Annotated in this window: 99 protein-coding genes and 1 pseudogene (1 of these 100 only partly in view); 68 read left to right on the top strand and 32 right to left on the bottom strand. The window is 67.4% G+C overall.

Translation table 11 applies throughout. The features are described from left to right. Positions 1-72: the 3' end of a methyltransferase family protein gene (locus EJE94_RS12075; RefSeq protein ID WP_165904828.1), read on the top strand. 510 nt of this gene lie to the left of the window's left edge; the window shows 72 of its 582 coding nt (coding positions 511-582); its start codon lies off the left edge, out of view; the stop codon is at positions 70-72. A gap of 198 nt (positions 73-270) precedes the next feature. Beyond that, entirely contained in the window at positions 271-672 is a 402-nt protein-coding gene (locus EJE94_RS12070) for a bacteriohemerythrin (RefSeq protein WP_165904827.1), read from the top strand. Between the two features lie 66 nt (positions 673-738). On the opposite strand, the gene EJE94_RS12065 is transcribed toward EJE94_RS12070, so the two are convergent. Both EJE94_RS12065 and EJE94_RS12060 read right to left on the bottom strand, forming a co-directional pair. Beyond that, positions 739-1,161: a twin-arginine translocation signal domain-containing protein gene (locus EJE94_RS12065; RefSeq protein WP_165904826.1), complete on the bottom strand. Its 423-nt coding sequence runs from the start codon at positions 1,159-1,161 to the stop codon at positions 739-741. Between the two features lie 8 nt (positions 1,162-1,169). After that, entirely contained in the window at positions 1,170-1,904 is a 735-nt protein-coding gene (locus EJE94_RS12060; RefSeq protein WP_121241820.1) for a DUF4395 domain-containing protein, read from the bottom strand. A gap of 166 nt (positions 1,905-2,070) precedes the next feature. Between EJE94_RS12060 and EJE94_RS12055 the strand changes: the two genes are divergently transcribed. Further along, positions 2,071-4,137: an aldehyde ferredoxin oxidoreductase C-terminal domain-containing protein gene (locus tag EJE94_RS12055; RefSeq protein WP_165904825.1), complete on the top strand. Its 2,067-nt coding sequence runs from the start codon at positions 2,071-2,073 to the stop codon at positions 4,135-4,137. 7 nt (positions 4,138-4,144) lie between these two features. After that, complete coding sequence (locus EJE94_RS12050; protein WP_121241816.1) at positions 4,145-4,483, top strand: hypothetical protein; 339 nt, start codon at positions 4,145-4,147, stop codon at positions 4,481-4,483. Positions 4,484-4,516: 33 nt separating this feature from the next. Here EJE94_RS12050 and EJE94_RS12045 read toward each other — a convergent pair whose 3' ends face one another. Beyond that, positions 4,517-5,170, bottom strand: a complete 654-nt coding sequence (locus tag EJE94_RS12045; RefSeq protein ID WP_147435837.1) for a hypothetical protein — start codon at positions 5,168-5,170, stop codon at positions 4,517-4,519. Positions 5,171-5,275: 105 nt separating this feature from the next. Between EJE94_RS12045 and EJE94_RS12040 the strand changes: the two genes are divergently transcribed. Beyond that, positions 5,276-5,806: a PH domain-containing protein gene (locus EJE94_RS12040; protein ID WP_124962459.1), complete on the top strand. Its 531-nt coding sequence runs from the start codon at positions 5,276-5,278 to the stop codon at positions 5,804-5,806. After that, the gene (locus tag EJE94_RS12035) at positions 5,790-6,857 is read left to right on the top strand and encodes an ADP-ribosylglycohydrolase family protein (protein ID WP_121241809.1); all 1,068 of its coding nucleotides are present in this window, start codon (positions 5,790-5,792) and stop codon (positions 6,855-6,857) included. Before EJE94_RS12040 ends, EJE94_RS12035 begins: the two co-directional genes overlap by 17 nt. Before the next feature lie 18 nt (positions 6,858-6,875). Here the strand turns inward: EJE94_RS12035 and EJE94_RS12030 are convergent, their stop codons facing one another. The 3 genes from EJE94_RS12030 to EJE94_RS12020 are packed head-to-tail and all read right to left on the bottom strand — an operon-like array spanning position 6,876 to position 9,103. Continuing rightward, positions 6,876-7,562 (bottom strand): energy-coupling factor ABC transporter ATP-binding protein, encoded by a 687-nt coding sequence (locus EJE94_RS12030; RefSeq protein WP_121241807.1) that lies wholly within the window; start codon positions 7,560-7,562, stop codon positions 6,876-6,878. Beyond that, positions 7,562-8,266, bottom strand: a complete 705-nt coding sequence (locus EJE94_RS12025) for an ABC transporter permease (protein WP_121241805.1) — start codon at positions 8,264-8,266, stop codon at positions 7,562-7,564. The genes EJE94_RS12030 and EJE94_RS12025 overlap by 1 nt, the downstream gene beginning before the upstream one ends. A 6-nt stretch (positions 8,267-8,272) precedes the next feature. Continuing rightward, positions 8,273-9,103 carry an ABC transporter substrate-binding protein gene (locus EJE94_RS12020; RefSeq protein WP_165904824.1) on the bottom strand — a complete coding sequence of 277 codons (831 nt, stop codon included), beginning with the start codon at positions 9,101-9,103 and terminating at the stop codon, positions 8,273-8,275. 63 nt (positions 9,104-9,166) lie between these two features. On the opposite strand from EJE94_RS12020, the gene EJE94_RS12015 reads away from it, so the two are divergent. Both EJE94_RS12015 and EJE94_RS12010 read left to right on the top strand, forming a co-directional pair. Further along, the gene (locus EJE94_RS12015; RefSeq protein WP_121241803.1) at positions 9,167-10,291 is read left to right on the top strand and encodes a substrate-binding domain-containing protein; all 1,125 of its coding nucleotides are present in this window, start codon (positions 9,167-9,169) and stop codon (positions 10,289-10,291) included. 46 nt (positions 10,292-10,337) lie between these two features. Next, positions 10,338-11,204: a DMT family transporter gene (locus tag EJE94_RS12010; protein ID WP_165904821.1), complete on the top strand. Its 867-nt coding sequence runs from the start codon at positions 10,338-10,340 to the stop codon at positions 11,202-11,204. On the opposite strand, the gene ppk1 is transcribed toward EJE94_RS12010, so the two are convergent. Beyond that, positions 11,201-13,282, bottom strand: coding sequence for a polyphosphate kinase 1 (gene ppk1, locus EJE94_RS12005; protein WP_121241799.1), 2,082 nt, complete (start codon positions 13,280-13,282; stop codon positions 11,201-11,203). The genes EJE94_RS12010 and ppk1 overlap by 4 nt on opposite strands. 115 nt (positions 13,283-13,397) lie before the next feature. On the opposite strand from ppk1, the gene ppx reads away from it, so the two are divergent. The 13 genes from ppx to EJE94_RS11940 all read left to right on the top strand — a co-directional run bounded on the left by ppx (position 13,398) and on the right by EJE94_RS11940 (position 29,095). After that, positions 13,398-14,891, top strand: a complete 1,494-nt coding sequence (ppx, locus tag EJE94_RS12000) for an exopolyphosphatase (protein ID WP_121241797.1) — start codon at positions 13,398-13,400, stop codon at positions 14,889-14,891. Then, positions 14,892-16,022: an MlaE family ABC transporter permease gene (locus EJE94_RS11995; protein WP_243642606.1), complete on the top strand. Its 1,131-nt coding sequence runs from the start codon at positions 14,892-14,894 to the stop codon at positions 16,020-16,022. A 109-nt stretch (positions 16,023-16,131) separates the two neighbouring features. After that, the gene (locus EJE94_RS11990; protein ID WP_121241795.1) at positions 16,132-16,905 is read left to right on the top strand and encodes an ABC transporter ATP-binding protein; all 774 of its coding nucleotides are present in this window, start codon (positions 16,132-16,134) and stop codon (positions 16,903-16,905) included. Positions 16,906-17,066: 161 nt separating this feature from the next. Then, on the top strand, positions 17,067-17,999 hold the full coding sequence (locus tag EJE94_RS11985) for an MlaD family protein (RefSeq protein ID WP_121241793.1): 933 nt from the start codon (positions 17,067-17,069) through the stop codon (positions 17,997-17,999). Positions 18,000-18,016: 17 nt separating this feature from the next. After that, positions 18,017-18,595, top strand: coding sequence for an ABC-type transport auxiliary lipoprotein family protein (locus EJE94_RS11980; protein ID WP_121241791.1), 579 nt, complete (start codon positions 18,017-18,019; stop codon positions 18,593-18,595). A 166-nt stretch (positions 18,596-18,761) separates the two neighbouring features. Continuing rightward, positions 18,762-19,511, top strand: a complete 750-nt coding sequence (locus EJE94_RS11975; RefSeq protein WP_121241789.1) for an electron transfer flavoprotein subunit beta/FixA family protein — start codon at positions 18,762-18,764, stop codon at positions 19,509-19,511. A gap of 2 nt (positions 19,512-19,513) precedes the next feature. Then, positions 19,514-20,467, top strand: a complete 954-nt coding sequence (locus tag EJE94_RS11970; protein WP_121241787.1) for an electron transfer flavoprotein subunit alpha/FixB family protein — start codon at positions 19,514-19,516, stop codon at positions 20,465-20,467. After that, the gene (locus EJE94_RS11965; protein WP_121241785.1) at positions 20,464-21,129 is read left to right on the top strand and encodes an energy-coupling factor ABC transporter permease; all 666 of its coding nucleotides are present in this window, start codon (positions 20,464-20,466) and stop codon (positions 21,127-21,129) included. The genes EJE94_RS11970 and EJE94_RS11965 overlap by 4 nt, the downstream gene beginning before the upstream one ends. Positions 21,130-21,159: 30 nt before the next feature. Continuing rightward, the gene (locus tag EJE94_RS11960) at positions 21,160-22,950 is read left to right on the top strand and encodes an acyl-CoA dehydrogenase (protein ID WP_121241782.1); all 1,791 of its coding nucleotides are present in this window, start codon (positions 21,160-21,162) and stop codon (positions 22,948-22,950) included. Positions 22,951-22,962: 12 nt separating this feature from the next. After that, positions 22,963-25,743, top strand: a complete 2,781-nt coding sequence (locus tag EJE94_RS11955) for an AMP-binding protein (protein WP_121241780.1) — start codon at positions 22,963-22,965, stop codon at positions 25,741-25,743. A 56-nt stretch (positions 25,744-25,799) separates the two neighbouring features. After that, positions 25,800-26,876 (top strand): AI-2E family transporter YdiK, encoded by a 1,077-nt coding sequence (gene ydiK, locus EJE94_RS11950; RefSeq protein ID WP_121241778.1) that lies wholly within the window; start codon positions 25,800-25,802, stop codon positions 26,874-26,876. Positions 26,877-27,017: 141 nt separating this feature from the next. Next, on the top strand, positions 27,018-28,388 hold the full coding sequence (locus tag EJE94_RS11945) for a TAXI family TRAP transporter solute-binding subunit (protein ID WP_121241776.1): 1,371 nt from the start codon (positions 27,018-27,020) through the stop codon (positions 28,386-28,388). A gap of 50 nt (positions 28,389-28,438) precedes the next feature. Beyond that, positions 28,439-29,095 carry an ankyrin repeat domain-containing protein gene (locus EJE94_RS11940; protein ID WP_124962458.1) on the top strand — a complete coding sequence of 219 codons (657 nt, stop codon included), beginning with the start codon at positions 28,439-28,441 and terminating at the stop codon, positions 29,093-29,095. A 36-nt stretch (positions 29,096-29,131) separates the two neighbouring features. On the opposite strand, the gene EJE94_RS11935 is transcribed toward EJE94_RS11940, so the two are convergent. From EJE94_RS11935 to EJE94_RS11925, 3 genes are read right to left on the bottom strand one after another with little or no spacing between them, the layout of a single operon-like run. Next, positions 29,132-30,142, bottom strand: coding sequence for a hypothetical protein (locus EJE94_RS11935; RefSeq protein WP_121241772.1), 1,011 nt, complete (start codon positions 30,140-30,142; stop codon positions 29,132-29,134). Between the two features lie 32 nt (positions 30,143-30,174). Continuing rightward, positions 30,175-30,549 (bottom strand): hypothetical protein, encoded by a 375-nt coding sequence (locus EJE94_RS11930; RefSeq protein WP_121241770.1) that lies wholly within the window; start codon positions 30,547-30,549, stop codon positions 30,175-30,177. 23 nt (positions 30,550-30,572) lie between these two features. Beyond that, a complete protein-coding gene (locus EJE94_RS11925; protein ID WP_207855952.1) occupies positions 30,573-32,084 on the bottom strand; it encodes an MltF family protein in 1,512 nt (503 codons plus the stop codon). Between the two features lie 124 nt (positions 32,085-32,208). Here EJE94_RS11925 and EJE94_RS11920 point away from each other — a divergent pair, with 124 nt between their 5' ends. The 4 genes from EJE94_RS11920 (at position 32,209) to EJE94_RS11905 (ending at position 39,869) form a co-directional block, all read left to right on the top strand. Continuing rightward, positions 32,209-33,894 carry a SulP family inorganic anion transporter gene (locus tag EJE94_RS11920; RefSeq protein WP_121241766.1) on the top strand — a complete coding sequence of 562 codons (1,686 nt, stop codon included), beginning with the start codon at positions 32,209-32,211 and terminating at the stop codon, positions 33,892-33,894. A 74-nt stretch (positions 33,895-33,968) separates the two neighbouring features. Beyond that, complete coding sequence (locus EJE94_RS11915; protein ID WP_207855950.1) at positions 33,969-35,147, top strand: efflux RND transporter periplasmic adaptor subunit; 1,179 nt, start codon at positions 33,969-33,971, stop codon at positions 35,145-35,147. A 95-nt stretch (positions 35,148-35,242) separates the two neighbouring features. Then, positions 35,243-38,422, top strand: coding sequence for an efflux RND transporter permease subunit (locus EJE94_RS11910; protein WP_121241762.1), 3,180 nt, complete (start codon positions 35,243-35,245; stop codon positions 38,420-38,422). 1 nt (position 38,423) lies between these two features. Then, positions 38,424-39,869 carry an efflux transporter outer membrane subunit gene (locus tag EJE94_RS11905; RefSeq protein WP_121241760.1) on the top strand — a complete coding sequence of 482 codons (1,446 nt, stop codon included), beginning with the start codon at positions 38,424-38,426 and terminating at the stop codon, positions 39,867-39,869. Positions 39,870-39,897: 28 nt separating this feature from the next. Here the strand turns inward: EJE94_RS11905 and EJE94_RS11900 are convergent, their stop codons facing one another. The 3 genes from EJE94_RS11900 to EJE94_RS11890 form a co-directional block, all read right to left on the bottom strand. Next, positions 39,898-40,182 carry a hypothetical protein gene (locus EJE94_RS11900; protein WP_121241757.1) on the bottom strand — a complete coding sequence of 95 codons (285 nt, stop codon included), beginning with the start codon at positions 40,180-40,182 and terminating at the stop codon, positions 39,898-39,900. A 30-nt stretch (positions 40,183-40,212) separates the two neighbouring features. Next, positions 40,213-41,055 carry a polyphosphate kinase 2 gene (gene ppk2 / locus EJE94_RS11895; protein WP_121241755.1) on the bottom strand — a complete coding sequence of 281 codons (843 nt, stop codon included), beginning with the start codon at positions 41,053-41,055 and terminating at the stop codon, positions 40,213-40,215. 76 nt (positions 41,056-41,131) lie between these two features. Continuing rightward, positions 41,132-42,445, bottom strand: coding sequence for an MFS transporter (locus EJE94_RS11890; RefSeq protein WP_243642605.1), 1,314 nt, complete (start codon positions 42,443-42,445; stop codon positions 41,132-41,134). Positions 42,446-42,559: 114 nt separating this feature from the next. Here EJE94_RS11890 and EJE94_RS11885 point away from each other — a divergent pair, with 114 nt between their 5' ends. Genes EJE94_RS11885 through EJE94_RS11875 form a run of 3 tightly spaced genes read left to right on the top strand, consistent with a single transcriptional unit; the run spans position 42,560 to position 47,251 of the window. Further along, a complete protein-coding gene (locus EJE94_RS11885; RefSeq protein WP_121241753.1) occupies positions 42,560-44,206 on the top strand; it encodes a thiamine pyrophosphate-binding protein in 1,647 nt (548 codons plus the stop codon). Next, a complete protein-coding gene (locus EJE94_RS11880) occupies positions 44,175-45,974 on the top strand; it encodes a glycosyltransferase family 2 protein (RefSeq protein ID WP_121241751.1) in 1,800 nt (599 codons plus the stop codon). The genes EJE94_RS11885 and EJE94_RS11880 overlap by 32 nt, the downstream gene beginning before the upstream one ends. Further along, positions 45,971-47,251, top strand: coding sequence for a phenylacetate--CoA ligase family protein (locus EJE94_RS11875; RefSeq protein ID WP_121241749.1), 1,281 nt, complete (start codon positions 45,971-45,973; stop codon positions 47,249-47,251). Before EJE94_RS11880 ends, EJE94_RS11875 begins: the two co-directional genes overlap by 4 nt. 56 nt (positions 47,252-47,307) lie before the next feature. Here the strand turns inward: EJE94_RS11875 and EJE94_RS11870 are convergent, their stop codons facing one another. From EJE94_RS11870 to EJE94_RS11860, 3 genes are all read right to left on the bottom strand, one after another. Next, positions 47,308-51,867, bottom strand: coding sequence for a DUF4347 domain-containing protein (locus tag EJE94_RS11870; protein ID WP_121241747.1), 4,560 nt, complete (start codon positions 51,865-51,867; stop codon positions 47,308-47,310). A 308-nt stretch (positions 51,868-52,175) separates the two neighbouring features. Further along, complete coding sequence (locus EJE94_RS11865) at positions 52,176-53,531, bottom strand: diguanylate cyclase domain-containing protein (RefSeq protein WP_121241745.1); 1,356 nt, start codon at positions 53,529-53,531, stop codon at positions 52,176-52,178. A 66-nt stretch (positions 53,532-53,597) separates the two neighbouring features. Beyond that, positions 53,598-55,226, bottom strand: a complete 1,629-nt coding sequence (locus EJE94_RS11860) for an electron transfer flavoprotein-ubiquinone oxidoreductase (protein WP_121241742.1) — start codon at positions 55,224-55,226, stop codon at positions 53,598-53,600. A 141-nt stretch (positions 55,227-55,367) separates the two neighbouring features. Here EJE94_RS11860 and EJE94_RS11855 point away from each other — a divergent pair, with 141 nt between their 5' ends. After that, positions 55,368-57,332, top strand: a complete 1,965-nt coding sequence (locus EJE94_RS11855; RefSeq protein WP_121241740.1) for an acetoacetate--CoA ligase — start codon at positions 55,368-55,370, stop codon at positions 57,330-57,332. A 107-nt stretch (positions 57,333-57,439) separates the two neighbouring features. Here the strand turns inward: EJE94_RS11855 and EJE94_RS11850 are convergent, their stop codons facing one another. Both EJE94_RS11850 and EJE94_RS11845 read right to left on the bottom strand, forming a co-directional pair. Then, on the bottom strand, positions 57,440-58,300 hold the full coding sequence (locus EJE94_RS11850; protein ID WP_121241738.1) for a pirin family protein: 861 nt from the start codon (positions 58,298-58,300) through the stop codon (positions 57,440-57,442). Positions 58,301-58,332: 32 nt separating this feature from the next. Next, positions 58,333-58,929: an FMN-dependent NADH-azoreductase gene (locus tag EJE94_RS11845; protein ID WP_121241736.1), complete on the bottom strand. Its 597-nt coding sequence runs from the start codon at positions 58,927-58,929 to the stop codon at positions 58,333-58,335. 94 nt (positions 58,930-59,023) lie between these two features. On the opposite strand from EJE94_RS11845, the gene EJE94_RS11840 reads away from it, so the two are divergent. After that, positions 59,024-59,977 carry a LysR family transcriptional regulator gene (locus tag EJE94_RS11840; protein ID WP_121241734.1) on the top strand — a complete coding sequence of 318 codons (954 nt, stop codon included), beginning with the start codon at positions 59,024-59,026 and terminating at the stop codon, positions 59,975-59,977. On the opposite strand, the gene EJE94_RS11835 is transcribed toward EJE94_RS11840, so the two are convergent. The 3 genes from EJE94_RS11835 to map are packed head-to-tail and all read right to left on the bottom strand — an operon-like array spanning position 59,943 to position 64,049. Next, the gene (locus EJE94_RS11835; protein WP_121241733.1) at positions 59,943-60,644 is read right to left on the bottom strand and encodes a UPF0149 family protein; all 702 of its coding nucleotides are present in this window, start codon (positions 60,642-60,644) and stop codon (positions 59,943-59,945) included. The two genes, EJE94_RS11840 and EJE94_RS11835, sit on opposite strands and share 35 nt — an antisense overlap. Then, positions 60,641-63,235 carry a [protein-PII] uridylyltransferase gene (locus EJE94_RS11830; RefSeq protein ID WP_121241731.1) on the bottom strand — a complete coding sequence of 865 codons (2,595 nt, stop codon included), beginning with the start codon at positions 63,233-63,235 and terminating at the stop codon, positions 60,641-60,643. Before EJE94_RS11830 ends, EJE94_RS11835 begins: the two co-directional genes overlap by 4 nt. Before the next feature lie 4 nt (positions 63,236-63,239). Beyond that, positions 63,240-64,049: a type I methionyl aminopeptidase gene (gene map, locus EJE94_RS11825; protein WP_121241729.1), complete on the bottom strand. Its 810-nt coding sequence runs from the start codon at positions 64,047-64,049 to the stop codon at positions 63,240-63,242. On the opposite strand from map, the gene EJE94_RS11820 reads away from it, so the two are divergent. From EJE94_RS11820 to EJE94_RS11735, 18 genes are all read left to right on the top strand, one after another. Beyond that, the gene (locus tag EJE94_RS11820; protein ID WP_121241727.1) at positions 64,042-64,323 is read left to right on the top strand and encodes a hypothetical protein; all 282 of its coding nucleotides are present in this window, start codon (positions 64,042-64,044) and stop codon (positions 64,321-64,323) included. The genes map and EJE94_RS11820 overlap by 8 nt on opposite strands. 210 nt (positions 64,324-64,533) lie before the next feature. Continuing rightward, positions 64,534-65,409, top strand: a complete 876-nt coding sequence (locus EJE94_RS11815) for a hypothetical protein (RefSeq protein WP_121241725.1) — start codon at positions 64,534-64,536, stop codon at positions 65,407-65,409. Between the two features lie 380 nt (positions 65,410-65,789). Continuing rightward, positions 65,790-66,542 (top strand): 30S ribosomal protein S2, encoded by a 753-nt coding sequence (gene rpsB, locus EJE94_RS11810; RefSeq protein ID WP_121241723.1) that lies wholly within the window; start codon positions 65,790-65,792, stop codon positions 66,540-66,542. A 72-nt stretch (positions 66,543-66,614) separates the two neighbouring features. After that, on the top strand, positions 66,615-67,526 hold the full coding sequence (gene tsf, locus EJE94_RS11805; protein ID WP_121241721.1) for a translation elongation factor Ts: 912 nt from the start codon (positions 66,615-66,617) through the stop codon (positions 67,524-67,526). Positions 67,527-67,533: 7 nt separating this feature from the next. After that, complete coding sequence (gene pyrH / locus EJE94_RS11800) at positions 67,534-68,253, top strand: UMP kinase (protein WP_121241719.1); 720 nt, start codon at positions 67,534-67,536, stop codon at positions 68,251-68,253. Between the two features lie 9 nt (positions 68,254-68,262). Then, the gene (gene frr / locus EJE94_RS11795; RefSeq protein ID WP_121241718.1) at positions 68,263-68,820 is read left to right on the top strand and encodes a ribosome recycling factor; all 558 of its coding nucleotides are present in this window, start codon (positions 68,263-68,265) and stop codon (positions 68,818-68,820) included. Positions 68,821-68,843: 23 nt separating this feature from the next. Beyond that, entirely contained in the window at positions 68,844-69,635 is a 792-nt protein-coding gene (uppS, locus tag EJE94_RS11790; protein WP_121241716.1) for a polyprenyl diphosphate synthase, read from the top strand. Continuing rightward, the gene (locus tag EJE94_RS11785; protein WP_121241714.1) at positions 69,628-70,428 is read left to right on the top strand and encodes a phosphatidate cytidylyltransferase; all 801 of its coding nucleotides are present in this window, start codon (positions 69,628-69,630) and stop codon (positions 70,426-70,428) included. Before uppS ends, EJE94_RS11785 begins: the two co-directional genes overlap by 8 nt. A gap of 2 nt (positions 70,429-70,430) precedes the next feature. Then, positions 70,431-71,594: a 1-deoxy-D-xylulose-5-phosphate reductoisomerase gene (gene ispC, locus EJE94_RS11780; RefSeq protein WP_121242237.1), complete on the top strand. Its 1,164-nt coding sequence runs from the start codon at positions 70,431-70,433 to the stop codon at positions 71,592-71,594. Beyond that, positions 71,594-72,964: an RIP metalloprotease RseP gene (gene rseP / locus EJE94_RS11775; protein ID WP_121241712.1), complete on the top strand. Its 1,371-nt coding sequence runs from the start codon at positions 71,594-71,596 to the stop codon at positions 72,962-72,964. Before ispC ends, rseP begins: the two co-directional genes overlap by 1 nt. A gap of 4 nt (positions 72,965-72,968) precedes the next feature. Continuing rightward, positions 72,969-75,299, top strand: a complete 2,331-nt coding sequence (gene bamA / locus EJE94_RS11770; protein ID WP_121241710.1) for an outer membrane protein assembly factor BamA — start codon at positions 72,969-72,971, stop codon at positions 75,297-75,299. Positions 75,300-75,318: 19 nt separating this feature from the next. Next, complete coding sequence (locus EJE94_RS11765) at positions 75,319-75,822, top strand: OmpH/Skp family outer membrane protein (RefSeq protein WP_121241707.1); 504 nt, start codon at positions 75,319-75,321, stop codon at positions 75,820-75,822. Between the two features lie 23 nt (positions 75,823-75,845). Then, the gene (gene lpxD, locus EJE94_RS11760) at positions 75,846-76,871 is read left to right on the top strand and encodes a UDP-3-O-(3-hydroxymyristoyl)glucosamine N-acyltransferase (RefSeq protein ID WP_121241705.1); all 1,026 of its coding nucleotides are present in this window, start codon (positions 75,846-75,848) and stop codon (positions 76,869-76,871) included. Then, a complete protein-coding gene (gene fabZ, locus EJE94_RS11755) occupies positions 76,868-77,314 on the top strand; it encodes a 3-hydroxyacyl-ACP dehydratase FabZ (protein WP_165904823.1) in 447 nt (148 codons plus the stop codon). Before lpxD ends, fabZ begins: the two co-directional genes overlap by 4 nt. Beyond that, the gene (gene lpxA, locus EJE94_RS11750; RefSeq protein WP_121241701.1) at positions 77,311-78,084 is read left to right on the top strand and encodes an acyl-ACP--UDP-N-acetylglucosamine O-acyltransferase; all 774 of its coding nucleotides are present in this window, start codon (positions 77,311-77,313) and stop codon (positions 78,082-78,084) included. The genes fabZ and lpxA overlap by 4 nt, the downstream gene beginning before the upstream one ends. Continuing rightward, positions 78,085-79,230: a lipid-A-disaccharide synthase gene (gene lpxB / locus EJE94_RS11745; protein WP_121241699.1), complete on the top strand. Its 1,146-nt coding sequence runs from the start codon at positions 78,085-78,087 to the stop codon at positions 79,228-79,230. Then, on the top strand, positions 79,224-79,796 hold the full coding sequence (rnhB, locus tag EJE94_RS11740; RefSeq protein WP_121241697.1) for a ribonuclease HII: 573 nt from the start codon (positions 79,224-79,226) through the stop codon (positions 79,794-79,796). The genes lpxB and rnhB overlap by 7 nt, the downstream gene beginning before the upstream one ends. Further along, complete coding sequence (locus EJE94_RS11735; RefSeq protein ID WP_121241695.1) at positions 79,796-80,254, top strand: CopD family protein; 459 nt, start codon at positions 79,796-79,798, stop codon at positions 80,252-80,254. The genes rnhB and EJE94_RS11735 overlap by 1 nt, the downstream gene beginning before the upstream one ends. On the opposite strand, the gene senB is transcribed toward EJE94_RS11735, so the two are convergent. Next, positions 80,236-81,204 carry a selenoneine biosynthesis selenosugar synthase SenB gene (senB, locus tag EJE94_RS11730; RefSeq protein ID WP_121241693.1) on the bottom strand — a complete coding sequence of 323 codons (969 nt, stop codon included), beginning with the start codon at positions 81,202-81,204 and terminating at the stop codon, positions 80,236-80,238. The genes EJE94_RS11735 and senB overlap by 19 nt on opposite strands. Positions 81,205-81,218: 14 nt before the next feature. Here senB and EJE94_RS11725 point away from each other — a divergent pair, with 14 nt between their 5' ends. The 8 genes from EJE94_RS11725 to EJE94_RS11690 are packed head-to-tail and all read left to right on the top strand — an operon-like array spanning position 81,219 to position 87,899. Then, on the top strand, positions 81,219-81,989 hold the full coding sequence (locus tag EJE94_RS11725; protein ID WP_121241691.1) for a TrmH family RNA methyltransferase: 771 nt from the start codon (positions 81,219-81,221) through the stop codon (positions 81,987-81,989). A gap of 10 nt (positions 81,990-81,999) precedes the next feature. Beyond that, positions 82,000-82,443, top strand: coding sequence for an NfeD family protein (locus EJE94_RS11720; RefSeq protein ID WP_121241689.1), 444 nt, complete (start codon positions 82,000-82,002; stop codon positions 82,441-82,443). Between the two features lie 2 nt (positions 82,444-82,445). Next, a complete protein-coding gene (locus EJE94_RS11715) occupies positions 82,446-83,303 on the top strand; it encodes an SPFH domain-containing protein (RefSeq protein ID WP_165904822.1) in 858 nt (285 codons plus the stop codon). An 11-nt stretch (positions 83,304-83,314) separates the two neighbouring features. Next, entirely contained in the window at positions 83,315-85,228 is a 1,914-nt protein-coding gene (locus EJE94_RS11710; protein WP_124962457.1) for a hypothetical protein, read from the top strand. Positions 85,229-85,236: 8 nt separating this feature from the next. Then, positions 85,237-85,428 carry a hypothetical protein gene (locus EJE94_RS11705; protein ID WP_121241685.1) on the top strand — a complete coding sequence of 64 codons (192 nt, stop codon included), beginning with the start codon at positions 85,237-85,239 and terminating at the stop codon, positions 85,426-85,428. Continuing rightward, complete coding sequence (locus EJE94_RS11700) at positions 85,425-85,832, top strand: YdbL family probable chaperone protein (protein ID WP_121241683.1); 408 nt, start codon at positions 85,425-85,427, stop codon at positions 85,830-85,832. Before EJE94_RS11705 ends, EJE94_RS11700 begins: the two co-directional genes overlap by 4 nt. A 1-nt stretch (position 85,833) precedes the next feature. Further along, a complete protein-coding gene (locus EJE94_RS11695; RefSeq protein WP_121241681.1) occupies positions 85,834-86,634 on the top strand; it encodes a 3'-5' exonuclease in 801 nt (266 codons plus the stop codon). Continuing rightward, positions 86,631-87,899: a hypothetical protein gene (locus tag EJE94_RS11690; protein ID WP_121241679.1), complete on the top strand. Its 1,269-nt coding sequence runs from the start codon at positions 86,631-86,633 to the stop codon at positions 87,897-87,899. Before EJE94_RS11695 ends, EJE94_RS11690 begins: the two co-directional genes overlap by 4 nt. Here the strand turns inward: EJE94_RS11690 and EJE94_RS11685 are convergent. From EJE94_RS11685 to EJE94_RS11665, 5 genes are all read right to left on the bottom strand, one after another. After that, positions 87,896-88,750, bottom strand: a complete 855-nt coding sequence (locus EJE94_RS11685) for a P-loop NTPase family protein (protein WP_121241677.1) — start codon at positions 88,748-88,750, stop codon at positions 87,896-87,898. The two genes, EJE94_RS11690 and EJE94_RS11685, sit on opposite strands and share 4 nt — an antisense overlap. A 20-nt stretch (positions 88,751-88,770) precedes the next feature. Beyond that, positions 88,771-89,553 carry an adenylate/guanylate cyclase domain-containing protein gene (locus tag EJE94_RS11680; protein ID WP_121241675.1) on the bottom strand — a complete coding sequence of 261 codons (783 nt, stop codon included), beginning with the start codon at positions 89,551-89,553 and terminating at the stop codon, positions 88,771-88,773. A 92-nt stretch (positions 89,554-89,645) separates the two neighbouring features. Continuing rightward, on the bottom strand, positions 89,646-90,440 hold the full coding sequence (gene murI, locus EJE94_RS11675) for a glutamate racemase (RefSeq protein ID WP_121241673.1): 795 nt from the start codon (positions 90,438-90,440) through the stop codon (positions 89,646-89,648). Next, positions 90,437-91,957, bottom strand: coding sequence for a fumarate hydratase (locus EJE94_RS11670; RefSeq protein ID WP_121241671.1), 1,521 nt, complete (start codon positions 91,955-91,957; stop codon positions 90,437-90,439). The genes murI and EJE94_RS11670 overlap by 4 nt, the downstream gene beginning before the upstream one ends. Positions 91,958-91,977: 20 nt before the next feature. Next, a complete protein-coding gene (locus tag EJE94_RS11665; RefSeq protein WP_121241669.1) occupies positions 91,978-92,505 on the bottom strand; it encodes a TIGR00645 family protein in 528 nt (175 codons plus the stop codon). A gap of 236 nt (positions 92,506-92,741) precedes the next feature. On the opposite strand from EJE94_RS11665, the gene acs reads away from it, so the two are divergent. The 9 genes from acs (at position 92,742) to EJE94_RS11620 (ending at position 104,071) form a co-directional block, all read left to right on the top strand. Further along, entirely contained in the window at positions 92,742-94,724 is a 1,983-nt protein-coding gene (gene acs / locus EJE94_RS11660; RefSeq protein ID WP_121241667.1) for an acetate--CoA ligase, read from the top strand. Positions 94,725-94,811: 87 nt separating this feature from the next. Further along, a complete protein-coding gene (locus tag EJE94_RS11655) occupies positions 94,812-95,012 on the top strand; it encodes a hypothetical protein (protein WP_121241665.1) in 201 nt (66 codons plus the stop codon). Then, a complete protein-coding gene (locus EJE94_RS11650; RefSeq protein WP_121241663.1) occupies positions 95,013-97,769 on the top strand; it encodes a sensor histidine kinase in 2,757 nt (918 codons plus the stop codon). Continuing rightward, the gene (locus tag EJE94_RS11645) at positions 97,762-98,178 is read left to right on the top strand and encodes a response regulator transcription factor (RefSeq protein ID WP_306307971.1); all 417 of its coding nucleotides are present in this window, start codon (positions 97,762-97,764) and stop codon (positions 98,176-98,178) included. Before EJE94_RS11650 ends, EJE94_RS11645 begins: the two co-directional genes overlap by 8 nt. 7 nt (positions 98,179-98,185) lie before the next feature. Continuing rightward, positions 98,186-100,372 carry a 3'-5' exonuclease gene (locus tag EJE94_RS11640; protein ID WP_121241659.1) on the top strand — a complete coding sequence of 729 codons (2,187 nt, stop codon included), beginning with the start codon at positions 98,186-98,188 and terminating at the stop codon, positions 100,370-100,372. A 3-nt stretch (positions 100,373-100,375) separates the two neighbouring features. After that, the gene (locus EJE94_RS11635; RefSeq protein ID WP_121241657.1) at positions 100,376-101,443 is read left to right on the top strand and encodes a DUF294 nucleotidyltransferase-like domain-containing protein; all 1,068 of its coding nucleotides are present in this window, start codon (positions 100,376-100,378) and stop codon (positions 101,441-101,443) included. 6 nt (positions 101,444-101,449) lie between these two features. Continuing rightward, on the top strand, positions 101,450-102,898 hold the full coding sequence (locus tag EJE94_RS11630) for a DUF294 nucleotidyltransferase-like domain-containing protein (RefSeq protein WP_121241655.1): 1,449 nt from the start codon (positions 101,450-101,452) through the stop codon (positions 102,896-102,898). Beyond that, positions 102,895-103,284 carry an RNA-binding S4 domain-containing protein gene (locus EJE94_RS11625; protein ID WP_121241653.1) on the top strand — a complete coding sequence of 130 codons (390 nt, stop codon included), beginning with the start codon at positions 102,895-102,897 and terminating at the stop codon, positions 103,282-103,284. The genes EJE94_RS11630 and EJE94_RS11625 overlap by 4 nt, the downstream gene beginning before the upstream one ends. Positions 103,285-103,288: 4 nt before the next feature. Then, positions 103,289-104,071 (top strand): glucose 1-dehydrogenase, encoded by a 783-nt coding sequence (locus tag EJE94_RS11620; protein ID WP_121241651.1) that lies wholly within the window; start codon positions 103,289-103,291, stop codon positions 104,069-104,071. Here the strand turns inward: EJE94_RS11620 and EJE94_RS11615 are convergent, their stop codons facing one another. From EJE94_RS11615 to EJE94_RS14980, 5 genes are all read right to left on the bottom strand, one after another. After that, positions 104,072-104,437, bottom strand: coding sequence for a TusE/DsrC/DsvC family sulfur relay protein (locus tag EJE94_RS11615; protein WP_121241649.1), 366 nt, complete (start codon positions 104,435-104,437; stop codon positions 104,072-104,074). It lies immediately after the preceding gene. A 78-nt stretch (positions 104,438-104,515) separates the two neighbouring features. Continuing rightward, positions 104,516-107,434 carry a peptidoglycan-binding protein gene (locus tag EJE94_RS11610; RefSeq protein ID WP_121241647.1) on the bottom strand — a complete coding sequence of 973 codons (2,919 nt, stop codon included), beginning with the start codon at positions 107,432-107,434 and terminating at the stop codon, positions 104,516-104,518. 84 nt (positions 107,435-107,518) lie between these two features. Beyond that, positions 107,519-108,037 carry a DUF4760 domain-containing protein gene (locus EJE94_RS11605; protein ID WP_121241645.1) on the bottom strand — a complete coding sequence of 173 codons (519 nt, stop codon included), beginning with the start codon at positions 108,035-108,037 and terminating at the stop codon, positions 107,519-107,521. Between the two features lie 10 nt (positions 108,038-108,047). Then, positions 108,048-108,425, bottom strand: coding sequence for a hypothetical protein (locus EJE94_RS11600; RefSeq protein ID WP_121241643.1), 378 nt, complete (start codon positions 108,423-108,425; stop codon positions 108,048-108,050). A 136-nt stretch (positions 108,426-108,561) separates the two neighbouring features. Further along, positions 108,562-108,690 carry a hypothetical protein gene (locus tag EJE94_RS14980; protein ID WP_275540532.1) on the bottom strand — a complete coding sequence of 43 codons (129 nt, stop codon included), beginning with the start codon at positions 108,688-108,690 and terminating at the stop codon, positions 108,562-108,564. A 100-nt stretch (positions 108,691-108,790) separates the two neighbouring features. Here EJE94_RS14980 and EJE94_RS11595 point away from each other — a divergent pair, with 100 nt between their 5' ends. From EJE94_RS11595 to EJE94_RS11585, 3 genes and pseudogenes are all read left to right on the top strand, one after another. After that, a complete protein-coding gene (locus EJE94_RS11595) occupies positions 108,791-109,981 on the top strand; it encodes a DNA recombination protein RmuC (RefSeq protein WP_121241641.1) in 1,191 nt (396 codons plus the stop codon). 64 nt (positions 109,982-110,045) lie between these two features. Continuing rightward, positions 110,046-111,509: an OmpP1/FadL family transporter gene (locus EJE94_RS11590; protein WP_121241639.1), complete on the top strand. Its 1,464-nt coding sequence runs from the start codon at positions 110,046-110,048 to the stop codon at positions 111,507-111,509. 258 nt (positions 111,510-111,767) lie between these two features. Next, positions 111,768-113,433 (top strand): annotated as a pseudogene (locus EJE94_RS11585) (PD-(D/E)XK nuclease family protein); the annotation flags it as partial.

Here is a 113,433-nt window from a genome sequence, read left to right as displayed (position 1 = left end):
CTCGCCCTGGATGAGGGATGGTCGCGCTATGTCGCCGCGGTGCGTTACCGCCTCCTCCCCGGCATCTGGTAGGCGGCCGGGAACGTTGTGCAATCAACCGGGCTCGTCGCGCACGCGATTCGAAACATCGGCGGATCATGCGGACGACGTTCTTCCGGTACAGTTCGAACATCGGCATTTTCACCGGCTCGAAGATGTCTTCCGAAGCCGGGGCGGCCCATGTTTTTCAGCCCCCTCCCGGGGTTTGTCATTCCAGGCAGGAGAAGCGTTGTGAAAGATATAGTTTGGAGCGAGATACTGAGCGTCGGGGTCGGCGAGATCGATGAAGATCACCGCAAGCTGGTGAATATTTTCAATATCCTCAATCATGCAGTCATGGAAGGGGAATCCCCGGATTATCTTGCGGCGACATTGGAAGAGCTGATCAATTGCACGGTCTGGCACTTCAGCCACGAGGAGCGGTTGATGCTGAAGCATCGCTATCCCGGAATTGAAGAACACAAGGCGGAGCACCGGGAATTGATCAAGAGCGCCGAGGAACTGAAGCGGGAGATCCTTCAGGGGGACAAGCCCGTGGCGGACGAACATATCGAATTTCTGGAGCGCTGGCTGACGGAGCATATCTTCACTGCCGATATGCGCTTGGGCTCCTATCTTTCTCGGGCGATGTAGACGTCGCTCAGGAAAACCGTTCGGTTTTCCCCGAAAAACTCGGCGCCGGCGGGACGGCGCCGCCGCTCATTTGCCCTTGATGCGGTCGGCCACGACGGCCTGCACGTCGGCGGTCGTCCAGTTGCCGCGCGCGCCGGCCGGCGTGTCGGGCGTGTTGGGGAAATTGACGAAGGCGACCTGACTGCCGTCCTTGCGGCGGAAGGCGTGCTTGCCGTCGATCAGGATCAGCACGGGAATGTGGCCCGAGAGGCCGGCGGCCTGCATGCGCTTCGCGCCTTCCGCACCCTCGATGTCGATTTCCGCCACGCGGAGCTTGCTGCCCTGCGCGGCCAGCCAGTCGCGCAGGGGTTGCAGCGCGGCCTTCACCGGCGGATGCCCCATGGCGACGATTTCCACCACCGGCGGGGCGGCGAGCGCCGGGCCGGCGGCGAGCGTCAGGGCGGATGCGGCCAGTGCCGCGGCGGCGAGGAATTGGCGTCGTGTCGTCATCGGTTTTCCTATTTGCAGTTGTTGTGCAGTTTCCACATCTCGGCGTGGCCGATCTTCACGGCCCAGTCGGGCGGCGTGCATTTCGGGTCGGTGGGGGCGGCTGTCGTGGGGGCGACGGCCATGGGCACCGCTTCGAGCGGCGGAAACCAGCGCCCGGCGACCAGGGCCAGGGTGCCGAGGAAGGCGACGACGATCGCGGCATGGATCGGTCCGATCTTCTGGCTCTCATGGCGGACGAAGACCTCGCAGACGCCGCCGGGGCAGTGCTGCGCCTGCCGCGACGGCAGCAGGTTGTAGATCTTGCAGGCGAGGCAGATGCCGAAGGCGCTCTCGAAGAACAGCAGCGTCAGGCAGGCGAGGCAGACGAACAGGTTGATCGGGCCGACCACGTTCTCGATCACGATCAGGTAGAACATCACGACTGCCAGCGTCCAGCCGACGGCCCAGGCGAAGCGCTTCTGCGGCGCGCCGGCCCACTCCGGCTGTTGATTGATCACGGCGAGGCGGCCGAAGATCATGCTCGGCGAGTACTTCGGGTTGATGAAGATGCGGATGGTGAAGTCGATGAGGAAGGCGATGACGAATATCCGCGTCAGGCGGAAGTTGCCCATCAGCCAGGAGTTCAGGAAGGAAACGAGGGCGAAGAGGAACAGGATGCCGGCCGCCGCCCGCACCTCGCGCTCGTTGAGGACCGGAACGTCGTAGCCGGGGATGGCTTCGCCGAAGCCGAAGAGCTTGCTCATGGGGAGAGTCCGGTTGATCGGGTGCGCCAATGATACGGCAGGCGTGCCGGCGAGGCCGCCACGACAGGCGGCAGCGGCATCGACCCTTTCAGTTTGCTGTCAGGCGCCGACGGCCATCGGGCGTAAAATCGGCGCCCCTCGAGGCTCACCACGCAAACCGTTCATCATGGGTTCTTTGAAGCAAAACGAACTGCGCATCGACCTGCATCCCTTCGGCTACGCCGTGCACGACATCGCCCCCGACGCCGGCATCCTCGGCCCGGTCGACCACGGCTGGTACGCCTACAAGGAGGATCGCGGCGTCTTCACCTTCGGCGAGGGCATGCTCGCCACTTCGCCGATCCACGGTGCACGGCGGCTGGTGTTCTGCGGCTACAGCCCCCTGTGGGAGACCTTCTACATCTCCTCGATGGGCGGGGCGGCCTTCGCCTTCAAGCACGTCGGCGTCAACTACGTGCGCCTCGCCGGGCGCGCCGAGCGGCCGAGCATCCTGCTGCTCAACAACGACGGCGACGGGCCGCGCGCGCGCCTCGAGCCGATCGACGATTTCGAGGCGATCTGGCAGGGCTACAAGGCCCCGGACGGCAGCGAACTGCTCGGCGTCTTCGCCCTGCAGCAGGCGCTGTTCGACCGTTGGGGCGGCGAATATCCGGCCAAGCGGGTGCGCTCCTTCGTCGTCGGGCCGGTCAGCGCCGTGACGCCCGAAGGCACCATAGGCTCGAACCCCGTGGAGAAGGGCGGCCTCAACCCCGTCGCCGACTGGTGCGGCCGCGGCGGCATGGGCAGCCGCCTGCTGCAGCAGCACAACATCGTCGGCTGCATCTTCGGCGGCAACTGGGAAGAGCCGCACAAGACGACCATCAAGGACTTCGATCCCTACTTCGTCGAGCACTTCGGCGACCGGGCGGTCAAGATCGACAAGGCGGTGACGGCCAAGTACGCGCTCGACCCGAAGACCGGCACCGGCGGCACCTTCGGCTCGAACTACCATTCGATGGGCAGCAAGATCCTGAGCTTCAACTACCGCTCAATGTACGCGCCCAAGGCGGAGCGCCTGAAACAGCACCAATCCTTCATCGTCGATCACTACCTCAGGCAGTTCAACGAGGAGACCATCGCCCACAAGAAGTTCGAGCACTGCGGCGAGCCCTGCTCGGTGGCCTGCAAGAAGATGAACGGCAAGTACAAGAAGGACTACGAGCCCTATCACACGCTCGGCCCCCAGGTCGGCGTCTTCGACCAGCGCGCGGCCGAGCTGCTCAACGATCACGCCGACGCGCTGGGCTTCGACGCGATCCAGATCGGCGGCATGCTGGCCTGGATCATGGAATGCGTGGCCGACCGGCTGATCGAACCCGCCGACTTCGGCTTCCCGCCGCGCGAGGCGCTGCGCTTCGAACGCTTCACGGCCGAGCGCGGCGAGTTCGAGTTGGTCGGCGACAGCATGCTCAATGCCCGCTACGCCATGGCGCTGATCGACGCCATCCTCGCCGATCCGCGCGCCGCGGCCTTCCGCGGCGGCATCCGCGCGGCGGCGCGCGAGCTCAATCGGCAGCATCCGGATACCCGCCCCGGCGAGCGCGCCGTCTACCTCGCGAGCGGAACGGACGGCTGCATGGTGCCGAACCAGTATTTCGTGCCCGGCATGGGCAGCCCGATGCCGCTGATGGGCAAGTACTACGTCTTCTACGGCCCCAACGTGCTGCCGCCCGAAGAAGTCGGGCGGCGCAACGTCGAGCGCATGGTCTACGAACTGGTCAGCGACAACCTCGGCATGTGCCGCTTCCATCGCCAATGGACGGAACCGCTGGCGGGCGAGATCACCCGGGGCCATTTCGGCCTCGACACCGACCTCAAGGCGCATCACTTCGAGCTGGCGCGGCAGATCAACGCGCTCGAGACCGGCAAGGCCGTGCCGTGGGAGACCGAGCGCATGGCCGACATGCTCACCAACTACATGCGCTGGCTGGTCGAGGACGGCGCTACGCTCGAGCCGCTGAACGACTGGCTGGACCACGACAAGCTCGAGCATGCGCTGGTGCCGTCGACGCACGAAGGGCCGATGGGCCGGCCCGACGACCTGGCGCATGTCGCGGAGGTGAAGGAGGCGGCACTCGTCTTCTGGCATGCGATCAAGCAGGGCCAGGAGCATGCGTTCGCCGCCGGGCCGGACTCGATCGCGACGCTGATGACGCCAGCGCGCGAGCGCGCCCACGTGCCCGAGAATCCCTGAGGCTGCCGTGTCCGACATCGCGCTTCCGCTCCCCGCCCACATCGACGGCGACGCCCTGGTCGCCTACCTCAACGCGCACATCGACAAGCTGCGGGACGCCTTCGCCATCGACCTGTCGTGGGCCTACGCGCGGGCCACGGTCGAGGCCGTGCGCGTCGTCGGCGCCAATCGCGGCGATCGGGAGCTGCGCATCGAATACGAGTACGACTATGAGGCCTACTGCGCCTGCAAGGACCTCGACGCGCGCGATACCCTCCGCGACAGCCTGACCTGCGCGGTGGCGGATGGCCATGTCGTCCTGGTCGAGTTCACCGCGCCCCAACGGTCGACGTTCGAAGAGTTCTGACGCCGCGGACGCGACGGCGCAGCCGGGCTGCTCTCAGTCCCGCGCGCGGCGGGATCTCGTGCGGCGGAACAGGCCGTAGGCCGCAGCGGCGGTCAGCAGGAGCAGCAGCACGCCGATCGCCGCGCCGGTCAGCAGCTGCATGAGCCCACGGCCGACGACCCAGCTTTCCAGCGGGATCACCCGGTCCTTGCGTACTTCGTACACGAACGAGGAATCGTAGATGCCCGTTCCGAGGTCGCGGTAGCGCAGCGCCACGATTTGCGCGTCGGCGTCCTGCCTGACGATCCGGTACCAGCCTTCGCGGATGCCGAGCTCGTCCTCGCCGGCCGGCGGCGGTCCCGCCCGCCCCGCTGGCGCCTCGAGGCGGAAGGAATTCGCCGCAATGCAGGTGTAACGGCTGCGATCGCCGTCCTCCCAGGCCTGGGGGCTGCGGCGGTAGTCTTCCCGCAGCGCGGCCAGCTGCGCCATGCTGCGTATAGTGCTGTCCGGCTGCTGCGGATCGCAGACGATGACGAAGAGCCTGTCGGCGCCGGCCGCACCGTCGCGTTCGGCGACCCAGCGCGGCGCGAGATGGCGTTGCCAGGCGGACGACCAGGTGTCCGGATCGTTGCTTGTGGCACCGGCCGGCGCGACGCACAGCGCGATGAGGCAGGACGGGAGATGGCGGAGGAAGCGCATGGCGGTCACGCATTGTCCATGAATACGTCCGTACCGACCACGCGGGAGGATGATTCGCCTAGAATCGAATCGATTCGGCGCGACGGAAGCGCCGCACGAACCTGGGAGAGGCGCATGTCAGCGCAAGCCATGGCCAGGAAGGTGCCGGCACATGCGGCAAGGCTGCTGGCGCCGGGCGAAAGCGTGCGTCACCTGGTGCGGCCGCGCGCCGTGCCGCTGCGCATGCTCCTGACCCTGGGCACGATCTTCGTCGCCCTGGCGGCTTTCTCCGCCGTGGTCGAGCCGGGATTCATCCGGCTCGGCGTCCTGCCGGCGCTGCCGCTGGTCGGCGGCTACGCCGCGCACATGGTCCACTCGCCGGCGATTCTCGTGACGGACCGGCGCATCGTTTCCGCAGCCCGCTGGCAGCGGCCGCTTTCCGTCGACCTCGAGCGCCTGGCGGCGTTCAAGGTGCAGCAAGGTGCGCTCGAGCGCCGGCTCGGCTATGGCACGGTGTTCCTGCTGGTGCAGCCCCCCGAGGACCTCGGCGAAGGCGTCTTCCTCAGCTTCGAGCTGGCGAGGATCCCCGATGCCGAGTCCCTTGGGACGGCCGTTTCCGCGGCGCTGGCCGACTTGCGGGTGGTGCGGGATGGCGATCGCGCCTGAGAGGGCGGCCGTCGGCTGCCTCCTCGGCACGGCCGTCGGGGATGCGCTCGGCCTGGCCTGCGAAGGCCTTTCCGCGCGCCGCCAGCGGCGCATGTTCCCGTCGCTCGACGGCTACCACCTGCTGTTCGGCAAGGGCCTCTGTTCCGACGACACCGAGCACGCCTGCATGGTCGCCCAAGCGATCGTGGCATCGGGCGGCGACGACATCGCATTCGTGCGGGATTTCGCCTGGCGCCTGCGCTGGTGGCTGCTCGGCCTGCCCGCGGGCATCGGGCTCGCCACGCTGCGCGGCATCGTCAAGCTCTGGCTGTTCGTGCCGGAACGGTTTCGGGGCGTCCATTCCGCCGGCAACGCGCCGGCGATGCGCAGCGCAATCCTGGGCGTCTGCTGCGCCGGCGACGAGCCGCGATTGCTGCGTCTGGTGCGTGCCAGCACCCGCCTGACGCATACCGACCCGAAAGCCGAATGCGGCGCCCTCGCAATCGCCCTGGCGGCGCGCTGCTCCATGCAGGGACGGCCGTTCGAGGCCTTCGTCGCCGACCTCGAGCGACTGCTCGCGGAACACGACGCGGCGGGGAGGGAACTGGTCGGCCTCGCGCTGCGCGTTCGGGACAGCGTCGCCAGCGGGGAGCCGACGGAGGAATTCGTGCGGCGGATCGGCGGTGCGGGCGGGGTGTCAGGCTATGTCTATCAGAGCGTTCCCGCGGTGCTGCATGCCTGGCACTCCAGTTCGCCTGATTTCGCTCGCGCCTTGAAGGCGATCATCCGCTGCGGCGGCGACACGGATACGACGGCGGCGATGCTGGGCGGCATCATCGGCGCCGGCACGGGCAAGGCGGGCATTCCCGCGAAATGGCTCGACGATCTCGCCGAATGGCCGCGAACTGTGCGCTGGATGGAGCAACTGGCCCTCAGGGCAGAGCAGGCCGCCGGCAGCTCGGCAGCCGGCGGCAATATCGGCTTGCCGCTCGCCGGCCTGCTGCTGCGCAACGCCGGATTCATCGTCCTCGTGCTGGCGCATGGCTTCCGGCGCGCCTTGCCGCCCTACTGAGAGAGGCGCCGCCGCAACTCAGCCGATTTCCTCGCGGATGAATTCGCGTGCCGCATCGGTGCGCGGCTGGCGGAAGAATTCGGCGGCCGGCGTCTGCTCGAGCAGGCGGCCGCCCTCGATGAACACGATCTCGTCGGCCATGCGGCGGGCCTGGCCGAGGTTGTGCGTGGTCATCACGATCTTCGTGCCGGCGGCGGCGATCTCGCCGACGATGCGCTCGACTTCCCGGCTGCTCAGCGGGTCGAGGCTGGCGGTCGGCTCGTCGAGGAACAGCACCTGCGGTTCCAGCGCCCAGGCGCGGGCCAGCGCCACGCGCTGCTGCTCGCCGCCGGACAGGCGCTTGGCCTGGCGCCCGGCCAACTCGGGCAGGCCGACGCGCTCGAGCGCGGCTTGCGCGCGCCGGCGGCGTTCGTCCGGCGCGTGACCGCGCAGGGCGAGGCCGTATTCGATGTTGGCAAGCGCCGAGCTGCGCAGCATCACCGGCCGCTGGAACACCATGCCCTGGCTCAGCGGCTGCGGCCAGGCGACGCGCCCGGCGCTCGGCTTCAGGAGCCCGTGCATCAGCCGCAGCAGCGTGCTCTTGCCGGCGCCGTTGGGGCCGAGGATCGCCGTCCTGCCGGCGCCGATTTCCAGCGTGACGTCGGCGACGATGCGCACGCCGCCCTCGGTGAGGCCGAGGTTCTCGAGCTGCAGCCAGCCGCCCATCACCCCCACCGCCTTTCCGCCCACTGCTTGAACAGGTAGGCGCCGGTGTTGATCGCGAGCACCACGCCGATGAGTATCGCGCCGAGCGCCAGCGCCAGCGGCAGGTCGCCCTTGCTCGTTTCGAGCGCGATGGTCGTGGTCATGACGCGGGTGACGCCGTCGATGTTGCCGCCGACGATCATCACGGCGCCGACCTCGGCGATGGCGCGGCCGAAGCCGGCCAGCGCGGCGGTGGTGAGCGAGAAGCGGGCGTTCCACAGCAGGGTGCGGGCCACGCGCACCCGCCGCGCGCCGAGGCTGCGCAGCTGCTCGCGGTATTCGCGCCACTCGTCCTCGATCACCTGGCGCGTCAGCGCGGCGATGATGGGCGTGATCAGCACGGTCTGGGCGACGATCATCGCGGCCGGCGTGAACAGCAGGCCGAAGGATCCGAGCGGGCCGGCGCGTGACAGCAGCAGGTAGACGATGAGGCCGACCACGACCGGCGGCAGGCCCATGAAGCCGTTGGTCAGCACGATCAGCGTGCGCCGGCCGGGGAAACGCCCGACCGAGAGCAGGGCGCCGAGCGGCATGCCGAGCACGCAGGAGAGCAGCGTCGCCGTCAGGCTCACGCGCAGGCTCAGGCCCACGATCGCGGCGAGCCTGGCGTCGCCGGCCGCGATCAGTTCGCCGGCGAGCCCGAGGCTCGCCGAGATCTCGTTCATGCCGTCTTACTTGGTCGCATTCGGGAAGAACAGCTGCTCGCCGCCGATCTTGTAGTCGGCGATGGCCTTCTGGCCCGCCGGCGAAACGAGCCAGTCGATGAACTTCTGGCCGTCGGCCTGCTTGACGTGGGCGTGCTTCGCCGGATTGACCAGGATCACGCCGTACTGGTTGAAAAGCCGCGTGTCGCCTTCGACGACGATGCCGAGCTCGCCGCGGTTCTTGAAATTGAGCCAGGTGCCGCGGTCGGCGAGGATGTAGGCGTTCATCGAGGCCGCCGTGTTGAGCGCCGGGCCCATGCCAGAGCCGGTGTCGCGGTACCAGGGGCCCTTCCTGGCGTCGAGGTCGACGCCGGCGGCCTTCCAGTAGCGCAGCTCGGCGGCGTGGGTGCCGCTCTTGTCGCCGCGCGAGACGAAGGGCGCCTTCGCGGCCTCGATCTTGTGCAGGCCCTCGAGGATGTCCTTGCCGGCCGCCTTGGCCGGATCGGCCCTGGGCCCGACGAGGATGAAGTCGTTGTACATGACTTCCTGGCGCTTGATGCCCCAGCCGTCGGCGACGAATTTCTCCTCGGCGACCTTGTCGTGCACGAAGACCACGTCGGCATCGCCGCGGCGCGCCAGGTCGAGCGCCTGGCCGGTGCCGAGGGCGACGACGCGCACCTTGATGCCCGCCGCCTTCTCGAAGGCCGGCAGCAGGTGGCCGAACAGGCCGGACTGTTCGGTGGAGGTCGTCGAGGCGACGGTGATGAAGCGCTCCTGCGCCTGGGCGCCCGCGGACAACAGGGCGGCGGTGGCAGTGGCGGCGATCAGGTGGCGGCGGATCTTGTCGATGCTTTTCATGTGGCTCGCTCCCGTGGGTTGTTGGGTAGCGAGAGGGTAAAGTAGCGGCCAAGGAATCCGAATATGTCGAAACCTGCAACAACTACCAAGACCCGCGCCGCGCCGGCGCCGACGCCGAGCCTGCGCTGGACCTGGGACTTCGGCATCGCGCTGAACGACCTCGACACGCGCCGCCTGCTGGCGCTGCTGACGGCACTGCTCGAGACGGCCGCGCTCGGCAAGGCGGCCGCGGCGGCCGACATGTCCTATCGTGCGGCCTGGGGGCTGCTGCGGCATTGCCAGGAGCGCTTCGGCCTCGACCTGGTGGTGATGGAGCGCGGCCGCGGCACCCGGCTGACGCCGCTGGGCGAATCGCTGGTGGAGATGGACGGCGCCGCCCGCCTCGCGCTCGGCGAGGTGCATGCGGTGTGGGAAACGCGCATGCGCGATCTCGTCGCGCCGGCATTGCAGGGTGGCGGGACGGAACGCCTCAAGCTCTTCGCCAGCCACGATCTCGCGCTGGCCGACTGGGCCGAGCACGGGCGGCGGCTGCCGGTCGACATTTCCTGGCACGGCAGCGAGGAGGCGCTTGCCGCGCTCGGCCGCGGCGAATGCGACGTCGCCGGCTTCCACGTGCCCGAGACATGGACGCGGCGGCAGCTCGCTGGCTGGCTCGGCCGCTGGCTCAAGCCGAAGTTGCACCTCTGCCTGCCGGTGATGCGGCGGCAGCAGGGCCTCATCGTCGCGCGTGGCAATTCGCTGCGGCTGGCTTCGCTGGCCGACGTGGCGGCGCGCGGCGCGCGCATGGTGAACCGCCAGCGCGGCTCGGGCACGCGCCATCTGATCGACCAGCTGCTCGCCGCCAACGGCATCGACGCCGCCGCCATCGATGGCTACGCCCACGAGGAATTCACCCACGACGCGGTCGCGGCCACGGTCGCCGGCGGCTCGGCCGACGCCGGCTTCGGCATCCGGGCGGCGGCCGCGCGCTACGACCTCGATTTCGTGCCGCTGGCGGACGAGCGCTACGGCTTCGCGCTGCGCCATGCGGCGCTCGATGGCGAGGCCATGCGGACCTTCCTGCGACGCATCGCGGGCCGCACCTTCCGCCAGCGCCTCGCGTCCCTGCCGGGCTACCAGCCGCTGCCGCTCGCCGACGTGGCCACGCTCGGCAAGGCCGGCCGCTGGGAGGAGTTCCTCCCTGCCTGACGCCGCGACGCCGTCCGCCGCCTCCCGCCTGCGGCCCTGGTTGCCGGTGCTCGCCCTTGTCGTGCTTTCGCTGACCTGGGGCTACACCTGGATCCTGGCCAAGCAGGGCCTCGCCTATTCGCCGCCGTTCGCCTTCGCCGCGGAGCGCAGCGTCGGCGGCGCGATCGCCTTGTTCCTCGTGCTCAAGGCCATGGGCCGGCCCCTGGCGCTACCGGCGCCGGGTCCGACGCTCGCCATCGGCCTGGCCCAGGTGACCGGCTTCATGGTCTTCTCGACCTGGGCCCTGGTCGAGGGCGGGCCGGGCAAGACGGCCGTTCTGATTTTCACCATGCCGATGTGGACGCTGATCATGGCATGGCTGATCCTCGGCGAACGCATCCGCGGCGGCCAGTGGCTGGCGGCGATCAGCACGCTCGGCGGGCTGGTGCTGATCATCGAGCCCTGGGACATGCATAGCAGCCTGTTCAGCAAGTTTCTCGGCGTGACGGCGGCCCTGTGCTGGGCGATCGGCACCGTCCTGGTCAAGCGCCTGCGCTCGACGCAAGCCATCGACCTGTTTTCGCTGACCGCCTGGCAGATGCTGCTCGGCGCGGTGCCGCTCGTCGTTCTGGCCCTGATCGTGCCGGGGCGCGCGACCGATTGGACGCCGCACTACGTCGGCATCCTGATCTTCATGTCCGTGGTCAGCACGGCCCTGTGCTGGTGGCTGTGGATCTACATCCTCGACCGGGTGCCGGCCTGGGAGGCGAGCCTGTCGGTGCTCGGCACGCCCGTGGTCGCCATCGTCTCGTCGCGGCTGGTGCTCGGCGAGGAATTCCGGGCGCTCGAGATCGCGGGCATCGCGATGATCGGCGGCGGCCTTGCGCTGCTGTCGCTGCTCGGCTGGCTGGCGAGCCGGCGCGCCGGAGCCTAGCCGCCTTCGCCGAGGTCGCCGAGCAGGCCTTCCTGGGCGCAGGCGCGCGAGGTGTTGGCGCGCGGGACCTTGCGCCGGTACTGGCCGACGCCGTCCATCTCCCAGGCCTGGCAGTTGTCGGTGATGTAGGGCTTGAGGCCCTCGCGGATCACGCGGCGCTTGAGCTTGGGGTCGAGCACCGGGAAGCAGACTTCGATGCGGCGGAAGAAGTTGCGCTCCATCCAGTCGGCGCTGCCCATGTAGAGCTTTTCGGCGCCGTCGGCGTGGAAGTAGAAGATGCGCGAGTGCTCGAGGAAGCGCCCGATCACCGAGCGCACGCGGATGTTCTCCGACAGGCCCTTGACGCCGGGGCGCAGGGCGCAGACGCCGCGGATGACGAGGTCGACCTTGACGCCGGCCTGGCTCGCCTCGTAGAGCGCCTCGATGATCTCCTGTTCGAGCAGGGCGTTCATCTTGACGATGATGTGGGCCTTCCTGCCGGCGCGGGCGCTTTCGGTCTCGGCGCGGACCAGCGCCAGCATGCCGGAGTGCAGGCTGAAGGGCGCCTGCAGCAGGTGGTTGAGGGTGCTGGCCTTGCCCAGGCCGGTGAGCTGCTTGAACACCTCGTTGACGTCGGTACCGACTTCCTCGTCGCTGGTCATCAGGCCGAAGTCGGTGTAGAAGCGCGTGGTGCGCGGGTGGTAGTTGCCGGTGCCCAGATGCACGTAACGGCGGAAGCCGCCGTCCTCGCGGCGCACCACCATCAGCATCTTGGCGTGCGTCTTGTAGCCGAACACGCCATAGACGACGTGGGCGCCGACCTCCTCGAGCCGGGCGGCGATGTTGAGGTTGGCCTCCTCGTCGAAGCGCGCCATCAGCTCGACCACCGTCGTCACCTCCTTGCCCTTCTGCGCGGCGCGCAGCAGGTGTTCGGTGACGGCGGAGTCGGTGCCGGTGCGATAGACGGTCATCTTGATCGCCACCACCTGCGGGTCGTTGGCGGCCTGCTCGATCAGGTCGATCACCGGGGTGAATGACTGGAACGGATGGTGCAGCAGGATGTCCTGCTTGCGCAGGGTGGCGAAGATGTCGTAGTGGCGCGAGACGTTCTTCGGCTGCCCGGGCTGGAAGGGGGCGAACTTGAGGTCGGGGCGGTCGACGCGGTCGGGCACCGACATCAGCCGCATCAGGGTGACGATGCCGGGCACGCGGTAGAGGTCGTCGCGGCCGAGGTCGAACTGCTGCAGCAGGAATTCGGCCATGACCTCGGAGCAGTTGTCGGCGACCTCGAGGCGCACGGCGTCGCCGAAGTGGCGCTGCGGCAGTTCGCCCTGCAGCGCGGTGCGCAGGTTCTTCACTTCCTCGTCGTCGACGAAGAGGTCGGAGTTGCGGGTGACGCGGAACTGGTAGCAGCCGAGCACGTTCATGCCGGCGAACAGTTCATGCACGTTCTGGTGCATCACCGAGGAAAGGAAGACGAAGCCGTAGTCGACGCCGGTCAGCGCCTTGGGCAGGTGGATCACGCGCGGCAGGGCGCGCGGCGCCTGGACGATGGCCGCGCCCGAGCTGCGGCCGAAGGCGTCCTTGCCCTCGAGTTCGACGGCGAAGTTGAGGCTCTTGTTGAGCACGCGCGGGAAGGGATGCGCCGGATCGAGGCCGATCGGGGTCAGCACCGGCATCACCTCGCGGAGGAAGTAGTCGCGGATCCAGGTGCTCTGCTCCTCGGTCCACAGGCCGCGGCGGATGAAGGCGATGCCTTCCTTCTCCAGCGCCGGCAGGATGGTCTCGTTGAGCAGCTGGTACTGCTCGGCCACCAGTTCGTGGGCCTCGGCCTTGACGTGGGCGAAGGTCTCCTGCGCGGTCATGCCGTCGGCGGCGGTGGCGTGGCTGCCCATCTTGATCTGTTCCTTGAGGCCGGCGACGCGGATCTCGAAGAACTCGTCGAGGTTGCTGGCGACGATGCAGAGGAAGCGCAGCCGCTCGAGCAGCGGCACGCGAGTATCGGCGACCTGGGCGAGGACGCGGCGGTTGAAGGCGAGCAGCGACAGTTCGCGGTTGATGAAATGGTCGGCGGGGAAGCGGCGGGTGGCGGAGTTCATGGGGCAATCTTATTGCAGTTTCGTTGCCGCGTCATTTCAGCGGCGGCCGCGTCGGTGCGGCGTCCCGCTGCTAAAATCGGCCACCATCCTTCGGAACTGCTCCGCCGATACCGCCGTGGATTACGAGCTCATCGCCGCCGTCGACCTTGGGTCGAACAGCTTCCGCCTGCAGGTCGGACGCGTGGTCGGCAACCAGATCTATCCCCTTGACGGCCTCAAGGAGACGGTGCGGCTGGCGGCGGGCATCACGCCCGAGAAGACCCTCGATGCCGCGGCGCAATTGCGCGCGATCGATGCGCTGTCGCGCTTCGGCGAGCGCCTGCGCGGCTTCGCGCCCGGCGCGGTGCGGGCGGTGGCGACCAACAGCCTGCGCGTGGCCAAGAACGCCGACGCCTTCCTGCCCGAGGCCGAGGCGGCGCTGGGCTTCCCCATCGAGATCATCGCCGGCCGCGAGGAGGCCCGCCTGATCTATCTCGGCGTCGCCCACACCCTGCCCAATCCGGGCACCCAGCAACTGGTGATGGACATCGGCGGCGGCTCCACCGAATTCATCGTCGGCCGCAACTTCAAGCCGCTGCAGCTCGAGTCGCTCTACATGGGCTGCGTCAGCTACAGCCTGCGCTTCTTTCCCGACGGTCGCGTCGACAAGCGCTCGATGAAGGAGGCCGAGCTGGCCGCGCGGCGCGAGCTGCAGGGCATCGCCCATGCCTACAAGGAGACCGGCTGGGAGGAAGCGGTCGGTTCCTCGGGCACGGCCAAGGCCATCGCCGACCTGCTCGAACTCAACGGCCTGTCGGAGCGCGGCATAACCCGCGAGGGCCTCGACGAGCTGCGGGCGCGGCTGGTGCGTGCCGGCGATGCCGGCCGCCTGCAGCTCGAGGGCCTGCGCGCCGACCGCATTCCGGTGCTGCCGGGTGGCGTCGCCATCATGTCGGCGGCCTTCAAGGAATTCGGCCTCGAGCGCATGGAGTTTTCCGAGGGCGCGCTGCGCCTCGGCGTGCTCTACGACCTGCTCGGCCGTTATCACCACGACGACCTGCGCGAGGCGACGGTCAACCAGTTCATGCAGCGCTACACCGTCGATCGGCGCCAGGTGGCGCGGGTGAGCATGACGGCGCTGAAGCTGCTGCACCAGGTCCTGCCCGAGTCGCGCGCTCCCGAGCACATCGACGCCCAGTTCCTCGTCTGGGCGGCGCGCCTGCACGAGATCGGCATATCGGTCGCCCACTCCAGCTACCACAAGCACAGCGCCTACATTCTCGGCAATGCCGACATGCCGGGCTTCTCGCGGCGCGACCAGTCGCGGCTGGCGCGCGTCGTGCTCGGCCATCGCGGCAAGCTCGAGCGCGTCTCGCTGGCGGCCCACGACAGTGCCGACTGGCTGATGATCTTCGCGCTGCGCACCGCCTCGCTGCTGCACCGGGCCCGCGACGACGACCGCGAAGCACCGATCGAGGCCGCCCTCACGCCCCGCGGTTTCCAGCTCACCGTCGCCGCCGACTGGCTGGAAGGCGTGCCGCTCACCGCGACCGGCCTCGACGACGAGGTGCGTCAATGGGCGGCGGTGGGACTGGAGCTCAAGCTGCGCCACAGGCGCCCGAAGGACTGAGTGGCCGGGCCGCTGATCCAGGTTGAACAGCACCCGGACGTCGGTTGCACCATCGGCCTGTCCGGGCGCTGGACCCTGGCGGCGATCGCCGACGAGGCCGCGGCACTGGGCCGGCAGCTGGCCGAGCACGGCCACGACGAGGATGCGACCTGGGACTGCCTCGGCATCGAAGCGCTCGATTCGGCCGGCGCCATGCTGCTGTGGCGCGCCTGGGGTCGAGCCCTGCCCGAGCTGCTGCTGGCGCGCTCCGAGCATCTGCGCATCTTCGAACGCATCGACGCGGCCGACCACGAGCCGGCGCCCACGGCGGCGCCGCGCTCGCTGCTCGACCCGGTGGTCACCGTCGGCTTGGCCGCGATGGGTTTCTGGCGGCACATCGTCGATTTCGTCGCGCTGCTCGGCCAGATCGTCCTCGACGTTCTGCACCTGCTGCGCAGCCCGCAGGATCTGCCGCGGCGCGAGATTTCCGCCAATCTCTACAAGAGCGGCGTGCGCGCCATGCCGGTCACGGCGCTGGTCGGCTTCCTCATCGGCATCGTCCTCTCCTACCTTTCCGCGCTGCAGCTCAGGAACTTCGGCGCCGACGTCTTCATCGTCAACATCTTGGGCATGGGCATCATCCGCGAGCTCGGCCCGGTGCTGGTGGCGCTGCTGGTGGCTGGCCGTTCGGGTTCGGCCATGACCGCCCAGCTCGGCGTGATGCGCGTCACCGAGGAAATCGATGCGCTCGCCACCATGGGCGTATCGAAGAGCCTGCGGCTGGTATTCCCCAAGGTGGTGGCGCTGGCGATCGCGATGCCGCTGCTGACGCTGTGGACGACGGCCATCGCGCTGATCGGCGGCATGGTCTCGGCGCAGCTGCAGCTCGACATCAGCTACGGCTTCTTCCTGCAGACGCTGCCGCGGGCGGTGCCCGCCGCCAACCTCTGGATCGGCCTCGCCAAGGGGCTGGTGTTCGGCATCCTGGTCGCGCTGGTCGCCTGCCATTTCGGCCTGCGCGTGCGGCCCAATACGGAAAGCCTCTCCGCCAACACCACGGCCTCGGTGGTGACGGCGATCACCCTGGTCATCATCGCCGACGCGATCTTCGCCGTCGCCACGCGCAGCATCGGCCTGCCACGAGCGATATGAGCGCCGCCCGCCGGGCCGCCCCAAGGGCGGTGCAGTCAAACAACCGGAGCCGCGCAGCGGCGAACATCCGTCACCCCCGCCTGGGCGGGGGACGGGGGGTGGGAGGCATATGAGCGTTCCCGTCATTTCCGTCCGCGATCTCCATACCCGCTTCGGCGAGGTCTGGGTGCACCAGGGCCTGAACTTCGAGGTGGCGGCCGGCGAACTGGTGGCGCTGGTCGGCGGCTCCGGCAGCGGCAAGACCACGCTGCTGCGGCAGCTGATCGGCCTGCTGACGCCGACCCGGGGGGAGATCCGGATCTTCGGCGAACCGCTGTTCGGCGGCTCTGTCTCCCGCGAACGCGCGCTGCGGCGGCGTTTCGGCGTGCTGTTCCAGCACGGCGCCCTGTTCTCGGCCTTCAGCGTCTTCGACAACATCGCCTTTCCGCTGCGCGAACTCAAGCGCTTCGACGAGGGGACCATCCACGACCTGGTGCTGCTCAAGCTCGAGATGGTCGAGCTGCTGCCGCGCCACGGCGCCCTGATGCCGGCCGAGCTGTCCGGCGGCATGGTCAAGCGCGTGGCGTTGGCGCGGGCCCTGGCGCTGGAGCCGGAATTACTGCTGCTCGACGAGCCGACCTCCGGCCTCGACCCGGACCGCTCCGACAGCTTCGTGCGCCTGACGCGGACGCTCGGCAGAGAGCTGGGGCTGACGGTGATGCTGGTGACCCACGACCTCGACACCCTCGCCGCGCTCGCCACCCGCGTCGCCGTGCTGGCCGAACATCGCATCCTTGCTTATGATTCGATCGACAAGGTGATCCGCGTCGATCATCCCTTCATTCGCAACTTCTTCCTGTCGGAGCGCAGCAGCCGCGCGCTGCAGAACGCCCAACACCGTTAACGCTGATGGTCCGTGAAAACCACCCGCCGATGATGAAACACGCGAAAAGCGGCAAGACGTCCCGCCCCCTCCCGCCCTCCCCCTCGCAGGGGAGGCGACTATCCAGTTCGCTGCGCGAGAGGATGGACCCGGCGCCAAATAACGTTGGTTCACGTTAATCAATGGAAAACCGCGCTCACGCCCTCGCCGCCGGCATCTTCGTCCTGCTGCTGGGTCTCGCCTCGGCGCTGGGGCTGTGGTGGCTCGGCGGGCTGCGCGCCGAGAAGGCCGATTTCTACCTGATCGAGACCGCCCGCGACGTCACCGGCCTCAACCTCCAGGCCCAGGTGCGTTACCGCGGCATCCGCGCCGGCAAGGTCGAGAGCATCGATGCCGACGCCAAGGACCGGCGGCTGATCCTCATCCGCATCAGCCTCGACCGCAAGTATCCGGTCACGACGAAGACCGTCGCCCGCATGGGCTACCAGGGGCTGACAGGACTGGCCTACATCCAACTCGAGGATGACGGCAGCAGCGAGGAGCGGCTCGAGGCCAAGGGCGGCGAGCTGCCGCGCATCGGCATGAAGGCCTCGCTGTTCGAGTCGCTCACCGAGAGGGGCGGCGACATCGCCAGCCAGCTGTCGGAGGTGGCGAAGCGCATGTCGGCCTTGATGAACGAGAAGAACATGCAGAACCTGTCGCGCACGGTCGAGAACGTCGCGACGGCGTCCGAGGGGCTCAAGGAACTGCCCAAGGTGATCGCGGCGATGCGCGAGATGCTCTCCGACGCCAACATCAAGCGCATGAACGCGCTGCTGGCGCACCTCGAAAAGGCCGCCGGCGAGGCGGCGCCGCTGACCGCCGAAGTGCGTGAGATGGTGAAGACGATGACGGCGCTGTCGCAGCGGCTCGACCAGGTCGCCGGCGAGGCCGGGGCCGATACCCTGCCGCGGGTCAATGCCCTGCTGCGCGACCTGCAGACCAGCTCGCGGCAGATGACGCGGATCCTCGAAATGGTCGACGATTCGCCGCAGGCCTTCATTTTCGGGCGCGGCCCGGCCGCGCCGGGTCCGGGCGAGCCGGGCTTCGGGGCGGCCGCCACGGCCCCGCGCTGAAACGGGAGCAGACGACGATGCGCATCCTTCTTTCCCTCCTGGCGGCGCTGGCCATGGCCGGCTGCGTGCCCAACAACGTGCGCCAGAACGAGGCGGCCGTGTTCGACTTCGGCACGGCGGCGGCAGGGTGGGCGGCGCCGGCGCTGCAGCGCATCGATGTCGCCGCGCCGTCCTGGCTCGGCACCCCGGCCATGCAGTATCGCCTCGCCTACGACGACGGTGCGCGCCGCCGCACCTACACCGACAGCCGCTGGGCCGCACCGCCGGCGGAGCTGCTCGAACAGGCCTTGCGCCGGCGCGCGGTGGCCGCGGGCGGCGAGGCGGCGCTGCCCTGCCGCCTGCGCCTCGAGCTCGATGAGCTGGTGCAGACCTTCGATACACCCCAGGCAAGTCGCCTGGGGCTCGCGGCAAGGGCCAGGCTGATGTGCCACGGCGAGCAGACGCTGGCGGCACGCAGCTTCGCCGTCGAGCATCCGGCCGGCAGCGATGCCCGCGGCGGCGTCGCCGCGGCGGCGGCCGCGGTGCAGGAACTGGGCAAGCAGCTCGCGGCGTGGGTCGCCGCGGAAAAGTCGGCGGTGGCGGCACGCCGCGATTGACGTGCAACAACGAAAATTTGTCCTCGCGCCATCCATCGAGCGTAGCGAGCAAATCAGTCGCCTCCCCGCGAGGGGAGGATGGGAGGGGTGGGCGTTTGTTGCTTGTGCGTGTTTCATGCACGGGGGTGGCGCCAGCGACCATAAAAGTTAGATGGACTCTCATGAAATGAAGATACTGGTGCCCGTCAAGCGGGTGATCGACTACAACGTCAGGGTGCGCGTCAAGGCCGACGGCTCCGGCGTCGATCTGGCCAACGTCAAGATGGCGATGAACCCCTTCGACGAGATCGCGGTCGAGGAGGCGCTGCGCCTCAGGGAAGCCGGCATCGCCAGCGAGGTCGTGGCGCTGAGCGCGGGCACGGCGGCCTGCCAGGAGACGCTGCGCACGGCGATGGCGCTCGGTGCCGACCGCGCCATCCTGGTCGAGACGGAGGCCGAACTGCAGCCGCTGGCCGTGGCCAGGCTGCTCCACGCGATCGTGGCGCGGGAAGCGCCGCAGCTGGTGATCCTCGGCAAGCAGGCGATCGACGACGACGCCAACCAGACCGGCCAGATGCTGGCCGCGCTGCTCGGCTGGCCGCAGGCGACCTTCGCCTCGAAACTGCTCGTCGCCAACGGCCGCGCCACGGTGACGCGCGAGATCGACGGCGGCGTCGAGACGCTCGAGATGCCGCTGCCGGCCGTGGTGACCACCGACCTGCGCCTCAACGAGCCGCGCTACGCCACGCTGCCCAACATCATGAAGGCGAAGAAGAAGCCGCTCGAGGTGTTCAAGCCCGCCGACCTCGCCGTCGACGTGGCGCCGCGGCTGCAGACCCTCGGGGTCGCCGAGCCGCCGCCGCGCCATGCCGGCATCCGCGTCGCCGACGTCGCCGAACTGGTGGCGAAGCTGAAGAACGAAGCGAAGGTGATCTGACCATGCCCATACTGGTCATCGCCGAACACGACAACGCCGGCCTCAAGGCGGCGACGCTCCCGGCCGTCACCGCCGCCGCCAGGATCGGCGCTCATTCGGGTGCGGAGATTCATGTCCTCGTCGCCGGCAGCGCCTGCACAGGCGCGGCGCAGGCCGCGGCCGCAATCGCCGGCGTGGCGAAAGTGCTGGTCGCCGATGCGCCGCACTACGCCGAACAGACCGCCGAGAACGAGGCGGCGCTGGCGGTGCAGCTCGCGCAGGGTGACGGCGCTTATACCCACATCCTCGCGGCGGCCACGACCCATGGCAGGAACATGCTGCCGCGGGTGGCTGCGCTGTGCGACGTCGCGCAGATTTCCGACATCGTCGCGGTCGAATCGCCCGACATCTTCGTACGGCCGATCTACGCCGGCAACGCCCTGGCCACGGTGAAATCGACCGACGTGCTGAAAGTCATCACCGTCCGTACCACCGCCTTCGATGCGGCAGGGCAGGGTGGGGCTGCGGCCGTCGAAGCCATCGCCCCAGGTCCCGATCTGGGCTTGTCCAGGCTGGTCGGCCGTGAGTTGACCGTGTCCGCGCGCCCGGAACTCGCGGCGGCCAGGGTGATCGTCGCCGGTGGCCGCGGGCTCGCCTCGTCCGAGAATTACCACCGGTTGCTCGAGCCGCTGGCCGACAGGCTCGGCGCCGCGCTGGGCGCCTCGCGTGCCGCGGTCGATGCCGGCTTCGTCCCCAACGACTGCCAGGTCGGCCAGACCGGCAAGATCGTCGCGCCGCAGCTCTACATCGCCATCGGCATCTCGGGTGCGATCCAGCATCTGGCCGGCATGCGGGACTCGCAGGTGATCGTCGCGATCAACCGCGACGCCGAGGCGCCGATCTTCCAGGTGGCCGATTACGGCCTCGTCGGCGACCTTTTCAAGCTCGTGCCCGAACTGACCGAGGCGCTCGGATGAACTTCCCCTCCGGACTCTTCGGCGACGCATGGGCCTGGGCGGCTTGGCTGCCGCTGGCGGGCATCTGGCTCTGGTGCCTGCGCACGGGGCCGTGGCGGCGGCTGCGCGAGGACGGCCAGTTCAATATCTGGCTCGGCGCCGTCGTCGTGCTGATGCTGATGTGGAGCCTGAAGGCGGGGGTGCAGCCGGGCCTCAACCTGCACCTGCTCGGCGTCACCACCGTGACGCTGATGTTCGGCCGCCAGTTGGCGGTCGTCGCGCTTTCGCTGGCGCTGGCCGCAGTCACCCTCAACGGCGGCGCCGGCTGGCAGGCCTATGCCCTCAACGCGCTGGTCATGGCGGTGCTGCCGGGGTTCCTCGCCTTCGCCATCCTGCGCCTGACCGAGCGCTGGCTGCCGGCGAACTTCTTCATCTACGTCTTCGTCGCCGGATTCTTCGGCGCCGCGGTGACTGCGGTGGCGACCGGCTTGGCCGGCACGGCCCTGCTGGCGGCGGCGGGCGTCTATCCCTTCGAGACGCTGCTCGCCGAGTATTTTCCCTATTTCCTGCTGCTGGGCTTTTCCGAGGCCTGGCTCAACGGCGCAGCGCTGACGCTGATGGTGGTGTATTTCCCGCACTGGGTCGGCACCTTCGACGACCGCCGCTACCTCTGGAACAAGTGAGCAGAGGGCGCGAGGCGGCGGTACCGGGACATGGCTGAATATCTCGCCCCGCTGCGGGACATGGCTTTCGTCCTGCACGAAATCGCCGGCCTCGGGCGCGTCGCGCAGCTGCCCGGTTGCGAGGAGGCGAGCGCGGACGTGGTCGAGGCGATCCTCGCCGAGGCCGCGCGCTTCGCCGGCGCTGTGCTGTCTCCGCTCAACCGCGTCGGCGACCGCGCTGGCACGCGGTGCCACGACGGTGTGGTGACCATGCCACCCGGATTCGGGGAAGCGTACCGGCAGTTCATCGACGGCGGCTGGAACGGCCTTGGCTGCGATCCGGCCCATGGGGGCCAGGGCCTGCCCGGCCTGGTGTCGGCGGCCGTGCAGGAGATGTGGAAGTCGGCCAACATGGCCTTCTCGCTCTGCTCGATGCTGACGCTCGGCGCGGCCGAGGCGCTGGAGCGCTTCGGTTCGGCGGAACAGAAGGCGATGTTTCTGCCGAAGCTGGTGGCCGGCAGCTGGACCGGCACCATGAACATCACCGAGCCGCAGGCCGGCTCCGACCTCGGCGCCATCCGCTGCCGCGCCGAGCCACGGGTCGACGGCAGCTACAAGCTGTTCGGCCAGAAGATCTTCATCAGCTACGGCGAGCACGACCTGGCGGAGAACATCATCCACCTCGTGCTGGCCCGCCTGCCCGGGGCGCCCGAAGGCGTGAAGGGCCTCTCGCTGCTCCTCGTGCCGAAGTTCCTCGTCGAGGCCGACGGCACGCTCGGCCCGCGAAACGACCTGCGCTGCGTCTCGATCGAGCACAAGCTCGGCATCCACGCCAGCCCGACGGCGGTGATGAGCTTCGGCGACGACGGCGGCGCGACGGGCCATCTCGTCGGCCCGGCCAACGCCGGCCTCGAGGCCATGTTCGTGATGATGAACGCGGCGCGCTTCGCCGTCGGCCTCGAAGGCCTGGGGCTGTCGGAGCGGGCCTACCAGCAGGCGCTGGCTCATGCGAAGGAGCGGGTGCAGGGGCGGGAGATCGGGGGGGCCGCTACCGCCGTGCCCATCGTGCGCCACCCCGACGTGCGGCGCATGCTGATGTCGATGAAGTCGCGCGTCGAGGCGATGCGCGCGCTGGCCTACTTCGTCGCCGCGGCGCAGGATGTCGCGACGCGCCATCCCGATGCGGCCGAGCGGCAGCGCAACCAGGCTTGCGTCGACCTCATGGTGCCGGTGGTCAAGGGCTGGTTCACGGAGAACGCCGTCGACATCGCGTCGCTCGGCATGCAGGTGCACGGCGGCATGGGCTACATCGAGGAGACCGGTGCGGCGCAGCACCTGCGCGATGCCCGCATCACCACGATCTACGAGGGCACCACCGGCATCCAGGCCAGCGACCTGCTCTGGCGCAAGATCCACCGCGACGGCGGCGCCGCACTCGGGGCGGCCTGCGCGCGGATGCGCCAGACGCTGGCCGAACTCGAACAGTCGGCGGGCGCGGATTTCGCCGCCATCCATGCCGCGTTCGCGCACGGCGTGGCCGCCCTCGAGGAAGCCGCCGCCTTCGTCGTCGCCCACGCGACGCAGGATAGCCGCGGCGTCGCGGTCGGCGCAGTACCGCTGCTCAATCTCATGGGCATCGTCAGCGGCGGCTGGATGATGGCGCGCTCGGCGCTGGCCGCGCGAAGGAAGAGCGATGCCGGCAATGCCGATTCCTTCCTCGAGGGCAAGATCGTCACCGCACGCTTCTATGCCGATCACGTGCTCGCCGCAGCGCCGGGGCTGGCCTGGACGGTCACCCGGGGCAGCCCCGGCGCGTTGGCTCTCGGCGAGGAACAGTTTTGACCACGTCCGCCCATGAGCGTTGACGAGCGGCTGCTGCGCCTGATCGACGCGCTCTGTCGCGAGTTGGGGCCCGGACGTCCGCCGGCCCGGCTCGACAGCCACCTCGAGCGTGCGCTGGGACTGGACAGCCTCGCCCGCGCCGAGCTGCTGCTGCGCTGCGAGGCCGAGTTCGGGCTGCGGCTGCCGCAACGGCTGCTCGGCGAGGCCGAGACGCCGCGCGATTTCTTCCTCGCCATCGAGGAGGCCGAAGGCCGGGGAGGGCGCGAGCAGGAGCCGGCAATGCCGACGTCCGCGCAGCCCGTTGCCGCGGCGACGGCCGCAACGACGGAGCCCGCGCCCGACGACCTCGATACCCTCGGCGAGGTGTTCGCCTGGCATGCGGCGCGGCAGCCGGACTTCGCGCACATCGTGCATCTCGACGACGAAGGCAAGGCCGAGGCGCTGTCCTTCGGGCGCCTCTGGCGCGAGGCGCGCGCGGTGGCGGCCGGCCTGCAGGCGCGGGAGATCGCGCCCGGCGACGCGGTGGCGCTGATGCTGCCGACCTGTCCGGCCTTCTTCCCCTGCTTCCTCGGCATCCTGCTCGCCGGCGCGGTGCCGGTGCCGATCTATCCGCCGGCGCGGCCGTCGCAGATCGAGGACCACCTGCGCCGCCACGCCACCATCCTCGCCAACGCCGGCGCACGGCTGCTGATCGCCACCGCCGAGGTCGCGCTGCCGGCGAGCCTGCTGCGCGGCCGCGTCGAGTCGCTGCGCGGCACGGTGCTCGCCGACGAGCTCATCGCCGCCGCCAGCGAGTTCGTGCCGGTGCCGGCGCGCGCCGATCAGCTCGCGCTGCTGCAGTACACCTCGGGCAGCACCGGCAACCCCAAGGGCGTGATGCTGAGCCACGGCCAGCTGCTCGCTAACATCCGCGCCATGGCGCGCGCCGCGCGCATCGAGCGCGACGACGTCTTCGTCAGCTGGCTGCCGCTCTACCACGACATGGGGCTTATCTGCGCCTGGCTGTCGAGCCTGGTCTACGCGATTCCCTTCGTCGTCATGTCGCCGCTGTCCTTCCTCGCCGCGCCCGAGCGCTGGCTGCGGGCGATCCACGACTACCGCGGCACGTTCTCGGGCGCGCCCAACTTCGCCTACGAGCTGTGCCTGCGCCGCATTGCGCCCGAGCGTCTGGCCGGGCTCGACCTGTCGTCGTGGCGCATCGCCTTCAACGGCGCCGAGCCGGTCAATGCCGACACCATGGCGCGCTTCATCGAGCGCTTCGCGCCCTGCGGCCTGCGGCCCGAGGCCGTCGCCCCGGTCTATGGATTGGCCGAGTGTGCGGTCGGCCTGGCGTTCACGAAGGACCGCGGGCTGGTGGTCGATCGCATCGAGCGCGAGAGCTTCGTCGCCCACGGTATCGCGGTTCCCGCCCCGGCGGCGAGCGATGCGCTGCGCTTCGTCGCCTGCGGCCGCCCCTTGCCCGGCTACGAGATCCGCGTCGTCGATGGGGCCGGCGCCGAACTGCCGGAGCGGCGCGAGGGGCGCCTGCAGTTTCGCGGACCGTCGGCCACGGCCGGCTATTTCCGCAATCCCGCCGCCACCGCCGAGCTGATCCGCGGCGACTGGCTCGACTCCGGCGACTACGCCTACCTCGCCGGCGGCGAGGTCTACCCGACCGGGCGCGCCAAGGACATCATCATCAAGGGCGGGCGCAACGTCTATCCGCAGGAAGTCGAGGAAGCGGTCGGCCGCGTGCCGGGCATCCGCGCCGGCTGCGTCGCCGTCTTCGGCAGCCCCGATCCGGCGAGCGGCACCGAGCGGCTGGTGGTCGCGGCCGAGGCCAGGGCGCCGGACGACGCGCTGCGCCTAGCCGTGCAGGAGGCCGTGGTCGGCGTGCTTGGCATGCCCGCCGACGACGTGGTGCTGTCGGCGCAGCGCATCGTGCTCAAGACCTCGAGCGGCAAGATCCGCCGCGCCGCAAGCCGCGAGCTTTACGAGGGCGGCGGCGGCGTCACCGCGCCGCGCGCGGTCTGGTGGCAGGTGACGCGGCTCCTCGCCGGCGGCCTGCTGCCGCAACTTAGGCGCGGCATGCGCGCGGCGGCGGGCTGGCTGCACGGCCTCTGGGCGGCGGGCAGCTTCCTGCTGCTCGCCGTCGTGGTCTGGCTGGTCGTCGCAGTCGTCCCGCGGCCGAGGCACTCATGGCGCTTCTGCCACGCGGCGGCCCGGATCTGGCTGCGCCTCGCCGGCATCCGGCTCGAGGTGAGCGGGCTGGAGAATCTGCCGCGGGACGGCACCCACGTGCTGGTCGTCAACCACGCCAGCTATCTCGACGGCATCGCCTTCGTCGCCGCGCTGCCCTTCGGCGGCTGGCGCTTCGTGGCCAAGCGCGAGCTGGCCGGTGGCTTCGTGCCGCGGATTTTCCTGCAGCGCCTCGGCGTGGAGTTCGTCGAGCGTTTCGACTTCGCGCAGGGCGTGGCCGACACGGAGCGCCTGGTCGAAGCCGTGGTCGCCGGCCATTCGCTCGCGGTGTTTCCCGAGGGCACCTTCACGCGCGTGCCCGGCCTGCGCCCCTTCCGCATGGGGGCCTTCGTCGTGGCGGCGAAGACCGCGACGCCGGTGGTGCCCGTCGCGCTTTCCGGCACCCGCGACGTGCTGCGCGAAGGCCACTGGCTACCGCGGCGCGGGCGACTGCGGGTAACGGTCGGCGAGTCGCTCGTGCCCGACGGCAGCGACTGGAACGCGGCGGTCCGGCTGCGCGATGGCGCACGCTCCGCCATCCTGAAGGGTGTCGGCGAGCCCGACCTGCAGGCTTGAGGAGGCGGCCGCTATAATCGCCGCGCTCAATCCCCTCATTTCCGGACCGCGCGACCATGCAGCCACACCAGCGTGACCTCGCCCAGATCACCCTGGGCGTCCTGTTCATCGGCGGACTGATCGCTGCCACGTTCTGGATCCTGCGCCCCTTCATCCCGGCGGTGATCTGGGCGACGACGGTGGTGGTCGCGACCTGGCCGGTGATGCTCCGGGTCCAGCGACGGCTTTGGAACATCCGGGCGCTCGCAGTGGCCGTGATGACGCTGCTGCTGCTGGCGATGCTGATCGTGCCACTGTTCCTTGCCATCGTCACCATCGCCGACAATCGTGAGGTCATCTCCGGCTGGGGCAGGTGGCTGATGGAAGCGAAGGTGCCGCCGCCGCCCGACTGGGTAGCAGGTCTGCCGCTGGTTGGCGAGAGGCTGCAGCAGCTCTGGGAGGGGCATGTTGCCGCAGGCATCCAGGATTTCGCCGCGCGGCTCACTCCCTATGCGGACGACGTCAAAAAATGGTTCCTCGCCGAAGTCGGGACGGTCGGCATGATTTTCGTGCAATTGCTGCTCACCGTCCTCATCGCCGCCCTCATGTACGCCGGCGGCGAATCCGCCGCGGCCTGGCTGACCCTCTTCGGCCGGCGCCTGGCCGGACAACGCGGCGAGAACATGGTCGTTCTGGCCGGCCAGGCCATCCGCGGCGTGGCCATGGGCGTGGTGGTCACCGCGCTGGTCCAGGCGGTGCTCGGCGGCATCGGGCTGGCCATCGCCGGCGTGCCGATGGCGGCGGTGTTGACTGCCCTGATGTTCATGCTCTGCATCGCCCAGCTCGGACCGATCCTGGTGTTGGCGCCGGCGGTCGTGTGGCTGTACTGGAGTGGCGAAAATGGCTGGGGCACCTTCCTGCTGGTGTGGACGCTGGTCGTCGGCACCCTCGACAACGTGCTGCGTCCCTACCTCATCAAGAAGGGCGCCGACCTGCCGCTGCTGCTGATCTTCGCCGGGGTCATCGGCGGCATGATCACCCTCGGCCTCGTCGGCATCTTCGTCGGCCCGGTCGTGCTCGCCGTGACCTACACCCTGATCGACGAGTGGGTCGAAGGCAGCGGATCCGGTGCCGTCACCGCGTCCCGGAAGTAGCGCATGGCATTCCGCATCGCGCCCCGCGTGGCGTGCCACGCAGAAAAATCTAGGGTGCCCGAAGCGCGCAGCTGACGTTCGGCCGGCGTCCGGAACTCCTGAGTCGATGGTGGAATCTTTCAAGTGCGATTGGGGATATCGATGACGTCTCCGAAAATCTACCTGACCCGGACCCTGGCGCGGCTCATTGCGTTCTTCGGGCGGGGACTGGTGATCTCCGTCGGCTCGATCGTCGCAGTCTGTCTTGCGATCAGCATCGCGGCGTTCCTGTTCCTCAACACGGCGGCACCACGTTCGCTCACCATCACCAGCGGGCCGGCGGGAAGCACCTTCCAGCGCAACGCCGAGAAGTACCAGAAGATCCTCGCGCGCGATGGCGTGACGCTCAAGATTCTCCCCTCGGATGGCTCGTCGGAGAATCTGAAGCGTCTGGCCGATGCGAAGGCCGACGTCGATATCGGTTTCGTGCTCGGGGGCGAGGCCGGGAGCAAGCCGCCCGAAAACCTCATGTCCCTCGGCAGCGTTTCCTATCAGCCGCTGATGGTGTTCTACCGGGGCGAGAAGCGCGATCTGCTTTCCCGGTTCAAGGGCCAGCGGCTGAATGTCGGCCCTGCGGGCAGCGGCACCCACGCCCTGGCGCTGGCGCTGCTCAAGGCGAACGGCATCACGCCGGGGCAGGACACGGTTCTGGACGAGACCGATCTCGAGGACCCCGGCAAGGAACTGGTCGAGGGCCGCATCGACGTCGTGTTCCTGATGGGAGATTCCACCGCGTCGAGCGTGATACGCAAACTGATGCGCGATGGCAACGTGCATCTCTTCAGCTTCGTCCAGGCCGACGCCTATGTTCGCCGCATCAACATCCTCAACAAGCTGCACCTGCCCCGGGGATCCCTGGATTTGGGAATCGACCTCCCGCCCGAAGACATCTACCTGGTCGGCCCGACGGTACAACTGCTCGCCCGCGACTCGCTGCATCCGGCGCTGTCCGACCTGCTGCTCGAGGCTGCGCGCGAAGTGCATGGGTCGTCCAGCATTTTTCGCAAGCACGGCGAGTTTCCGTCACCGAAGGAGGGCGAATTCCGCATCAGCCCCGATGCCAGCCGCTATTACTCGACGGGCAAGGGCTTTCTCTATCGGACCTTCCCCTTCTGGCTGGCGAGCCTGATTGCCCGAACGCTCGCTTTCATGGTCCCGATCGTTATTCTTCTCGTGCCCGCGCTGAAGTTCGCTCCCATGATCTACCGCTGGCGCATCGAGTCGCGAATCTATCGCTGGTATCAGGCGCTCTTCGAGCTCGAGCGCGAGGGCTTCAAGCCGTCCGTGGATGAGGCGCGCCGCAAGGAGTTGCTGCAGCAGCTCGACCACATCGAAGCCGCCGTCAACCGCATCGTCATTCCTGCGTCCTTCGGTGATCTCTTCTACGGCTTGCGTGGCCATATCGGCTTCGTACGGCAGAACCTGACATCGGCAGACTGGCATCGCCACGTACCGGCCGCCGAATCGTCCTAGGCCGCAGTGCCCGGTTCGCGTGCGCGCGCTGCCGGCAAGGCCATCCCCGAATGGGATACCATGAGCTTCATGAAAATAGAAACACCCCCCCGGCCATCACGCTTTTAGCCATTTGGGCCTGCGCCATGCTCTCGGCATGCGGCGAAAGCGCGCCGCCCGCTTCGGTGGCGCCGGCCAACAGCCCGGCGAGAGATATCGCCTATGTCTTCTCTGCCAAAGGCCTGGATGAAAAGGATGCCAGGCTCATCGCCGCCGCGGGACGAGGTGATGTTGCCGCGCTGGTCGGCGCCATCGAAGCAGGTGCCAACGTCGACGCGGCGGACAGGCTCAAGCGCACCGCGGTCTTCGTCGCCGCATTTACCGATAGTGCGGCGGTCATCAAGGAACTCTCGAAGAGGGGTGCGCGTATCGACGTCAAGGACGCCTTGGGCATGTCACCGGTGCATGCGGCGGTGGCGACGGGTTCGAAGGATGCACTCCTCGCGCTGATCGACTTGCGCGCGGACGTCAACGTCAAGGATGTGTCCGGGCGCACGCCGCTCCATATTGCGGCCGCGACCAATCAGGGGTCCCTTGTGGAACTTCTTCTGGCGCGCGGCGCCAATCCGAAATTGCCGGACAAGAACGGAATTACGGCCGCGGCCCTGGCCCGCGATCGCGGACACAAGACGCTCGCCGAGCTTATTCAGAATCGAACACGTACCTGATGGCGCAAGTCCGGCCGGTGCGGGGCAACCCCGGGTCTAGAGAAAGCGCTGTGCTTCACGCAGCATGTCGGGCGGCGGCGGCAGGTCGCCGCGCTCGATGCTGACCAGCCGCACGACGAGGCTCTGGCCGACGGCATTGCGCAGCACGCTGAGTCCGATTTCGGGCGCCATCGGCCCCGGCTGCGCCTGCTTGATGCCCTGGCGATCAATGCATAGCGTCGCCTTCTCGCTGCGGAAATGTTCCTCCGCACGCGTCAGCGTGTCGACCAGGATGTCGAGGTGGGCCTGCAGCTGGCCGCTGCCGAGCGAGGCGAGTTGGCCGTCGATCTCGGCGATGCGCTGCTGCACCGCCTCGGGGTCGGTCGCTTCGCCGGCGTCGTCGCCGCTGTCGAAGCCCCAATGCCCGCCTGCCAAAGCCTTCACCTTCAGCCGCAGCAGATCTCGCTCGCGCTGGAGTTCGCGGCGCTCGCCGTGCGTCTCTGCGATGCGGCCGAGCGCGAGGCTGAGCAGGTGGTCGCCGGCGCGGCGCATCAGCATCCGGCGCGTTTCCTGTTCGTCGGCCGTGGGATCGGCGAAGCGGTGCTTGCCGAAGCTGACCGTGACCTGGGCGACGTCGTGGCGCAGCTGGTCGCCTTCGAGCGCGACGCCAAACACGTTGCGCTCGTTCAGGGTCATCAGCAGCAGAGCGACGACACGGTCAGCGAGGGGCGCGCCGGAGGACGCCTGCCACTGGCGCATCTCCGCGTCGCGCGCCAGGATATGGTTCATGTCTTCGACCGAGGCGAAGAAGTCGCTGACCTCGGCATTGCTGCCGAAGGCGCTGCGGTTCAGCACGAGCGGCGGCGCCAGGCCGTCGACGATGGCGACGATGTGGTCGAGGGCGTGGATGATCGCGGGGCGGAGGCTCTTGCGATAACCGGACACGGCGCGCATGCGGGCATCGGTGGCGTCCACCGCGCGTTCCGTGGCGCGCTCAATCAGGTCTTCAGAATACTTGCCGTGGGCCTCGGCGCTCGTGCCGAATATCGACTGGAACAGCTTGAACATGGACCGTACCTCCGGTGGGTGATGCTGCCTGGCTAGCCGCTGCGGCCGCGCTTGCGCAATTCGTAGTAGACGAGGAACAACAACGCGATCGGCCCGACGAAACCGACGAGGAAGGGCAGCAGGTCGACCAGGCGCTGCAAGATGCCGGTGTCTGCGGTGATGGCGCGCCAGACCATTATCGCCGTCGGCACGATGGTGAACAGCAGTGTCGGCAGCAGGAACCAGAAGGAACTGCGGCCGCCGGTTCTTGCCAGACGAGCCGACAGCAGCGATACCGCGGCCACCGCCACGGCGGACACGGCACCCCATGCCGCGCCGAACGCGGCGGCGATCAGGTTGCCGATGTGGAAGACCAGCAGCATCGCGATGACCGCGGCGATCAGGTAGCGGAGGGTGCGGTCCGACATGGGCGGTTCCCGGCTGACGCGCGCTACTTGCCGGCGGCCTTGAGCTTGGCCGCGGCCTGGTCATGCTCCGTCCGCGCTTCCTGGACCAGCTTGTAGGCGATGTAGTACTTGTAGATGTTGCCGACGTAGGTCACGGTCTCGGCACCGATCTTCTCGGCGGCGACGTACTCGACATTGTGGAACCAGACGTTGGGATCGAAGCCGCGTCGCGCCGCTTCCTGCCGCAGCTGGCGCACGCGCGCCGGCCCGGCGTTGTAGGAGGCGAAGGCGAACAGCATCTTGTCGACCTGGGTCATCGGTTCCTTGTCGTAGTACCTGTCGATCATCAGCCGGGTGTACTTGATGCCGGCATGGATGTTCGCCTCGAGTTCGCGGACGTCGCCGACGCCGAGTTCCCTGCCGGTTGCCGGCATCACCTGCATCACGCCGATCGCCCCGACCTTGCTGCGGGCGCTGTGGTCGAGCTGCGATTCCTGATAGCCCTGTGCGGCCATCAGCAGCCAGTCCAGGCTGTAGCGTTGCGCATAGCTCTGGAAGTACTGCACCAGGGCGAGGAATTTCTTGCGCTCGGTCTCCGAGGTCGCGTCCTTCACGTACTTCGCGTCCTTCAGGTAGCGATTGAGGAGGGTGTTGCCGGTCGTGGTTCCCTTGCCGTGGCGGACGAGGAAGTCGTCGAGCGCGGCCTTGAGCCGGGGGCTGCCCTTGCGGATCGCCCAGGCGATGCTGCCGCCGCTGCGCACCGTGACGGTGTCGTGCACGGTGACGCGGGGGAAGACCATCTTCCAGAAGTCGGCGATGTGCTTGTCGACGATGGTGAGCGGGATCAGCCCGGCGCCCACCATTTCGATCAGATCCTCGTTGCCGAGCGTCTCCGGCACTTCCTTGATCTGCACCGCAGGCAGCTTCTTCGCGGCGAGGTCGCGGTTGAGTGCGACGAGGCTCTCGTAGTAGCTGGAGGACTTGCGTACGAAGACCTGCTTGCCGGCCAGGTCCTGCACGCTCGCCACCGCGGGCGAGGCCGGGCCGGATACCACGACCTCGCTGACGTCCGGATAGACCGGTGCCGAGAAGTCGACCAGCTTCTGCCGCTCCGGCGTGACGGTGAGGTTCGCCGCCGCGATGTCGCCCTTGCCGGCGGCCAGCGCCGGCAACAACTGGTCGCGCGAGACCGGAATGAACAGCACGCGGACCTTGAGATGCTTCTGCTTGCGCGCCTTCGCCAACTGCTTGTTCAGGTCGTCCTCGAACAGGCGGAAGGCATCGTAGGTCAGACCGCGCTGTATGCCCTTGTCGATGAAGTAGTGGGTCTTGTTGTAGCTGGTCAGCACGCGTATGGTTTGCCGCTCGATCATCTTGTCGAGATCGCCCTCGAGCGGCTTTATTCCCTTCTTCACGTCGAAGGTCATCTGCGCGGGCGGTGGCGGCGTCGCTTCCGCGGCGGCCAGGGCAGGGGCGGCCACGAGGGCGCAAGTCAGCGCGGCGACGGCGCACAGTGCGGACGAGCGAGGCGGACGCAGCATCGATGGAGGCGACATTTTCTATCCTTTCCGAAATTCGATTCTACTTGACCGGTCCCGCCATCCCGCATCGTGTGTCACCCGGCCTTCGTGCTTTAATCAGATGGCTTCGCCACGAGGGTGACGCCACAACGGAGGCGCAATGAACGAGAACTCCGAAAGACCGCAGCAGCGGCTGCGCGGGGGCTGGAACGCCGACCTGCTGCCGGGCCTCACGACGGCCGCCGTGGTCGTGCCGAAGGCGCTGGCCTATGCGACGATCGCCCAGCTGCCGGTGCAGGCCGGCCTGTTCGCCGCGCTGGTGCCGATGGTCGTCTATGCCGTGCTGGGCACCTCGCGCCTGTTGAGCGTCAGCACCACGACGCCGATCGCCATCCTCTGCGCGACGGCGATCGGCGAGGCGCTGCGGGCGGATCCGGGCCTCGACCCGCTCACCGCGGCGGCGACGCTCTCGGTGCTCGTCGGCCTCATGCTGATGGGGGCGCGGGTTCTGAAGCTCGGCTTCCTCGCCAATTTCATCTCGGAGCCGGTGCTCACGGGCTTCAAGGCGGGCGTCGGCTTCGTCATCGTCGTCGACCAACTGCCCAAGCTGCTCGGCATCCATATTCACAAGGAAGGCTTCTTCCGCGACGTGGCGAGCATCGTCGGACATGTGCCCGAACTGTCCTGGCCCACGCTCGCGGTCGCCCTGGGCACCTTGGCCGTGATCGGCCTGGCCCATCGCTTCCTGCCCAGATCGCCCGCGCCCCTGCTGGCCGTGGCGGCGGGCATCACGGTATCGGCCGTCGTCGGGCTCGAGGCGGCGGGGGTGAGCGTGGTCGGCGCGATCCAGGGTGGCCTGCCGGTACCGCAGCTGCCGCAACCGTCGCTGTTCGAGGCCATGTGGCCGGCGGCGGCGGGCATCGCGTTGATTTCGTTCACCGAATCGATCGCGGCCGCGCGCGCCTTCGTGCGGCCCGAGGACCCGCCGATCGACGCCAACCGCGAATTGCTCGCGCTGGGTGCCGCCAATGTCGCGGGTGCCTTCATCGGCTCCATGCCGGCCGGCGGCGGGACGTCGCAGACGGCCGTCAATCTCAATGCCGGGGCGCAGACGCAGGCGTCGTCGCTGGTGGTGGCGGCGGCGGCCTTCGCCACCCTGCTGTTCCTTGCGCCGGTTCTGGCGCTGATGCCCCACGCGACCCTGGCGGCCGTTGTCGTCGCCTATTCCATCGGCCTCATCGCGCCGGCGGAGTTCGAGGCGATCCGCAAGGTGCGCACCATGGAATTCCACTGGGCGCTGTACGCCTGCCTTGGCGTCATGATGCTCGGTACCCTTAAGGGCATTCTGGTCGCCATCGTGCTTTCGCTCGTTGGCCTGATGAGCATGGCGAACAACCCGCGCGTCAGCGAGATTCGCCGCAAGCCGGGGACCAACGTGTTCAGGCCGATCGCGCCCGAGCATGCAGGGGACGAGGAGATATCGGACATGCTGATCGTTCGACCGGAGGGGCGTATCTACTTCGGCAACGCCGCGGTCGTCGTCGCCAAGGTTTCCGAACTGGCGCGTGTCCGGCCGCCGCAAGTTCTCCTGTTCGATTGCGCGGCGATGCCGGGGCTCGAATACACCTCGCTGAAGATGCTGGTCGAAAGCGAGGAGCGCCTGCGCCGGCAGAACGTGGAACTCTGGCTGGCCGCGCTCAATCCGGAGGTGCTCGATCTGGTGCGGCGCACGCCGCTGGCCGAGCGGCTCGGGCGCGAACGGATGTTCTTCACCGTCGAGCAGGCGGTGGCGGCGTTCGAGGCACGCGCGAGCGGGGCGAACCAGCCTGGCGTCGGCCTTTCGTAAGAGACGCGAGGCTATAATCGACCGAGGTTTGAAGTGCGGCGCCGGTTTCGGCCGATCATTCGGAGTAATTCGCAATGGCTACCCTTCGTTTTCTTGCCGTGCCGTCCTTGCTGGCGGCTGCCGGCCTCCTCGCCGCCTGTTCGTCCGAAAAGCCCCCTGCCACCCATCAGATTCCCGAAGTCGGCGTGGTGACGGTCAGCCCGCAGGTCGTGCCGTATCCGATCACCTTCGTCGCCCAGACCGAGAGCTCCCGCCAGGTCGAGATCGTCGCGCGGGTCGCCGGCTTCCTCGACCGGATCGCCTATTCGGAAGGCGACTTCGTCAAGGAGGGGCAGGTCCTGTTCCAGATCGACCCGAAGCCGTTCAAGGCGCAGCTCGAGGCGGCGCAGGGAGAACTCGCCGCGCAGAAGGCCCGGCTCACCACCGCGACGGCGACGCTGGCGCGGACCAAGCCGCTGGCCGAGCAGAACGCGCTGTCCAAGGCCGATCTCGATCGGGCCAACGGTGACTACGAAGCGTCGAACGCCGCCGTATTCTCGGCCTCGGCCAAGGTGCGCGAGGCCGAACTCAACCTCGGCTACGCCACGATCCGGTCGCCGGTAAGCGGATCGGCCAGTCGTGCGCTGCAGCGCGAGGGCGCCTACGTCGGCGCGTCGGCCGATACGGCCAAGCTGACCTACGTCGCCGCCCTCGATCCGATCTGGGTCACCTTCAGCGTGTCGCAGAACCAGGTGGCGCAGATGCAGGAACTGATCGCGAAGAAGGTCGTTCAGGGTCCCGGGGACCAGAAATACGACATCGAGCTGGTGCTGCCCGGCGGCAAGGTGTTCCCGCATCGCGGCAAGATCAACTTCGCCGATCCCTCGTTCAGTTCGAGCACGGGCACGTTCATGGTGCGCGCATCGCTGCCCAATCCGAACAAGGAGCTGCGCCCGGGCATGTTCGTGACCGCGAACATGGTCGGCGCGACCCGCCCCAGCGCGATCGTCGTGCCGCAGCTGGCGGTGCAGCAGGGGCCGAAGGGCAATTTCGTCGTGGTCGCCAATGCCAAGGACATGGCCGAGGTGCGGCCGGTCCGCGTCGGCTCCTACGCCGGCGACAAGGACATCGTCGTCGAGCAGGGACTCGCGGCGGGCGATCGCGTGATCGTCGACGGCCTGGTGCGGGTCGTGCCGAACGCGCCGGTCAAGCCGGTGCCTGCGGGGAAGCCGAAAAACGGAGGCGGCCGCTGCGCCGGCGGCCCCGGGGGCTGAGCCCGCGGCGGCCGCGACACCGGCAGCCGCTCCCGCGACGGCACCTGCGGCAGCACCTGCGGCAGCACCTGCGGCAGGCAAGTAAGCCAGACGCCATGTTCACCCACTTCTTCATCGCGCGGCCGATCCTCTCGTCGGTCATCTCGTTGCTGGTCGTGCTCGCCGGCGCCGTCTCGCTGGCCGTCGCGCCGATCGAGCAGTACCCCGACATGGCGCCGCCGCAGATCCAGGTGACGGCCCGCTATCCCGGCGCGACGGCGGATGTCATCGCCAATACCGTCGCGGCGCCGCTCGAGGCGCAGATCAACGGCGTCGACAACCTGCTCTATTTCCAGTCCGCGAGCTCCTCGAGCGGCAACCTGACCATCAACGTCTTCTTCAAGCCGGGCAGCAATCCGGACATCAACCAGGTCAACGTGCAGAACCGGGTCAGCCAGGCCATGTCGCAGCTGCCCCAGGTGGTGACGCAGCAGGGGGTCACCGTAGACACCAAGTCGTCCAGCTTCCTCATGGTGTTCTCGATCTTCTCGCCGGACGACAGCTACGACGCCACCTTCATCGACAACTTCGCCAACCTCGGGGTGCTCGAGGAACTGAAGCGCGTGCCCGGGGCCAACCGCGCGAGCGTCTTCGGCCTGCCCGACATCGCGACGCGCGTCTGGCTGCGCCCCGACCGCATGGCACAGATGGGCGTCACGGTCAGCCAGGTGGCGGACGCGATCCAGAGCCAGAACCAGACCTTCGGCATCGGCCTGATCGGCGCCCCGCCGATGCGCGACGGGGTCGAGCAGAGCTTCGTGGTGACGGCGCAGGGCCTGCTGACCAAGGCCGAGGAATTCGAGAACATCATCGTCCGTGCCGCCCAGCAGGGCTCGGCCATCGTCCGGCTCAAGGACATCGCCCGCGTCGAGATCGCCAAGCGCGACTATTCGATCACCAGCCGCATCAACGGCAAGACCGGCACGACCATCGCCATCTACCAGCAGCCCGGCGCCAATGCCGTCGAGACCGCGAAGGCGGTGCGGGCGCGCCTGGAGGAGCTGAAGAAGACCTTCCCGCCGGGGCTCGATTACCGCGTCGTGCTCGACACCAGCCTGTTCACGCTCAATTCGATCGACAAGGTGGTGCATACCTTCTTCGAGGCCGTCGTCCTGGTCGTGCTCGTGGTGTTCGTGTTCCTGCAGACGCTGCGCGCGACCGTCATCCCGATCCTGGCCGTGCCGGTGTCCATCGTCGGCACCTTCGTCGGCATGTACCTTTTCGGCTTCTCGATCAACATGCTGACCATGTTCGGCCTGATCCTGGCGATCGGCCTGGTGGTCGACGACGCCATCGTCGTCGTCGAGACGGTCGAGGCCAACATGTCGGCGCGCAAGCTGTCGGCCTTCGAGGCCGCCAAGGCGGCCATGACGGAAATCGCCGGCGCGCTGATTTCCATCGTCCTGGTGCTGCTCGCGGTATTCCTGCCGGTGGCGTTCCTCGGCGGCGTTACCGGCACGCTCTACAAGCAGTTCGCCGTCACCATCGCGATTTCGATGGTGTTTTCCGGGATCATGGCGCTGACCTTGTCGCCGGCGCTGGCAGCGCTCATCCTCAAGGCGCACCACGGCGAGAAGAAGGGCTTCTTCCTCTGGTTCGAGAACACCTTCGAACGTGTCCGCCTCGGTTACATCGGCGGCGTCGGCCGCCTCATCGACAACCCGGTCAAGGGCCTCGCGGCATTCGCCGCCGTCCTCGTGGCGGTGATAGCGCTGTTCCGCATCCTGCCGTCGAGCTTCGTCCCCGACGAGGACCAGGGCTATTTCTTCGTCGTCGTCGGGGTGCCCGATGCGGCCAGCCAGGCCGTCACCGGACGCCTGGCGAGCGAAGCCGAGAAACTCATCCGCGCCGACGCCGCGATCCAGGACGTGGCGACGGTAAACGGCTACAGCCTGATCGACGGGCAGTTCCAGAACAATGCGGCGGTCCTTTTTGCTTCGCTCAAGCCCTTCGAGGAGCGGAAGGACGCTTCGCTGCTGTCCTTCGCCGTGCTGCCGCGCCTCAACGCGGCATTCACGAAGCTGCGCGACGGCTTCGTCCTCGCGCTGAATCCGCCGTCCATTCCCGGCATGGGCACGACCGGCGGCTTCGAGTTCTACCTGCAGAACCGCGGCAGCGGCGAGGTGGTCAAGACGCAGGCGAAACTCGATGAATTCCTCGCCAAGGCACGGAAGCGCCATGAACTGCAGGGGGTGAACACCACCTTCCGCTCCAACTCAAAACAGTTGTTCGTCGACCTCGACCGCAACCGGGCCGAGCTGCTGGGCGTGCCGGTGGCGGAAGTCTTCCAGACCATGGGAGCCTACTTCGGTTCCCAGGTCGCCGGCCAGTTCAGCCAGCACAGCCGCGTCTGGTGGGTGATCCTGCAGGCCGATGCCGACTACCGTGCAAGGCCCGACGATTTCGACAAGGTCTATGTGCGCTCGACCAGCGGCGCCAACGTGCCGCTTTCGGCCCTGATCACGACGCAGTATGTCGCCGCACCGAAGATGGTCACGCGCTTCAACGGTTTCCCGGCGGTGAAGATCACCGGCAATCCCGCCGAGGGCTACAGCTCCGGCCAGGCGATTCGCGCCATGGAGGAAGTCGCGAACGAAGTGCTCGGCTCGGACTTCTCCTATGCCTGGGCCGGACAGGCGCTGCAGGAGAAAGGCGCCGGCGGCACCTCGGCGCTCGCCTTCGTCTTCGGCATCATCGTCGTGTTCCTGCTGCTGGCGGCCCAGTTCGAGAAATGGACCCTGCCCGTGGCCGTGGTGCTGACGGTGCCGTTCGCCATCCTCGGCGCGCTGCTGCTGACGGGCCTGCGCGGTCTCGAGAACGACGTCTATTTCCAGGTCGGCCTGGTGACCCTGGTCGGTCTTTCAGCCAAGAACGCCATCCTCATCGTCGAATTCGCGATCGAGCGCGTGCACAAGGGCCTGTCGATCCGCGATGCGGCCATCGAGGCCGCGGGCGCACGTCTGCGCGCCATCGTCATGACCTCCTTCGCCTTCATCCTCGGCTGCGTGCCGCTGGCCACCGCCAGCGGCCCCGGCGCGAACAGCCTGCGCGCGATCGGCACCGGCGTCATCGGCGGCATGCTGCTGTCGACGCTGGTCGCGACCTTCTTCGTTCCGCTGTTCTTCTACCTGCTTGAGACCTGGAGCGCACGCGGGTCGAAAAAGACGCCCGCCGGCAAGCTGCCCGATGCGCCGACGCCCGATGCGTCCGTCGGCGAGCCGGGAGGGGGGCACTGAGATGAACAAGCGGCTCAAGAAGACCCTGGCGTTGTCCCTGATGGCGCTCTCGCTCGGCGGCTGCGCCGTCGGCCCCGATTATGTGCGGCAGGCATTCCGTGCCCCGGCGACCTGGCGGGTCGAGTATCCGCAGGCGGCCGAGCTGGCGAACCTGCGCTGGTGGGAGGCCTTCCAGGACCCGGTGCTGGATACGCTGATCGCCACGGCGCTGCGCGAGAACCACGACCTGCGCATCGCGTCGGCACGCGTCGACCAGTATCTCGGCCAGCTCAGGACGACGCGCTCGCAGTTCTTCCCGCAGATCGGCTACGGACTCGACTTCAGCAACAACCGCATGTCGGAGAAGTCGATCAGCGCGCCGCCGCCGGGAACCGACCTCTGGTACAAGCAGTACCAGGGATCCGTCAGCGCGGCCTGGCAGATCGACCTGTTCGGTCGCGTGCGGCGGCAGAGCGAGGCGGCGCAGGCTCAGGTGTATGCCAGCGAGGAGGGGCGCCGCGGCACGCTGCTGACCATCGTTTCAAGCGTCGCGTCCTCCTACGTCACCCTGCGCGCGCTCGACCGCAAGCTCGAGATCGCCCGCGCCACGGCGGCCAATTACGAAGGATCGCTGCGCGTCTTCCAGCTGCGCTTCCAGGGCGGCGTGGTGTCGCAGGTCGAGGTCGCCCAGGTCGAGTCGCAGTACCAGCAGGCGCTCTATGCCATACCGGCGCTGGAGCGCCAGGTCGCGGCGCAGGAGAACCTGCTGTCCGTCCTGCTCGGGCGCCCTCCCGGCCCGATTTCCCGGGGCAAGACCATCGAGGCGCTGCTGTTGCCGCAGGTGCCGCCGGGTCTGCCGGCCTCGCTGATCGAGCGGCGCCCCGACATCCTCGCGGCGGAACACAATCTGGTCGCGGCCAACGCCAACATCGGCGTCGCCCGCTCCCTGTATTTCCCGACCTTCTCGCTCACCGGCCTGCTCGGCTCCGTCAGCACGGCGATGTCGAGCTTCCTCACTGCTCCGGCTGGCGTCGCCATGCTGGCGGCGAGCGTCGCCGGGCCGATCTTCACCTTCGGCAACATCGAGGGCCAGGTGCTCACGGCAGAGGCCGCGGAGCGCGAAGCGCTGGCAAGGTACCAGCAGACCATCCTCAACGCCTTGGGCGAGACCAACGACGCGTTGCTCGGCGCGCAAAAGGCGGCGGAAGCCTACCAGCTGCAGGCCGCCCGGGTGAAAACCCTGCGCGAGTATGCGCGCCTGTCCCGTCTTCGCTTCGAGAACGGGTCGGCCAGCTATCTGGAAGTGTATACGGCCGAGAACGACCTCTTCGGCGCCGAACTCGTGGCCGTGGATGGCAGCGCCGATCGCCTGCTGCAGCTGGTGGCGATCTACAAGGCGCTGGGGGGCGGCTGGGTCGAGGCCGCCGAGGCGGCGGCGAAGCTTCCGCCGGAACCCGGCAAGGGCTGACGGTGCGGCCCGCCGCGAAGGCAGGCGGCTAGCCGCCCGCCTTCTTCGCGTTCTCGAGCCCCTTCTCGGCGATCTCCTTGTAGAGGTTGCTCATCTTCGAGGCGAGCTCCTGCCACTCGGGGTGGGCGTCGACCAGCGGCCGTATCGCCGATGAGTCCTTCAGCACCTCCTGCAGGAGAGACAGATCGTAGTCGTCGAGCAGTTCGCCGCGGTCGACCTTCTCCTTCATCACCAGGGCGCGCGGCAGGCGCTGCGACTGCAGTCTTTCGACGATCACCTGGGCCATGCCTGCATCGAAATTCGGATCGCTCATGTCTCTCTCCCTTCGTCGGCGGCGCCGACTTCAAAAACGTTCTTCGACATACTTGTACGGGTAATCGGGCTCGCGGTAGGCGCCGGCCTTCTGCCGCGGCGGCAGCTTCACCTTCATGCGCGGCGCCTGCTTGTAGGGAATGCGCTTGAGCAGGTCGGCGATGATGTTGAGGCGCGCCTTCTTCTTGTCGTCGGAGCGGGCGACGAACCACGGCGCGAAATCGGTGTCGGTGGCGGCGAACATCTCGTCGCGCGCTTTCGAATACTCGTACCAGCGGCTGTAGGACTTGAGATCCATCGGCGTGAGTTTCCACACCTTGCGGCCGTCCTCGATGCGCGCGGTGAGGCGGCGGGTCTGTTCCTCGGGACTGACCTCGAGCCAGTACTTGAGCAGGATGATGCCGGAGTCCACCATCGCCTTCTCGACCAGCGGCACCCCCCGCAGGAAGCGCTTGTGCTGGTCCTCGGTGCAGAAGCCCATGACGCGCTCCACGCCGGCGCGGTTGTACCAGCTGCGGTCCCAGATGACGATTTCGCCGGCTGCGGGAAAGTGCTGGATGTAACGCTGAACGTACATCTGGCTTTTCTCGCGTTCGGTCGGCGAGGGCAGGGCGACGACGCGGAAGACGCGCGGGCTGACGCGTTCGGTGATGGCCTTGATGGTGCCGCCCTTGCCGGCGGTGTCGCGGCCCTCGAAGACGACGCAGACCTTGAGGCCCTTGTGCACCACCCACTCCTGCAGCTTGACCAGTTCGACGTGCAGCCGGGCAAGTTCCTTGTCGTAGTCTTTGCTGCTCAGTTTTTCCGCTTTCGCCGAGGAGGCCTGGCCACCTTTCTTGTCGCCAATCTCAGCCTTCTTCGCTTTGTTTTTCATGGCTCCATCTCCGTTCAAGAACTGAAATTACACACCAATGGACGCACCAACGAGAACCCCGAATTCCTGATTGCAACTATACGCTCGCCAGCGCTGCGCGGCGGCCGCGCTCGGCATCGACGCCGGCGAGGATGAACAGGCCGACGACGAAGTAGCTGCCGGTGACGAGAATCGCCAGCCGATGGTCGCCGCCGGACATCCAGGTCACGCTGCCGTAGGTCAACGGCCCGAGGATGGAGGAGAGTTTCACCGCCAGTCCCCACAGGCCGAAGAATTCGCCGTGGCGCCCGGCCGGGGCGAGATAACCGATCAGCGCGCGGCCGGCCGACTGGCTGGCGCCGAGACACAGCCCGGCGATGTTGGCCGCCAGCCAGAACAGCGGCGGGGTGGTCGCGGACCAGGCCAGCAGGATCATGACGATCCAGCCCAGCAGCGTCAGCGCGACGGCGCGGACGTGGCCGAGGCGGTCCTGCCACTGGCCGAAGGCGAAGGCGCCGATCGCCGCAGTGATGTTCACCAGGAAGATCAGCTTGATGGTGTCGGCGGTGGCGAAGCCCATCGCCTGCTCGGCGTAGATCGCGGCCAGCGCGATCACCGCCTGGATGCCGGCCTGATAGAAGACGATGCAGAGCATGAAGCGGCGCATGTCGCGGAAGTCGCGGGCGTGGCGCAGGGTGGCGTGCACGCGAGTCCAGGCCGAACCTGTGGCGGTCGGCGCGGCTCCTGCGCCGACCGGGTCGCGCCGCTCGCGCAGGAACAGGAAAGTCGGCGCCGACGCCACGGCGAACAGCGCCGCGGTGATCAGCAGGGTGACCGGCACGAAGTCGGCCGCGCCCTGACCCCGCGCCTGCGCCCAGCCGATATAGCCGAGGCAGGCGCCGAGACTGACCAGTCCGCCGATGTAGCCGAGGCTCCAACCCCAGCCCGAGACTTTGCCGAGGTGGCTTTCATCGGCCAGTTCGGGAAGAAAGGCGGCGATCAGGTTCTCGCCGCTGCCGAAGCAGAAATTCGAGAGCACCAGGAAGACCATCGCGATGGCGAGACTGCCGGGCCCGGCGAAGCCGAGCGCGGCGGTGGCCAGTACGCAGCCGGCCGTGGTGAAGGCCAACAGGCGCTTCCTGGCGCCGTGTGCGTCGGTCCAGGCCCCGAGCAGCGGCGCGCTCAGCAGGATGAGGACGTAGGAAACCGCCAGGGTCGCCGTCCAGGCGAAGGTGGCCCAGGGTGCCCCGCCGGCGACCACGGCGACGAAATAGGCGTTGAAGATCGCCGTGATCACGACCGTGGTGTAGCCCGAGTTGGCGAAGTCGTACATCGCCCAGGCCCAGATTTCGCGGCGGCGCACGCCCGGCCGCAGGCCCGGAACGGTGGAGGACGGTGTGGCCGCGCTCATGGGGCGATGATAGCGCCGCGCCCGGCTTGGGAAACGGGTGGGGCTAACGTAAAATCCCCGGTTCTCATTTTCCCGGCTGGGCCGACGGCTGCGATCGCGGCGTGATCATCTGAAATGAAAATTCCGGTTGGCGAACTGATCGTCCGTTTCATGGAGCGGCTCGGCGTCGAGGTGATCTTCGGCATGCCGGGCGCCCATGTGCTGCCGATCTACGACCGGCTCGTCGATTCCAGGGTGAAGAGCGTGCTGGTCAAGCACGAGCAGGGCGCCGCCTTCATGGCCGGCGGCTATGCGCGCGCCTCGGGCAGGGTCGGCGCCTGCATCACCACCGCCGGCCCCGGCGCGACCAATCTGGTCACCGGCATCGCCAACGCCTGGGTCGACAAGCAGCCGATCCTGGTGATCACCGGCGAGACCTCGACCTACATCTTCGGCAAGGGCGGGCTGCAGGAAAGCTCGGGCGAGGGCGGCACCTTCGACCAAGCGGCGCTGTTCAAGGGCATCACCCGCTATCACAAGATCGTCGAACGCACCGATTACCTCGGCCAAGTGCTGCGGCAGGCGGCGAAGATCCTGCTCGCGCCCGATTCCGGGCCGGTGCTGCTGAGCCTGCCCTACAACGTGCAGAAGGAACTGGTCGACGAGGAGATCCTCGACGGCATCGCGTTTGCCGCGCCTCATGGCGCGAAGCGGCGGCCGCACGCGGCCGACGAAATGGCGCAACTGATCGCGGCGGCGCGCGCGCCGGTGATCGTCGCCGGCTACGGCTGCATCAAGGCCGGCGCCCAGGAGGTCGTGGCGCAGCTGGCCGAGCGCGTGGGCATTCCGGTCGCCACCAGCCTCAAAGGCAAAGGGGTGATCGACGAGGCGGCGGCTCTCTCGCTCGGCTGCATCGGCGTGACCTCGGACGGCGGGGCCTACCGCTACGTCGTCGATCATGCCGACCTCGTGATTTTCCTCGGCGCCGGCTTCAACGAGCGTACCAGCTACCTGTGGGACGCGCGCCTGCTCGCCGGCAAGAAGGTGGTGCAGGTCGACGCCGATGCGGCGCAGCTGGAAAAGGTATTCAAGGCCGACCTCGCGATCCACGGCGACATCCGCGAGGTGATCGACGAAACGCTGGCGGCCGCCGCGCGCGACGGCCTCGCGCGAAAGACGCTCGACCGGTTGCCGCCGCGCGGTCCGACTGCCGCGTCTGCGGCAGTTTCCGAAAAATTCCGCCTGATCGAGCGCTTCTTCGTCAAACTGGCCGAGCGCGTCCCACACGGGGCGATGGTCTTCGACGACAACATCATCTTCGCCCAGAACTACTACAAGGTCGGCGGCGGCAACCGCTATTTCCCCAATTCGGGCGTCTCCTCGCTCGGCCACGCGATTCCGGCCGCGATCGGCGCGCGCTTCGCCGTGGCCGGGCCAACCTTCGCCATCCTCGGCGACGGCGGCTTCCAGATGTGCGCCATGGAGATCATGACCGCGGTGAATTACGCCATCCCGCTCAACGTGGTGCTGATCAACAACGGCACCATGGGGCTGATCCGCAAGAACCAGTTCCAGCTCTACGGCGAGCGCTTCATCGACTGCGACTTCGTCAACCCCGACTTCGGCCTTCTCGCCCGTTCGTTCGGCATCGAGCATTTCCGCATCGCGGCCGAGCCCGATCTCGACGCCCTGTTCGACAGCGCCGATCTTCGCGGCAAGATCAATCTCATCGAAATCATCCTCGACAAGAATGCTTTCCCCAGTTACCTCTCCGACCGTTGATCCCCTCGAACTCGAGTCCGCGATCGCCGCGCAGCGCGGCGCCATCGCGGAGATCGAAAGGGAATTGTGGGACGGCGGCCTCAACGAGGATGTCCTCGATACCTATCAGGGGGCCTTCCGGCGGCTCGAGCGCCTGCTCGACGAACAGGCGGAGGACGCGCGGCACCGCTTCGTCATCGTCATCCCCGTCGCCGATCGGCCGCAGCAGCTGCGCGACTGCCTCGTCAGCCTTCTCGAGCTCTGCCAGGCGTACGGTTACGGCGGGCAGCGCGACGGCGTCTACCGCAAGGTAGCCGTGGTCATCGCCGACGACAGCAGCGATGCTGACAGCATCGCGCGTCACCGCGAACTGGCCCGCGAGTTCACCGCGCTGGGCATCGCCACCCGCCATTTCGCGCCGGACGAGCAGTTCGCCCTGATCGGGGATCTGGGCGAACCCGTCCGTTCCGAATTGTCGCGCGTCCTCGGCCGCAGGCAGCGCGGCAGCGACGGCAGCTATGGCCACAAGGGCCAGGCCGTCATGCGCAACATCGCCTACCTGAAGCTCGCCGCGGAGACGGCGAGCGGCGAGCGCGTGCTGTTCTATTCGATCGACAGCGACCAGGAATTCAAGGTCAAGGTCGCCACGCCGGACGGCGACCGTGAAGCCTGCGCCGTCAACTTCCTCCACTGGCTGAACGAGATCTTCTCGCGGACCGAGGCGACGGTGCTGAGCGGCAAGGTCGTCGGCGATCCGCCGGTATCGCCGGCCGTCATGGCCGGCAACTTCCTCGAGGACGTGATCGGCTTCCTGCAGCAGATGGCGGCCAGCGGCGGCCACGCGACCTGCCAGCATCACCATGTCGACGCCCACGCCCAAGGCGAGGCGGCCTATCACGACATGGCCGACCTGTTCGGCTTCCGGCCCGCCAGCGAGGCCTATCGCTTCCTCTGTCCGCTCGAGGGCGAGCACGGCGATGCCGACTGCTTCGATCACTTCGCCGGCCGGCTCGGCAGCTTTTTCTTCGGCGAGCATCCGACGCGCGTGTCCTACTATCAGCACGCCTCGATCGCCCGCACCGTGATGCCGGCGCGTACCGTCTATGCGGGAAATTACGTCTTCCGCCCCGAAGCGCTGAAATATTTCATTCCCTTCGCCGCGTTGCGTCTGCGCATGTCGGGGCCGACGCTGGGGCGACTGATCAGGAGCGAGATCGACGGGCGCTTTGTTTCGGCCAACCTGCCGATGTTGCACAAGCGTACCGTGGGCGGCAGCGGGCAATCGGAGTTCCGCCCGGGCGTCCGCGCCAGGGGGGATGGCGGCGACGGCGAGACCATCGAGCTTTGCGGCGAGGCCGAGCGCCAGTTCTTCGGCGACGTCATGCTGTTCACCATCGAGCGGCTGACGGCCATGGGCTATCCGCGCGAGGCGCTACCGCAGGAGACGCTCGCCGCGACGCTCGCCGCCGTGCACGACGACATGCTTGCCAAGTACGAGGCCAAGCGCCGCGACATCCTCGCCAAGCTCGAGCGCCTGCGTGCGCTGCTGCACGACCCGGCCAGCTGGTGGAACCACGCCAGCGATCACGCGGCGGCGGTCGCCAGGTTCGTCGCCTTCGCTGCCAACATCGACCGGAACTTCGGCGCGGATTCGGCGTGCTACGAGCGCATCGAGGCCCCGCAGAACTGGGACAGGTGGCGCAGGGATCTGCTCGAGGCGCTGGTCGCCTATCCCGACGACGCGCGGATCTGGGCCGAGGTAGTGACGGGGCGTCAGCGCGGCGCATGAGCGCCGGCCTGCGCGACTGGCTGCACCGGCGCAGGCATCCCGAGCGCTTCGCCCTGCTCGACGAGCTGTTGCGCAACCAGACGCTGACGCGCGAACAACTCCTGCACAAGCAGCGCGAGGACCTCGCCGCGATCATCGTGTTCGCGGCGGCCAACAGCGATTTCTACGCCGCGCACTTGGCGGGGCGCAATGCCATCGCCGACCTGCCGATCCTCACCAAGGACGACGTCGCCCGCCATCGCGACGCGCTGCTGGTGCGCGGCCCCGCCCGGGCGGGCGCGCTGCTCGGCTACACCGGCGGCTCGACCGGCCAGCCGCTGGCATTCTGGTGGGACAGGACGAAGCACGAACTGATGCGCGCCGGCATGATGCGCAGCTACATGGGTAGCGGTTGGCGGCCCGGCGAGCGCATCGTCAATTTCTGGGGGGCGGCGCAGGACATCAGGGGCGGCGGGCTGCGCCGGCGCTATGGCGCCTGGGTCAGCGGCGAGACGACGCTCGCTGCACGCGAGTTCGACGAAGGGCGGCTGGCGCAATGGGCGGCCTTCATTCAGGCTTATGGCCCGGTGCTGCTGCAGGGCTACGCTTCGATTCTCGCCGCGCTGGCGCACCACATGCTCCGGCGGCGCATCGCGCCGCCCGCCACCCTGCGCGGTATCTACTCGACCGCCGAGGTGCTCACCGACGAACAGCGCGAAGCGATGGAGCGGGCTTTCGGCTGCAAGGTCTTCAACCAGTACGGCAGCCGCGAGATACCGAACATCGCCTGCGAGTGCCGTCGCGGCAACATGCACGTCTTCAGCGACATGGTGTTCCTCGAGTCGGCGGATGGCGACGGCGCGCCGCGGCTGCTCGTCACCTCGCTGACCAACCGGCTGATGCCCATGATCCGCTACGACATCGGCGACTCCGGCCGGCTCAGGGAAGGCGGCTGCGATTGCGGCTGGCCCTTCCCGCTGATGGAGATGGGCATGTGCCGGCAGAACGACCTGATCCGCACGCGCGATGGCCGGCTCATCCATCCGTCGTTCTTCAACGGCCTGCTTTACGGCACGGACGGAATCCGCGCATACCGCTTCGTGCAGCGCGCGCCGGATCACATGGTCCTCGACCTGGTCGCCGATCCGCCGCTGAGCCGCGCTGCGGAGGAGGCCATGCGCGGGAAGATCGGCCGCGAGCTCGATGCGCCGATGACGCTGGCGATCAACTACGTGGACGCGATTCCCCGTACGGCCTCGGGCAAACATCGCTTCGTCGTCAGCGAACTGGGCCGATAGACGCTATCCCGGAGAAATTCGGGCATGCAATCGAGATGCCGGTCCTCGATCGACTCTCAGGCCCCGAATGCCAGCGCGGCATAAGTCGGAGGCTCACCTGCAAAACCTCCGCCGGCCCGTCCCAAGCGCAAGTCAATGGCGCCATATACATCTTGGCCGCATGCATCCAATATCCGCAGCGTTTCTGTCGCGCCTTCCACGGGTGCCTTCGGTTCGAACGATCCGCCGAGAAAGCCTGAAGTCTTCGTATAGGAATCTTCGGCCAGGACATTCACGAATCCTCCATCCCTGCGCAATCCTATGTAGACCATGCCGTCACTGGTTCGACTAAGGGATATTTCCTCCTCGAATGATCCTATGGCATCCACCATTCGCGATAACCTGATCTGGACCTCGTCGCGACCGGCTCCACCGAAAACCAGGTCGCCTGGGCCCGCCTCGATGACATCGTTTCCCGCATCGCCGAAAAGGCAGTTTGAAGCGGCATTGCCAACAATATGATTGTTCTGCCGGTTGCCAATGCCGTTGATCGCGAGGCTGCCGGTAAGCACAAGGTCTTCGACGTTCTGTGGCAGGCAGTAGGTAACCGATGCTTGCACGGCGTCGGTGCCTTCGAATGGCAGTTCGACGACTCTGTCATACGCATTGTCGACGAAATATAGATCGCTTCCTTGTCCGCCGACCAATGTGGCGTTTCCGAAGCGCCCATCCAGCGTGTCGTCGCCAATGCCCCCGATGACGACGTTCAGTTGCACCGACGTCCGGCCGAAGGCGCTCAGGGCACCGCCCGTGCCTTGAGCTCCGGCGTTTCCGTCGGAGAATGTCCAGACGATCTGGACGCTGGGCGGCGGGGATCCGGCAATGTTGCTGTAGGCGATCTGTTGCACGGCCGAATCGAGCAGGCTCTGGGTGGCGTTGCCGTTGAAGGAGAGTTCCAGGGAGCCGCCGGCGTTGGCGATGACGGTGCCGATAGCGGTGCCATCGACGATCAGGTCGCCGCCGGACATGAGGGCAGCCAAGGTGCCGCCGGGCTTGGCCGAGAAAACATCCTGTGGGCTTGCTCCGCCGCTGCGGGAAAGGCGCAGCGACGCGCCGCCGTAGTTGCCGGCGACAGCGAGCTCGGCGTCGTAGATCTGGACATTGCTATCCAGAACGGCGGCGGGGCTGCCCGTGATGTAGCTTGCGGTGACATTCAGCGTACTGACGAAGTTCGAGTCGAAATGAGTATCCAGGCTGCCGTCTGGGTTGTAGCGCACCAGAGCGAAGTCGCTGTTGCTTCCGTTGTCGCTAGCGCCCGCCACAAGAATTTGTCCGTCCGGCTGCACGGCAACGCTGTAACCCCAGTCATCGCCCGCACCGATGGCGGTGGTGAGCTTGCCGTCGCCATCGAACGTGGTGTCGAGGCTGCCGTCGGTGTTGTAGCGTACCAAGGCCAAGTCATAGTTGCTGCCGTTGTGGCTGATTCCCGCCACCAGGATCCTGCCGTCCGGCTGCAGGGTGAGTCTGTTAGACCCGTCATCGCCCGCACCGATGACGGTGGTGAGCTTGCCGTCCCCATCGAAGCTGGTATCCAGGCTGCCGTCGGCGTTGTAGCGCACCAGGACGAAGTCCGAGTTGCTGCCATTCCAGCTGTGCCCCGTCACCAGAATCCTGCCGTCCGCTTGCAGGGCGAGGCTTGCACCCCGGTCGTCACCGGCACCGATGGCGGTGGTGAGCATGCCGTCGCCACTGAAGGTGGTGTCGAGGCTGCCGTCGGCGTTGTAGCGCACCAGCGCGAAGTAGATGTTGCCGCTATCGCTCACGCCCGCCACCAGAATCTTGCCGTCCGGCTGCACGGTGACGCTCTGACCATAGTCATGGTACGTACCGATGGCGGTGGTGACCATGCCGTCGCCATCGAAGCTCGTGTCGAGGCTGCCGTCGGTGTTGTAGCGGACCAGGGCGAAGTCGCCGTTGCTGCCTACCCAGCCCGCGCCCGCTACCAGGATCCTGCCGTCCGCCTGCAGGGTGACGTCGTAGCCCCCGTCGTCGGCCCAACCGACGGCGGTGGTGAGCATGCCGTCACCGCTGAAGGTGGTGTCGAGGCTGCCGTCGGCGTTGTAGCGCACCAGCGCGAAATCGGTGTAGGTGCTGCCGTTCCAGCTTTGCCCCGCCACCAGGATCCTGCCGTCCGGTTGCACGGTGAGCCCGTAGCCGTAATCATCGCCCCCACCGATGGCGGTAGTGAGCATGCCGTCGCCATCGAAGGTACTGTCGAGGCTGCCATCGGCGTTGTAGCGCGCCAGGGCGAAGTCCAAGTTGCTGCCGTTATGACTGATTCCCGCTACCACGATCCTGCCGTCCGGCTGCAGGGCGACCCTGTAACCGGCGTCAGCGCCCGAACCGATGGCGGTAGTGACCTTGCCGTCACCGATGCCGAAACTCGGCGCGGTGTTGGGGTTGGGAATCGCGGCGATATTGACCGTGGTGCTGCCGATGGCCGACATCGGGCCGCCGCTGCCTTGAGCGCCGGTATTGCCGTCGCTGAAGGTCCAGCCGATCTGCACCGAGGCGGGCGGGGTGCCGGAGCTGTTGCTGTAGGCGATCGAGCTCAGCGCTTCATCGACCCGCGCTTGGGTGGCGTTGGCGTTGAAGGTCAGCATCAGCGTGCCACCCGCGTTGGTGGCCGTGCCGATGGTGACGCCCGAGAGGATGGCATCGCCGCCCGTGAAGCCGAGGTTGCCGACCGCACTGAAGGTGTCTTCGGGGTTGGGGCCGCCCTGGCGCGTCAGGGTAACGTTGGCGCCGGCATAGTCGCCCATGGCCGCAAGTTCGGCGTCCGCGATCTGCACCGTCGGGTCGAGCACGACCACCGGGCCGCCTTCGACAAAGGCGGCAACGCCATTGAGCGTGCTGACGGCATCGAATCCCGTGTCGAGGCTACCGTCGGCATTGAAGCGCACCACGGCGAAGTCGTCATTGCCGCCGTTTGAGGCAAGACCGGCGACGACGATCTTGCCGTCGGACTGCACGGCAATGCTGTATGCCTGATCGTTGGACGGACCGACGGCGACGCTGGCCTTGCCGGTGTTGCCGAAGCCGCCGTCGAGGCTGCCGTCGACGTTGTAGCGCGCCAGCAGGAAATCGTAGTTGGTACCGTTGTGAACGTAGCCGCCGACCAGGATCTTGCCGTCGCCCTGCACGGCGACGTCGCAGGCTTCGGACGCGTTCGAGCCCACGGCGGTGGTCACGATGCCGTCGGTGTCGAAGCTGGTGTCGAGGCTGCCGTCCGTGTTGTAGCGCACCAGCGCGAGATCGTACTCGGCGCCGGTGTAGGTCCAGCCGGTGGCGAGGATCTTGCCGTCGGCCTGCAGGGTGACGCTTTCGGCGGAGTCGTTGCTGGCGCCGACGGCGGTGGCGACCTTGCCGCCGGTGCCGAAGCCGCCATCGAGGCTGCCATCGGTGTTGTAACGCACCAGCGCGATGTCCAAATTCGCTCCGTTCGAGGCGTAGCCGGCCGCGACGATCTTGCCGTCGGCCTGCACGACCATGCCGTTGGCGGCGTCGTAGCCGTAGCCGAAGTCGGTGAACACCTTGCCGTCGGTGTCGAAGGTGGTGTCGAGGCTGCCGTCGCCGTTGTAGCGCACCACGGCGAAGTCGTAGCTGCTGAAGGAGTCGTCCCAGCTCAACCCGGCCACCACGATCTTGCCGTCGGCCTGCAAGGCGATATCGGTCGCCGCGTCGTCGTTGTTGCGCACCGGCGTGACGACCTTGCCGTCGCCGTCGAAGCTGGCATCGAGGCTGCCGTCGGGGTTGTAGCGCACCAGTGCGAAGTCGTAGCTGGCGTGGCCGGCCACGACGAGCTTGCCGTCGGGCTGCATGAGGATGCCGGCGCGACCGAAGTCGTCACCCGCGCCAACGGCGGTGGTGAGCTTGCCGTCTCCGTCGAACGTCGCATCGAGGCTGCCGTCGGCGTTGTAGCGCACGACGGCATAGTCGTAGTTGCTGCCGTTGTAGCTCTCGCCGCCCACCACGATCTTGCCGTCGGGCTGGACCACGACGCCGTATGCGCCGTCTGCGCCGCCACCGATGGCCGTGGTGACCTTGCCGTCGCCAATGCCAAAGCTGGGACTCGTATTGGCGACGAGCGTTGCCTCGTAGTTCGAGGCCGACAGCGTGGCACTTTCGATCGCTCCGACTTGCGACTCCAGCACCCAGTCGCCACCGGTCGTGCTGCCTCCGGTTAAGTTGTTCGAGGCTGCTATATCGGCACCGGTGAAGGCCGCCATCTGTGCAAGAAAGGCCGCACCGTCCGACCCCTGCGCAACGTCGCAGCCGTAAAGGAGAATGTCTCCGTCGGTCGCCAAGCTGGCGCCGATGGCGGACATCGCTGCTTGGTATGCGGGAAGGGTGTCGCTGTCCAAGGTCCCATTTCCCAGCAGCAAACTGCCTGCGCTGCCGTGCGAGACGATATGGACCGAATCAAGTCTGCTGCGCTTCGCCAGCGTTCGCGCAATCTGCGCTACGCCATCCTCGTCGCCCCTGAGAAGAAACCATTCGGTATCAGGCGCGAATCCTTCGATCAAACTCTGCAGATCTGAAACGCGCTCATCGATGAATACGATCGATTTGCCCATATCGCCCCCCCAACGCGCATCGATTTAGACGGCATAACGGCTCGCTAAACGTGCTCTTGCTCTCTTGGGGGATGCAGGCAGGCGATTCACTGTAGGTGCTTCCACTGCCTACTTGCCTATTTGTTTAAATATAGGTCTAGAACATGCCAAGTCAATGCCTTCATTTCATTGAAAATGGTTGCCAGCATTTAGCAATCGACTGAGTGCTCAAGATACTTGGCGAATCTGTGGCGTACTGGCGTGAATGGGACATGCCGACGTCTGGCGTCATGCATGATCTCTGGGACGCTAGGTGCTGAGGCCGATCGTCAGTCGCCGCTCTTGCGCCGGGTCTTGTCGACGTACATGCCCCGGTCGGCGATCTTGACCATGTCGTCCAGGTTGGCGCCGTTGTCCGGGTAGATGGCCACGCCGATCGAGACGCCGATGCGCAGCGTCAGCCCCTCGAATTCGATTGGCGCCTCGATCTCGTCGCGCAGCCGCTGCTGCAGGGTGTCCAGCGCCTCCTGCGACACGTCTTCGAGCAGGACGATGAACTCGTCGCCGCCCCAGCGGGCCACGGTGTCGTGGCGTCGCACCGCGGCGCGCGCGCGTTCGGCGGTGGCGCGCAGCACGGCATCGCCGGCCTTGTGGCCGTGCCGATCGTTGATGTCCTTGAAACCGTCGAGGTCGAAGAACAGCATGGCGCACAGCTGCTCGGGGTGCCGCCGCTGTCGCGCCAGCGCCATCTCCGCCCGGTCTTCCATCAGGTGACGGTTGGGCAGGCCGGTGAGGGTGTCGTACATGGCGAGGTCGGCCAGTTCGGCGCGGTTGCGCATGAGCATGTGCATCATCCAAGCGATCAGGCCGCCCAGGACGATGCTGATCAGGCGCACGACGAGCGACAGGTTTCGCTGGTAGGCGCTGGCCTTCGGACCGACCGCGATGATCCAGCGTCCGCCTGGGATCTCGATTTCCTGGACGACGGTGTCGGGCCGGGCGAAGAGGCTCATATCGCCCCATATCGCATCCCCCTTCATGCCCAGACCGTCCTTGCCGCGGATGGCGAACTCGTGCTGGCTCTCGGCCGATTCGGCGAAGATCGCCTTGAAGAAGGAGTCGGCGTCGATGACCGTGGACAGCATGCCCCAGTACCGGCCGTCGATCGACAGGGGCACGCGGTAAACGAGGCCGTGGCCTCCCTGCACCAGTTTGAGCGGCCCGGCAAGCGCGGGCGCGCCGCTGTCGACGATGCGGCGGATCACCGGCCATTGTTCCGTCTGGTCGGGGTAATAGAGACCGATGGCCTTCTCGTTGCCGGCGAGCGGGTAGACGTAGGTCAGGCGGTAGCCGACGGCGACGCCGAAGTTGCGCACGTGGCGGGCGTTGCGGAACAGGACGGAAAGGATGTCGTTGACTTCCTTCGCCCGAATCCTGTCGTTGCGTACCACGAGGTAGCCGCCGAGGCCGCTGCTGATGTAGAGCAGGGCGTTGAGTTCGCGCTCCACCCGAGCCCGCAGCGTCGCCGCGCGGGAGATGGCCTCGATGCGAGCCGCGTCCTCCGCCTCCTGCGCCTGGGTGCGCAGGAACATCTCGCCGATGCCGACGATCAGCACGAAGACGACCGCGGCGCTGGCCAGGGCGTAGAGGCGGCTGACAAGTCGGAATTTCGCTGTACGCGGCATCTTGTTCTTTCTTCTTGCCCGATTCGAGCCGGATGATAACCCGTGCCCGGGATGCCGGGGCCGCGCCTACATCTGCGCGTAGATCGGCCCTTCGCCGCCCTGCGGCGCCACCCAGGTGATGTTCTGCGTCGGGTCCTTGATGTCGCAGGCCTTGCAGTGCAGGCAGTTCTGCGCGTTGATCTGCAGCCGCGGCGCGTTCGCCTCGTCGCGGACGATTTCGTAGACGCCGGCCGGACAGTAGCGCTGCTCGGGGGCATCGTAGCGTGCGAGATTGATCCTGATCGGCGTACCGCCATCGCCGAGTTTCAGGTGGCAGGGCTGGTCTTCGGCGTGATGCGTGTTCGAGAGGAAGACCGAGGAGAGGCGGTCGAAGCTCAGCACGCCGTCGGGACGGGGATAGGCGATCGGCGCGCATTCTGCGGCGGACCGCAGTTGTTCGTGATCCGCCGCGAGACCGAGCGTCCACGGCGCGCGGCCGCGGAACAGCATCTGGTCGATGCCGAACATGGCGGAGCCGAGGACAAGGCCTTTGGCCATCCAGGGCTTGAAGTTGCGTGCCGCGCGAAGCTCGTCGTAGAGCCAGGAATTGCGGAACCGTTCGGGGTAGGCGGCCAGTTCGTCGCGGCTTCGGCCGGCGGCCAGTGCGGCGTGCGCGGCTTCCGCGGCCAGGCTGCCGGACTTGATCGCGGCGTGCGAGCCCTTGATGCGCGAGGCGACGAGGAAGCCCGCGTCGTCGCCGATCAGGGCGCCGCCGGGGAATGCCAGCTTGGGCAGCGCCTGCAGGCCGCCGGCGACGAGGGCGCGCGCGCCGTAGGCGAGGCGCCTGCCGCCGGCGAGCATCCGTCGCGGCTCCGGGTGCGTCTTGAGCCTCTGGAATTCCTCGAAGGGCGAGAGCCAGGGGTTGCTGTAGCCCAGGCCGACGACGAGGCCGACGGCGACGAGGTTCTCCCCGTAGTGGTAGCAGAAGCCTCCACCGTAGGCGTCGGACGGCAGCGGCCAGCCGGCGGTGTGCAGCACCAGGCCGCGGCGATGTTGTTCCGGCGGCACCTCCCACAGCTCCTTGATGCCGAGGCCGTAGGTCTGTGGCTGGCTGTGGCGGCGCAACTCGAATCGTGCCTCGAGCTGCTTGCCGAGATGGCCGCGGCAACCCTCGGCGAACAGGGTGTACCTGGCGTGAAGCGCCATGCCAGGCTGGTGGTTGGGGCCGGGCCGGCCGTCGCGGCCCACGCCCATGTCGCCGGTGGCCACGCCTTTCACCGCGCCGGCTTCGTCGTACAGGACTTCGGCCCCGGCGAAACCGGGGTAGATCTCGACGCCGGCCGCCTCGGCCTGGGCGCCGAGCCAGCGGCAGACCTGGCCGAGGCTGACGATGTAGCTGCCCTCGTTATTGAAACAGGCCGGCAGCAGTGCAGACGGCAGGCGGCAGCCGCCGCGGGCGGTGAGGAAGCGAAACTCGTCCTCGCTCACCGGCGTGTCGAGGGGGGCATCGCGTTCCTGCCAGTCCGGAATCAGCTCGTCGATCCCGCGCGGGTCCATCACGGCGCCCGAGAGGACATGGGCGCCGATCTCCGCGCCTTTCTCGACGAGGCAGACGGAATGCGCCGGATCGAGCTGCTTGAGGCGGATCGCCGCCGCCAGTCCGGCCGGGCCGCCGCCGACGATCACCACGTCGAACTCCATCGCCTCGCGTTCCATTGCGCTCCTCTAAGCCGTATCATTAGGCGCTTCGGCAATCAGTTTAACCGTGACCAGAACAGGCGCGATCGGCGGTAATCGGCCGCGCGCCCACGATAAGAACGAAATGGAACCCCCCGGCCTATCCCTGGAGCATCGGCTGTGACGGCGCAGGTCGTCTGGCAGCCCTCGGCGGAGCGCATCGCCGCCGCCAACATGACGGCCTTCATGCGCGAGGCGGCGTCGCGCTGGAACCGGGTCTTCGCCGACTACGCCGAACTGCACCGCTGGTCCATCGAGCATCCCGAGGAGTTCTGGGTCTCGCTGTGGGAATTCGGCGGCGTCATCGGCGAGATGGGGGACACGGTGGTTGTCGACGCCGAGCGGATGCCGGGTGCGCGCTGGTTTCCCGGGGCCCGGCTCAACTACGCGCGCAATCTGCTGCGCCGCGGCGCCGCCGATCAGGGCGACGCCCTGGTGTTCTGGGGCGAGGACAAGGTACGACGGCGCATGTCCCACGCCGAGCTCTATCGGCGCGTGGCGCAGCTCGCCGCGGCCATGCGCGCCGAGGGCGTCAAGGCCGGCGACCGCGTCGCCGCCTACATGCCGAACATGCCGGAAGCCATCGTCGCCATGCTGGCGGCGGCCTCGATCGGTGCGACCTTCACTTCTGCCTCGCCGGATTTCGGCGTGCAGGGCGTGCTCGACCGCTTCGGCCAGATCGAACCGAAGCTCCTTTTCGCCGGCGACGGCTACCACTACAACGGCAAGACCATCGACATCCTCGAACGGGTGGCGGAAATCGCCGCGCGGCTGCCTTCCCTCCGCAAGGTGGTGGTCGTGCCCTGCATCCGCGAGCGGGATTCCGCTCTTCCCGACATCCGCAACGGCGTGCTGCTCGACGATTTCGTCGCGCCCTGCGCCGGACGGGTCGAGATCGACTTCGCCGAGCTGCCGTTCGACCACCCGCTGTTCATCATGTACTCATCGGGCACCACCGGCGCGCCCAAGTGCATCGTGCACGGCGCCGGCGGCGCGCTGCTGCAGCACCTGAAGGAGCACCGCCTCCATGGCGACCTCAAGCCGGGCGACCGCCTGTTCTACTTCACCACCACCGGCTGGATGATGTGGAACTGGCTCGCCTCGGGGCTGGCGTCGGGCGCGACGCTGCTGCTCTACGACGGCTCGCCCTTCCTCCACACCGGCAACATCCTGTTCGACTACGCCGATGCCGAGGGCATGACGCACTTCGGCACCTCGGCCAAGTTCCTCGACGCGCTGGCCAAGGCGCTGGTGCGGCCGCGCAAGACGCACCTGCTCGACAGGCTGCGCGTGATGTTCTCGACCGGCAGCCCGCTGGCGCCCGAAGGCTTCGACTTCGTCTACGCCTGCATCAAACATGACCTGCAGCTTGCCTCGATCTGCGGCGGCACCGACATCATCTCGTGCTTCATCGGCGGCAATCCGATCGCGCCGGTGTGGCGCGGCGAGATCCAGTGCGCCGGGCTCGGCATGGCCACCGACGTCTTCGCCGACGACGGCAGGCCGCTGCGCGGCAAAAAGGGCGAGCTGGTGTGCACGCGGCCGTTTCCGGTGATGCCGGTCGGCTTCTGGAACGATCCCGACGGCGCCAAGTACCGCGCCGCCTATTTCGAGCGCTTCCCCGGGGTGTGGTGCCACGGCGACTTCGCCGAGCGTACGGCGCAGGATGGCTTCGTCATCTATGGCCGCTCCGACGCCACCCTCAACCCCGGCGGCGTGCGCATCGGCACGGCGGAGATCTACCGCCAGGTCGAGCGGCTGGACGAGGTGGTCGAGTCGCTGGTCATCGGCCAGGAGTGGAAGAAGGACGTGCGCGTGGTGCTGTTCGTCAGGTTGCGCGACGGCCTCGTGCTGGACGACGCGCTGACGGTGAAAATCAAGCAGACCATCCGCGCCGACACCACGCCGCGCCACGTGCCGGCCAAGATACTGCAGGTCACCGACATCCCGCGCACCAAGAGTGGCAAGATCGTCGAGCTGGCGGTGCGCGCCGTGGTCGACGGCCAGCCGGTCAGGAACGTCGAGGCCCTGGCCAATCCCGAGGCGCTCGAGCAGTTCCGCAACCGGCCCGAACTGGCCGACTGAAAAAGTCGGCACCCCAAGGGTACTTCCTGCGGGGCGCGCCAGCGGCACGGCGCGGGCGGAATGCCGCGTGGTCGACACGCGAACGGGGAGCCGCTACAACTGCCGTCTCAGGCCAGCCGCCCTTCGCGGAAATCCTGCAGCGCCTGGTAGATCTCCTGCTCGGTGTTCATGACGAAGGGGCCGTACTGGGCGATCGGTTCGCCCAGGGGCCGCCCGGCGATGAGCAGGACCTTCGCTTCGCCCTTCGCATCGATCACCACGCCGTCGGCATCCGCCGAGTTTGCGAGGATGGCCATGCGCTGCGCCGGCACGGCGGTTCCGGCGACATCGACCTCGCCGCGATAGACATAGACGAAGGCGTTGTGGCCGGCCGGCAAGGTCTGCGCAAAACGGCCGCCGGCCGGCAGGTGCAGGTCGAGGTAGAGCGGCGCCGTGGCCTCGCGCGTCACCGCGCCGGCGACGCCGTGGCTCTCGCCGGCGATCACCGTCACGTCGACGCCGGCATCGGTGGCGAAGCGCGGCAGCTCGGCCGCTTTGATGTCGCGATACCAGGGCTCGCTCATCTTGTCCCGCCCCGGCAGATTGAGCCAGAGCTGGAAGCCTTCCATCACGCCTTCCTCCTGTTGCGGGATCTCCGAGTGGATCACGCCGCGGCCGGCCGTCATCCACTGCACGCCGCCGTTCTCGAGCAGGCCCTCGTGGCCGGCGCTGTCCTTGTGCTTCATGCGGCCGGCGATCATGTAGGTCACGGTCTCGAAGCCGCGGTGCGGGTGGTCGGGAAAGCCGGCGATGTAATCGTCGGGATCGTCGCTGCCGAAGGCGTCGAGCATGAGAAAGGGGTCGAGGCGGCGCTGCAGCGGCTGGGTCAGCACGCGCGTCAGGCTGACGCCGGCGCCGTCGGAGGTCTCCTTGCCGGTCACCAGCCGTTCGACGCTGCGGGGGCGGGCAACGTGTTCATTTGTTTTCATGGTGTCTCCTCTCTCTCCGGGGCGGAGGGTGTTCAGGCGATGGCCGCGATCTCGGCGTCGGCCTCGGCGAAACCCTGCCTGGCCGCATCTTCGCCCATGTTCAGGCCCTCGGCGTAGACGAAATGCACGTCGCTGATGCCGAGGAAGCCGAGCACGGTCCTGAGGTAAGGCACCTGGCTGTCGGCTTCGGTTCCGCGGTAGCGGCCGCCGCGCGCCAGGCCGACGTAGACCTTCCTGCCCTTGAGCAGTCCTTCGGGACCGTTCGCGGTGTAGCGGAAGGTGACGCCGTTGCGGGCGATGGCGTCGATCCAGTTCTTGAGTTGCGCCGGCACGCCGAAGTTGTACATCGGCACGCCGAGCACGATCGTGTCGGCCGCCTGCACCTCGGCGATCAGCGCGTCGTCGAGCGCCACGCGCGCCGCCTGCTGTTCCGTGCGCTGCCCGGCCGGGGTGAACAGCGCGCCGAGCGCCGCCTCGTCGAGCACCGGCTGCGGCGTCACGGCGAGGTCGCGCCGGGTCAGGCGGGCATCGGGGTTCGCCGCCTGCAGGCGGGCGACGATGGCGTCGGCGATACGGGTGGAGTTGGCGCCCTCGCGGCGGGCGCTGGCGTTGATTTGCAGGATGTTCATGGTTTTCTCCTTGGGGTTGGGCAGGGCATGGATGTAATGTATTGATGCTTGGCATTGGAGAGAAGCCAATGAAACGGGTAATATTGTTCTGATAATGGAACAATACGACGCCAATGACCTGCTGATTTTTTCCCGGGTCGCCGATGCCGGCAGCTTCAGCCGGGCGGCCGAGCGTCTCGGCCTGCCGAAGTCCACGGTATCGCGCCGCATCGCGCTGCTCGAGGAGCGACTCGGCGAACGCCTGATGCTGCGCACGACGCGCCGCCTTACCGTCACGGAGTTCGGCCAGCAGTTGCTCGAGCATGCGCGCCAGGTCGCGGCGGAGGTCGACGCGGTGAAGGCGCTGAGCGAGCACCGCCAGGCGCGGCCGAGCGGCCGCCTGCGCGTGTCGATGCCGAGCGATTTCGCCACGCTTCTGCTGACGGAGATGCTGTCGGCCTTCGTCGCGCTGCATCCGGCGGTTTCGCTGCAGCTCGACCTGTCGCCGCGACGCGTCGATATGCTCGGCGAGAATTTCGACCTCGCCGTGCGCATGGGCGAGCTGCCGGACGATACCCTGCTCGCCGCGCGCCGCATCGCCGTGTTTTCGCGCGGGCTCTACGCCGCGCCGGCCTATCTGGCAGAGCGCGGCGCTCCCCTTGTGCCCGAGGAGTTGCTACAGCACGACGCGCTGCATCAGACCGGGCGCGATGACGAGCCGGCGGCCTGGGTCCTGCTTCAGGGCGAACAGCAATGGCAGGGCACGCCGCCCGGGCGCGCCGCGGCGAATTCCCCCGAATTGCTGATCAATCTGGCACGCGCCGGCAGCGGCATCGCCGCCGCGCCCGACGTGTTCGCGGCGCCGAGCGTACGCCGCGGCGAACTGCGCCGCGTGCTGCCCGATTGGTGCCTGCCGGCGACGACGGCCTGGGCGGTGTTTCCGGGGCGGCGCCTGATGCCGGCGAAGACGCGGGCATTCATCGACATGCTCGAAGCCGCGCTGGGCACGGCACACCACGATGCGGCCAGGCCGGTCAGCCGGGAGCGGCCGCGCCGCAGCACTTCTTGAATTTCCTGCCACTGCCGCAGGGGCAGGGATCGTTGCGGCCGACCTTCGGCGCATCGAGCCGCACGGTGGTGCGCGCGGCCCGTTGCGGGGCCCAGAAGTCGTGGATGGCGAGGACGCAGTCGGGCAGGACCTCGGCGATGTCGGCCTGCGCCGCGGCGAGGGCCGGGTCCTGTACCATTTCCTGCCAGCCGGCTTCGGTGCCCTGGAGCAGGATGGGGTCGAGGAATTCCGCCATTTCGGCAGCGTCGAAGATCGCCTGCCACGCCGCGTCGTCGATGTTCATGCCGTGGACGAAGCCGATGCACCATTCCTCGACGCCGGCGACTTCGCCGCCGTCCTCGTCGGCCATGTACAGCACCGGCGCGAAGTTTTCCGGTTCGGCCTGGAACTGGGCGAGGAGGAAGTTCCAGTGGCGCAGGACCAGGGCCGTGATGCGCGCCGCGGGCTGCGGCAATTCCTTCGCCGCCGTCGCGCCGGGCTCGCCGCCGCCCCAGACCTCGGGCAGCCAGCGCTGCGGCTCGATCAGGTTGGGCCCGACGGCGAGCGCCGTCAGAAAACCGTCGAGCATGGCGATGTCCATGGTCTCGTCCGGTAGGCCGTCACCCCGCAGGAGCGCGTCGAGCTCGTCCAGTTCCCGCTCGCCGAGCGGCCCGCCGGCGGCCGTCATACCCTGAGCACCTCCAGCAGTTCCTGTTCGAGTTGTACCAGCGTCGCGGTCTTGCCCAATTCATTGCCGCTGAGGACAAACGTGTCTTCCACCCGCTCGCCCAGCGTCGAGATCTTGGCGGCCTGGACGTCGATGCCGTGCTGAGCCAGCACGCGGGCGATGGCGTAGAGCAGGCCGGGACGGTCGATGGCGGCGACCGACATGATGTGGCTGTTGCCCTTCTCGTCGCGGCGCGTAGACACCTCGGGCGAGAAGGGGAAATGGCGGACCTGCCGCGACAGCCGGCCGGAGGAAGGCGCACCCAGCGGCGGCCGGGTCTGCAACTGCTCGACGAGGTCGTGCTCGATCAGCCCGATCATGTCGCGGTAGGGCAGGGTGTCGGAGGGGTCGAGCAGGACGAAACTGTCCAGCGCGTAGCCGCTGCGCGTGGTGTGGATCTTGGCCTCGACGATGGAATAGCCCAGGCGCGAGAAGAAGCCGCACAGTCGCGCGAACAGTTCGGCCTGGCCGGCGACGTAGATCATCACCTGCAGGCCCTCGCCGAAGGGATTGAGGCGGGCCTTGACCACGGGCTCCGCGCTGTCCGGCCGATGGTAGAGCGCCCGCGTGTGCCAGGCGATCTCCTCGGCGTCGTGGCGCATGAAGTAGGCGGTGTCAAGCTGGCGCCACAGCGCATCCTCGACGCCGCCGCGCAGGCCGTGGAAGCGCAACATGCCGCGCGCCTCCTCCTGGCGCACGGCGAGGCCGGCGGCCGGCGCCGGTGCGTCGCCCTGCAGCACGCGCAGCGCGGCGTGGTAGAGGTTCTCGAGCAGCTTGCCCTTCCAGGCGTTCCACACCTTGGGGCTGGTGCCGCGAATGTCGGCGACGGTCAGCAGGTAGAGAGCGGTCAGTCGGCGCGACGTCTTCACCACCCCGGCGAAGGCGCGAATCACGTCGGGGTCGGCCAGGTCCTGCTTCTGCGCCACGGCCGACATGGTCAGGTGGTGCTCGACGAGGAAGGGGATCAGATCAGAGTCCTCGCCGGCGATGCCGTGCTCGCGGCAGAAGCGGCGGGCGTCGGCGACGCCGAGCCTGGAGTGGTCGCCGCCGCGGCCCTTGGCGATGTCGTGGAACAGCCCGGCGACGTAGATCACCCACGGCCGTTCGAAGGCGGTGATGAGGCGCGAGCAGAACGGATACTCGTGGGCGAATTCGGGCAGGGTGAAGCGGCGCAGGTTGCGGATCACCTGCAGGATGTGCTGGTCGACCGTGTAAACGTGGAACAGGTCGTGCTGCATCTGGCCGACGATGCGGCCGAAGGCCGGCAGGTAGTGGCCGAGGATGTCGTACTGGTTCATCCGCCGCAGTTCGTGGGTCAGGCCGCGCTTCTGCTGGAACAGCTGCAGGAAGAGGGCGCGATTCTGCGGGTCGCGGCGGAAGGCGGCGTCGATGCGGCCGCGTGCGGCCCACAGCGCGCGCAGCGTGCGTGCAGTCATTCCTTGAAGCTCGGAACGCTGCTGCATCAGCAGGAAGGCCTCGAGGATGCGGTGCGGCTCGCGCTCGAACAGGGTGTCGTCGCGGACGTCGAGCAGGCCGCGTACGGACTGGAAGCGGACGTCGATGACGATGGGCGGCGCCGGCGGCGCGGTCTCGATGGCGGCGGCGAGGTTCTGCAGCACCAGGGTGTTGAGCTGGGTCACCAGCTTCGCGTTGCGGTAGTAGCGCTGCATCAGCACCTCGGAGGCGCGGCGCGTGCGCGTCGCCTCGATGCCGGCGGCGCGGGCCAGTCCTTCCTGGTGGTCGAACAGCAGCCGGTCCTCGCGGCGCCGCGTCATGAGGTGCAGGCGGCAGCGGATGTCGCGCAGCGTGTCCTCGGCGCGTGCCAGCTGGCGCGCCTCGTGCGCCGTGATGACGCCGCGCCGCGCCAGCGCCGGCCAGTTGTCGCCGAGCCCGGCGGCCTGCGCCGCCCAGACGATGATCTGCAGGTCGCGCAGGCCGCCGGGGCTCTCCTTGCAGTTGGGCTCGAGGCTGTAGGGGGTGTCGTTGAAGCGCGTGTAGCGCTCGGCCTGTTCGAGGCGCTTGGCGCGGAAGAAGGCCGCCGGCTCGAGCTTGCCGCGGAAGGCGGCCCAGAACTCGTCAAACAGTTCGCGGCGGCCACAGAGGAAACGTGCCTCGAGCAGCGTCGTCTGCACCGTGATGTCGCGCGCGGCTTCGGCCAGGCATTCGGCAACGCTGCGCACGCTCTGGCCGATCTCGAGGCCGACGTCCCAGAGCACGCCGATCAGCTGCTCGATGGCGCGGCGGTGGGCGTCGGCATTGCAGAAGTCGCCGGGGGCGAGAATCAGGATGTCGACATCGGAACCCGGGAAGAGCTCGCCGCGGCCATAACCGCCGACGGCGGCGAGCGCGATTTCGGGCGGGATGGCGAGGTGCTGCCAGACTTCGATCAGCGTGGCGTCGACCAGTCTGGCGCGGCCGACGATGAGGCGGCGGGCATTGCCGTCGGCCTCGAAGGCGGCGCGCAAGGTCGTCTGGCCCTCCTGCAGCCGCGCCTTGACCGCGGCCGCGAAGGCGCGCGGATCTGCGGGCGCCTGGGCGGCGGCCTGTTGCATGAGGCTAGGCGATGAACGCCGGCTTCGGTGGTGCGCCGGCCGACAGCGTCAGGACTTCGTAGCCCGTCTCGGTCACGGCGATGGTGTGCTCGAACTGCGCCGAGAGGCTGCGGTCCCGGGTGACGATGGTCCAGCCGTCGGGCAGCTGGGAGATCGCCGCCTTGCCGGCGTTGATCATCGGTTCGATGGTGAACACCATGCCGGGCTCGAGCAGCGGCCCGGTGCCGGCCTTGCCGTAATGCAGCACCTGCGGCTCCTCGTGGAAATTGCGGCCGATGCCGTGGCCGCAGAATTCGCGCACGACGGAGAAGGAGTTCTTCTCGGCATGGCGCTGGATCGCTGCACCGATGTCGCCGAGGCGCGCGCCGGGGCGCACCTGGCTGATGCCGACCCAGAGGCATTCGTGGGTCACGGCGCACAGCCGCCTGGCGAGGATGGAGACCGCGGCCTCGCCGCCGACCATGAACATGCGGCTGGTGTCGCCATGCCAGCCGTCCTTGATGGTGGTGATGTCGAGGTTGACGATGTCGCCCTTCTTCAGCGCGCGCTCGTTGGGCACGCCATGGCAGACCTGGTGGTTGGTCGAGGCGCAGATCGACTTGGGGTAGGGCGCATAGCCCGGCGGCGCGTAGTTGAGCGGCGCCGGGATGCAGCCCTGCACATTGACCATGTAGTCGTGGCAGAGCTTGTCGAGGGCTTCCGTGGTGACCCCGGGCTTGACGAAGGGCTCGATGTAGTCGAGCACCTCGCCGGCGAGGCGGCCGGCGACGCGCATGCCTTCGATGTCTTCGGGGGTCTTGAGAGTGATGCTCATCGTTGAAATCCTGAGAAGCTTTCTCGGGATTCTACCGTTTGCGCGGCGTGGTTTGTCCTTGTGCGTGTTGGGGCTTTGCGTCGCCAACGGGGCGGCCCGAGGGGTGGCCATCCCGCCCGGCCTCCCGGCGCTCCCAGAAAGCGCATATCAGCCGAACGGGACGGCCACCCCTCGGGCGGCGGCCATGGTCGCGGACTCGAACGGTGAAAAGTCGGCGCTGGTGAAGCCACTGCGCGACAAGGCGGTCGAGCAAGAAACACTATTCGCGCCGTAGTGGATGGCGGGGCGGCGAGTGGGCCTATGCCCTTCGTGGGATTGACCGATTCCATGCTTGCCGGTAGCTTGCGCGGATGCGAATGGAATTCAAGTCACAAGGCACTACGCAGCGGAGCAGAAACCGTGGTCTGTCCCCAATTGGCCCTCACTGGCGACACGCCGATGCAATGGCCACACCCGTCAACGACACCGCCCGAAGGATCGCCGCATGAAGCGCACCCATTCACTCACCCGCTGGTCCGCCATCCTCCTGCTGGCCCTGCTCGCCGCCTGCCAGACGAATGCACCTAAGGCCGAGCCGCCGAAGGACGCCGTCCAGCAGCGCGTCCAGGACGGCAAAACCCTCTGGGAAGAAAAGTGCCGCACCGTCGCCGGCGAGAAGATCTACCGCAAGGTGGAGGGCGTCGAGGGGGTGTTGTTGATGAAGGTAAGGCCGCGCGCTGGCGAAAGAGAGTGGGCCGATCGCAATTGGCCGGGGGCGGCATTTGCTCGGGAGCTTCATAGCGACAGTTACATCACGTCGTTTCTTGGCTTTGAGGAAGCATTGGGCACGGACGGAAAGCCTCGCGCGATCACACCTGATCGTCGCGGCTACATCACTACCACCCGCAACCCCGGCGGCCTCCCCGGCTACCGCTGGGTCGAAGTCATCGACGAGAAGGACGGTCAGCGCTTTCGCTATACCGGTTCCGAGAAGGTTGTTGGTCGCAAAGATGTCAATGCGCCGAACGTCAAGATTGAGCTCGAACGCAATCCGAATTACGACCTGAACGTCTACCGCTACACCCTCGACAAAGCCCCCTCCATCTCCCCGCCCCCCCGCTACGGCGTCACCTACGAGGACCACGTCATCCCAGAGGAACGCTACCTCGGCATCGCCAGCAGCACCATCAAGGTCATCGACCTCAAAACCAACGAGGTGCTCGGCGAGATGACCCGCTACGCCTGGAGCCCGGGCGCGCCCAGCCGCGTCAATCCGAGTCCTTGGCTGACCGCTTACCGCTGCCCCGAGCATGCCGTCGGAACTGACCAATACACCCGAAAATTCGTAGACCAGATTCTGATTCCGGCCAAGGAGAAGTGACATGCCGACCGTTGCCGAAGTTATTATTAAGGGACAGACCACGGTTTCTAACTGACAGGCTTGGCCCCAAGTTCCCCGTCCACCCGGTCGCAAGCGAGGGGTAGCCGTCCCATTCGGCCGACGCCCCGAAGGAAGTCCCCTTGGGGGATATGCGCTTTTTGGGAGCGCTGGGAGGCCGGGCGGGATGGCTGCCCCTCGCCATCTCCCGCCGTCCCCAAAGCGGGTCGAAACAAGCACTTGAGCCCAACTGCCGCATTGCACTATAATGCGCGGCTTGTCCGGATCATCCGGGCAAAAATCCACACGCTCGGCGCCGATAGGGTGGCTTCATTCGAAGCAGCACGGCCGGGCGGCGGTTAAACCCATATCGGAGATACTCGATGAGCACTACCATGCGCCAAATGCTGGAGGCCGGCGTTCATTTCGGCCACCAGACCCGTTTCTGGAATCCCAAGATGGCCCCGTTCATTTTCGGCCATCGCAACAAGATCCACATCATCAACCTCGAGAAGACGCTGGCCAAGTACAACGAGGCCATGGACTTCGTCAAGAAGATGGCGGCCAAGAAGGGCACCATCCTCTTCGTCAGCACCAAGCGCCAGGCCCGCGAGATCCTCGCCGAGGAAGCCCAGCGCGCCGGCATGCCCTACGTCGACGACCGCTGGCTCGGCGGCATGCTGACCAACTTCAAGACCGTCAAGCAGTCGATCAAGCGCCTGCAGGAACTCGAGCTGATGAAGGAAGACGGCTCGTTCGAGCGCCTGACGAAGAAGGAGGCGCTGACGATGTCGCGCGAGATGGCGAAGCTGCAGAAGTCCATCGGCGGCATCAAGTCCATGAACGGCCTGCCCGACGCCATCTTCGTCATCGACGTCGGCTACCACAAGATCGCCATCACGGAAGCCGCCAAGCTCGGCATTCCGGTGGTCGGCATCGTCGATACCAACCACTCGCCCGAGGGCATCGGCTACGTCATCCCCGGCAACGACGACTCCTCCAGCGCGATCCGTCTCTACGCCCGCGGCGTGGCCGACGCCATCCTCGAGGGTAGGAGCCAGTCGATCAGCGAGGTGGTGCAGCAGCTGGCCGGCGACGACGAGTTCGTCGAGGTCGAGGAAGAGGCTGCCGAGTAATTTTCGGTTGCATTGACGAAGCCCGCGTCAGCCGCGGGCTTCGTCGTTTGTCACGTTTCAGTGGAGCAGAGAATGGCGGAAATCACCGCAAGCATGGTCAAAGAACTGCGCGAGAAGACCGACGCGCCGATGATGGAATGCAAGAAGGCGCTGACCGAGGCCGCCGGCGACATGGCCAAGGCCGAAGAGGTCCTGCGTGTCAAACTGGGCAACAAGGCCTCCAAGGCCGCGGCCCGCATCGCCGCCGAGGGTGTGGTCGGCATGTATCTGTCGGCCGACGGCAAGCTCGGCGCCGTGGTCGAGGTCAACTCCGAGACCGACTTCGTCGCCAAGAACGATGAGTTCATCGCGCTGGCCAAGGGCTGCGCCGAACTGGTCGCGACCAAGAATCCGGCCGACGTCGCCGCGCTGTCGGCGCTGCCGATGGCCGGCGGCACGGTCGAATCGACCCGCGCCGCGCTGGTCGGCAAGATCGGCGAGAACATGGCGATCCGCCGCTTCGTTCGCATCGAAGCGAAGGGCAAGCTGGCCTCATACGTCCATGGCGGCTCCAAGATCGGCGTGGTGGTCGACGTGGTCGGCGGCCCGGATGACAATGGGCAGCTGGGCAAGGACATCGCCATGCACATCGCCGCCTCCAAGCCGAAGGCGCTGGATTCTTCCGGCGTGCCGGCCGAGCTGCTCGACACCGAGCGCCGCATCGCCGTCGAGAAGGCGCGCGAGGCGGGCAAGCCCGAGGCCATGCTGGAGAAGATCGCCGAAGGCACGGTGCAGAAGTACCTCAAGGACGTCACCCTGCTCGGCCAGGTCTTCGTCAAGGCCGAGGACGGCAAGCAGACCATCGAGCAGTTGCTCAAGTCGAAAGGCGCTTCCATTGCCGGCTTCACCCTCTACGTGGTGGGCGAGGGCATCGAGAAGAAGGTCAACGACTTCGCCGCCGAGGTGGCCGAACAAGCGGCTGCCGCCGCCGCTGCCAAGAAGTAACTCCGCCATGCCCGCCGCTCCCCGCTACAAGCGCATCCTCGTCAAGCTGTCCGGCGAGGCCCTGATGGGTGACGATGCCTATGGCATCAATCGCGATACGCTGGCCGGCATCGTCGCCGAGGTCAAGGCCGTGGCCGATCTCGGCGTCGAGATCGGGGTGGTGATCGGCGGCGGCAACATCTTCCGCGGCATGGCCGGTGCATCCTCCGGGATGGACCGCGCCACCGCCGACTACATGGGCATGCTGGCGACGGTCATGAACGCCATGGCGCTGTCCGATGCCATGCGCCAGAGCGGGCTCAACGCCCGCGTGCAGTCGGCGCTGAGCATCGAGCAGGTGGTCGAGCCCTACATCCGCGGCAAGGCCATCCGCTATCTCGAAGAGGGCAAGGTCGTCATCTTCGGTGGCGGTACCGGCAATCCCTTCTTCACCACCGACACGGCGGCTGCGCTGCGCGGCTCCGAAATCGGTGCCGAGATCGTGCTCAAGGCGACCAAGGTCGACGGCGTCTATAGCGCCGACCCGAAGAAGGATCCGAGCGCGACCCGCTATGCCAGGATCAGCTTCGACGAGGCGATCGGCCGTGGCCTCGGGGTCATGGATGCGACCGCTTTCGCGCTCTGCCGCGACCAGAAGCTGCCGATCAATGTGTTCTCGATCTTCAAGGCCGGCGCGCTCAAACGCGTCGTGATGGGTGAGGACGAGGGCACCCTGGTACACGTTTAGGAGTTTTAGATGATTCCCGAACTCAAGAAGAATTCCGAGCAGAAGATGCTGAAGAGCCTCGAGGCTTTGAAGCACGATCTTGCCAAGGTGCGTACCGGTCGCGCCCACACCGGCCTGCTCGACCATATCCAGGTCGATTACTACGGCACGCCGATGCCGATCAACCAGGTGGCGAACGTCACCCTGGTGGATTCGCGCACCATCGGCGTGCAGCCGTGGGAAAAGAACATGATCTCCAAGGTCGAGAAGGCGATCCGCGACGGCGACCTCGGCCTCAACCCAGCGACGCAGGGCGACCTGATCCGGGTGCCGATGCCGATGCTGACCGAGGAGCGTCGCAAGGAACTGATCAAGGTCGTCAAGCACGAGGGCGAGAATGCCAAGATCGCCGTGCGCAACATCCGCCGCGACGCCATCGCCCACCTCAAGGAGGCGCTGAAGAAGCACGAGATCTCCGAGGACGACGAGCGCCGCGCCCAGGATGAGGTGCAGAAGCTCACCGACAAGTACGTCGCCGAAGTCGACAAGCAACTGGCCGACAAAGAGAAGGACCTGATGGCCATCTAGGGGCCATCGCCAGACCCTCGGCCATGAAGGCCTTTGTCAGTTCCACCCGGCAGATCCCCGAGGCGGCGATCGTGCCGCGCCATGTCGCCATGATCATGGACGGCAACGGCCGCTGGGCGAAAAAACGCTTCCTGCCTCGCGTCGCCGGCCACAAGCGCGGCGTCGAGACCGTGCGGGCGATGGTCAAGGCCTGCATCGAGCGCGGCGTCGAATTCCTCACGCTGTTCGCCTTCAGCTCCGAGAACTGGCGCCGCCCGGCAGAGGAAGTCTCCTTCCTCATGAACCTGTTCGTCGCCGCGCTCGACCAGGAAGTCGGCAAGCTCGATGCCAACGGCGTGCGCCTGCGCATCGTCGGCGATCTTTCCCGCTTCGAGCCTCGCTTGCAGGAGCTTATCCGCCGCTCGGAGGACATCACCGCCGCCAACACCAAGCTGACCCTGACGATCGCCGCCAACTACGGCGGCCGCTGGGACGTGATGCAGGCCGTCAATCGCATGAGCGCGGCGCATCCGGAAAATGCCGGCAGCTACGGCGAGGAGGACCTCGCGCCGCACCTCGCCATGGCCTACGCGCCCGAGCCCGACCTCTTCATCCGCACCGGCGGCGAGCAGCGCATCAGCAATTTTCTGATCTGGCAGCTGGCCTATGCCGAGCTTTATTTCACCGAACTGCTCTGGCCGGAGTTCGACGCGGCGGCTTTCGATGCCGCGATCGCCTCCTACCGCGGGCGCGAACGGCGCTTCGGGCGCACCAGCGAGCAGCTTGTCACCGTGGCACCGGCGGAGACTTCCGCAGTGAAATCCGGGAATGCTTAAGGCGCGGGTCATCACCGCGCTGGTGCTCGTTGCGGGCTTGCTGGTCGTGCTATTCCTGGCACCGGCTGTTGTCGCGGCGGCGGCGTTCGGGCTCGTCGCTGCACTTGCAGCCTGGGAATGGGCGGGGCTTATGAAAGTCGACAAGGCCGGTCGCGTTTTCTACGCGGGGTTCGTCGTCATCAGTTGCCTGGTCGCAGGGTATCGCCCGGCGATGACTTTCGCCGGTCTCTGGCTGCTGGCAGCCGCCTTCTGGCTCGTGCTCGCTCCGCTCTGGCTCCGGCGGCGCTGGCCGCTCGCCGGCAACGACTTCGTCGGCTACGCCGTCGGCTGGACGGTGATCGTGCCGACCTGGTCCGCGATGGTCGACTTGCATGGCCGCAGCCCCTGGCTGCTGCTGGCGGTGATGGCCCTGGTCTGGGTTGCGGACATCGCGGCCTATTTCACCGGCCGCGCCTTCGGCCGCAGGAAGCTCGCGCCGGCGATCAGCCCGGGCAAGACATGGGAAGGCGCCTATGGCGCGGTTTTCGCCGTGCTGGGCTATGGCGCGATCGTCGCGTCGACGTCCGGACGCGTGCCCGCTCCGGCGCTGCTGCTTCCGGCCGCGCTGGTGCTTGTCGTGCTTACCGCGGTGAGCATCGTCGGCGACCTGTTCGAGTCGTTGATGAAACGGCAGGCGGAGGTCAAGGACAGCAGCCAGCTGCTGCCGGGGCATGGCGGCATCCTCGACCGCATTGACAGTCTCACGGCCACGCTGCCGCTGGTGGCGCTGGTGATATTCTGGACCTCGCCATGAAGGTGCAACGTCTCACGATACTCGGCGCCACCGGCTCGATCGGCGTCAGCACGCTCGATGTCGTCGCGCGCCACCCCGACCGCTTCGATGTCGTCGCGCTGACCGGCCATCGCCGCATCGACATCCTGGCGGAGCAGTGCCGCCGCTTCAAGCCGCGCTATGCCGTGGTCGGCTCGCACGACGATGCCGCCCGTCTTGCCGCCATGCTTGCCGGCGTCGGCACGGAGGTGCTGGCGGGACCCGGCGCGCTGTGCCGGGTGGCTTGCCTGCCCGAGGTCGATGCCGTCATGGCGGCCATCGTCGGTGCCGCAGGCCTGCCGCCGACTCTCGCCGCGGCGCAAGCCGGCAAGCGGGTGCTGCTGGCCAACAAGGAGGCGCTGGTCATGGCGGGCAGCGTCTTCATGAATGCGGTAAAGCAGGCGGGGGCGACGTTGCTGCCGATCGACTCCGAGCACAACGCGGTGTTCCAGTCGCTGCCGGCGGGATTCGCCGGCGACTATGCCCGCCACGGCGTGCACCGCATCCTGCTCACCGCCTCGGGCGGCCCCTTCCGGCGGACGGCCCTGGCAGATCTCGAAAAAGTCACGCCCGAGCAGGCCTGCGCCCACCCCAACTGGTCGATGGGACGCAAGATCTCGGTGGATTCGGCGACGATGATGAACAAGGGCCTCGAAGTGATCGAGGCGCGCTGGCTGTTCGATGCCGATCCCGGGCAGATCGATGTCGTGATCCATCCGCAGAGCGTCATTCATTCCCTGGTGCAGTATGTCGACGGGTCGGTGATCGCAGAACTGGGCAATCCCGACATGCGCACGCCGATCGCCCATGCCCTGGCCTATCCGGAACGGATCGATGCCGGCGTGGCGCCGCTCGACCTGTTCGCGGTGGCCCAGCTCAATTTCGAGCGCCCCGACCTCGAACGCTTTCCCTGCCTGGCCCTGGCCTATCGTGCCCTGCGCGCGGGCGGCAACGCGCCGGCCGTGCTCAATGCCGCCAACGAGGTCGCGGTCGAGGCCTTCCTCGACGGGCGCCTGCCATTCCAGCGCATCGCCGCGGTGATCGCGGCCACCCTCGATGCCGTTCCGGTGGCGCCGGCCGACGATCTCGCCGCGGTGCTGGCTGCCGACGCGGCGGCACGCGTGGCGGCGCAGGGCGCGTTGCCGTGATGGGGGGCAACCTGCCGTCGACGCTCGCTGCCTTCGCCGCGGCGCTGGCCGTGCTTATCGTCGTGCACGAATACGGCCACTACGTGGTCGCGCGGCTTTGTGGCGTCAAGGTGCTGCGCTTCTCTGTCGGCTTCGGCCGCCCGCTGTGGACGTGGCGGCGCGGGCCGGACCGGACGGAATGGGTTCTCGCCGCCTTTCCGTTCGGCGGCTACGTCAAGATGCTCGACGAGCGCGAAGGCGAGGTTCCCGCGGCGGAAGCGCATCGTTCCTTCAATCGCCAGTCGCTGGGGCGGCGCTCGCTGATCGTCGCCGCCGGTCCCGCCGCCAATTTCCTGCTCGCCATCGTTCTCTACTGGCTGCTGTTCATGCAGGGCGTGACGGAACTGCGGCCCGTGCTGGGGGCGCCGTCGCCCAACAGCCCCGCGGCGCACGCTGCGGTGGCGGAGGGCGAATTGGTCCGCGCCGTATCGGGCAAGGTGGTCGCGACCTGGTCGGAAGTACGCTGGGAAGCGATGCGCCTGACGCTCGACGGCCGGCCGATCGAACTGGAAGTCATCAACCCGCGCGGCGAGATCGCCTTCCGCCGCCTGGCCACGGCGGGCCTCGATCCAGCCGCGCTGGAAGGCGACGTGCTGCGCCCGCTCGGCCTGAAACTGTTCCGGCCGCTGCTGAAACCCGTGATCGGCAGCGTCGTCGCCGACGGCCCGGCCGCACGTGCCGGCATCCGGGTCGGCGACGAGGTTGTCGTCATCGGCGGCCGGCCGGTGCGGGACTGGTCGGAGGTGGCGGGGCGCATCCGCGAGGCGGGCGATCGCCCGTTGGACATCGAGCTGTCGCGCGAGGGGCATCGCCTCGAAGTGGCCGTTACGCCGGTCATGGTGGAAGAGCAGGGGCGCCGCTTCGGTCGCATCGGCATTGGCGTGCGCGAGGACCCTGCGGCCTTCGAGGCGATGCGCGTCGTCGTGTCCTATGGTCCGCTCGACTCGGCGGCGCGTGCCCTGAGGCTGACCTGGGAAACCTCGGCGCTGACGCTGCGCATGATGGGGCGACTGCTCACCGGCGAGCTTTCGTGGAAGAACATCTCCGGACCGGTGACCATCGCCGACTATGCCGGACAGTCGGCGAGGCTCGGCGCCGACCATTTCCTGCGCTTTCTCGCCCTGATCAGCATCAGCCTCGGCGTGCTCAATCTGCTGCCCGTGCCGGTGCTGGATGGGGGGCATTTGTTGTATTATTTCGCGGAGTTGCTGAAAGGCGGTCCGCTGTCCGAACGGGCCATGGAAATTGGCCAGCAAATCGGCCTGTCCTTGCTGTTTCTCCTGATGGCCTTTGCCCTTTATAACGACATCAACCGTTTGGTTTCCGGCTGACACAATGAATAACAAACTGATGACGGGCGTGCTGTCGTCCATGGCTGCCCTGACGGCGGCGCTTGGCCTGGCCTTGGCTGCGTCGCCGGCTCTGGCTTTCAACCCCTTCCCGGTCAAAGACATCCGCATCGAGGGCATCCAGCGCACCGAGGCCGGAACCGTCTTCAGCTACCTGCCGGTGAAAGTCGGCGACACCATGACCGACGACAAGGCGGCGCAGGCCATCAAGGCGCTGTTCGGTACCGGTTTCTTCAAGGACGTGCGCATCGAGATCGACAACGACGTCGTCGTCGTCATTGTCGAGGAGCGTCCCGCCATCGCCTCGATCGACTTCAACGGCCTCAAGGCCTTCAAGAAGGAGGACCTGCTCAAGGGCCTCAAGGAAGTCGGCCTGGCCGAATCGCGCATCTTCGACCGTGCGCTGATCGAGCGTGCCGAGCAGGAACTCAAGCGCCAGTACCTGGCGCAGGGCTACTACGCGGTGAGCCTGACCACGACGGTGACGCCGCTGGAGCGCAACCGCGTCGGCATCAGCGTGACGGTGGACGAAGGCGACATCGCCAAGATCAGGCAGATCAACATCGTCGGCGCCAAGGCGTTCAAGGAAAGCGAACTGCTCGGGCTGTTCACGCTGACCACGCCGGGCATCATGACCTGGTACACCAAGAACGACCAGTATTCGAAGCAGAAGCTGTCGGCCGACATTGAATCGCTGCGTTCCTTCTACCTCGATCGTGGCTACATGGAGTTCAACGTCGAGTCCACCCAGGTGCAGATCTCGCCGTCGAAGCAGGACATCTACATCACCATCAACATGAGCGAGGGCGAAAAATACACCGTCGCCTCGGTCAAGCTCGCCGGCAACCTGATGCTGCCCGAGGCGGAACTGACCAAGCTGGTGCTGGTCAAGCCCGGTGACGTCTTCTCGCGCGAGAAAATGACCGAAACGACCAAGGCCATCAGCGAGCGGCTGGGCAACGAGGGCTACGCCTTCGCCAACGTGAACGCCGCGCCGGAACTGGACAAGGCCAAGCGCACTGCCGCCTTCACCATCTATATCGATCCGGGTCGCCGCGTCTATGTCCGCCGCATCGGTGTCACCGGCAACAGCAAGACGCGCGACGAGGTGATCCGCCGCGAAATGCGTCAGCTCGAGGCATCGTGGTACGACGGCGAGAAGATCAACAAGTCGAAGAAGCGCGTCGACCGCCTCGGCTATTTCGAGGAAGTGACCGTCGAGACGCCGCCGGTGCCCGGAACCACCGACCAGGTAGACGTCAACGTCAATGTCAAGGAAAAGCCCACCGGCAACGTCAGCCTCGGCGCGGGCTACTCCAGCACAGAGGGCATGACCTTCTCGACCGCGATCCAGCAGGAGAACATGTTCGGCAGTGGCCGGCATATCGGCTTCGCCATCAACACCAGCAAGGTCAACACGCTGTATTCGCTGTCCTACACCAATCCGTACTGGACGGTGGATGGGACGGCGTTCGGCTTCGATGTCTATCACCGCGACCTCGACACCAGCTCGCTCGATGTCGGTTCCTTCGGCAGCCGTGCCACCGGCGGCGGATTCCGCCTGGGCCTGCCGATTTCCGAAGAGAACTTCGTCAACCTCGGCCTGTCGGGCGACCGCACCAAACTCAAGGTGAATTCGTCGAGCCCGATCCAGTACCAGAATTACGTTCGAGATTTCGGCGAATACCAGAACACCGTGTTGACCACGGCGAGCTGGTCGCGGGATACCGTAGACAGCCGCATCTGGCCGATGCGGGGCTTCGTCGGCCGCGTCGGCGGCGAGATTTCGCTGCCGGCCGGCAACGTCAAGTACTGGAAGGTGAACCTCGGTTACACCCAGTTCGTCCCGATCGGACGCGATTATGCGCTGAAGCTCAACGGTGAACTCGGTTCGGGAGATGGCTACAGCGACAAGCCGTTGCCGTTCTTCAAGAACTTCTACGCGGGGGGTATCGGCTCGGTACGCGGTTACCGCGCCGGTTCGATCGGTCCCTATGACCCCGTGACCGATCAGCACCTCGGCGGCATCCATCGCGTGGTCGGCAATGCGGAATTCCTGTTCCCCATGCCCGGCATGGGCAAGGACCGCTCCCTGCGCATGAGTGCCTTCATCGATGGCGGCCGCGTCTGGGGCAATAGCAAGAATATGACCGTGCCGAACCCCGAAAACGATGGTGGGGCCCGTTATTCGGGAGGCTTGGGCGCGGCCTGGACTTCCCCCGTTGGGCCGCTCAAGTTCAGCGTGGCTACCCCGCTGAACAAGAAGGACGGTGACAAGACCGAGACGTTCCAGTTCACCATGGGCACCACGTTCTGATTTTTGCAGGAGAGACAGCTTGAAAAAACTACTGATTTCCATCGCGGCGCTGACCCTGGCGGTCGCCGCCGCCCCGGCCCTGGCCGAAACCAAGATCGGTTTCGTCAATGGCCAGAAGGTGATCAACGAGTCGCCCCAGGCGGCCAAGGCCAAGAAAAAGCTCGAAAAGGAATTCGAGAAGCGTGACCAGGATCTGCAGAAGCTGGCCAAGCAACTGCAGGGCATGCAGGAAGGCCTCGAGAAGAACGCCGTTACCATGTCGGAGACCGACCGGCGCAACAAGGAGCGCGAGTTCAACGACCTCAATCGCGATTTCCAGCGCAAGCAGCGCGAGTTCCGCGAGGACCTCAACCTGCGCCAGAACGAAGAGATGGCGGGGATCTACGAGCGCGTCAACAAGATCATCAAGCAGGTGGCCGAGGCCGAGAAGTACGACCTCATCATCCAGGAAGGCGTGTACGTCAGTCCCAAGCTCGACATCACCGACAAGGTGATCAAGGCCCTGGGCGACGGTACCAAGTAAGACCGATACTCCGCGTGTAGCCCGTGGTCCGTCTTGACGAGATCGTTGCCCGCTTTGGCGGGGATCTCGTCGGCGACGGCAGCATCGCCGTGCGTGGCATCGCCACGCTCGAGACTGCCGGCGCCGACCAGCTCAGCTTTCTTTCCAATCCGAAATACCAGGGCCAGCTTGGAGCAACCAGCGCCGCCGCGGTGATCCTCGCGCCCGAGGCGACGGCTGCGTGCCCGGTCGCGGCCATCGTCACGCCGCAACCCTATCTTTACTACGCCCGTGTCGCGCAGTGGTTGAACCCGCCGCCGCGTCCCGCGGCCGGCATCCATCCGTCGGCCGTAGTCGAGACCGAGGTGCCGGCGAGTGTCAGCGTCGGGCCCAATGTCTGGATCGGTGCGGGTGCCGGCATCGGCGAGAACACCGTGATCGGCGCGGGCTGTGCCATCGGTCCCGGCGCCGAGATCGGCGGCGACTCGCTGCTGCATCCGAACGTCACCGTTGCCGCCGGTTGTCGCATCGGTGCGCGCGCCATCATCCATTCGGGTGCCGTGATCGGCGCCGACGGCTTCGGCTTCGCCCGCGACCGCGACGGTAGCTGGGTGAAAATTCCCCAGACCGGTCGCGTCGTCGTCGGCGACGACGTCGAGATCGGCGCCAACACCACCATCGATCGCGGCGCGCTGGCCGACACGGTGATCGGCGACGGCGTCAAGCTCGACAACCAGATCCAGATCGCGCACAACGTTCAAATCGGCGCGCGCACGATCATGGCGGGTTGCGCCGCCATCGCCGGCAGCACCCGCGTCGGCGCCGGCTGCGCGATCGGCGGGGCCGCCAACATCATCGGCCATCTCGAGATCGCCGATGGCGTCCAGGTCTCCGCCGGAACCTTCGTCGCCAAGTCCATCACGCGCCCCGGCGTATTCACCGGGACGGTGCCTTTCATGTCGCACGAGGAATGGTTGAAGAACTTCGCACGCCTGCGACATCTCGACGCGATGGCCGATAAAATACGCGCCCTCGAACAGCGCCTGGCCGAACTGGAGAAAAGAACATGAATTCGATGGACATCCACGAGATCCTCGAGCACCTGCCGCACCGTTATCCCATCCTGCTGATCGACCGCGTGCTCGAACTGGTGCCGGGCGAGCGCATCAAGGCGCTGAAGAACGTCAGCATCAACGAGCCCTTCTTCCCCGGCCATTATCCCCACCACCCGGTGATGCCGGGGGTTCTGATCGTCGAGGCCATGGCGCAGGCTGCGGCCGTGCTCTCCTTCAAGACCATGGGCGGCAAGCCCGACGCCACAACTGTTTACTACTTCGCCGGCATCGACGGTGCGCGCTTCAAGAAGCCGGTCAGCCCCGGCGACCAGCTGATCCTCGAGGTGTCGATCGGCCTCATCAAGCGCGGCATCTGGAAGTATTCGGCCAAGGCCACGGTCGACGGCAAGCTCGCCGCCGAGGCCGAACTGATGTGTACCCTGCGCACCGTCGAATGAGCATCCACCCCACCGCCATCGTCCATCCCGGGGCGCGCCTTGGCGCCGGCGTGGAAATCGGCGCCTACACCCTCGTCGGCGAGCACGTCGAGATCGGCGACAACACGCATGTCGGCCCGCATGTGGTGATTTCCGGCCATACGCGGATCGGCGGCGACAACCGCATTTTCCAGTTCTGCTCCATCGGCGAGATTCCGCAGGACAAGAAGTACGCCGGCGAGCCGACGCGCCTGGAGATCGGCGACCGCAACACCATCCGCGAGTTTTGCACCTTCAACTGCGGCACGGCGCAGGATGCCGGCGTGACGCGGCTCGGCAACGACAACTGGATCATGGCCTATGTGCACCTGGCGCACGACTGCCAGATCGGCAACAACGTCATCTTCGCCAACAACGCCCAGCTCGCCGGCCATGTCACTGTCGGCGACTGGGCCATCCTCGCCGGCTTCACCGGCATCCACCAGTTCGTGCGCGTCGGCGCCCACAGCATGACGGCCGTGGGCACGATGCTGCTGCAGGACCTGCCACCCTACGTCATGGTCGGCGGCAGCCCGCCGGCGCCGCACGGCATCAACAGCGAGGGGCTCAAGCGTCGCGGCTTTTCGGCCGATGCCATCGCCGCGATCAAGCGCGCCTACAAGACCCTCTACAAGTCCGGCCTGCCGCTGGCCGAGGCCCGCGAGGCCATCGCCGCCGAGGCCGGCAGCGTGGTCGAACTTCAGGTGCTGGCCGAGTTCCTGGCCACGCCCGGCCGCGGCGTCGTTCGCTAAATGGGGCTGCGCATCGCAATGGTGGCCGGCGAGGCCTCCGGTGACCTGCTGGGCGCACACCTGATCGCCGCGCTCAAGCGCCACCTGCCCGACGCCAGCTTCGTCGGCATCGGCGGCACGAAAATGGAAATGCAGGGCTTCGATGCCTGGTGGCCGGCCGAAAAGCTCTCGGTGCGCGGCTACGCCGAGGTGTTGCGCCACTATCGCGAGATCGCCGGCATCCGCCGCAGGCTGCTCTCGAGGCTGCTGGCCGAGAAGCCGGACGTCTTCATCGGCATCGACGCCCCCGATTTCAACCTCTGGCTCGAGCGGAAGCTCAAGGGGCGCGGAATTCCGGCGATTCACTACGTCAGCCCCTCGGTCTGGGCCTGGCGTCGAGGCCGCATCGGCAAGATCGCCAGATCGGTCACGCACCTGCTCGCGCTGTTCCCGTTCGAGCCGGCGCTCTACCGCGAGCACCCGCTGCCGGTGAGCTACGTCGGCCATCCGCTGGCCGACGTGATCCCGCCGGCGATCGACAAGCCGGTCGCGCGCGAGCGTCTCGGCCTCGAGGGCGCGGCGCCGGTCTTCGCCCTGCTGCCGGGCAGCCGCCAGTCGGAGTTGCAGTACATGGGCGAGCTGTTCATCGAGACGGCGCAGAAGCTTTTCGAGCGATTCCCCGACGCCCGTTTCCTCGTGCCGCTGACCACGCGGGAAACGCGCAACCGGTTCGAGGAGGCGCTGTGGCGGCGCGGGGCGCAGGAAATGCCGATCACGCTCATGTTCGGCCACGCCCAGGATGCGCTGGCCGCCGCCGACGTCGCGCTCGTCGCCAGCGGCACGGCAACGCTGGAAACGGCGCTGATGGGCACGCCGATGGTCATCGCCTACCGCATGTCGCCGTGGTCCTGGCGCTTGCTGCGGCACATGGGTTACCAGCCGTGGGTGGGCCTGCCGAACATCCTCGCCGGCCGCTTCGTCGTACCCGAGTTCCTTCAGGACGATGCGACCGCCGATAACCTGGCGCAGGCGCTCGGCAACCTCTGCGTCGATCGTCAGGTACAGGCCAGGCTCGCCGAGGTCTTCGCCGGGATCCACCGCAGCTTGCGGCAGGGAACGGCGGAGAAGGCCGCGGCCGCGATCCTGCCCTACCTCAAGCCATGCTGATCTGCGGCGTCGACGAAGCGGGCAGGGGGCCGCTGGCCGGCGCGGTGTTCGCGGCCGCGGTGATCCTCGATCCGGCACGGTCGATCGCCGGTCTCGACGACTCGAAGAAGCTGAGCGAGCGACGCCGCGAGCGACTCGAGGGCGAGATCAAGGAGAAGGCGCTGGCGTGGGCCGTCGCCTTCGCCACGGTCGAGGAGATCGACACGCTCAACATCCTCCAGGCGACGCTGCTGGCGATGCGCCGCGCGGTCGAAGGGCTGGCGATTCGCCCGGCCGAAGCGCTGATCGACGGCAACCGCTGTCCGCCGCTGGCCATTCCGGCCCGCGCCATCATCGGCGGCGACGCCAGCGTGGCCGAGATATCGGCCGCCTCCATCCTTGCCAAGACCGCGCGCGACGCCGAGATGCGACTGCTGCACGAACGCTTCCCACAATACGGCCTCGACCGCCACAAGGGCTATGGCACCGCGGCCCACCTCGCGGCGCTTGCCGCGCACGGCCCCGCGCATTTCCATCGGCGCAGCTTCGCTCCGGTCAGAAATCTCCTCGGAGGAAACCCATCGTGATGCCTGTCCTCATCCTGCTTCATCTCGTCGGCGTGATCATCTGGGTCGGCGGCATGTTCTTCGCCCACTACTGCCTGCGGCCGGTCGCCGTCGCCCAGTTGGCGCCACCGCAGCGGCTGCCGCTGCTGGCCGGGGTGCTCGGCCGCTTCTTCGCCGTGGTCGCGATCGCCGTCGGCGTCATCCTCGGCTCGGGCTTCGCCATGTTTTTCGTGGTCGGTTTCAAGAACGCGCTGCTGCACTGGCATGTGATGATGGCCACCGGCCTGGTGATGGCCGGCGTGTTCGCCTACATCTACGGGGGCGTCTACCCGAGGCTCGTGGCCGGGGTTACGACGCAGGACTGGCCGGCTGCCGGCGCCGCGATGGACCGCATCCGCAAGCTGGTCGCCTTCAACCTGCACCTGGGATTCCTCACCATCGTCGTCGCGACGCTGGGCGCCTACTTCGGCCGGGGATAAAAGTCGGCGATGGTGGCACGCCAGGCCGCGACTTCCCGCTCCGGCGTGAACAGCGGCTGGCGCGCGACGACGGCCTTGTGCAGCGTGCGCAGGAACGCAGGCTCCTCATGGGCCCGTCGCATCAGCGCCGCCAGCGCCGCCGTGTCGCCTACGCGGAAATAGCCGGCATAGTCGGCGCCGAGCAGACCGACGTTCCCCGGAATGTCGCTGGCCAGCACCGGAACGCCATGGACGATCGCCTCCGACACGACGTGGGCGCCGCCCTCCATCAGCGAGCTGATGACGAGGGCGTGGCTTTGCCGGAGCAGCTTCAGCGCCTGCCAGTGCGGCACTTCGCCGCGCCAGCGATAGCGCGGCTCGCGCTGAATCAGCGCCTGCGCCTCCTGCGCCCAGGCCGGCACGAGCGCGGCGCCGACCTGGACGACGCGAACCGCCGCCAACGCGCGCAGCAGCCCCAGCGCATGGGCCGCCCGCAGCGGATCCTTCTCCTCGCGCAGATGTCCGATCGCGGCGAAACGCATGAAGCGGCGCGGCGGCGCCCAGACCCCGCGCGCGGTCTCGGACTGAAGGATCACCCGGGCTTTCGCACGCTGCGCCGGCGTCAGTTCGTCGAGGCCGCAGGCCTGCAGCACGACGAGGCGGTCGGCGAGTTCGAGCGAGTCGGCGGCGCCGGCATCGCTGCGGATGTCGCGGTAGAGATCGGTGCCCGTCAGCGCCAGGATCAGGGGACGGTGCGGGCAGCGTTGCCGCCAATGCAGCATTGCGGTCCGGCTGCGCCGCGCGTGCAGTGCGATCATCAGGTCGTGGTCGCCGTCGCGCCATTCGGTCGCGATGTCGACCCGCAGGCCGAGCCCGCGCAGGATGCGCGCCCAGCGCACGGCCGTGTTGCGGTTGCCGGCGCGCGAACCGGGTGGCGCCGGCGTGACGATCACACAGTGAAGCGGGCTCATGCGAAGATGGTGCCATGAAAATCATCGCCTCACGCGACAATTCGACCTTCAAGACGCTACGGGCGCAGCGCGACACGGCTCACGCCCTGCTCGACGGGCCGCATCTGCTCGCGGCCTATCTCGACAAGGTCGGACGGCCCTTGCGCGTGATCGTCAGCGAATCCGGGTTGGGCCACGGCGAAGTGTCCGCCCTGCTGGCGCGCTGCGGCGGCAGCGAGGCGCTCTGCCTGCGCGATGCCTTGTTCCGCGAGCTCGCGGCGACGGAGACGCCGGTCGGCATCCTCGCCGAGATCGCGGTGTCGACGACTGACGCGGCCCCGCCACGCGGTTCCTGCGTGCTGCTCGATGCCGTGCAGGACGCCGGCAACGTCGGCACCATCCTGCGCACGGCGGCGGCGGCCGGGGTGCGTGACGTCGTGCTCGGGACGGGCTGCGCCGGGGCGTGGACGAGCAAGGTGCTGCGGGCGGGGCAGGGGGCGCATTTCGATCTGGCGATTCGCGAGCGCGTCGATCTCGCGGCTTTCCTCTCCGGCTATTCCGGCACCTCGGTCGCCACTGTGGCGCGGGACGGCGAGTCGATCTACGCCATCGATCTTTCCGGCCCCGTCGCGTGGATCTTCGGCAACGAGGGCGCCGGCGTTTCGGAAAACTCGGCGGCTTCGGCACGGCGGCGGGCGACCATCCCGCTGGCCGAGGGCTGCGAGTCCCTCAACGTGGCGGCAGCCGCCGCCATCTGCCTGTTCGAGGAACGGCGGCAGAAGCTCGTTAGAATGGCCGAAACGTAAAGGAGCCGAAATGGAACTGGCATGGTGGCACTGGGCTGTCGGCGGCGTCGTCCTGATTCTCGCCGAGCTGGCGTTGCCGGCCTTCGTGCTGGTCTGGTTCGGCCTCGGTGCGCTGGTGATGACGGCGGTGCTGCTGGTTGCGCCGGGCCTGGGCATCACCGCTCAGCTCGCGATCTGGCTGGCCGTCTCGCTGGCGCTGACCGGCTTCTGGTTCAAGGTGTTCAAGCCGGGGAGCCACAAGACGCGCATCGGCATGTCGGATGCCGAAGTCGTCGGCGAGGTCGGCGTGCTGACGCACGATGTCGCCCGCTTCATCCGCGGCGAGGTGCGCTTCCAGAAGCCGCTGGTCGGCGCCGATGTCTGGCCCTGCATCGCCGACGAGGAGATCAAGGCCGGAGAACGCGTGAAAGTCCTGGAAGTGGAAGGCAGCCTGTTGAAAGTCGGAAGGAGCTGATCATGGGTGAAGGATTCATCGTCGTACTGGCATTGCTGGCCTTCGCGGTCATTACGCTGCTGAAGGGCGTGCGCATTGTGCCGCAGGGGATGGAGTGGATCGTCGAGCGTCTCGGCAAATACCACGGCACGCTGCACCCCGGCCTCAATATCCTCATTCCCTACCTCGACCAGGTTTCCTACAAGCTGGTGACCAAGGACATCATCCTCGACGTGCAGGAGCAGGAAGTGATCACCAAGGACAACGCGGTGATCCTCATCAATGCCATCGCCTTCATCAAGATCACCGACCCGATCAAGGCCGTGTATGGCGTGACCGATTTCTCCGAGGCCATCCGCAACATGATCATGACCACGCTGCGCTCCATCGCCGGCGACATGCAGCTCGACGAGGCGCTCACCAGCCGCGACCGCATCAAGGCCAAGCTGCGCGAGGCCATCGCCGACGAGGCCATCGATTGGGGCCTGACGGTCAAGTCGGTCGAGATCCAGGACATCAAGCCTTCCGAATCCATGGTCAAGGCGATGGAGGCCCAGGCCTCGGCCGAGCGCGAGCGCAAGGCCATGGTGACCAAGGCCGAGGGCACCAAGCAGGCGGCCATCCTTCAGGCCGAGGCCAGGCTGGAAGCCGCGCGACGCGACGCCGAGGCGCAGGTGACGCTGGCCGACGCCAGCGCCGAGGCGATCAAGCGTGTTGCGGCGGCGATCGGGCCGGGCGACCTGCCGGCGATGTATCTGCTCGGCGAGAAATACATCATGGCGATGGGCAAGCTCGCCGACTCGCAGAACGCCAAGACCATCGTGTTGCCGGCCGATATCCAGGACACGCTGCGCGGCCTGCTCGGCCGCATCAAGGCATAGTCTTCGCGCGCGTGCCGCCGCTGCGCGGGCTGATTGCGGCGCTGTTGCTGCTTCAGGCGGCAGCTGCGTGTGCGCTCGACATTTCCCTCTCGCTCGACAGTATCCGTCATCCAGCCTTCGCTGCCGAGCGCGTCAGCATGCAGCCCCGGGCGGGCGGCACGGTGCTGACCATAGGCTTGCTGCGTGTGGCGGATCGGCAGTTTTCCGATCTACGCCTCAAGTGTCGCGAGTTCAAGTGGAACGACGGTGATTTGCGCTGCGCCGGCGGGACACTGAAAGTCGGCACCCCAGGGGTACTTCCTGCGGGGCGCGCTGGCGACGCGGCGGCAGTGGATTTCCATTATGCGGCCAAGCGCAAGCTGCTCGAACTCACCCTGCGCGATGTGCCGCTGGCGAGCCTCGTCGGGGCGGTGCCCGAGCTGGCGGCATGGCAGCCCAGGGGAACGGTGTCGGGCTCATTGCGTCTCGTCGGCTCGCACGCCGAATTCGACCTCGTCGCCAGCGGGCTTGCCTTCGCCAATGCCGAGGGCAGCCGCGCGGCCGAAGGCGTTGCGCTGCGCCTGACCGGTTCGGCGAGCGAAGCGTCCGGCGCATGGGCGTGGCAGGTCAGCGTCGACTGGCAGGGCGGCGAAGCCTTCATCCAGCCCTGGTACCTGAAGGGCACAGGGCAGACGCTCGTCGCCAGCGGCACCGTCGATGTCGACGAGTTGCGCATCGACAAGGCGCGATTCGAGCTGCCGGGCATCGGCACCCTCGACGGCCGGCTGCGCTTGGATCGCCGCAACGGCCAGCTGGCGGCGCTCGAGGTCGCGAGCGACCGCTGGAACGCAGGGCCGGCCTTCGAACAGTGGGTGCAGCCGCTGCTGGGCGAGACGCCGCGGGTGCGCCCGCTAGGCACCGCTCGCTTCGCCTTCGCGCTCGATGCCGCCGGACCGCGCAGCCTCGACCTCGACCTCGACCTATCGGCTCTCGACGTCGGCGAGGGGCGCCTGGCGCTGGCCGATTTGCGTGCCACGGTGCCATGGCGGAGCGAAGGTGCCGGCGAGGCGCGCATCACCTCCAGCGGCGGCCACGCCGGCGACCTGCCGCTCGGCGCCTTCGCCGTGCCGCTCGCCATGGAGGGTTGGCGCTTCGGCTTCGACCGGGTCGAGCTGCCCGTGCTCGATGGCAGGCTGCTGTTCGAGAACTTCGCTGCACGGCGCGAGGATGGGCAATGGCACTGGCAGCTGGCCGGCGCGCTCTATCCGTTGTCCATGCCCCTGCTGACGGAACGCCTCGGGCTGCCGCGGATGGAGGGCCTGCTGTCGGCAACCATCCCGCGCATCCAGTACGAAGGCGGTGTCCTCACGCTCGACGGCGCACTGGTCGTCTCGGTCTTCGACGGCTACCTGTCGGCGGCCGGGCTCAAGGTCATCGATCCGTTCGGCCGTGCGCCGCGACTCGTCGCCGACATCGACGCACGCCACCTCGACCTGGCGATGCTGACCAATACCTATTCCTTCGGCAGCATCACCGGCTACATCGACGCCGAGGTGCGGGGCCTGGAAATGCTGGGCTGGCAGCCGCAGGCCTTCGCTGCCCGCATCGAGACCAGTCCCGGCGATTTCGGCAAGCGCATCAGCCAGCGCGCCGTGCAGAACATTTCCTCGCTGGGCGGTGCCGGCGCCGGTGCGGCGATTCAGCGCTCCTTCCTGCGCTTCTTCGAGACCTTCGGCTACGACAGGATCGGACTGTCCTGCAGGCTCGTCGGCGGCGTCTGCGAGATGGGCGGCCTAGCGGAGACCGATGGCGGCTACCTGATGGTCAAGGGCGGCGGGCTGCCGGCCTTGAATGTCATGGGCTACAATCGACGCGTCGGCTGGGATGAACTGGTTTCGCGGCTGCGGGCTATCGCGGCCGGCAACTCCCGCCCCGTCATCGAATAGGAACCGGAATGAAGCATTCCCACGTGTCCGCCCTGGCAGCAATGTCCGCTGCGTCATTGCTCTCGGCCTGCGTCACCATCAACATCTACTTCCCGGCGGCGGCAGCGGAGAAGGCTGCCGACAAGATCATCGACGAGGTCTGGCAGTTGCAGAAGAAGGCCGAGCCGGCCGCTCCCCCTGCCAGCAAGGAGACGAAATGAGATCCGCGTTTGCATTTCTGCTGCTGGCGTTCTCGGCGCTTGTCATGGCCCAGGGCAATCTGGAGGTCAATACGCCGGCGATTTCGCAGGTGAAGTCGGCGATGACCTCGCGCCATGCGCAGCTGGCGCCGCATTACGCCAGCGGCGCGCTCGGCCTTGCACGCGACGCCACGGTGCAGGTGCGCGACGCCAACGCCATCCCGCTGGCGCAGCGCGGCGCGGTGCAGTCGGCGGTGGCAGCAGAGAATTCCGATCGCGCCACGCTCTATCGCGAGATCGCCAAGGCCAACGGCAACCCGGCGTGGGAGGCCGACATCCGCGCCACCTTCGCCCAGCGCTGGATCGACAAGGCCCAGCCCGGCTGGTGGGTGCAGAATGCCCAGGGCGCCTGGGTCAAAAAATAGCGTGACCCCCGTCCTCGTCTTCGACATCGAGACCATTCCCGATGTCGCCGGCATCCGTGCGTTGCACGGGCTGCCGGCTGAACTGGCCGACGCCGAGGTCGCCGAGTTCGCCTTCCAGCGGAGCCGCGCGAAGAACGGCTCCGACTTCCTGCCGCACCACCTGCAGCGCGTCGCCGTCATCTCCTGCGCGCTGCGTTCCGATGACGGCTTCAAGGTCTGGTCGCTGGCCGAGCCGAAGCTGAACGAGGCCGAGATCATCCGCCGCTTCTACGCCGGTATCGAGAAATACACGCCGCAGCTCGTCTCCTGGAACGGCGGCGGCTTCGACCTGCCGGTGCTGCATTACCGCGGCCTGATCCACGGCGTCGAGGCCGCGCGCTACTGGGAGATGGGCGAGGGCGACTCCTACGATGCGCGCGACTTCAAGTGGAACAACTACATCGGCCGCTACCACATGCGCCATCTCGACCTGATGGACCTGCTGGCGATGTACCAGCCGCGCGCCAGTGCGCCGCTCGACGAGCTGGCCAAGCTCATGGGCCTGCCCGGCAAGCTCGGCATGGACGGCAGCGCGGTGTGGGGCACATGGCTCGCCGGCGGGATCGACGACATCCGCGACTACTGCGAGACCGACGTCGTCAATACCTATCTGGTCTATCTGCGCTTCCAGCGCATGCGTGGTCGGCTGAGTCCGGCCGAACACGACGCCGAGCTCGCCTTCGTGCGCGCGGAGCTGGAGAAGGTCGGAGCGCCGCACTGGCGCGAGTTTCTTGCTGCATGGAAATCCGAGGAGAAAACATGAAGATTCGAGTGAGTGTCGCGGCACTGATGCTGGCCGCCGCTGGCTCCGCGCAGGCGCAGAACAAGGTCATCGAGGCACAGTACTGGATGGATCTGTCCACCTCGAGCATGTCCATTCCCGGCATGTCCGACGACATGATGGAAAGCGGCATGATGTCGCAGATGATGGGCGGCAACGCCTTCGGCACCACCAAGGGCCCCATGGGGGGAATGGGACCGGGCAAGTGGCTCGACACGTCGCTCTATGTGCGGGCCAGGCCGGCGGGCATCGAGGGCACGCACGGCATCCCGCCCGAGCTGCGCATGGGACCGACGCTGCCGCTGCTGCCGCCCAAGGTGGAGCGCAGCCGCGGCGCCGATACGGAAGGCGGGGTGCCCGAGAAGCCCAAGGGCCGCATCCTGTTCTACTGGGGCTGCGGCGAGAACGTGCGAGCGGGACAGCCGCGCGTGCTCGATTTCGCCAAGACGGACATCAGCGAATGGGGCCGCTTCATGACCGGGCGTCACGTGCCCGACCGCGGCGCCAGGAGCCAGCCCGGGCGCTCGGTGTGGCCCAACGAGAAGGATCGCCGCCGCGTGCCGAAAGAGGGCTCCTTCGCCGGCGCTCATGCCCTGAGCGGCGAGGGCGTGCCGGCCAGCTTCAAGTTCGCGGTCGGCGAACGCAACGACTTCATGCCCAAGGTCGCGATGAGCACGCGCGGCGAACCCGCTGCCAGCGTGCTGGTGAACTGGGGTGCGGTGAGCAATGCCCAGGCCTACTTCCTCAATGCCATGGGCGCCAAGGGCGAAAGCGAGATGATCATCTGGAGCTCGAGCGAGGAGCCCGATCCGGGCTGGGGCCTGATGACCTACCTCTCGCCGACGAGCATCGAGAAGTTCCTCAAGGAGCGCGTGATCCTGCCGCCGTCGACCGAGCAGTGCGCCATTCCGAAGGGAATTTTCGCCGGCGTCGATGGTGCGATGGTCAACATGATCGCCTACGGCCCCGAACTCAACCTCTCGTTCCCTCCGCGCCCGCCCAAGGCCGACGCATCATGGCAGCCTGAATGGGCGGCGCGGGTGCGCGTCAAATCGACGGGCATGACCATGCTGGGCATGGGCGAGGAGGAGAGAGCGCCGCGCAGTTCGCGCCGCGAGCGTCCGTCGCGCGGCGCGATGCCGCAGGAAGCCGAGCGCGACATGCCCCCGAGCCAGGGTGGCGAACAGCAGGGCGGCGGCGGCATTCCCGATGCCGGCCAGATGCTGCGCGGGATCTTCGGGCGCTAAGCCACGGACTGCCGCGCGATCGCCGTTTCGAGCAGGACGAGGAAGTCCTTCTCGTCGCGCACTTGCGCCACTTCGTGCGAGGTGACCGTGTAGCCGTGGGGCCGGGCGATCGCCTCGTAGCGCGGGATGCGCGAGTGGAACAGGTGGGGGAAGACCCAGCGCGTGAAGTCGTCGGGGTCGGCCTGGGCGATGTCGCCGAGATCGCGCTCGGCCAGAAATTTCGGCAGGTGCCCGGCGAGGAAAGCCGGGCGGAAATAGAGCGGCTTGGGATCGGCCTGGGCGCGGCGGATCAGTTCGGCTTCCTCTTCCGCCGTGGTGACCTGGATGTAGAGGATCAGTGTGTGCCCGACCAGCAGGTCGATTACCGAGGGCTCCTCCAGTTCGCAGAGGCTGCCGCCGACGTCGTTGACGAAGTGGTTGTAGCCGTAGATGTCCTGCGCCTTGGCCACGAAGGCGGGCACGTCGCGCATCGCGGCGATCTCGCCCTCGCGGTACATCGCCTGGCGCCGCGAGAATTCGGCGAAGGGGATGCCGCCGCGCGCCGGGTCGCCGAGCTTGCCGACGAAGGACAGCACCGGCCCGAGGTCGTCGACCTTGATGTTGTTCTTGATGTCGATCCAGTCGCGGCGCAGCAGGTCGCGCAGGAAGGGCACCTGCATCGCCTGCTGCTTGATCAGGTCGAGGATGGGCTCGTCGAGGTAGCGCTTGCCGATGCGGAAGTCGGCCGAGTAGTGGAACCAGTCGTGGCGGCGCAGCAGCGAGGACAGCCAGGTCTTGCCGACGCCGGACATGCCGAGCAGGGTGACTTTCTTGTGCGGCCAGGCGCGGAAGGATTCGACGGTGAATTTCATCCGCGGTGCGGCCCGGCGGGTCAGGCGAAGAGGTTCTGGCCGCCCTTGAGGAAACTGAAGGCGTAGGCCTCCTGGCCTTCGGGATATTCCTTGGTCTCGACGACGCAGCGGCCGGCCTGGTAGCGCAGGTCGCTGGCGAGCGCACCGGATTCCCTGGCGCCGCCATCGGTGAGGCGGTTCCCGGGGTAGGCGTTCATCAGCAGCTCGTAGGGTCGCCGCGCGGCGTCGGCCATGCGCACGGCGCCGACGATGGGCAGTCCGAGCAGGGTGAGGTCGCCGGCAACGGGCGCGACATGGCAGGGGCCGGCGTCGATGCCGATGGAGAGGCCGACGCCGCTCGGGATGTTGCGCAGGTTGGCGACGAAGGCCGGGTAATAGTAGCTGCGGAAGCTTTCCATCACGGCGGCGGCGAATGCCAGCACCGTCTCCATCTGCGTGGCGAAACTGTCCTCGATCAGCCAGTAGCAGATGAAGCCGTCGCCGGTGAACTTGTCGAACCAGCCATTGTGATAACCGAGCACGGTGCGGAACTCGCCGACGAAGTCGTCGAGGATGTTGGCATACTGCAGCGGGTCGATCGACTCGCGCATCACCGAACTCGACTTGCGGATGTCGGCGGTCATGACGATGGCCTCGATCGGCTCCCGTTCCGCGATCGCGCGGCGCACTCGCGGGGAAACGTCCGTCCGCGTCGGATCGGAACTATGAAGCGGCGCATGCCGTTGGAAGTGCTGGTCCATGTGCGCGCTGTGGAGGTCCTCGACGACCTCCTGCAGATGTTCGATGACGTTGAGGCGATCCATCGTGGCTGACGTAACGACCCATTTGGCAAAAACTGATACGCAAGCTTAGCACTTGACTAGTGCTTTGTCCCTGTCACGTCGTGAATACTTCGTCATACGGCGGCCTGTTGCGCCGCACCATGGGCGCGCCGCGCGAGCCAGCTCAGCCCAAGCGCCGGCAATGCCGCCTGCAGGCGTTCCGGTCTTGCGGTCGCGAGCAGGGTCAGGCGACCACTACCGGCATCGGCGGCTGCGTGCCCGCGCAGCCGCAGCACCTGGCGGGCGACGGCTGCGGCGACGTCGACGAGTTCGGCACGACCGTCGAGCAGCGGCAGGAGCTGGGGAACGAGAAAGCTGTAGTGGGTACAACCGAGGACCAGGCGGTCGACCTGTTGCGCGAGCAGGGGCGCCACGGTGCTGCGCAATTCCTCGAGGAATTCGGGGCCGTCGAGATGCAGGGTCTCGACCCGGGTCGCCCAGCCCGGGCAGGGCACGACATCGACATGGATCTGCGCGGCATGTTCGCGGATCAGGCGGGCGAGGCGCTCGCTGCGGGCCGTGGCTTCCGTGGCAAGTACCGCGATGCGGCGGCTCGCGCTGCTTCGGGCGGCCGGCTTCACGCCCGGCTCGACGCCGACGACGGCGATGCCGGGATGCTGCAGGCGCAGTTCATTGACGGCGGCGGCGGTGGCGGTATTGCAGGCGACCACCAGCAGGGTACATCCCTGTGTTTCGACGAGATGGCGACCGATGGCCAGCACGCGGCCGCGAATGAATTCCTCGGGCTTGTTGCCGTAGGGGACGTGGGCGGTGTCGGCGAGGTAGACGAGGTCGGCGCGCGGCAAATCGCGGGCGATCGCCGCCAGCACCGAGAGGCCGCCGAGGCCGGAGTCAAAAACTCCGATCAATGCTTCGCGACCGGGATTTTCCCGATCTTCACCTGCCACTCGTGCGGGCCGGTCTGATGCACAGAGGTGCCGGCCGAGTCGACGGCGACCGTGACCGGCATGTCGACGACGTCGAATTCGTAGATCGCCTCCATGCCGAGGTCCGCGAACGCCACGACCCGGGAAGACTTGATTGCCTTCGACACGAGGTAGGCGGCGCCGCCGACCGCCATCAGATAGGCGGCGCGGTTGTCCTTGATCGCATCGATGGCGACGGGGCCGCGCTCGGCCTTGCCGACCATGGCGATGAGGCCGGTCTTCTCCAGCATCATGCGGGTGAACTTGTCCATGCGGGTCGCGGTCGTCGGGCCGGCCGGGCCGACCACTTCGTCGCGCACCGGATCGACCGGACCGACGTAGTAGATGATGCGGTCGGTGAAATCGACCGGCAGTTTCTCGCCTTTCGCCAGCATGTCGTGGATGCGCTTGTGCGCGGCGTCGCGGCCGGTCAGCATCCTGCCGTTGAGCAGCAGCACCTGGCCGGGCTTCCACGCGGCGACCTGGCCCTTGGTCAGGGTGTCGAGCTGTACCCGCGTCGCCTGTTTTTCGTCGGCCTGCCAGGTGACGGCGGGCCAGTCCTCGAGCTTCGGCGGATCGAGTTTTGCCGGGCCGCTGCCGTCGAGGTGGAAATGGACATGGCGGGTCGCGGCGCAGTTGGGGATCATCGCCACCGGCAGGCTGGCGGCGTGGGTCGGGTAGTCCATGATCTTGACGTCGAGCACGGTGGTCAGCCCGCCGAGGCCCTGGGCGCCGATGCCCAGCGCATTGACCTTGTCGTAGAGTTCGAGGCGCAGCTCCTCGATGCGGTTGCTGGCGCCGCGCGCCAGCAGTTCATGCATGTCGACGGGCGCCATCAGCGACTCCTTGGCCAGCAGCATGGCTTTCTCGGGCGTGCCGCCGATGCCCAGCCCGAGGATGCCCGGCGGGCACCAGCCGGCGCCCATGGTCGGTAGGGTCTTGAGTACCCAGTCGACGATGGAGTCGGACGGATTGAGCATGACCATCTTCGACTTGTTCTCCGAGCCGCCGCCCTTGGCGGCGCAGATGACCTCGACGTGGTCGCCCGGCACGATCTCGTAGTGCACGACGGCGGGGGTGTTGTCCCTGCTGTTCGTGCGCTTGCCGGCGGGGTCGAGCAGCACCGAGGCGCGCAGCTTGTTGTCCGGGTGGTTGTAGGCCTGACGCACACCCTCGTCGACCATTTCCTGCACCGAGAGCTTCGTATCCCATTTCACATTCATGCCGATCTTGAGGAAGACCACGGCGATGCCGGTGTCCTGGCAGATCGGCCGCCGGCCCTCGGCGCACATGCGCGAGTTGGTGAGGATCTGGGCGATGGCGTCCTTCGCCGCAGGCGACTCCTCGCGCTCCCAGGCATGGCCCAGGGCTGTGATGTAATCGAGCGGATGGTAGATGCTGATGTACTGGAAGGCGTCGGCGATGGAGGCGATGAAGTCGTCCTGGCGGATGGTCGTCATGGCGGGGCTCCGGGTTGGGTTCAGTGCTTGGTCTGGCTGCTGACGGCCAGCGATTGCATCATGATCTTGTCGGTCCACGCGATGGCGATGGCCGAGACCAGGAAGGACATGTGAATGCCGATCTGGATGACGACGACGCGGTCTTCCATTTGCGCTGCATTGATGAAGGTGCGCAGCAGGTGGATCGAGGAGATGCTGATCAGCGCGACCGCCAGCTTGACCTTGAGCACGCCGGCATTGACGTGGGAGAGCCACTCGGGCTGGTCGGGATCGCCCTCGAGGTCGAGCTTGGAGACGAAGGTCTCGTAGCCGCCGATGGTGACCATGATCAGCAGGTTGGCGATCATGACCACGTCGATCAGGCCCAGCACGATCAGCATCACCTCGACTTCGGTCAAGGTGCCGGCCTTGGAAATCAGATGCACCAGTTCGTGCATGAACTGGTAGACATACACGCCCTGTGCCGCGATCAGGCCGAGGTAGAGCGGCGCCTGCAGCCAGCGGCTCCAGAAAATGAAGCCTTCCATGGCGTGGGTGAGTTTCTTCATGGGAATCCCGTGGGGTCGCATCGTCGGAGAACGGGAAATTCTAGCATCGGGTCATGGCGTCGATGTTGCATTGCGGCAGCAGCGTAAGTCCTATGTAAGACATCCACAATCTAATCGCGGAGGCCCTAGAATTGAGTCGCCAGCAAGGGAGTGGAGACCCGCCGGCAAAGTTATCGTGGCCGCATGAAGGTGTGTCGCGGCCAGTCCAAAACATAAGTCTGAGAGGAGAAGTGCAGATGTCTACGATCGAGTCCGTGGTCCAGGAAACCCGCGTCTTCCCGCCCTCCGAGGAGACCGTCAAGAAGGCCACGATCTCCGGCATGGCAGCCTACGAGGCCCTGTGCAAGGAAGCCGAGCAGGACTACGCCGGTTATTGGGCGCGTCTGGCCAGGGAACACGTGACCTGGAAGACGCCCTTCACCAAGTCCCTCGACGAATCCGAGGCACCCTTCTACAAGTGGTTCCCTGACGGCACCCTCAACGTCTCCTACAACTGCCTCGACCGGCAGGTCGAGGCCGGCAAGGGCGACAAGGTCGCGCTGATTTTCGAGGCCGACGACGGCAAGGTGACCAAAGTCACCTACAAGGACCTGCTGGCCAGGACCGCCAAGTTCGCCAACGCGCTGCGCGCTCAGGGCATCAAGAAGGGCGACCGCGTCCTCATCTACCTCGCCATGTCCGTCGAGGGCGTGGTGGCGATGCAGGCCTGCGCCCGCATCGGCGCCATCCACTCGGTGGTGTTCGGCGGTTTCTCCGCCAAGTCGCTCGAGGAACGCATTCTCGATGCCGGCGCCGTCGCCGTCATCACCGCCGACGAGCAGTGCCGCGGTGGCAAGAACATTCCGTTGAAACCCGCCGTCGACGAGGCCCTCAACCTGGCCGTTGGCCACAACGTCAAGACCGTGTTCGTGGTCAAGCGCACCGGCGGTGCCTGCAACATGGTCGCCGGCCGCGACGTCTGGTACCACGACATCGTCGCCGGCCAGTCCGAGACCTGCGAGCCCGAGTGGGTCGACGCCGAGCATCCGTTGTTCCTGCTCTACACCTCCGGTTCCACCGGCAAGCCCAAGGGCGTCCAGCATTCTTCCGGCGGCTACCTGCTGCATGCCATCCTCACCAACAAGTGGACCTTCGACCTCAAGGACGACGACGTCTTCTGGTGCACGGCCGACATCGGCTGGGTGACGGGCCATACCTACATCACCTACGGCCCGCTCGCCTGCGGCGCCACCGAGATCGTCTTCGAGTCCGTTCCGACCTATCCGGATGCGGGCCGCTTCTGGAAGATGATCCAGGACCACAAGGTCTCGGTCTTCTACACCGCGCCGACGGCGATCCGTTCGCTGATCAAGGCCAACGAAGGCAACCCGGCCACGCACCCGCGTAACTACGACCTCAAGTCGCTGCGCATCCTCGGTTCGGTCGGCGAGCCGATCAACCCCGAAGCCTGGATGTGGTACTACAACAACGTCGGCGGCGGCCGCTGCCCCATCCTCGACACCTTCTGGCAGACCGAGACGGGCGGCCACATGATCACCCCGCTGCCGGGCGTCACGCCGCTGGTGCCGGGTTCCTGCACACTGCCCTTTCCGGGCATCCAGGCAACCATCGTCGACGAGACCGGCCACGAGTTGGAATGGGGCAAGGGCGGCTTCCTCGTCGTCAAGAAGCCCTGGCCGTCGATGATCCGCACCATCTGGGGCGACGCCGACCGCTTCAAGAAGTCCTACTTCCCCGCCGACTTCCAGGGCAAGCTCTATCTCGCCGGCGACGGCGCCATGCGCGATGCCAAGACCGGCTACTTCACCATCATGGGCCGCATCGACGACGTGCTCAACGTCTCCGGCCACCGCATGGGCACCATGGAGATCGAGTCGGCGCTGGTCGCCAACCCGCTGGTGGCGGAAGCCGCCGTGGTGGGCCGTCCCGACGACCTGACCGGCGAGGCCATCTGCGCCTTCGTCGTGCTCAAGCAGTCGCGTCCCAGCGACGAGGACGCCAAGAAGATCGCCAAGGAACTGCGCGATTGGGTGGGCAAGGAAATCGGTCCGATCGCCAAGCCCAAGGACATCCGTTTCGGCGAGAACCTGCCCAAGACGCGTTCCGGCAAGATCATGCGCCGCCTGCTGCGGGCGCTGGCCAAGGGCGAGGAAATCACCCAGGACGTGTCGACGCTGGAAAACCCGCACATCCTCGATCAGCTCAAGCAGAACGCCTGATCCGGAGTGGGGTAAAGTATCAGGAAACAATAAAAGGGGCGCCGCGGCGCCCCTTTTTTCTGAAGCCTGTTTCACGGGGGTGCGCCGATGTACCGATCCCGCCTGACCGCGCAGCGCCTCGCTGCCCTGTTCCTGCTCGGCTGCGTCCTCTTCAACTACCCGGTATTGGCGCTGTTCAACCGAGCCGCCAGCGTGCTCGGCGTGCCGGTGCTCTACGCCTGGATCTTCGCCGCGTGGCTGGCGCTGATCGCGGTCATGGCTTTCGTTATCGAGAAGCGGAGGGACTGAGTGCTCGCCGGCTGGGTTCTCGTCCTCGCCTCCTTCGCCTACCTCGGCATCCTCTTCGCCATCGCCTGGGTGGCCGACAGCCGCGCCGACCAGGGGCGCTCGCTGATCGCCAACCCGACGGTCTATGCACTGTCGCTGGCGGTGTATTGCACCACCTGGACCTTCTACGGCAGCGTCGGCCGCGCGGCGGCCACCGGCATCGGCTTCCTGCCGATCTATCTCGGCCCGACGCTGATGATGGCGTTGGGCTGGTTCGTCATCCACAAGATCATCCGCGTGGTCAAGGCCAACCGCATCACTTCCATCGCCGACTTCGTCGCCTCGCGCTACGGCAAGAGCCAGCTGCTCGGGGGCCTGGTGACGGTGATCGCGGTGGTCGGCGTGATCCCGTACATCGCGCTGCAGCTCAAGGCCGTCTCCAACAGCTTCACCATCCTCGCCGCCGCGCCCGAGATCATCATGCCGGCGCGGGCCGCCGCGGTGCCGCTGCTGCAGGACAGCGCGCTCTACGTGGCCATCATCATGGCCGCCTTCACCATCCTCTTCGGCACGCGCCACCTCGACGCCACCGAACGCCACGAGGGCATGGTCGCAGCCATCGCCTTCGAGTCGGTGGTCAAGCTGTGCGCCTTCCTCGCGGTCGGGCTGTTCGTCACCTACGGGCTCTACGACGGCGTCGGCGACATCTTCGCCCGCGCCCGCGAACTGCCCAACCTGGAACGCCTGCTGACCACCGCCGACACGGCCGCCGGCTACGGCAGCTGGGCCGCGCTGACCTTCCTCTCGCTGCTGTCGGTGCTGCTGCTGCCGCGCCAGTTCCAGATCGCCGTGGTGGAAAACGTCAACGAGGCGCACCTGCGCCGCGCCGTCTGGCTGTTCCCCCTCTATCTCTTCCTCATCAACCTCTTCGTGCTGCCCATCGCGCTGGGCGGCCTGCTGCATTTCGGCGTCGGCGGCGGGGTGGATGCCGACACCTTCGTGCTGACCCTGCCGATGGCCAACCAGAGCGAGGGGCTGGCGCTGCTGGCCTATATCGGCGGGCTGTCGGCGGCAACCGGCATGGTCATCGTCGAGACCATCGCGCTGTCCACCATGGTCTGCAACGACCTGGTCATGCCGTTACTGCTGCGCTGGGGCTGGCTGAGGCTGAAGGCGCGAAGCGACCTCTCCGGCCTGTTGCTGGAGATCCGCCGCTGGGCCATCGTCGTCATTCTCATGCTTGGCTATCTGTATTTCAGGCTGGCCGGCGAGGCCTACGCGCTGGTCAGCATCGGCCTGATCTCCTTCGCCGCCGTGGCGCAGTTCGCGCCGGCCGTGATCGGCGGCCTCTACTGGAAGGGGGCGACGCGCGCCGGCGCCCTCGCCGCGCTGCTGGCTGGCTTCAGCGTCTGGACCTACACGCTGCTGCTGCCTTCGTTCGCCAAGTCCGGCTGGCTGCCGGCGGATTTCATGAAGGTCGGCCTGTTCGGCGTCGAGCTGTTGCGGCCGCAGCAGCTGTTCGGCCTGACGGGTCTGGACGAGATCAGCCACTGCCTGCTGTGGAGCCTGCTCGCCAACATCGGCGCCTACATCGGCTTCTCGCTGGCGCGGGCGCCCGACGCGCGCGAGGCGCGCCAGGCCGGCCTGTTCGTCGATGCGCTGCGCGTCGAGGATGCCGGCAGCAGCTGGCGCGGACGCATCGCCGCCGGCGGTACCGCCGAGCAGGTGATGGAGCTGCTGGCGCTGGCCGGCCGCTTCCTCGGGCCGGACAAGGCGCGGGCGGCCTTCGAACGCCATGCGCGAACGCGCGGCGCGTCGTTGGCGGAGATGACGGCCGACGCCGACCTGGTGCATTTCGCCGAGAGCCAACTGGCCGGCGCCATCGGCTCGGCCTCGGCGCGGGTGATGGTGGCCTCGGTGGTCGAGGAGGAGCCGCTCGGCCTCGACGAGGTGATGAACATCCTCGACGAGGCTTCGCAGGTGCGTGCCTACAGCGTCGAACTGGAGCAGAAGTCGCAGGAGCTGACGCGCGCCACCGCCGAGCTGCGCGCGGCCAACGAGCAGTTGCGCGAACTCGACCGCATGAAGGACGACTTCATGTCGACAGTCACGCACGAGCTGCGCACGCCGCTGACCTCGATCCGGGCCTTCTCCGAAATGCTGCACGAGGATCCGGACATCGGGGTCGAAGACCGCATGCGCTTCCTCGGCATCATCGTCGGCGAGACCGAGCGGCTGTCGCGCCTGATCAACCAGATCCTCGACCTGGCCAAGCTCGAGTCCGGCCGCGCCGACTGGACCAGCGGCGAGGTCGACCTCGGTCAGGTCATCCTCGAGGCGGCCGAGGCGCTGAGCCAGCTCTACAAGGACAAGGGCGTGGCGCTGACGCTGGAGCTGGCGGAGCCCCTGCCGACCGTGCTGGCCGATCGCGACCGGCTGATGCAGGTGATGATCAACCTGCTGTCCAACGCCGTGAAGTTCGTGCCGGCGGAGACGGGCAGGGTAAAAGTCGGCGCCGGCGCCACGGCGATCGATGTACGCGTCTCGGTGGCCGACAACGGCCCGGGCATCCGGCCCGAGGACCGCGAGGTGATATTCGAGAAGTTCCGCCAGGGCGGGCAGGACGTGCTGACCGACAAGCCGCAGGGTACCGGCCTGGGGCTGCCGATCAGCCGCCAGATCATCGAATACTTCGGCGGCAGCCTGTGGCTGGAGAACGCGGAAGCGGGCGGGGCGAATTTCGTCTTCACCCTGCCGCTGCCGCCGGGCGATAATTGACGCAAACAAGCGGGCCCCCTCGAGGCGGCCCATCGGGAGGCAACATGACCAAAAAATACTCATCGTCGATGACGAGCCGAACATCGTCATCTCGCTCGAGTTCATGATGAAGCGCGAGGGCTTCGAGGTGGCGACCGCCGCCGACGGTGACGCCGCGCTGGCGCAGGTGGCGGCGTTCGCCCCGGATCTCGTGCTGCTCGACGTGATGATGCCGAACAAGTCGGGCTACGAGGTGTGCGAGATCCTGCGTGCCGATCCGGCGCGCGCCGGCCTCAGAATCGTCATGCTGACCGCGAAGGGCCGCGAGACCGAAGTGGCCAAGGGCATCGCCCTCGGCGCCGACGCCTACGTCACCAAACCGTTCTCGACCAAGGATCTCGTCGCGCAGGTCAAGTCGCTGCTCGGGTGATCGCCGCATGAACGCCAAGACGCGCTTCGCCCTCGCCGTGGTCATGCTCGGCCTGCTGATGACCGGGCCTTTCCTGCTGACCGTGGGCGTCCTCTGGGCCGACCTCGGCGCCGACGAGCGCGCCGGCTTTCTCGCCGCCATGGACCGCTGGCTGCCGATCGGCGGCCTCATCACCATCGTCGCGCTGATCCTCGGCCTGCAATTGCTGCGCGCGCTGTTCAGGCAGTACGTGCAGGGCCTGATGGCGATGGCCGAGACGTTGCGGCTGATGCTCGGCGCCAATCGCAACTTCCGCGTCACGCTCGACGGGCCGCCCGAGGTGCAGGAACTGGCACGCGCCGCCAACGATCTGGCGCAGCAGCGCGACGCCCTGCTCGGCGACGTCGAGGCCCAGATCGGCGAGGCCAAGGCCTCGGTCGAGGCCGAGAAGAACCGGCTGGCCGCGCTGATGTCGGAACTGGCGCTGGGCGTCGTCGTCTGCAATCTCGACGGCCGCATCCTGCTCTACAACAATCGCGCCCGCCTGCAGTTCGTGGCGCTGGCGCAGGGGCCGACCTCGATGAGCGGCGGTGCGCTGATCGGGCTCGGCCGTTCGATCTTCTCCATCCTCGAGCGCGCGCAGGTCGCCCACGCCCTCGAGAACATCCGCCAGCGGCTGCAGAAGGGCAGCGCCGAGTCCGTCGCCCACTTCATCACCACCACCCGCACGGGCCAGTTGCTGCGGGCGCAGATGGCCCCGGTGCTGCGCACCGAGGCCGAAGGACTCGCAGCCGGCGGCGACGACTGCCGCATCACCGGTTACGTGCTGACCATCGAGAACATCACCAAGAGCTTCGAGCGCGAGGCGCAGCGCGACCAGGTGCTGCAGCAGCTCACCGACGGTTCGCGCGCCGCACTCGGCAACATCCGTGCCGCCGTCGAGAACCTGATCGAGAGCCCGGACATGGAGCCGGCCTTCCGCGAGCGCTTCCTCGGCGTCATCGACGACGAAACCCGGCGCATGAGCGAGCGCCTCGGCAAGACCATGAACGACTTCGCCGACTCGCTGAAGACGCGCTGGCCGCTGGAGGACGTGCTCGGCATCGACGTCGTCGCCGCCGCCCAGCGTCGCATCGAGGATCGCCTCAAGCTCGCCACCAAGTCCGAGTCGCTCGACGACGCGCTGTGGATACGCGCCGACAGCTTTACCCTGATCCAGGCCATGACCTTCCTCGCCTCGCGCCTGCAGGACCACTACGACATCCGCGAGTTGCGTTTCCGCCTGCTGGCCGAGGGCAAGATGGCCTTCATCGACCTGATCTGGTCGGGCACGCCGGTGTCGTCGGAGACGCTCTACACCTGGGAACTGGAGCCGATGCACGTCGCCGGCGAGGTCAGCCCGCTGACGCTGCGCGATATGGCCGAACGCCACGGCGGCGAGATATGGTACCAGCGCGACAAGGCCGCGCACCGCGCCTACTTTCGCCTGGTCTTGCCGGTGGCGGATACGCCCGAGGTGCAGCATGTCGAGAGCTTGCCGCACGCCCGCTCCGAGAGCCGCCCCGAATACTACGATTTCGACCTGTTCAACTTCAGCGACACCCGCATCGACCTCGATCGCAAGCTGACCGAGGTGGCCTACTCGGTGTTCGACACCGAAACGACCGGCCTCGAACCCTCGGCCGGCGACGAGATCATCCAGATCGGCGCGGTGCGCGCGATCAACGGGCGTCTGCTGCGCCAGGAGGTGATCGACCAGATCATCGATCCGCGGCGGCCGCTCAAGCCCGAAGGCATCCCGATCCACGGCATCACCGAAGACATGGTGCGCGGCCAGCCGACCATCGACGTGGTGCTGCCGGTGTTCCACGAGTTCTGCGCCGATACCGTGCTGGTGGCGCACAACGCCGCATTCGACATGCGCTTCCTCCAACTCAAGCAGGAGAGCACCGGCCTCGTCTTCGACCAGCCGGTGCTCGACACCCTGCTGCTGTCGGCGGTGATCCATCCCAACCAGGAATCGCACAGGCTCGAGGCCATCGCCGAGCGCCTCGGCATCAACGTCATCGGCCGCCACACCGCGCTGGGAGACGCCTTCGTCACCGGCGAGGTCTTCCTCAAGATGGTGCCGCTGCTCGCCGACATGGGCATCCATACGCTGCGCGAGGCGCTGGCGGCCGCCGAGCAGACCTACTACGCCCGGGTCAAGTACTGAGCGATGAAGGCGCCGGCGGCGGTCGCAGTCCACGATCCCTGGGTCGAGCGCGCCGAGACGCTGGCGCGGCGCTTCGCCTCGGCGCGCGACGTGGCGACGCTGGCGCAGCTGGCGCCGGATATCCGCGCCATCGCCGCGGCGATGATCGAGGACGATGCCGGCGGTGGCATCCTCGGCCGCACCCTGGCCGCGCTCAACGACGCGCTGGCCGTGCGTGCCATCGGCCTGGCGGCGGCGCGCCAACGCTTGCCGGCGGCTTCATGGTGCTGGCTGGCCATGGGTTCGGAAGGCCGCCGTGAGCAGACCTTCGTCACCGACCAGGATAACGGCATCGTCTTCGCCGCGGCCGACCACGCCGAGGCCCGTTCGTTGCGGCCGCTGCTGCTGGCCTTCGCCGGCGAGGCCAATGCCGCCCTGGCCGCGTGCGGCTTCCCGCTCTGCGACGGCGGCATCATGGCCGGGCAGGACGGCTGCTGCCTCTCCCTGGCCGAATGGCGCGAGCGTTTCGTCGGCTGGGTGCGCACGCCGGATCCGCAGGCCCTGCTCAACGCCAGCATCTTCTTCGACTTCCGTCCGCTGCTGGGCGAGGCGCGGCTGGCCGCGGAACTGCGCGGCTTCCTCGCCGAATTCACGCGCGGGGCCGATCCCTTCCTGCGCATGCTCGCCGGCAATGCGCTGGCGGCCGAGGCGCCGCTGGGCAAGGTGCGCGACTTCGTCGTCGAGGATGGCCGGATCGACCTCAAGAAATTCGGTTCGCGCCTGTTCGTCGATGCCGCGCGCATCCTCGGCATCGGCGCTGCCGATCCCGCCACGGCGGCGCGCTTGCGCCTTGCCGCGGCGTCGGGGCGCATTACGGCGGGCGAGGCCGAGGCGGCGGTGCATGCCTTCCATCACCTGCAGCGCGTGCGCCTGCAGCAACAGCATCTCGTGCTCGCCGGCGGGCAGCCCGCCGACAACCGCATCGACCCCGACGCCCTCAACGAATTCGACCGCCGCGTCCTGCTCGAATCGTTCAAGCAGGCCCGCCTGCTGCAGCAGCGGCTGAAGACCCTGTTTCGCATCGAAGGATGAACCACCATGTCTGAAACTCCCCAAGGCGCCTATCGCCCCAACCTGCACAGCCCGCTCGCCGCCCTGGTGCGGAAGAAGCCGATCACCGCCACGCCGGAGACGCCGCTGCGCGAGGCGGTGCAGGCGATGTCGGAAAACCGCGTCGGCTCCATCATCGTCGTCGAGCCCGAGAGCGGCCGGCCGCTCGGCATCTTCACCCTGCGCGACCTGCTGCACCGCGTCGCCGCCAAGTCATGCGACCTCGACCAGATGGTGATGTCGGTGATGAGCGGCAGCGGCTTGCTGATGCTCAACTGGCGCTCGACCATCTACCAGGCGGCGCTGGTGATGGCGCGCCACGGCGTGCACCACGTGATCATCGTCGATGCCGCGGGCAAGCTCGCCGGCATTGTCTCGCAGGAGGATATCTACGAACTGCAGAGCGGCGGCGGCAAGGCGATATCGAGCGCCATCCGCACGGCACGCGACATGAACGCGCTGGTAGCCGCGGCCGAGGGCATACGGCGGCTGGCCGTCGGCATGATGGCCGAGGGCGGCGCGGCCGAGCCGCTGACCCAACTCATCTCCAACCTCAACGATCACCTCACGGTCCGCATCGTCGAGCTGACGCGCGCCGAGTTTTCGCTGCCCAAGGTCGAATGGTGCTGGCTGGCTTTCGGTTCCGAGGGGCGCTTCGAACAGACCCTGTCGACCGACCAGGACAACGGCTTGGTGTTCGCCGCGCCGGCGGCCGAAGCGGCACAGGTGCGCGAAGCCTTCCTGCCCTTCGCCCGCGTCGTCAACGAGCGTTTGGCGCTGTGTGGCTTCCCGCTGTGCAAGGGCAACGTCATGGCCAGCAACCCGGAACTGTGCCTGTCGGTCGACGAGTGGCACGGCAAGTTCGAGGGCTGGATACGCGCCAACAGCCCGCAGGCGCTGCTCGACGCCACGATCTATTTCGATTTCCGCGCCATCTACGGCGAGGAGGACCTGGCCGAGCGGCTGCGCGAGTGGGTGTTGAAGCGCGTGCCGGGCGAGGCGCTGTTCCTGCGCCTCATGGCCGTCAATGCGACCCAGGTCGAGCCGCCGATCGGCTTCATCCGCGACTTCACCTTCGACAAGAACCCGGACTACCCGCACACCCTCGACCTCAAGACCAACGGCGCGCGGCTGTTCGTCGATGCCGCGCGCATCCTCGCCCTGGCCAATGGCGTGTCCGAGACCGGCACCGCGCAGCGCCTGCGCGCGTTGGCCGAGCGCGGCAAGCTCGGCCGCGACGACATCCACGCGGTCATCGACGGCTTCTTTTTCATCCAGCAGCTGCGCCTGCGCAACCAGCAGGACGACAAGTCCGAGGGCGCGGCCAACCGCATCGATCCGGATGCCCTCAACGAGCTCGACCGGCTCGTCCTGCGCGAGGCCTTCAAGCAGGCCAAGAAGCTGCAGGGGCGACTGCAGCTCGAGTATCGCCTTTGAGCGAGGCGCCGGCGCGCCAGCGCCTCGACAAATGGCTGTGGGCCGCGCGCTTCTTCAAGACGCGCAGCCTGGCCACGGCCGCCGTCGCCGGCGGCAAGGTGAAGCTCGACGGCGTGCCGGTGAAGCCGGCGCGCGAAGTAAAGCCCGGTGATGAACTGGAGATCGCCGTCGGTGACCAGCGCTGGACTGTCGTGGTGCGCGGCCTCAACGAGCAGCGGCGGCCGGCGCCGGAAGCACGGCTGCTCTACGAGGAAACGGCGCAGAGCCTGGCCCGTCGCGCCGAACAGATGGAACTGAAGAAGCTCGCGCCGGCGCCGGGCGCGGAACTGCGCGGCCGGCCGACCAAGCGCGCCGGGCGCATGATCCGCCGCTTCTCCGACGGGTGAACCGATGAACGTGCGCCAGATGTTCGACCTGACCGGCAAGGTGGCGCTGATCACCGGCGGTTCGCGCGGGTTGGGGCTGCAGATCGCCGAGGGGCTGGCCGAGATGGGCGCAAAGTCGGCGCTGGCGGCACGGCGGCAGGACGCGCTCGATGCCGCCGCCGCCCGCGTCGGCGCGGCGGGCGGCGAAGTGCTGACGGTCGCCGCCGATCTCACGGCCGGCACTGCGCCGGCGGCCATCGTCGATGCCGTGCTGGCGCGCTACGGCCGCATCGACATCCTGGTCAACAACGCCGCGACGAGCTGGGGTGCTCCCGCCGAGCGTCATCCGCTCGAGGCCTGGCGCAAGGTCATGGCGCTCAACCTCGATGCACTGTTCGCGCTGACGCAGGAGGTGGCGTGGCGCGCGATGATTCCGCAGCGCTCGGGCGCGATCCTCAACATCGCGTCGATCGCCGCGCAGGGCGGCAATCCGCCCGAAATGGAATTCTGCACGGCGGCCTACAACGCCAGCAAGGCGGCGGCGGCCAACCTGACGCAGAGCCTCGCGACCGAGTGGGGCCGACACGGCATCCGCGTCAACGCGCTGGCGCCGGGGTTCTTCGCGACGAGGATGTCGCATGGCCTGCTCGACACGATCGGGGCGCGAGTCGTCGCCGCGACGCCCCTCGGTCGCCTCGGCGGCGACGACGACCTCAAGGGGGCGGCGGTCTTCCTTTGCTCCGACGCTGCCCGCCACGTGACCGGCCAATGCCTGGCGGTCGATGGCGGGATGTCTTGCAGTTACTGATCAGTGGCTGCTGCCGAACGAGGGATCCAGAGTACCTTTCGGCAGCGGCAGGCCGGCAATGCGGCTGGCTTGCGCGATGGGCCCGCGGGGAAACAGTTCGTAGAGCCGGCGACGGTCGACATGGTCGAACAGCTTGCGCTCGAGGTCGCGCAACAGCGTGCCGGCACTGACGGCATCGCCCTGGTCGCGGAAGCGCTGGCGCAGGTAGAAGATCACCAGCCAGTGATCGTCGTCGAGGGTCAGGCCTTCCTGTTCGGCCAGACGCGCGGCCACCAGGGGCGACCAGTGCGCGAGATCGAACATGTGGCCGTCGGGATCGGTTTCCGCCAGCCGCTGGTTGCTCAGGTATTTATTGACGTCGAGCATGATGGGTCTCCTCTGTCGTTGGGGGTGAATATGCTATTGATAGCACGAATACCCGAGTAATCAAGTAGAGAATTCGATCTAATACCCCACCAGGTCATCCACCGGCAGCTTCAGCGCCGCCGCGCCGGTGATCCGCTTGAGCGTTTTGTCGATCATCTCGACATTGTTGTCGAAACCGCCGTGGGATGCGTCCGCCTTCCTTTCCTCCATGTCCGGTCCATGGCCGATGCGGGTCACGATCTTCCGTTCCGGGTGGATGGTCAGGCGCTCGGCAATGCCGTGGGTCTCCATGGCCGCGCGCCAGTTGAGCAGGTCTTCGGCAGTGGCCGCCGCGCCGTCCCAGCCCGAGTAGTCGGGGTCGTAGACATTGGCGAGGCCGAGGACCGGCATGCGCTTGTCGGCCTCCAGCGCGTTGGAGACGAAGTAGAGCAGGGACTTGCGGTACACGAAGGCGACGTTGTCGTCCTGCTCGATGTCGTCGGCGAGGATGTCGAGGTGCAGCCGCTGCATGATGTCCGCATGTGGCGCGTAGTGGCGATTGGCGAAGCCCACGGTGCAGGCCGGTGCGTAGAGGTGCGCCGACTTGACGCTGGCGATCAGGTCCTTCTGCGCCAGGCAGCCGAGCAGCCGCCCCAGCGCGATGGAGCCGGCCGAATGGCCGACCAGGTGCAGCTCGAACTTGTCGCCCCAGCTGCCGGCCAGCGCGCGCAGCGCGTCGGTCAGCAGGTCGCCGCCGCGGCCGCTGGCCGAGGCCAGCTCGGCGTTTTCCTTCATCTCGCTCCACAGCGGGCGGGCGAAGGGGCGGCCGATGGTCTTCTCGATTACCGGGTCGGTGAGCTTGTCGGTGATCCAGTCGAGCGGGCCGCCCGCCAGACCCGCAGGCCGCTCGGCCGCCTTGTCTTCGAGGATGGCGGAGAACGCCTCGAGCAGGCCGCTCTTCCACACCAGGAACAGCGGATAGCAGCCGTTGCCGAGGAAATAGCGTCCCATCGCCCGGGCGCGCTTGATCGCGTCGTCTTCGCTGTTGAGGCCGCCGTGCACGTAGAGCACCAGCCGCTTCTTCTCTTCCGCGTTCTCGCGGAACCATCTGTCCGGCAACACGCAGGCCTGGTTCTGCAGGGTGCGGGTCACGCCGTCCACCGTGTCGAAGCGATCGACATGGCCGTTGTTGCCGAGCACGATGCTGTGCTCGTAGGCCTTGTCCTCGCACCACCAGTCGGCGCCAGTGCCGGCCATGGCCGCGGTGCCGGCCATGCCGGCACCTGTGGCCAACCGCCCCGACACCACGCCCGGCACGCCCAGCGCCGCCACCCACGCATCCATCGCATGCGCCAGCCAGTCGGCATAGCCGATCACGGCGAAGCCGCCGGCGCCCCAGTCCTTGCCCCAGGAGTTCTGGATCACGAAGCCCGTGCGGTTGAAGCCCACCAGCGCGAAGGCGTGGCCGCCCTTGCGCGAAGGCCTGCCGTCATAGGCGATCACCGGCAGGTCGGCATGTTTCGCCGGCGGCTTGGCGGAAGGCTTGATCGCGTCCCAGCCCTTGTGGGTGTAGGCAGAGACGAAGATAGCCCCCACCTCGCGGATCGCCGCCTGCAGATCGGTGATCGCCTTCGGCTCGACGCGGTAATACACCCCCAGCGTGCGCTCCACCGCATCGCCGTCCCAGCCCGCCAGTGGCAGCGAGTCCTGCCCGGGCTCATAGGGCCAGCGCGATGCGACGCAGACGCCGTTGTGATACCAGCCCTTCAGCGCGCCGCGGCAGCTCGAACCGTCGTAGTCCTCGCCCTCGTATTCGTCGTAGCGCCGGGCGAACTGGTAGAGCATGCGCGGGCTCACCGACTCCAGCTTCTTCGGCATGCCGGCGCCGCGCCAGCGCAGGTAATTCACCACGCAGGCCAGGCCGAAGCCGGTGCATGCCCCCTCCTGTCCCTGGTCCAGCACCAGGCCGGCCTGGGTGTAGGCGCCCATGAAGCGCCTGATGTCCGCATCCTCCGGAAACAACTGCGGCAGGGAAACCGGCGGCGGCTGATAGGGCCGGTCGCGCAGGTCCGTCGCATCGGGCGTCACGTTCAGGCTGGCGCGCCGTGCCGCCGGCGCCGGCGCGGTGCGTCCCGACGGGAACTTTTCGGGCGGCGCGACCGATCCGGGCTTCGCCATCTTCGCAACGCCAACCATCGGTACCGCCGCCAACGCCTGACGCGCCGCGCGGAAGGTGTCGGAAAAGCGCTCCAGCCCGTGGCTTCCGCCGTTCACCACCCTGCGCGCCACCTTCAGGTCGTCCTTCGCCAGCGCCTTGGTCAATGCCGCCCTGTTGGCGTCGAGATAGGCCGCCAGCAGACAGGCCGCGACCTCCGGCGCGCTGGCACAGTCCGGGTTGTCGGCGAGCGGAATGCCGAGCACCTTGCCGTATTTCTCGTAGTTGGCCCGTCCGGTGAGCTGGACGAAGCCCCGCCCGCGAAAACGCGCACCGTCTCCCGGCTGCGCGTTGCCCAATCGGCCGTCATAGGCGCTAAAGGGTGGCTGGCCGGGCAGGGTGTTGAAATGCGAGGGCAGTTCGGCGATGGGCACGAAGCCTTCGGTCTCGGCGCGTATCGTGCCCAGGGCCGACGCCACCATGTCGGCGTCGGTAAGCTTGAAGGCAGCCAGTGCCGCGGCGACATAAGGCAGGTTGCGGGCGATGCTCGACGTGCGGGTGTAGGGAAACAGCTTGCCCACCACGGCCGCGTCGACGCGCACGGAAAAAGTCGGCGCTGGCGATACGCCGAGCACGGCCAGCGTCCGCGGCCCGGCGATGCCGTCGGCCACCAGCCCCACCCGCGTCTGCCAGACGCGCAACGCGGTTTCGGTGTCGGCGCAGAATTCGTCGCCGGCCGTCAGCCCCGCGTAGTCCGCCGCATCCTTGCCCAGCGCCTTGCGCAGGGTCTTCTTCAAAGCGGCAATCTCCTTGCCGGCATTGCCGCGCATCAGCAGCAGGGTCCTGGTTTTTGCGCTATCCATGGTTGGCCCTCCATTTCGATCAACGAACTACGCACAAAAAACTTCCCTGGCCTATCCGGCCGTTTTCCTTTCGGGGCGGCCTACCTAACGGCGACAGTCCTTCTTGACGAACTTCTCCAGCGCTTGCGCCAGTGTCGGGTCGTTGCGCTTGTTGCGTTCCTGCTGAATGAAGCGGAAGTGCAGCTGAAAGAAAGCCTGGGCGTCGCTGCAGAAGAATGCCCTAGCGGTCGCCGCATCGCAGATGCTGGCGCGGGTACAGGCCTCCACCGATTCCAGGAAACTGATCAGCGAGAAGATGTCCGATTCGAGTTTCTCGTCGCGGATGGTCTTAAGCACGAAATTCTCGTAATCCGGCACGCTGCGCTTGAGGCGGGCGATGAGCTCGTCCTCGCGCGGGGTCCACACGGCGTCGAGCTTGACCCTCACATCATGAATGGGCGCCTTCAGGTAGCGATCGACATAGGAAAGCGTGTCCCGGGTGTGGTCCGCCTTGTCCTTCTGCAGGTACTCGTAGAGACCGAAAGCGCTGCCGCCGACGACCGCGACGATCTGGACGATGGTGGCCGCGGTGCTCCAGAAGTCCTTCTGATCCTTGAGTGGCATCGATGACCTTTCAGTGTTGACATTCGGGCAAGTCGGGGCGGATATCGCAGGGGTTGACCACCGCTTTGTTGCACTCGGGAAGGTCCTTAATCTTGCATGGGTCGATTACCGCTCCGGCGCCTCCCTCTATCGCGTCACCCCTGGCGTTCTCCTTCGCCCGCTCCATGTCCGCAGGTTGCTTTGCCGATTTCTTCTTTGTTGCGGCCTTCTTCTCCGGCTCGGCAGGAGCCTGCGGCATCTTGGCCGCCGTTTCGGGCACGGCTTCATTCCATCGCCCGGCGTCCGGTGCCGGTGTCGCTGCAGTGACTTGCCCAACAGCAGCGCAGGCGAAAGACAGGCCCGCTACGTAAGCCATGGGGATGAGCAGCTTCATCGCGGTCTCGGTCATGGCGGCCCTTTCTGCGTTACTCCGATATCGATCCCAAGCCGGCGTGTAATGCATTTCGATTAATTAAAGGACATATTGCGTCGGGAGGCAAGGCGCATTTCGCCTGACGCACCAGACGCCCAAAGGGCCGCTACTACTATCGGAATAGCTCGACGACGGCGAGTGCGCAGTCGGCGATGCCGGTGGTGCCTGCGCCGGTGCCCGATCCGTGGCCTTGGCGGCTGTAGTGTGAGAGCCGCTTGTTGATCGCGCCGTAGTCGAACAAACCGCCTCATTCTGCGGACAGCCCCCGGACCCGCCGGTAGAATCGCGGCATCGCGGGCCTCGGTGTGGTGGGCTCGCAACGGGAGGATCTCTTGGACTTGATGCTGGCCTTCATGGCAGGTTTGCTGATCGGCGGCGGGGCGGTGGCGTGGCTGCTGATCGCGCGCGAGCGCGCGTCGCGTTCGGCGCGGGACGAGTTGGCCGACACCTTCAAGGCGCTGTCGAGCGCGGCGCTGGAAAGCAGCAATCGCGCCTTCCTCGACCTGGCCAGGCGCACGCTGGAGCAGCAGCAGGACGCGGCGCGCGGCGACCTGGAGCGGCGCCAGCAGGCCATCGGCGAACTGGTGGCGCCGGTGAAGACGACGCTGGACAAGTTCGAGGCCCAGATCGGCGGCATCGAGAAGGCGCGCATCGAGGCCTATTCGACGCTGTCGGAGCAGGTGCGGCAGATGGCCGAGTCGCAGGGCCAGTTGCGCCACGAGACGGCCAACCTGGTGAAGGCGCTGCGGGCGCCGCACACGCGCGGGCGCTGGGGCGAACTGCAACTGAAGCGCGTGGTGGAAATGGCCGGCATGCTCGACCACTGCGACTTCTTCGAGCAGGAAAGCACGGACACGGAAGAGGGCCGGCTGCGGCCCGACATGATCGTGAAGCTGCCCGGCGGCAAGAACATCGTGATCGACGCCAAGGCGCCGCTGGCTGCCTATCTGGAGGCGCTGGAAGCTGCCGACGAGACCGAGCGCCGCAAGAAGTTCGCCGACCACGCGCGCCACGTGCGCGACCACCTGACCAAGCTTAGCCGCAAGTCCTACTGGGAGCAGTTCCAGCCGTCGCCGGATTTCGTCGTGCTGTTCCTGCCCGGGGAGACCTTCTACAGCGCTGCGCTCGAAGCCGATCCCTCGCTTATCGAGCAGGGCATAGAGCAGCGCGTGATCCTCGCCACGCCGACCACGCTGATCGCGCTGCTGCGCGCAGTGGCTTACGGCTGGAAGCAGGAAGCACTCAACGAGAACGCCCAGCGCATTTCGGTGCTCGGCCGCGAGCTCTACGAGCGCATCGCCGTGCTGGCCGACCACTGGGGCGCGGTCGGCAGGAACCTCGGCGAAGCCGTCGCGGCCTACAACAAGGCCGTGGGTTCGCTCGAGAGCCGCGTGCTGGTCAGCGCGCGGCGTTTCCGCGAACTGGGCGCCGCGCCGGAAGGCAAGGAAATCAGGGACCTGGCTCCGGTCGAGGTGCAGGCGCGCAGCCTGCAGACAGCAGAATTGGCGCAAACCCCCGAGGCTGAGAAATAAGCGCATAATAATTTAATAAAAATCTAATATTTACCTGACAGCGGACACCGAGGAGGGGGAAAGCATGTCACACGGCAAGGGAAGGGGATTTGTGGCGTTCGTCGGGCTGGCCGCGGTAGCGGCCTCGGCTCACGCCACCAACGGCATGAACATGGAGGGCTACGGCCCCATTGCGCTGGGCATGGGCGGCGCCTCGATGGCCTACGACGTCGGCAACGCCGCGATGATCAACAACCCTGCCACGCTGGCCCTGGTCCAGCCGGGCACCAACCGGCTGGCGCTGTTCGTCGGCGGCCTGATGCCCGAGGTCTCGGCCAACGGCCGCGATTCCTCCGCGACCTCGTTCGTGATGCCCGCAGCGGGCTATGTCCGTCGCGGCGACAAATTCACCTGGGGCATCGGCATGATGGCTCAGGGGGGCATGGGTACCGATTACAGCAACGGCGCGTTCTGGGGAAATCTGGCCCCGACGGGGCCGGGGGTGCTGGACATGGCAGGCGGCATCGCCCGCCGCAATCTTTCCGAGGTCGGCGTCGGCCGCGTGCTGCTGCCCATGGCGTATCAGGTATCGGACACCTTCAATATCGGCGGCAGCATCGACTTCGTCTGGGCCGGCATGGACATCAAGTGGCTCGTCGACGGCGCCCACTTCGGCGACATGATGGCCGGCTCGCGTGCCTTCGGCACCGTTTCCGGAAACATGGTCACCACCATGCAGGGGATGATGGGACCGGCGGGGATCCGTTCCGTCGGCTGGGGCTATTTCGATTTCAACGAGGAAGGCCAGTTCTACCAGAAGGCGACCGGTACCGGCTGGGCCGGCAACATCGGCTTCACCTGGAAGGCGACACCCGCGCTGAGCTTCGGCGGCGTCTATCACGCCAAGACCAGCATCTCGGACCTGCAGACCGGCAGCGGCGGCGCCAGCGTGAGTTTCAACGTCGATTTCGCCGGCGCCTCGCAGACCATCCCGGTCGCCGGCAAGGTCAACATCAAGAATTTCCAGTGGCCTGAGACCTACGGCATCGGCCTGGCCTGGCAGGCCGACGATCGCTGGCTGATCGCCGCCGATTACAAGCGCATCAACTGGGCCGACGTCATGCGCGAGTTCCGCATGGTCTTCCAGGCCTCGACCGGCCAGGCGAACCCCATGGCCGCGGCCTTCGCCGGGACGCAGCTCAACATGATCTACGAGCAGCGCTGGCAGGACCAGAACGTCATCATGCTGGGCGCTGCGTACAAGGTGAGCGATGCGACGACGCTGCGCTTCGGCGCCAATCTCGCCGACAATCCGATACCCGAGCGCTACATGAGCCCGCTGTTCCCGGCCATCATGAAGAACCATCTGACCTTCGGCTTGGACTACGCGCTGGACAAATCCGCGACGGTCCGCGGTGCCCTGAGTTACGCACCGAAGGTCAACGCCACCAACGACTGGGGCAGCATCTGCCCGGCGGGCGCGTGCTCCAACCAGTCCGTCAGCCACGAACAGATCAACTGGCAGCTCTCCTACGGCTATCGTTTCTGAGCGGATTTCCGTCAGGCTCATCCTGTCGCCGCCAGGCCGCCCCAAGGCGACAGGCGCCCCCCCGTGGTGGGCAGCGAACGCAGTGTGCGTGGTGGGCTCATCTCTTGAGCCTGACCGGATCGAGAATGGCCTCCGTCATCCACGGAGGCCATCATGTCCCAAAACCAAACCGACGCCATCGTTTTCTGGATCACCGCCGTTGGCGGCCTGATCGCGCTGCTGCTGCCGCGCCTGAGCTGACGCCATATACTCCGGGCGATGCCTGAAATCGTCCATGGCCTGGCCGGGCTGGCGCAACTCGCCGCCGGCGGTCGGGCCGCCATCCTCTGTGCGACCCATCGTTTGACGCACCAGCTGCGCCAGGCGCATGGCCATGCGCAGGGTGCGGCCGGGCTCGCACGCTGGCCGGCGCTCGAAACCGCCACCGTCGCGCAATGGTGCGCCGCGGTCATACGGCAGGCCTTGCTCGCGGGCGAGCTGCCGGTGGAACTCGCGCCGCGGCTGATTCTCTCGGCGACGCAGGAACGCGCGCTGTGGGAGGACGTCATCGTCGCCGCCGAAGGCCTGGGCGGCGGCGACTTCTATGACCATGCCGGCCTTGCCGCTGCCGCCGCCGAGGCCAATGCGCTGATCGAGGCGTGGAAGCTGCGCCTGCCCGACGATGCCGCTGCCGGCGACGGCGAGACCGCACGCTTCCTTGCCTGGCGCGAGCGCTTCCGCCGCCGCTGCGCCGAACAGCGCTGGCTCGAGCCGGTACGCGGCCTGGAGTGGCAGATCGACGCCATCGCCCGGGGTGCCTGGCGCATGCCCGCCACGGTCGTCTTCGCCGGCTTCGACCGGCTGCCGCCGCAGGAGGCAAAGCTTGCGCGCGTGCTGGCCCAACGGGGCATCCGCGTGGTCGAACTGCGCATGGAGATGGAACAGCCGGGTGCCGCCGGCGTGCTGGCCTGCGACGACCGCCGCGGCGAATGCCGTGCCGCGGCCGCCTGGGCCGCCCGCATGCTGCAGCAAACGCCAGGCACGCATCTCGGCATCGTCGTGCCCGAACTCGCGGTCATGCGCGAACAACTCGCCGACCTCCTCGACGAGGCATTGCAGCCGGGCGCTCTCGCGCCGGCCCGGGCCGAGGCGCCGCGTCCCTACGACTTCTCGCTTGGCACGCCGCTCGTGCGCGAGCCGCTGGTGCGCACGGCCCTGGAACTGCTTGCCATCGTTACGGCCCGCGGTCGCGTCGAGCAGGCACGCCTAGGCGAGCTGCTGCGCGGGCCCTGCTGGTCGGCCGTGGCCGAGGGCGACGCGCGTCATCGCCTCGAGGCGCGCATGCGCGAGAAGCTCCCGCCCGAGATCACGTCGGGTCGGTTGATCCGCTTCGCCCGGCGCGAGCAGGAGAAGGATGGCGGCCTGTCCGTGCCGCGGCTGCTGCAGCACCTCGAGGCATTGCACGCCTGGAGCGCACCGGCACGGCTGCTGCCTTCGCGCTGGGCGCAACGCTTCGGCGAACTCCTCGCCGCGGCCGGCTGGCCCGGCGACCGGCCGCTCTCCAGCCGCGAATGGCAGGCGCGGCGGGCTTTCGCCGAGGCGCTGGAGAGCCTCGGCGAACTCGATGTGGTTCTGGGAAAACTCGGCGCCGGCGAGACGGTGATGCGGCTGCGCCACCTCTGCGGCGAACGCATATTCCAGGTCGAAGCCGGCGACGCGCCTGCGGTGCGGGTGCTGGGCCTGCTCGAGGCCGCGGCCGAGCCGCTCGACGGGCTCTGGGTCATGGGCATGAACGAGCAGACCTGGCCGCCGCCGCCGCGGCCCAACCCCCTGCTGCCAGCCGACCTGCAGCGCCGCGCCGGCACGCCGAACGCGTCGGCCGAGGTGCAGGTCGACTTTGCCCGCCTGGTGCAGCGGCGGCTGCTGCGCGGCGCGCCGCAGGTGG

The organism is Sulfurisoma sediminicola (assembly GCF_003865015.1).
In the GTDB taxonomy this organism is placed as follows: domain Bacteria; phylum Pseudomonadota; class Gammaproteobacteria; order Burkholderiales; family Rhodocyclaceae; genus Sulfurisoma; species Sulfurisoma sediminicola.
The sequence above is the reverse complement of the archived record's forward strand: the minus strand, read 5'-3'. Positions and strand labels throughout refer to the sequence as shown.

What these genes read in the sequence shown, in the direction of transcription:
- EJE94_RS11725 (WP_121241691.1), top strand. Translation starts at nt 81,219, where the DNA reads ATGAAAATCATCGCCTCACGCGACAATTCGACCTTCAAGACGCTACGG.
- EJE94_RS11640 (WP_121241659.1), top strand. Translation starts at nt 98,186, where the DNA reads ATGAACGCCAAGACGCGCTTCGCCCTCGCCGTGGTCATGCTCGGCCTG.
- EJE94_RS11620 (WP_121241651.1), top strand. Translation starts at nt 103,289, where the DNA reads ATGAACGTGCGCCAGATGTTCGACCTGACCGGCAAGGTGGCGCTGATC.
- EJE94_RS11845 (WP_121241736.1), bottom strand. Translation starts at nt 58,929, where the DNA reads ATGAACATCCTGCAAATCAACGCCAGCGCCCGCCGCGAGGGCGCCAAC.
- EJE94_RS11940 (WP_124962458.1), top strand. Translation starts at nt 28,439, where the DNA reads ATGGGATACCATGAGCTTCATGAAAATAGAAACACCCCCCCGGCCATC.
- EJE94_RS11925 (WP_207855952.1), bottom strand. Translation starts at nt 32,084, where the DNA reads ATGTCGCCTCCATCGATGCTGCGTCCGCCTCGCTCGTCCGCACTGTGC.
- EJE94_RS11635 (WP_121241657.1), top strand. Translation starts at nt 100,376, where the DNA reads ATGAAGGCGCCGGCGGCGGTCGCAGTCCACGATCCCTGGGTCGAGCGC.
- EJE94_RS11965 (WP_121241785.1), top strand. Translation starts at nt 20,464, where the DNA reads ATGAACTTCCCCTCCGGACTCTTCGGCGACGCATGGGCCTGGGCGGCT.
- EJE94_RS11835 (WP_121241733.1), bottom strand. Translation starts at nt 60,644, where the DNA reads ATGACGGCCGCCGGCGGGCCGCTCGGCGAGCGGGAACTGGACGAGCTC.
- frr (WP_121241718.1), top strand. Translation starts at nt 68,263, where the DNA reads ATGATTCCCGAACTCAAGAAGAATTCCGAGCAGAAGATGCTGAAGAGC.
- EJE94_RS11920 (WP_121241766.1), top strand. Translation starts at nt 32,209, where the DNA reads ATGAACGAGAACTCCGAAAGACCGCAGCAGCGGCTGCGCGGGGGCTGG.
- ppk2 (WP_121241755.1), bottom strand. Translation starts at nt 41,055, where the DNA reads ATGAAAAACAAAGCGAAGAAGGCTGAGATTGGCGACAAGAAAGGTGGC.
- EJE94_RS12015 (WP_121241803.1), top strand. Translation starts at nt 9,167, where the DNA reads ATGTCGAAACCTGCAACAACTACCAAGACCCGCGCCGCGCCGGCGCCG.
- EJE94_RS11840 (WP_121241734.1), top strand. Translation starts at nt 59,024, where the DNA reads ATGGAACAATACGACGCCAATGACCTGCTGATTTTTTCCCGGGTCGCC.
- EJE94_RS11885 (WP_121241753.1), top strand. Translation starts at nt 42,560, where the DNA reads ATGAAAATTCCGGTTGGCGAACTGATCGTCCGTTTCATGGAGCGGCTC.
- EJE94_RS11715 (WP_165904822.1), top strand. Translation starts at nt 82,446, where the DNA reads ATGGGTGAAGGATTCATCGTCGTACTGGCATTGCTGGCCTTCGCGGTC.
- EJE94_RS12030 (WP_121241807.1), bottom strand. Translation starts at nt 7,562, where the DNA reads ATGGGCGGCTGGCTGCAGCTCGAGAACCTCGGCCTCACCGAGGGCGGC.
- uppS (WP_121241716.1), top strand. Translation starts at nt 68,844, where the DNA reads ATGAAGGCCTTTGTCAGTTCCACCCGGCAGATCCCCGAGGCGGCGATC.
- tsf (WP_121241721.1), top strand. Translation starts at nt 66,615, where the DNA reads ATGGCGGAAATCACCGCAAGCATGGTCAAAGAACTGCGCGAGAAGACC.
- EJE94_RS11930 (WP_121241770.1), bottom strand. Translation starts at nt 30,549, where the DNA reads ATGTCGGACCGCACCCTCCGCTACCTGATCGCCGCGGTCATCGCGATG.
- EJE94_RS11980 (WP_121241791.1), top strand. Translation starts at nt 18,017, where the DNA reads ATGCGCATCCTTCTTTCCCTCCTGGCGGCGCTGGCCATGGCCGGCTGC.
- EJE94_RS11910 (WP_121241762.1), top strand. Translation starts at nt 35,243, where the DNA reads ATGTTCACCCACTTCTTCATCGCGCGGCCGATCCTCTCGTCGGTCATC.
- EJE94_RS11595 (WP_121241641.1), top strand. Translation starts at nt 108,791, where the DNA reads ATGCTGGCCTTCATGGCAGGTTTGCTGATCGGCGGCGGGGCGGTGGCG.
- bamA (WP_121241710.1), top strand. Translation starts at nt 72,969, where the DNA reads ATGAATAACAAACTGATGACGGGCGTGCTGTCGTCCATGGCTGCCCTG.
- map (WP_121241729.1), bottom strand. Translation starts at nt 64,049, where the DNA reads ATGAGCATCACTCTCAAGACCCCCGAAGACATCGAAGGCATGCGCGTC.
- EJE94_RS11610 (WP_121241647.1), bottom strand. Translation starts at nt 107,434, where the DNA reads ATGGATAGCGCAAAAACCAGGACCCTGCTGCTGATGCGCGGCAATGCC.
- EJE94_RS12040 (WP_124962459.1), top strand. Translation starts at nt 5,276, where the DNA reads ATGTCAGCGCAAGCCATGGCCAGGAAGGTGCCGGCACATGCGGCAAGG.
- senB (WP_121241693.1), bottom strand. Translation starts at nt 81,204, where the DNA reads ATGAGCCCGCTTCACTGTGTGATCGTCACGCCGGCGCCACCCGGTTCG.
- EJE94_RS11600 (WP_121241643.1), bottom strand. Translation starts at nt 108,425, where the DNA reads ATGACCGAGACCGCGATGAAGCTGCTCATCCCCATGGCTTACGTAGCG.
- EJE94_RS12055 (WP_165904825.1), top strand. Translation starts at nt 2,071, where the DNA reads ATGGGTTCTTTGAAGCAAAACGAACTGCGCATCGACCTGCATCCCTTC.
- EJE94_RS11850 (WP_121241738.1), bottom strand. Translation starts at nt 58,300, where the DNA reads ATGAAAACAAATGAACACGTTGCCCGCCCCCGCAGCGTCGAACGGCTG.
- ppk1 (WP_121241799.1), bottom strand. Translation starts at nt 13,282, where the DNA reads ATGAACTCCGCCACCCGCCGCTTCCCCGCCGACCATTTCATCAACCGC.
- EJE94_RS11960 (WP_121241782.1), top strand. Translation starts at nt 21,160, where the DNA reads ATGGCTGAATATCTCGCCCCGCTGCGGGACATGGCTTTCGTCCTGCAC.
- EJE94_RS11820 (WP_121241727.1), top strand. Translation starts at nt 64,042, where the DNA reads ATGCTCATCGTTGAAATCCTGAGAAGCTTTCTCGGGATTCTACCGTTT.
- EJE94_RS11860 (WP_121241742.1), bottom strand. Translation starts at nt 55,226, where the DNA reads ATGGAACGCGAGGCGATGGAGTTCGACGTGGTGATCGTCGGCGGCGGC.
- EJE94_RS11665 (WP_121241669.1), bottom strand. Translation starts at nt 92,505, where the DNA reads ATGAAGAAACTCACCCACGCCATGGAAGGCTTCATTTTCTGGAGCCGC.
- EJE94_RS11875 (WP_121241749.1), top strand. Translation starts at nt 45,971, where the DNA reads ATGAGCGCCGGCCTGCGCGACTGGCTGCACCGGCGCAGGCATCCCGAG.
- EJE94_RS11605 (WP_121241645.1), bottom strand. Translation starts at nt 108,037, where the DNA reads ATGCCACTCAAGGATCAGAAGGACTTCTGGAGCACCGCGGCCACCATC.
- EJE94_RS11865 (WP_121241745.1), bottom strand. Translation starts at nt 53,531, where the DNA reads ATGCCGCGTACAGCGAAATTCCGACTTGTCAGCCGCCTCTACGCCCTG.
- rpsB (WP_121241723.1), top strand. Translation starts at nt 65,790, where the DNA reads ATGAGCACTACCATGCGCCAAATGCTGGAGGCCGGCGTTCATTTCGGC.
- EJE94_RS11955 (WP_121241780.1), top strand. Translation starts at nt 22,963, where the DNA reads ATGAGCGTTGACGAGCGGCTGCTGCGCCTGATCGACGCGCTCTGTCGC.
- EJE94_RS11815 (WP_121241725.1), top strand. Translation starts at nt 64,534, where the DNA reads ATGAAGCGCACCCATTCACTCACCCGCTGGTCCGCCATCCTCCTGCTG.
- EJE94_RS11970 (WP_121241787.1), top strand. Translation starts at nt 19,514, where the DNA reads ATGCCCATACTGGTCATCGCCGAACACGACAACGCCGGCCTCAAGGCG.
- EJE94_RS11830 (WP_121241731.1), bottom strand. Translation starts at nt 63,235, where the DNA reads ATGCAACAGGCCGCCGCCCAGGCGCCCGCAGATCCGCGCGCCTTCGCG.
- EJE94_RS12060 (WP_121241820.1), bottom strand. Translation starts at nt 1,904, where the DNA reads ATGAGCAAGCTCTTCGGCTTCGGCGAAGCCATCCCCGGCTACGACGTT.
- EJE94_RS11915 (WP_207855950.1), top strand. Translation starts at nt 33,969, where the DNA reads ATGGCTACCCTTCGTTTTCTTGCCGTGCCGTCCTTGCTGGCGGCTGCC.
- EJE94_RS12035 (WP_121241809.1), top strand. Translation starts at nt 5,790, where the DNA reads ATGGCGATCGCGCCTGAGAGGGCGGCCGTCGGCTGCCTCCTCGGCACG.
- EJE94_RS11890 (WP_243642605.1), bottom strand. Translation starts at nt 42,445, where the DNA reads ATGAGCGCGGCCACACCGTCCTCCACCGTTCCGGGCCTGCGGCCGGGC.
- rseP (WP_121241712.1), top strand. Translation starts at nt 71,594, where the DNA reads ATGGGGGGCAACCTGCCGTCGACGCTCGCTGCCTTCGCCGCGGCGCTG.
- EJE94_RS11720 (WP_121241689.1), top strand. Translation starts at nt 82,000, where the DNA reads ATGGAACTGGCATGGTGGCACTGGGCTGTCGGCGGCGTCGTCCTGATT.
- EJE94_RS11590 (WP_121241639.1), top strand. Translation starts at nt 110,046, where the DNA reads ATGTCACACGGCAAGGGAAGGGGATTTGTGGCGTTCGTCGGGCTGGCC.
- EJE94_RS11630 (WP_121241655.1), top strand. Translation starts at nt 101,450, where the DNA reads ATGTCTGAAACTCCCCAAGGCGCCTATCGCCCCAACCTGCACAGCCCG.
- EJE94_RS11785 (WP_121241714.1), top strand. Translation starts at nt 69,628, where the DNA reads ATGCTTAAGGCGCGGGTCATCACCGCGCTGGTGCTCGTTGCGGGCTTG.
- EJE94_RS12065 (WP_165904826.1), bottom strand. Translation starts at nt 1,161, where the DNA reads ATGACGACACGACGCCAATTCCTCGCCGCCGCGGCACTGGCCGCATCC.
- EJE94_RS11985 (WP_121241793.1), top strand. Translation starts at nt 17,067, where the DNA reads ATGGAAAACCGCGCTCACGCCCTCGCCGCCGGCATCTTCGTCCTGCTG.
- ydiK (WP_121241778.1), top strand. Translation starts at nt 25,800, where the DNA reads ATGCAGCCACACCAGCGTGACCTCGCCCAGATCACCCTGGGCGTCCTG.
- EJE94_RS11880 (WP_121241751.1), top strand. Translation starts at nt 44,175, where the DNA reads ATGCTTTCCCCAGTTACCTCTCCGACCGTTGATCCCCTCGAACTCGAG.
- EJE94_RS11735 (WP_121241695.1), top strand. Translation starts at nt 79,796, where the DNA reads ATGCCTGTCCTCATCCTGCTTCATCTCGTCGGCGTGATCATCTGGGTC.
- EJE94_RS12025 (WP_121241805.1), bottom strand. Translation starts at nt 8,266, where the DNA reads ATGAACGAGATCTCGGCGAGCCTCGGGCTCGCCGGCGAACTGATCGCG.
- EJE94_RS11870 (WP_121241747.1), bottom strand. Translation starts at nt 51,867, where the DNA reads ATGGGCAAATCGATCGTATTCATCGATGAGCGCGTTTCAGATCTGCAG.
- fabZ (WP_165904823.1), top strand. Translation starts at nt 76,868, where the DNA reads ATGAATTCGATGGACATCCACGAGATCCTCGAGCACCTGCCGCACCGT.
- EJE94_RS11680 (WP_121241675.1), bottom strand. Translation starts at nt 89,553, where the DNA reads ATGGATCGCCTCAACGTCATCGAACATCTGCAGGAGGTCGTCGAGGAC.
- EJE94_RS11690 (WP_121241679.1), top strand. Translation starts at nt 86,631, where the DNA reads ATGAAGATTCGAGTGAGTGTCGCGGCACTGATGCTGGCCGCCGCTGGC.
- EJE94_RS11685 (WP_121241677.1), bottom strand. Translation starts at nt 88,750, where the DNA reads ATGAAATTCACCGTCGAATCCTTCCGCGCCTGGCCGCACAAGAAAGTC.
- lpxB (WP_121241699.1), top strand. Translation starts at nt 78,085, where the DNA reads ATGGGGCTGCGCATCGCAATGGTGGCCGGCGAGGCCTCCGGTGACCTG.
- EJE94_RS11935 (WP_121241772.1), bottom strand. Translation starts at nt 30,142, where the DNA reads ATGTTCAAGCTGTTCCAGTCGATATTCGGCACGAGCGCCGAGGCCCAC.
- EJE94_RS11900 (WP_121241757.1), bottom strand. Translation starts at nt 40,182, where the DNA reads ATGAGCGATCCGAATTTCGATGCAGGCATGGCCCAGGTGATCGTCGAA.
- EJE94_RS11655 (WP_121241665.1), top strand. Translation starts at nt 94,812, where the DNA reads ATGTACCGATCCCGCCTGACCGCGCAGCGCCTCGCTGCCCTGTTCCTG.
- EJE94_RS11905 (WP_121241760.1), top strand. Translation starts at nt 38,424, where the DNA reads ATGAACAAGCGGCTCAAGAAGACCCTGGCGTTGTCCCTGATGGCGCTC.
- EJE94_RS11945 (WP_121241776.1), top strand. Translation starts at nt 27,018, where the DNA reads ATGACGTCTCCGAAAATCTACCTGACCCGGACCCTGGCGCGGCTCATT.
- EJE94_RS12020 (WP_165904824.1), bottom strand. Translation starts at nt 9,103, where the DNA reads ATGAAAAGCATCGACAAGATCCGCCGCCACCTGATCGCCGCCACTGCC.
- lpxA (WP_121241701.1), top strand. Translation starts at nt 77,311, where the DNA reads ATGAGCATCCACCCCACCGCCATCGTCCATCCCGGGGCGCGCCTTGGC.
- EJE94_RS11670 (WP_121241671.1), bottom strand. Translation starts at nt 91,957, where the DNA reads ATGACGACCATCCGCCAGGACGACTTCATCGCCTCCATCGCCGACGCC.
- rnhB (WP_121241697.1), top strand. Translation starts at nt 79,224, where the DNA reads ATGCTGATCTGCGGCGTCGACGAAGCGGGCAGGGGGCCGCTGGCCGGC.
- pyrH (WP_121241719.1), top strand. Translation starts at nt 67,534, where the DNA reads ATGCCCGCCGCTCCCCGCTACAAGCGCATCCTCGTCAAGCTGTCCGGC.
- EJE94_RS11975 (WP_121241789.1), top strand. Translation starts at nt 18,762, where the DNA reads ATGAAGATACTGGTGCCCGTCAAGCGGGTGATCGACTACAACGTCAGG.
- EJE94_RS11700 (WP_121241683.1), top strand. Translation starts at nt 85,425, where the DNA reads ATGAGATCCGCGTTTGCATTTCTGCTGCTGGCGTTCTCGGCGCTTGTC.
- EJE94_RS11705 (WP_121241685.1), top strand. Translation starts at nt 85,237, where the DNA reads ATGAAGCATTCCCACGTGTCCGCCCTGGCAGCAATGTCCGCTGCGTCA.
- EJE94_RS11615 (WP_121241649.1), bottom strand. Translation starts at nt 104,437, where the DNA reads ATGCTCGACGTCAATAAATACCTGAGCAACCAGCGGCTGGCGGAAACC.
- acs (WP_121241667.1), top strand. Translation starts at nt 92,742, where the DNA reads ATGTCTACGATCGAGTCCGTGGTCCAGGAAACCCGCGTCTTCCCGCCC.
- EJE94_RS11990 (WP_121241795.1), top strand. Translation starts at nt 16,132, where the DNA reads ATGAGCGTTCCCGTCATTTCCGTCCGCGATCTCCATACCCGCTTCGGC.